Source organism: Brevundimonas sp. (genome assembly GCF_032055285.1).
Lineage (GTDB): Bacteria > Pseudomonadota > Alphaproteobacteria > Caulobacterales > Caulobacteraceae > Brevundimonas.
The window spans coordinates 828,420-938,862 of sequence record NZ_DAMBRE010000001.1 but is presented as its reverse complement, the minus strand read 5'-3'; the positions used below and the strand labels follow the sequence as shown (position 1 = coordinate 938,862).

Annotated in this window: 110 protein-coding genes and 1 pseudogene (2 of these 111 only partly in view); 66 read left to right on the top strand and 45 right to left on the bottom strand. The window is 68.1% G+C overall.

All coding sequences use genetic code 11. From position 1 onward, the window contains the following. The 6 genes from RTY13_RS04695 to RTY13_RS04670 all read left to right on the top strand — a co-directional run. Positions 1-743 carry the 3' portion of an MFS transporter gene (locus RTY13_RS04695; protein WP_312781480.1) on the top strand. Its footprint begins 625 nt before the window's first position, so only the last 743 of its 1,368 coding nucleotides appear in the window; its start codon lies off the left edge, out of view; the stop codon is at positions 741-743. A 133-nt stretch (positions 744-876) separates the two neighbouring features. Further along, complete coding sequence (gene sucC / locus RTY13_RS04690; RefSeq protein WP_312781478.1) at positions 877-2,067, top strand: ADP-forming succinate--CoA ligase subunit beta; 1,191 nt, start codon at positions 877-879, stop codon at positions 2,065-2,067. Positions 2,068-2,125: 58 nt separating this feature from the next. Beyond that, complete coding sequence (sucD, locus tag RTY13_RS04685; protein ID WP_312781477.1) at positions 2,126-3,028, top strand: succinate--CoA ligase subunit alpha; 903 nt, start codon at positions 2,126-2,128, stop codon at positions 3,026-3,028. A 327-nt stretch (positions 3,029-3,355) separates the two neighbouring features. Continuing rightward, the gene (locus tag RTY13_RS04680; RefSeq protein ID WP_312781476.1) at positions 3,356-6,376 is read left to right on the top strand and encodes a 2-oxoglutarate dehydrogenase E1 component; all 3,021 of its coding nucleotides are present in this window, start codon (positions 3,356-3,358) and stop codon (positions 6,374-6,376) included. A 54-nt stretch (positions 6,377-6,430) separates the two neighbouring features. After that, positions 6,431-7,912, top strand: a complete 1,482-nt coding sequence (gene odhB, locus RTY13_RS04675; protein ID WP_312781474.1) for a 2-oxoglutarate dehydrogenase complex dihydrolipoyllysine-residue succinyltransferase — start codon at positions 6,431-6,433, stop codon at positions 7,910-7,912. Between the two features lie 85 nt (positions 7,913-7,997). Beyond that, positions 7,998-8,441 carry a hypothetical protein gene (locus RTY13_RS04670; protein ID WP_312781472.1) on the top strand — a complete coding sequence of 148 codons (444 nt, stop codon included), beginning with the start codon at positions 7,998-8,000 and terminating at the stop codon, positions 8,439-8,441. 2 nt (positions 8,442-8,443) lie between these two features. Here the strand turns inward: RTY13_RS04670 and RTY13_RS04665 are convergent, their stop codons facing one another. Together RTY13_RS04665 and RTY13_RS04660 are read right to left on the bottom strand one after the other, a co-directional pair. Then, positions 8,444-9,637, bottom strand: coding sequence for a CaiB/BaiF CoA-transferase family protein (locus RTY13_RS04665; protein ID WP_312781470.1), 1,194 nt, complete (start codon positions 9,635-9,637; stop codon positions 8,444-8,446). A gap of 200 nt (positions 9,638-9,837) precedes the next feature. After that, positions 9,838-10,104 (bottom strand): DUF6356 family protein, encoded by a 267-nt coding sequence (locus RTY13_RS04660; protein ID WP_312781468.1) that lies wholly within the window; start codon positions 10,102-10,104, stop codon positions 9,838-9,840. A 155-nt stretch (positions 10,105-10,259) separates the two neighbouring features. Here RTY13_RS04660 and RTY13_RS04655 point away from each other — a divergent pair, with 155 nt between their 5' ends. Both RTY13_RS04655 and RTY13_RS04650 read left to right on the top strand, forming a co-directional pair. After that, positions 10,260-11,450, top strand: a complete 1,191-nt coding sequence (locus RTY13_RS04655) for an acyl-CoA dehydrogenase (RefSeq protein ID WP_312781467.1) — start codon at positions 10,260-10,262, stop codon at positions 11,448-11,450. Between the two features lie 82 nt (positions 11,451-11,532). Next, on the top strand, positions 11,533-12,888 hold the full coding sequence (locus RTY13_RS04650) for a S1C family serine protease (protein ID WP_312781466.1): 1,356 nt from the start codon (positions 11,533-11,535) through the stop codon (positions 12,886-12,888). Between the two features lie 272 nt (positions 12,889-13,160). Here RTY13_RS04650 and fabB read toward each other — a convergent pair whose 3' ends face one another. The 3 genes from fabB to RTY13_RS04635 all read right to left on the bottom strand — a co-directional run bounded on the left by fabB (position 13,161) and on the right by RTY13_RS04635 (position 15,615). Further along, positions 13,161-14,390, bottom strand: a complete 1,230-nt coding sequence (fabB, locus tag RTY13_RS04645; RefSeq protein WP_312781465.1) for a beta-ketoacyl-ACP synthase I — start codon at positions 14,388-14,390, stop codon at positions 13,161-13,163. Positions 14,391-14,450: 60 nt separating this feature from the next. Then, on the bottom strand, positions 14,451-14,990 hold the full coding sequence (fabA, locus tag RTY13_RS04640) for a 3-hydroxyacyl-[acyl-carrier-protein] dehydratase FabA (protein ID WP_207824497.1): 540 nt from the start codon (positions 14,988-14,990) through the stop codon (positions 14,451-14,453). A 70-nt stretch (positions 14,991-15,060) separates the two neighbouring features. Continuing rightward, positions 15,061-15,615 carry an SH3 domain-containing protein gene (locus RTY13_RS04635; protein ID WP_312781464.1) on the bottom strand — a complete coding sequence of 185 codons (555 nt, stop codon included), beginning with the start codon at positions 15,613-15,615 and terminating at the stop codon, positions 15,061-15,063. Between the two features lie 68 nt (positions 15,616-15,683). On the opposite strand from RTY13_RS04635, the gene RTY13_RS04630 reads away from it, so the two are divergent. Further along, entirely contained in the window at positions 15,684-16,670 is a 987-nt protein-coding gene (locus RTY13_RS04630; RefSeq protein ID WP_312781463.1) for a D-glycerate dehydrogenase, read from the top strand. On the opposite strand, the gene RTY13_RS04625 is transcribed toward RTY13_RS04630, so the two are convergent. Then, positions 16,667-17,440, bottom strand: coding sequence for a HesA/MoeB/ThiF family protein (locus RTY13_RS04625; RefSeq protein ID WP_312781461.1), 774 nt, complete (start codon positions 17,438-17,440; stop codon positions 16,667-16,669). The two genes, RTY13_RS04630 and RTY13_RS04625, sit on opposite strands and share 4 nt — an antisense overlap. A 58-nt stretch (positions 17,441-17,498) precedes the next feature. Beyond that, the gene (locus RTY13_RS04620) at positions 17,499-17,909 is read right to left on the bottom strand and encodes a BLUF domain-containing protein (protein WP_312781459.1); all 411 of its coding nucleotides are present in this window, start codon (positions 17,907-17,909) and stop codon (positions 17,499-17,501) included. A gap of 146 nt (positions 17,910-18,055) precedes the next feature. On the opposite strand from RTY13_RS04620, the gene hslV reads away from it, so the two are divergent. Beyond that, on the top strand, positions 18,056-18,610 hold the full coding sequence (hslV, locus tag RTY13_RS04615; RefSeq protein ID WP_105562781.1) for an ATP-dependent protease subunit HslV: 555 nt from the start codon (positions 18,056-18,058) through the stop codon (positions 18,608-18,610). Between the two features lie 71 nt (positions 18,611-18,681). Beyond that, positions 18,682-19,986, top strand: a complete 1,305-nt coding sequence (gene hslU, locus RTY13_RS04610; protein WP_312781458.1) for an ATP-dependent protease ATPase subunit HslU — start codon at positions 18,682-18,684, stop codon at positions 19,984-19,986. 134 nt (positions 19,987-20,120) lie between these two features. Here hslU and RTY13_RS04605 read toward each other — a convergent pair whose 3' ends face one another. Then, on the bottom strand, positions 20,121-20,861 hold the full coding sequence (locus RTY13_RS04605) for an alpha/beta hydrolase (RefSeq protein WP_312781457.1): 741 nt from the start codon (positions 20,859-20,861) through the stop codon (positions 20,121-20,123). A gap of 79 nt (positions 20,862-20,940) precedes the next feature. Between RTY13_RS04605 and RTY13_RS04600 the strand changes: the two genes are divergently transcribed. The 11 genes from RTY13_RS04600 to RTY13_RS04550 all read left to right on the top strand — a co-directional run bounded on the left by RTY13_RS04600 (position 20,941) and on the right by RTY13_RS04550 (position 29,639). Next, positions 20,941-21,903, top strand: coding sequence for a glycosyltransferase family 9 protein (locus RTY13_RS04600; protein ID WP_312781455.1), 963 nt, complete (start codon positions 20,941-20,943; stop codon positions 21,901-21,903). A gap of 124 nt (positions 21,904-22,027) precedes the next feature. Further along, positions 22,028-22,549, top strand: coding sequence for a translation initiation factor IF-3 (gene infC / locus RTY13_RS04595; protein ID WP_312781453.1), 522 nt, complete (start codon positions 22,028-22,030; stop codon positions 22,547-22,549). A gap of 234 nt (positions 22,550-22,783) precedes the next feature. Beyond that, entirely contained in the window at positions 22,784-22,981 is a 198-nt protein-coding gene (rpmI, locus tag RTY13_RS04590; RefSeq protein ID WP_003166435.1) for a 50S ribosomal protein L35, read from the top strand. A gap of 109 nt (positions 22,982-23,090) precedes the next feature. Further along, complete coding sequence (rplT, locus tag RTY13_RS04585) at positions 23,091-23,447, top strand: 50S ribosomal protein L20 (RefSeq protein WP_105562776.1); 357 nt, start codon at positions 23,091-23,093, stop codon at positions 23,445-23,447. A gap of 185 nt (positions 23,448-23,632) precedes the next feature. Then, positions 23,633-23,836 (top strand): dodecin family protein, encoded by a 204-nt coding sequence (locus RTY13_RS04580; protein WP_207824474.1) that lies wholly within the window; start codon positions 23,633-23,635, stop codon positions 23,834-23,836. 69 nt (positions 23,837-23,905) lie between these two features. Continuing rightward, positions 23,906-24,982: a phenylalanine--tRNA ligase subunit alpha gene (pheS, locus tag RTY13_RS04575; RefSeq protein ID WP_312781449.1), complete on the top strand. Its 1,077-nt coding sequence runs from the start codon at positions 23,906-23,908 to the stop codon at positions 24,980-24,982. 18 nt (positions 24,983-25,000) lie between these two features. After that, the gene (locus RTY13_RS04570) at positions 25,001-25,414 is read left to right on the top strand and encodes a hypothetical protein (RefSeq protein WP_312781448.1); all 414 of its coding nucleotides are present in this window, start codon (positions 25,001-25,003) and stop codon (positions 25,412-25,414) included. Further along, entirely contained in the window at positions 25,411-25,809 is a 399-nt protein-coding gene (locus RTY13_RS04565; RefSeq protein WP_312781446.1) for a hypothetical protein, read from the top strand. The genes RTY13_RS04570 and RTY13_RS04565 overlap by 4 nt, the downstream gene beginning before the upstream one ends. Continuing rightward, positions 25,806-28,214 carry a phenylalanine--tRNA ligase subunit beta gene (pheT, locus tag RTY13_RS04560; RefSeq protein WP_312781444.1) on the top strand — a complete coding sequence of 803 codons (2,409 nt, stop codon included), beginning with the start codon at positions 25,806-25,808 and terminating at the stop codon, positions 28,212-28,214. The genes RTY13_RS04565 and pheT overlap by 4 nt, the downstream gene beginning before the upstream one ends. A 5-nt stretch (positions 28,215-28,219) precedes the next feature. Beyond that, on the top strand, positions 28,220-28,768 hold the full coding sequence (locus RTY13_RS04555; RefSeq protein WP_312781442.1) for a TIGR00645 family protein: 549 nt from the start codon (positions 28,220-28,222) through the stop codon (positions 28,766-28,768). Positions 28,769-29,015: 247 nt separating this feature from the next. Next, the gene (locus RTY13_RS04550; RefSeq protein WP_312781440.1) at positions 29,016-29,639 is read left to right on the top strand and encodes an EipA family protein; all 624 of its coding nucleotides are present in this window, start codon (positions 29,016-29,018) and stop codon (positions 29,637-29,639) included. A 160-nt stretch (positions 29,640-29,799) separates the two neighbouring features. Here RTY13_RS04550 and RTY13_RS04545 read toward each other — a convergent pair whose 3' ends face one another. The 5 genes from RTY13_RS04545 to glmS all read right to left on the bottom strand — a co-directional run bounded on the left by RTY13_RS04545 (position 29,800) and on the right by glmS (position 35,575). Next, positions 29,800-30,690 carry an SDR family NAD(P)-dependent oxidoreductase gene (locus tag RTY13_RS04545; RefSeq protein ID WP_312781438.1) on the bottom strand — a complete coding sequence of 297 codons (891 nt, stop codon included), beginning with the start codon at positions 30,688-30,690 and terminating at the stop codon, positions 29,800-29,802. Between the two features lie 18 nt (positions 30,691-30,708). Further along, entirely contained in the window at positions 30,709-31,932 is a 1,224-nt protein-coding gene (locus RTY13_RS04540) for an NAD-dependent epimerase/dehydratase family protein (protein ID WP_312781436.1), read from the bottom strand. 295 nt (positions 31,933-32,227) lie between these two features. Continuing rightward, entirely contained in the window at positions 32,228-32,656 is a 429-nt protein-coding gene (locus tag RTY13_RS04535; protein ID WP_312781434.1) for an acetyltransferase, read from the bottom strand. Further along, positions 32,653-33,531 carry a UTP--glucose-1-phosphate uridylyltransferase GalU gene (gene galU, locus RTY13_RS04530; protein ID WP_312781432.1) on the bottom strand — a complete coding sequence of 293 codons (879 nt, stop codon included), beginning with the start codon at positions 33,529-33,531 and terminating at the stop codon, positions 32,653-32,655. The genes RTY13_RS04535 and galU overlap by 4 nt, the downstream gene beginning before the upstream one ends. Before the next feature lie 229 nt (positions 33,532-33,760). After that, entirely contained in the window at positions 33,761-35,575 is a 1,815-nt protein-coding gene (gene glmS, locus RTY13_RS04525) for a glutamine--fructose-6-phosphate transaminase (isomerizing) (RefSeq protein WP_312781431.1), read from the bottom strand. Between the two features lie 191 nt (positions 35,576-35,766). On the opposite strand from glmS, the gene glmM reads away from it, so the two are divergent. Then, entirely contained in the window at positions 35,767-37,119 is a 1,353-nt protein-coding gene (gene glmM, locus RTY13_RS04520; RefSeq protein ID WP_312781429.1) for a phosphoglucosamine mutase, read from the top strand. Positions 37,120-37,159: 40 nt separating this feature from the next. Here glmM and RTY13_RS04515 read toward each other — a convergent pair whose 3' ends face one another. The 3 genes from RTY13_RS04515 to RTY13_RS04505 all read right to left on the bottom strand — a co-directional run bounded on the left by RTY13_RS04515 (position 37,160) and on the right by RTY13_RS04505 (position 41,553). After that, complete coding sequence (locus RTY13_RS04515) at positions 37,160-38,446, bottom strand: cystathionine gamma-synthase family protein (RefSeq protein ID WP_312781427.1); 1,287 nt, start codon at positions 38,444-38,446, stop codon at positions 37,160-37,162. Positions 38,447-38,564: 118 nt separating this feature from the next. Beyond that, a complete protein-coding gene (locus RTY13_RS04510; RefSeq protein ID WP_312781425.1) occupies positions 38,565-39,911 on the bottom strand; it encodes an FAD/NAD(P)-binding protein in 1,347 nt (448 codons plus the stop codon). Between the two features lie 142 nt (positions 39,912-40,053). Then, positions 40,054-41,553 (bottom strand): phosphomannomutase/phosphoglucomutase, encoded by a 1,500-nt coding sequence (locus RTY13_RS04505; RefSeq protein ID WP_312781423.1) that lies wholly within the window; start codon positions 41,551-41,553, stop codon positions 40,054-40,056. 195 nt (positions 41,554-41,748) lie between these two features. Here RTY13_RS04505 and gpmA point away from each other — a divergent pair, with 195 nt between their 5' ends. Genes gpmA through RTY13_RS04490 form a run of 3 tightly spaced genes read left to right on the top strand, consistent with a single transcriptional unit; the run spans position 41,749 to position 44,423 of the window. Further along, positions 41,749-42,462, top strand: coding sequence for a 2,3-diphosphoglycerate-dependent phosphoglycerate mutase (gene gpmA, locus RTY13_RS04500; RefSeq protein WP_312781421.1), 714 nt, complete (start codon positions 41,749-41,751; stop codon positions 42,460-42,462). After that, a complete protein-coding gene (locus RTY13_RS04495) occupies positions 42,459-43,091 on the top strand; it encodes a bifunctional diaminohydroxyphosphoribosylaminopyrimidine deaminase/5-amino-6-(5-phosphoribosylamino)uracil reductase RibD (protein WP_312781420.1) in 633 nt (210 codons plus the stop codon). Before gpmA ends, RTY13_RS04495 begins: the two co-directional genes overlap by 4 nt. Positions 43,092-43,151: 60 nt before the next feature. After that, positions 43,152-44,423 carry a pentapeptide repeat-containing protein gene (locus RTY13_RS04490; protein WP_312781419.1) on the top strand — a complete coding sequence of 424 codons (1,272 nt, stop codon included), beginning with the start codon at positions 43,152-43,154 and terminating at the stop codon, positions 44,421-44,423. A 190-nt stretch (positions 44,424-44,613) separates the two neighbouring features. On the opposite strand, the gene RTY13_RS04485 is transcribed toward RTY13_RS04490, so the two are convergent. Then, the gene (locus RTY13_RS04485) at positions 44,614-45,102 is read right to left on the bottom strand and encodes an Hsp20 family protein (protein ID WP_312781418.1); all 489 of its coding nucleotides are present in this window, start codon (positions 45,100-45,102) and stop codon (positions 44,614-44,616) included. Between the two features lie 285 nt (positions 45,103-45,387). Between RTY13_RS04485 and RTY13_RS04480 the strand changes: the two genes are divergently transcribed. The 3 genes from RTY13_RS04480 (at position 45,388) to RTY13_RS04470 (ending at position 48,203) form a co-directional block, all read left to right on the top strand. Beyond that, on the top strand, positions 45,388-46,203 hold the full coding sequence (locus RTY13_RS04480; RefSeq protein WP_312781416.1) for a methyltransferase: 816 nt from the start codon (positions 45,388-45,390) through the stop codon (positions 46,201-46,203). Positions 46,204-46,281: 78 nt separating this feature from the next. After that, positions 46,282-47,181 carry a methyltransferase gene (locus RTY13_RS04475; RefSeq protein ID WP_312781414.1) on the top strand — a complete coding sequence of 300 codons (900 nt, stop codon included), beginning with the start codon at positions 46,282-46,284 and terminating at the stop codon, positions 47,179-47,181. Continuing rightward, positions 47,178-48,203 carry an alpha/beta hydrolase gene (locus RTY13_RS04470; protein WP_312781412.1) on the top strand — a complete coding sequence of 342 codons (1,026 nt, stop codon included), beginning with the start codon at positions 47,178-47,180 and terminating at the stop codon, positions 48,201-48,203. Before RTY13_RS04475 ends, RTY13_RS04470 begins: the two co-directional genes overlap by 4 nt. 2 nt (positions 48,204-48,205) lie before the next feature. Here RTY13_RS04470 and hisN read toward each other — a convergent pair whose 3' ends face one another. Beyond that, positions 48,206-48,985: a histidinol-phosphatase gene (hisN, locus tag RTY13_RS04465; protein ID WP_312781410.1), complete on the bottom strand. Its 780-nt coding sequence runs from the start codon at positions 48,983-48,985 to the stop codon at positions 48,206-48,208. A gap of 130 nt (positions 48,986-49,115) precedes the next feature. After that, positions 49,116-49,334 (bottom strand): annotated as a pseudogene (locus tag RTY13_RS04460) (helix-turn-helix domain-containing protein); the annotation flags it as partial. Positions 49,335-49,517: 183 nt separating this feature from the next. Here RTY13_RS04460 and RTY13_RS04455 point away from each other — a divergent pair. After that, entirely contained in the window at positions 49,518-49,775 is a 258-nt protein-coding gene (locus tag RTY13_RS04455; RefSeq protein ID WP_312781408.1) for a GlsB/YeaQ/YmgE family stress response membrane protein, read from the top strand. 85 nt (positions 49,776-49,860) lie between these two features. Here the strand turns inward: RTY13_RS04455 and RTY13_RS04450 are convergent, their stop codons facing one another. Beyond that, positions 49,861-50,313, bottom strand: coding sequence for a superoxide dismutase (locus RTY13_RS04450; RefSeq protein ID WP_312781407.1), 453 nt, complete (start codon positions 50,311-50,313; stop codon positions 49,861-49,863). A 160-nt stretch (positions 50,314-50,473) separates the two neighbouring features. Here RTY13_RS04450 and RTY13_RS04445 point away from each other — a divergent pair, with 160 nt between their 5' ends. Continuing rightward, the gene (locus tag RTY13_RS04445) at positions 50,474-52,138 is read left to right on the top strand and encodes a phosphatidylglycerol lysyltransferase domain-containing protein (protein WP_312781406.1); all 1,665 of its coding nucleotides are present in this window, start codon (positions 50,474-50,476) and stop codon (positions 52,136-52,138) included. A gap of 213 nt (positions 52,139-52,351) precedes the next feature. Here the strand turns inward: RTY13_RS04445 and typA are convergent, their stop codons facing one another. Next, complete coding sequence (typA, locus tag RTY13_RS04440; protein WP_312781405.1) at positions 52,352-54,184, bottom strand: translational GTPase TypA; 1,833 nt, start codon at positions 54,182-54,184, stop codon at positions 52,352-52,354. Between the two features lie 128 nt (positions 54,185-54,312). Further along, entirely contained in the window at positions 54,313-55,371 is a 1,059-nt protein-coding gene (locus RTY13_RS04435) for a putative sulfate exporter family transporter (RefSeq protein ID WP_312781404.1), read from the bottom strand. An 83-nt stretch (positions 55,372-55,454) separates the two neighbouring features. Here RTY13_RS04435 and RTY13_RS04430 point away from each other — a divergent pair, with 83 nt between their 5' ends. Next, a complete protein-coding gene (locus tag RTY13_RS04430; protein ID WP_312781403.1) occupies positions 55,455-56,324 on the top strand; it encodes a LysR substrate-binding domain-containing protein in 870 nt (289 codons plus the stop codon). Here the strand turns inward: RTY13_RS04430 and RTY13_RS04425 are convergent. Continuing rightward, a complete protein-coding gene (locus tag RTY13_RS04425; protein ID WP_312781402.1) occupies positions 56,321-58,369 on the bottom strand; it encodes an OPT family oligopeptide transporter in 2,049 nt (682 codons plus the stop codon). The two genes, RTY13_RS04430 and RTY13_RS04425, sit on opposite strands and share 4 nt — an antisense overlap. Before the next feature lie 283 nt (positions 58,370-58,652). Here RTY13_RS04425 and mutM point away from each other — a divergent pair, with 283 nt between their 5' ends. The 13 genes from mutM (at position 58,653) to RTY13_RS04360 (ending at position 70,751) form a co-directional block, all read left to right on the top strand. Then, positions 58,653-59,516 carry a bifunctional DNA-formamidopyrimidine glycosylase/DNA-(apurinic or apyrimidinic site) lyase gene (gene mutM / locus RTY13_RS04420; protein WP_312781401.1) on the top strand — a complete coding sequence of 288 codons (864 nt, stop codon included), beginning with the start codon at positions 58,653-58,655 and terminating at the stop codon, positions 59,514-59,516. Between the two features lie 96 nt (positions 59,517-59,612). After that, entirely contained in the window at positions 59,613-60,077 is a 465-nt protein-coding gene (locus tag RTY13_RS04415; protein WP_292085080.1) for a hypothetical protein, read from the top strand. 30 nt (positions 60,078-60,107) lie between these two features. Then, on the top strand, positions 60,108-60,596 hold the full coding sequence (locus RTY13_RS04410; protein ID WP_312781400.1) for a hypothetical protein: 489 nt from the start codon (positions 60,108-60,110) through the stop codon (positions 60,594-60,596). After that, on the top strand, positions 60,596-60,814 hold the full coding sequence (locus tag RTY13_RS04405; protein ID WP_312781399.1) for a helix-turn-helix transcriptional regulator: 219 nt from the start codon (positions 60,596-60,598) through the stop codon (positions 60,812-60,814). The genes RTY13_RS04410 and RTY13_RS04405 overlap by 1 nt, the downstream gene beginning before the upstream one ends. Positions 60,815-60,854: 40 nt before the next feature. Further along, positions 60,855-61,640, top strand: coding sequence for an enoyl-CoA hydratase (locus tag RTY13_RS04400; protein WP_312781398.1), 786 nt, complete (start codon positions 60,855-60,857; stop codon positions 61,638-61,640). A 133-nt stretch (positions 61,641-61,773) separates the two neighbouring features. Beyond that, positions 61,774-62,043 (top strand): 30S ribosomal protein S20, encoded by a 270-nt coding sequence (rpsT, locus tag RTY13_RS04395; protein WP_292085084.1) that lies wholly within the window; start codon positions 61,774-61,776, stop codon positions 62,041-62,043. 502 nt (positions 62,044-62,545) lie between these two features. Then, positions 62,546-64,009 (top strand): chromosomal replication initiator protein DnaA, encoded by a 1,464-nt coding sequence (gene dnaA / locus RTY13_RS04390; RefSeq protein ID WP_409450274.1) that lies wholly within the window; start codon positions 62,546-62,548, stop codon positions 64,007-64,009. Positions 64,010-64,182: 173 nt separating this feature from the next. Continuing rightward, positions 64,183-65,301 carry a DNA polymerase III subunit beta gene (dnaN, locus tag RTY13_RS04385; protein WP_292085086.1) on the top strand — a complete coding sequence of 373 codons (1,119 nt, stop codon included), beginning with the start codon at positions 64,183-64,185 and terminating at the stop codon, positions 65,299-65,301. A gap of 91 nt (positions 65,302-65,392) precedes the next feature. Beyond that, positions 65,393-65,890, top strand: coding sequence for a Panacea domain-containing protein (locus RTY13_RS04380; protein ID WP_312781394.1), 498 nt, complete (start codon positions 65,393-65,395; stop codon positions 65,888-65,890). Further along, complete coding sequence (locus RTY13_RS04375; RefSeq protein WP_312781392.1) at positions 65,874-66,218, top strand: hypothetical protein; 345 nt, start codon at positions 65,874-65,876, stop codon at positions 66,216-66,218. The genes RTY13_RS04380 and RTY13_RS04375 overlap by 17 nt, the downstream gene beginning before the upstream one ends. Before the next feature lie 6 nt (positions 66,219-66,224). After that, positions 66,225-67,355, top strand: coding sequence for a DNA replication/repair protein RecF (recF, locus tag RTY13_RS04370; RefSeq protein ID WP_312781390.1), 1,131 nt, complete (start codon positions 66,225-66,227; stop codon positions 67,353-67,355). A gap of 291 nt (positions 67,356-67,646) precedes the next feature. After that, positions 67,647-70,076: a DNA topoisomerase (ATP-hydrolyzing) subunit B gene (gene gyrB / locus RTY13_RS04365; protein ID WP_312781388.1), complete on the top strand. Its 2,430-nt coding sequence runs from the start codon at positions 67,647-67,649 to the stop codon at positions 70,074-70,076. A 204-nt stretch (positions 70,077-70,280) separates the two neighbouring features. Beyond that, a complete protein-coding gene (locus RTY13_RS04360) occupies positions 70,281-70,751 on the top strand; it encodes a peptidase S1 (protein WP_312781387.1) in 471 nt (156 codons plus the stop codon). A gap of 27 nt (positions 70,752-70,778) precedes the next feature. Here the strand turns inward: RTY13_RS04360 and RTY13_RS04355 are convergent, their stop codons facing one another. From RTY13_RS04355 to RTY13_RS04335, 5 genes are all read right to left on the bottom strand, one after another. After that, positions 70,779-71,060, bottom strand: coding sequence for an HPr family phosphocarrier protein (locus RTY13_RS04355; RefSeq protein ID WP_312781386.1), 282 nt, complete (start codon positions 71,058-71,060; stop codon positions 70,779-70,781). Further along, the gene (locus RTY13_RS04350) at positions 71,057-71,461 is read right to left on the bottom strand and encodes a PTS sugar transporter subunit IIA (protein ID WP_312781385.1); all 405 of its coding nucleotides are present in this window, start codon (positions 71,459-71,461) and stop codon (positions 71,057-71,059) included. The genes RTY13_RS04355 and RTY13_RS04350 overlap by 4 nt, the downstream gene beginning before the upstream one ends. Before the next feature lie 108 nt (positions 71,462-71,569). Beyond that, complete coding sequence (locus RTY13_RS04345) at positions 71,570-72,001, bottom strand: serine kinase (protein WP_312781384.1); 432 nt, start codon at positions 71,999-72,001, stop codon at positions 71,570-71,572. Continuing rightward, positions 71,998-73,608, bottom strand: coding sequence for a stimulus-sensing domain-containing protein (locus RTY13_RS04340; RefSeq protein WP_312781383.1), 1,611 nt, complete (start codon positions 73,606-73,608; stop codon positions 71,998-72,000). Before RTY13_RS04340 ends, RTY13_RS04345 begins: the two co-directional genes overlap by 4 nt. Continuing rightward, a complete protein-coding gene (locus tag RTY13_RS04335; RefSeq protein WP_312781382.1) occupies positions 73,577-74,281 on the bottom strand; it encodes a response regulator transcription factor in 705 nt (234 codons plus the stop codon). Before RTY13_RS04335 ends, RTY13_RS04340 begins: the two co-directional genes overlap by 32 nt. Positions 74,282-74,502: 221 nt before the next feature. Here RTY13_RS04335 and RTY13_RS04330 point away from each other — a divergent pair, with 221 nt between their 5' ends. Continuing rightward, the gene (locus tag RTY13_RS04330; RefSeq protein WP_312781381.1) at positions 74,503-76,215 is read left to right on the top strand and encodes a hypothetical protein; all 1,713 of its coding nucleotides are present in this window, start codon (positions 74,503-74,505) and stop codon (positions 76,213-76,215) included. A 4-nt stretch (positions 76,216-76,219) separates the two neighbouring features. On the opposite strand, the gene RTY13_RS04325 is transcribed toward RTY13_RS04330, so the two are convergent. From RTY13_RS04325 to obgE, 5 genes are all read right to left on the bottom strand, one after another. Continuing rightward, on the bottom strand, positions 76,220-76,540 hold the full coding sequence (locus RTY13_RS04325; protein WP_312781380.1) for a zf-TFIIB domain-containing protein: 321 nt from the start codon (positions 76,538-76,540) through the stop codon (positions 76,220-76,222). A gap of 139 nt (positions 76,541-76,679) precedes the next feature. Next, the gene (locus RTY13_RS04320; protein WP_312781379.1) at positions 76,680-77,894 is read right to left on the bottom strand and encodes an NAD(P)/FAD-dependent oxidoreductase; all 1,215 of its coding nucleotides are present in this window, start codon (positions 77,892-77,894) and stop codon (positions 76,680-76,682) included. A 49-nt stretch (positions 77,895-77,943) separates the two neighbouring features. Further along, a complete protein-coding gene (locus RTY13_RS04315) occupies positions 77,944-78,252 on the bottom strand; it encodes a GNAT family N-acetyltransferase (protein ID WP_312781378.1) in 309 nt (102 codons plus the stop codon). A 20-nt stretch (positions 78,253-78,272) separates the two neighbouring features. Further along, on the bottom strand, positions 78,273-81,176 hold the full coding sequence (polA, locus tag RTY13_RS04310) for a DNA polymerase I (RefSeq protein WP_312781377.1): 2,904 nt from the start codon (positions 81,174-81,176) through the stop codon (positions 78,273-78,275). 51 nt (positions 81,177-81,227) lie between these two features. Continuing rightward, positions 81,228-82,283 carry a GTPase ObgE gene (gene obgE / locus RTY13_RS04305; protein WP_312781376.1) on the bottom strand — a complete coding sequence of 352 codons (1,056 nt, stop codon included), beginning with the start codon at positions 82,281-82,283 and terminating at the stop codon, positions 81,228-81,230. 96 nt (positions 82,284-82,379) lie between these two features. Between obgE and RTY13_RS04300 the strand changes: the two genes are divergently transcribed. Further along, positions 82,380-83,138, top strand: a complete 759-nt coding sequence (locus RTY13_RS04300; RefSeq protein ID WP_312781375.1) for a hypothetical protein — start codon at positions 82,380-82,382, stop codon at positions 83,136-83,138. On the opposite strand, the gene ald is transcribed toward RTY13_RS04300, so the two are convergent. The 5 genes from ald to RTY13_RS04275 all read right to left on the bottom strand — a co-directional run bounded on the left by ald (position 83,135) and on the right by RTY13_RS04275 (position 87,218). Then, entirely contained in the window at positions 83,135-84,253 is a 1,119-nt protein-coding gene (gene ald / locus RTY13_RS04295; RefSeq protein ID WP_312781374.1) for an alanine dehydrogenase, read from the bottom strand. The two genes, RTY13_RS04300 and ald, sit on opposite strands and share 4 nt — an antisense overlap. 194 nt (positions 84,254-84,447) lie before the next feature. Further along, positions 84,448-84,585: an entericidin A/B family lipoprotein gene (locus RTY13_RS04290; RefSeq protein WP_312781373.1), complete on the bottom strand. Its 138-nt coding sequence runs from the start codon at positions 84,583-84,585 to the stop codon at positions 84,448-84,450. 80 nt (positions 84,586-84,665) lie between these two features. After that, positions 84,666-86,399 carry a sensor histidine kinase gene (locus tag RTY13_RS04285; RefSeq protein ID WP_409450281.1) on the bottom strand — a complete coding sequence of 578 codons (1,734 nt, stop codon included), beginning with the start codon at positions 86,397-86,399 and terminating at the stop codon, positions 84,666-84,668. Between the two features lie 7 nt (positions 86,400-86,406). After that, positions 86,407-87,015: a sigma-70 family RNA polymerase sigma factor gene (locus tag RTY13_RS04280; protein WP_312781371.1), complete on the bottom strand. Its 609-nt coding sequence runs from the start codon at positions 87,013-87,015 to the stop codon at positions 86,407-86,409. Next, positions 87,012-87,218 carry a NepR family anti-sigma factor gene (locus RTY13_RS04275; RefSeq protein WP_312781370.1) on the bottom strand — a complete coding sequence of 69 codons (207 nt, stop codon included), beginning with the start codon at positions 87,216-87,218 and terminating at the stop codon, positions 87,012-87,014. Before RTY13_RS04275 ends, RTY13_RS04280 begins: the two co-directional genes overlap by 4 nt. Before the next feature lie 196 nt (positions 87,219-87,414). On the opposite strand from RTY13_RS04275, the gene RTY13_RS04270 reads away from it, so the two are divergent. Continuing rightward, positions 87,415-88,209, top strand: a complete 795-nt coding sequence (locus RTY13_RS04270; RefSeq protein ID WP_312781369.1) for a response regulator — start codon at positions 87,415-87,417, stop codon at positions 88,207-88,209. A 54-nt stretch (positions 88,210-88,263) separates the two neighbouring features. On the opposite strand, the gene RTY13_RS04265 is transcribed toward RTY13_RS04270, so the two are convergent. After that, complete coding sequence (locus tag RTY13_RS04265; RefSeq protein WP_312781367.1) at positions 88,264-88,533, bottom strand: hypothetical protein; 270 nt, start codon at positions 88,531-88,533, stop codon at positions 88,264-88,266. Positions 88,534-88,873: 340 nt separating this feature from the next. Here RTY13_RS04265 and RTY13_RS04260 point away from each other — a divergent pair, with 340 nt between their 5' ends. Beyond that, complete coding sequence (locus RTY13_RS04260) at positions 88,874-89,896, top strand: NADP-dependent oxidoreductase (RefSeq protein ID WP_312781365.1); 1,023 nt, start codon at positions 88,874-88,876, stop codon at positions 89,894-89,896. A 13-nt stretch (positions 89,897-89,909) separates the two neighbouring features. Next, a complete protein-coding gene (locus RTY13_RS04255; RefSeq protein ID WP_312781363.1) occupies positions 89,910-90,317 on the top strand; it encodes an acyl dehydratase in 408 nt (135 codons plus the stop codon). Positions 90,318-90,413: 96 nt separating this feature from the next. Here the strand turns inward: RTY13_RS04255 and RTY13_RS04250 are convergent, their stop codons facing one another. Continuing rightward, positions 90,414-91,205 carry a SapC family protein gene (locus RTY13_RS04250; protein WP_312781362.1) on the bottom strand — a complete coding sequence of 264 codons (792 nt, stop codon included), beginning with the start codon at positions 91,203-91,205 and terminating at the stop codon, positions 90,414-90,416. Between the two features lie 157 nt (positions 91,206-91,362). Here RTY13_RS04250 and RTY13_RS04245 point away from each other — a divergent pair, with 157 nt between their 5' ends. From RTY13_RS04245 to RTY13_RS04235, 3 genes are all read left to right on the top strand, one after another. Continuing rightward, entirely contained in the window at positions 91,363-91,857 is a 495-nt protein-coding gene (locus tag RTY13_RS04245) for a Fur family transcriptional regulator (protein ID WP_312781361.1), read from the top strand. Between the two features lie 5 nt (positions 91,858-91,862). Beyond that, the gene (locus RTY13_RS04240) at positions 91,863-92,753 is read left to right on the top strand and encodes an alpha/beta hydrolase (RefSeq protein ID WP_312781360.1); all 891 of its coding nucleotides are present in this window, start codon (positions 91,863-91,865) and stop codon (positions 92,751-92,753) included. A gap of 80 nt (positions 92,754-92,833) precedes the next feature. Then, positions 92,834-93,313 (top strand): hypothetical protein, encoded by a 480-nt coding sequence (locus tag RTY13_RS04235; protein ID WP_312781359.1) that lies wholly within the window; start codon positions 92,834-92,836, stop codon positions 93,311-93,313. 4 nt (positions 93,314-93,317) lie between these two features. On the opposite strand, the gene RTY13_RS04230 is transcribed toward RTY13_RS04235, so the two are convergent. Further along, positions 93,318-94,481, bottom strand: coding sequence for an aminotransferase class V-fold PLP-dependent enzyme (locus tag RTY13_RS04230; protein ID WP_312781357.1), 1,164 nt, complete (start codon positions 94,479-94,481; stop codon positions 93,318-93,320). A gap of 77 nt (positions 94,482-94,558) precedes the next feature. Then, on the bottom strand, positions 94,559-97,411 hold the full coding sequence (gene secA / locus RTY13_RS04225) for a preprotein translocase subunit SecA (protein ID WP_312781356.1): 2,853 nt from the start codon (positions 97,409-97,411) through the stop codon (positions 94,559-94,561). Between the two features lie 260 nt (positions 97,412-97,671). On the opposite strand from secA, the gene RTY13_RS04220 reads away from it, so the two are divergent. Genes RTY13_RS04220 through RTY13_RS04205 form a run of 4 tightly spaced genes read left to right on the top strand, consistent with a single transcriptional unit; the run spans position 97,672 to position 100,622 of the window. Next, positions 97,672-98,628 carry a peptidylprolyl isomerase gene (locus tag RTY13_RS04220; protein ID WP_312781355.1) on the top strand — a complete coding sequence of 319 codons (957 nt, stop codon included), beginning with the start codon at positions 97,672-97,674 and terminating at the stop codon, positions 98,626-98,628. Continuing rightward, positions 98,625-100,007 carry a bifunctional glutamate N-acetyltransferase/amino-acid acetyltransferase ArgJ gene (argJ, locus tag RTY13_RS04215; RefSeq protein ID WP_312781354.1) on the top strand — a complete coding sequence of 461 codons (1,383 nt, stop codon included), beginning with the start codon at positions 98,625-98,627 and terminating at the stop codon, positions 100,005-100,007. The genes RTY13_RS04220 and argJ overlap by 4 nt, the downstream gene beginning before the upstream one ends. Continuing rightward, positions 100,004-100,420, top strand: a complete 417-nt coding sequence (locus RTY13_RS04210) for a (deoxy)nucleoside triphosphate pyrophosphohydrolase (protein ID WP_312781352.1) — start codon at positions 100,004-100,006, stop codon at positions 100,418-100,420. The genes argJ and RTY13_RS04210 overlap by 4 nt, the downstream gene beginning before the upstream one ends. 25 nt (positions 100,421-100,445) lie before the next feature. After that, positions 100,446-100,622, top strand: coding sequence for a Flp family type IVb pilin (locus RTY13_RS04205; protein ID WP_312781350.1), 177 nt, complete (start codon positions 100,446-100,448; stop codon positions 100,620-100,622). Here the strand turns inward: RTY13_RS04205 and RTY13_RS04200 are convergent. After that, positions 100,615-101,511, bottom strand: a complete 897-nt coding sequence (locus RTY13_RS04200; RefSeq protein ID WP_312781349.1) for a methyltransferase domain-containing protein — start codon at positions 101,509-101,511, stop codon at positions 100,615-100,617. The two genes, RTY13_RS04205 and RTY13_RS04200, sit on opposite strands and share 8 nt — an antisense overlap. Here RTY13_RS04200 and RTY13_RS04195 point away from each other — a divergent pair. The 6 genes from RTY13_RS04195 to RTY13_RS04170 all read left to right on the top strand — a co-directional run bounded on the left by RTY13_RS04195 (position 101,510) and on the right by RTY13_RS04170 (position 104,922). Further along, positions 101,510-102,316: a ComF family protein gene (locus RTY13_RS04195; protein ID WP_312781348.1), complete on the top strand. Its 807-nt coding sequence runs from the start codon at positions 101,510-101,512 to the stop codon at positions 102,314-102,316. The genes RTY13_RS04200 and RTY13_RS04195 overlap by 2 nt on opposite strands. Positions 102,317-102,348: 32 nt before the next feature. Then, positions 102,349-102,606: a glutaredoxin 3 gene (grxC, locus tag RTY13_RS04190; protein ID WP_207823671.1), complete on the top strand. Its 258-nt coding sequence runs from the start codon at positions 102,349-102,351 to the stop codon at positions 102,604-102,606. Then, on the top strand, positions 102,606-103,445 hold the full coding sequence (locus RTY13_RS04185) for a carbon-nitrogen hydrolase family protein (RefSeq protein WP_312781345.1): 840 nt from the start codon (positions 102,606-102,608) through the stop codon (positions 103,443-103,445). Before grxC ends, RTY13_RS04185 begins: the two co-directional genes overlap by 1 nt. Further along, positions 103,442-103,876, top strand: a complete 435-nt coding sequence (locus RTY13_RS04180) for a DUF1178 family protein (protein ID WP_312781342.1) — start codon at positions 103,442-103,444, stop codon at positions 103,874-103,876. The genes RTY13_RS04185 and RTY13_RS04180 overlap by 4 nt, the downstream gene beginning before the upstream one ends. Positions 103,877-103,972: 96 nt before the next feature. Continuing rightward, on the top strand, positions 103,973-104,434 hold the full coding sequence (locus RTY13_RS04175; RefSeq protein WP_312781340.1) for a DUF6265 family protein: 462 nt from the start codon (positions 103,973-103,975) through the stop codon (positions 104,432-104,434). Then, a complete protein-coding gene (locus RTY13_RS04170; protein ID WP_312781338.1) occupies positions 104,389-104,922 on the top strand; it encodes a GNAT family N-acetyltransferase in 534 nt (177 codons plus the stop codon). The genes RTY13_RS04175 and RTY13_RS04170 overlap by 46 nt, the downstream gene beginning before the upstream one ends. Before the next feature lie 4 nt (positions 104,923-104,926). Here RTY13_RS04170 and ubiG read toward each other — a convergent pair whose 3' ends face one another. Next, positions 104,927-105,745 carry a bifunctional 2-polyprenyl-6-hydroxyphenol methylase/3-demethylubiquinol 3-O-methyltransferase UbiG gene (gene ubiG / locus RTY13_RS04165; RefSeq protein ID WP_312781337.1) on the bottom strand — a complete coding sequence of 273 codons (819 nt, stop codon included), beginning with the start codon at positions 105,743-105,745 and terminating at the stop codon, positions 104,927-104,929. After that, on the bottom strand, positions 105,732-105,854 hold the full coding sequence (locus RTY13_RS04160) for a hypothetical protein (RefSeq protein ID WP_255413100.1): 123 nt from the start codon (positions 105,852-105,854) through the stop codon (positions 105,732-105,734). The genes ubiG and RTY13_RS04160 overlap by 14 nt, the downstream gene beginning before the upstream one ends. Between RTY13_RS04160 and RTY13_RS04155 the strand changes: the two genes are divergently transcribed. The 3 genes from RTY13_RS04155 to RTY13_RS04145 all read left to right on the top strand — a co-directional run. Beyond that, the gene (locus RTY13_RS04155) at positions 105,802-107,076 is read left to right on the top strand and encodes an aspartate kinase (protein WP_312781336.1); all 1,275 of its coding nucleotides are present in this window, start codon (positions 105,802-105,804) and stop codon (positions 107,074-107,076) included. The genes RTY13_RS04160 and RTY13_RS04155 overlap by 53 nt on opposite strands. Positions 107,077-107,192: 116 nt before the next feature. After that, positions 107,193-109,397 carry a phosphoenolpyruvate--protein phosphotransferase gene (gene ptsP / locus RTY13_RS04150; RefSeq protein WP_312781793.1) on the top strand — a complete coding sequence of 735 codons (2,205 nt, stop codon included), beginning with the start codon at positions 107,193-107,195 and terminating at the stop codon, positions 109,395-109,397. Positions 109,398-109,498: 101 nt separating this feature from the next. Continuing rightward, on the top strand, positions 109,499-110,443 hold the 5' portion of the coding sequence (locus RTY13_RS04145; protein ID WP_312781334.1) for a helix-turn-helix domain-containing protein. 111 nt of this gene lie beyond the right edge of the window; only the first 945 of its 1,056 coding nucleotides appear in the window; its start codon is at positions 109,499-109,501; its stop codon lies off the right edge, out of view.

The window sequence follows — 110,443 nt, the reverse complement described above, 5'->3', positions numbered from 1 at the left end:
ATGCGCCGGTCGTGGAAGCGCCTCAGGCCGCGCCCGTCGTGCAGAAGGCGCCGCCGTTCGGCGAGGTGGTCCGTACGCTGGCGCCCAAGCCGAGCTTCTGGCTGCTGGCCTTCGGCGCCGCATCGTCCTCGGTGTGCGGCTACGGCGTCGCCGCCTGGCTGCCCAGCTTCTTCATGCGCAGCTTCGGCCTGACCCTGTCGCAGACGGCCTGGTATTATTCGGCCATCGTCATGGTCGGCGGCGTGGCCGGCATCTGGTTGGGCGGGGTCATGGCCGACCGCCTGGGCAAGAAGTCCAAGGGCGCCTATCCGCTGACGCCCGCGATCGCCTTCCTGATCTCGGTGCCCTGCTTCCTGCTGGCGATGAACTCGGGCGCTTTGGTCGGCGCCGTCATGCCGGGGGCCAACCCCAATGGGGCGGCGGCCCTGACCCTGGCCTTCCTGATCTTCCTGATCCCGACGGGTCTGAACCTGACCTGGCTGGGACCGATCACGGCGGCGGTGCAGCATCTGGGAACCCCGGCCATGCGCACCACGGCCTCGGCCCTCTTCCTGCTGATCAACAACCTGCTGGGGATCGCCGTCGGCATCTACTACTTCGGCTGGATGTCGGATCTGCTGCGCCCGACCTTCGGCGAGGAGAGCCTGCGCTGGGCCATCTATACGGGCATGGGCTTCTACCTGCTGTCCTCGGCCCTGCTGTTCGGCGCCTCGCGCACGCTCAAGAAGGACTGGGTCGACTGATCCAGCCCAGCTTGGGCCATAGGAAAAGGCTCTGACGGCCATAAAGAGGGCGGCGGTTGCGCAGGCGAAGGCGCGACGCCTATAAGCGCGACCAAAGTTTCCACAACCCTCCTCCCAACGGCGCGGATCAGACATGAACATTCACGAGTATCAGGCCAAGCAGGTTCTCAAGGCCTTTGGCGCTCCGGTCGCCGAAGGCGTCGCCATCACCTCGGCCGACCAGGCCGAAGCCGCCGCCAAGCAACTGCCTGGCCCGCTCTATGTGGTGAAGTCGCAGATCCACGCCGGCGGCCGCGGCAAGGGCAAGTTCAAGGAACTGCCGGCTGACGCCAAGGGCGGCGTGCGCCTGGCCTTCTCGATCGAGGACGTGGTCAAGAACGCCAAGGAAATGCTGGGCAACACCCTGGTGACGGCCCAGACCACGGACGCCGGCAAGCAGGTCAACCGCCTCTACATCGAAGACGGCGCCGACATCGCCCGCGAGCTTTACCTGTCGATCCTGGTCGACCGCGCCTACGGCCGCATCTCCTTCGTCGTCTCGACCGAAGGCGGCATGGACATCGAGGCCGTCGCCCACGACACCCCGGAAAAGATCATCACCGTCGTCATCGACCCGACGACCGGCGTGACCGAAGCCGACTGCGCCACCCTGTCGGACGCGCTGCAGCTGGAAGGCGACGCCCGTGAAGACGGCAAGTCGCTGTTCCCGGCCCTGTATAAAGCCTTCGTCGAGAAGGACATGGCCATGCTGGAAGTGAACCCGCTGATCGTCATGGAAAACGGCCGCCTGCGCGTTCTGGACGCCAAGGTGTCGTTCGACGGCAACGCCCTGTTCCGTCATCCCGACATCAAGGAACTGCGCGACGAGACCGAGGAAGACGCCAAGGAAATCGAAGCCTCGGAATGGGACCTGGCCTATGTCGCCCTGGACGGCAACATCGGCTGCATGGTCAACGGCGCCGGTCTGGCCATGGCGACCATGGACATCATCAAGCTGTACGGCAAAGAGCCCGCCAACTTCTGCGACGTCGGCGGCGGCGCCGGCAAGGAGAAGGTCGCTGCGGCCTTCAAGATCATCACCGCTGACCCGAACGTCCAGGGCATCCTGGTCAACATCTTCGGTGGCATCATGAAGTGCGACGTCATCGCCGAAGGCGTGGTCGCGGCCGTGAAGGAAGTGGGTCTGAAGGTGCCGCTGGTGGTGCGTCTGGAAGGCACCAACGTCGACCTGGGTAAGAAGATCCTGAACGAGTCCGGCCTGGCCATCACGGCTGCGGACGACCTCGACGACGCCGCCCAGAAGATCGTCGCGGCGGTCGGCTAAGGCTTAGAGCCTTACTCGCCACCGCCCAGCTGACACACAGAATTCAGAGCACAGACACATGTCCATTCTCGTCGACAAGAACACCAAGATCATCGTGCAAGGCCTGACCGGCAAGACCGGCGGCTTCCACACTGAACAGGCCCTGGCCTATCACGGCACCCAGATGGTCGCCGGCGTGCACCCGACCAAGGGCGGCACCAACTGGACCGGCTCGCACGGCGAAACCCTGCCGATCTACGCCTCGGTCGCCGAAGCCAAGGAACGCACCGGCGCCGACGCCTCGGTCATCTACGTCCCGCCGGCAGGCGCCGCCGACGCTATCATCGAGGCCATCGAGGCCGAGATCCCCTTCATCACCTGCATCACCGAAGGCATCCCGGTGCTGGACATGGTGCGCGTCAAGGCCCGCCTGGAGAAGTCCAAGTCGCGCCTGCTAGGCCCGAACTGCCCCGGCATCCTGACCCCGGAACAGTGCAAGATCGGCATCATGCCGGGCAGCATCTTCTCCAAGGGCTCGGTCGGCGTCGTCTCGCGCTCGGGCACCCTGACCTATGAAGCCGTGTTCCAGACCACCAACGCTGGCCTGGGCCAGACCACGGCCGTCGGCATCGGCGGCGACCCGGTCAAGGGCACCGAGTTCATCGACGTCCTGGAAATGTTCCTGGCCGACGACGCCACCGAGTCGATCATCATGATCGGTGAAATCGGCGGCGGCGCCGAAGAAGAGGCCGCTCAATTCCTGATCGACGAAGCCAAGAAGGGCCGCAAGAAGCCGATGGCCGGCTTCATCGCCGGTCGTACGGCTCCGGCCGGCCGCACCATGGGCCATGCCGGCGCCATCGTTTCGGGCGGCAAGGGCGACGCGGAATCCAAGATCGCCGCCATGGAGGCCGCGGGCATCCGCGTCTCGCCGTCGCCGGCGCGTCTGGGCCACACGCTTCTGGAAGTGCTGAAGGGCTGATAGCCCCTCAGGAGGTCGCTAGCGCTCGCCGCGCGGCGGCTCGCTGCTTGAGCGAGTTTGCTGCGCCCCCCCCGCTCCGGTCGATGTCGGGGTTTCGGGGGCGGCGAGCGCGACCGAACCATGTTCCGGGGCGAAATTTCGCGCCCTGTGACCTTTTGAAACGCCCTCGGAATCGTCCGGGGGCGTTTTTTCTTGCTAATTCGACCAATTTCCACCCGCTCCGCCTCCCTTCGGTCATGACCAGTAAGGAAACACGGCCTATATGAGCGGCGCCGCTCACCGCGCAGGCGTGCGCGCGCGGCTGGAACGTAGGACGACGAGAGAAACATGGCGGACGATGCAGGTCAGCTGAACCAGGTCTTTGCCGAGACCAGCTTCCTCTATGGCGCGAACGCCGCCTTCATTGAGGACCTGCACGAAAAATGGGCCGCGGACCCCGGCTCGGTGCCGGGGGAGTGGCGCGCCTTCTTCGATCAGCTGAAGGACAACGCCGACCTGGTGAAGCAGTCGGCCGCCGCCGGTTCGTGGGGCCGCTCGGGTCCCGCCGAGCCGACCGAGGACACCGCCGTCTTCGACGGTCGCTGGCCCGCGCCCAAGGTCGATCCCAAGGCCGCCGGCAAGCCTGGCCCGCGTCCGGCCGCTCCTGCGCCTGACGCTTCGGGCGGCCTGACCGCCGCCGACGTGCGCGCCGCCGCTCATGACTCGATCCGCGCCCTGATGCTGATCCGCAGCTACCGCGTGCGCGGCCACCTGCAGGCGACCCTGGACCCGCTGGGCATCGAGCAGCCGATCGAAAACCCCGAGCTGACCCCCGAATTCTACGGCTTCAGCGCCGCCGACATGGATCGTCCGATCTTCCTGGACGGCGTCCTGGGCCTGCAGACGGGTTCGATCCGCCAGGTGCTGGAGATCCTCAAGCGCACCTACTGCGGCAACATCGGCGTGCAGTACATGCACATCGCCGAGCCGGAGGAGAAGGCCTGGCTGCAGCAGCGTTTCGAGGGCCCGGACAAGTTCGAACAGAACGCCTTCACCAAGGAAGGCAAGCTGGCCATCCTGAACAAGCTGATCGAGGCCGAGGGCTTCGAGCGCTTCCTGCACAAGCGCTTCCCCGGCACCAAGCGCTTCGGCCTGGACGGCGGCGAGGCCATGGTCCCGGCCCTGGAGCAGGTGATCAAGCGCGGCGGCGCCCTGGGCGTCGATGAAATCGTCTTCGGCATGGCCCACCGCGGCCGCCTGAACACGCTCGCCGCCGTCATGGGCAAGCCCTACAAGGCCATCTTCCACGAGTTCCAGGGCGGTTCGACCGTCCCCTCGGACATCGAGGGCTCGGGGGACGTCAAGTATCACATGGGCGCCTCGTCGGACCGCGAGTTCGACGGCAAGAAGGTCCACCTGTCGCTGACGGCCAACCCGTCGCACCTGGAAATCGTCAACCCGGTCGTCCTGGGCAAGGCGCGCGCCAAGCAGGCCTTCGACATCCGCGAGGCCGAGGTCAACCAGGGCAAGCCGGACACGGAATGGGTTCTGGACCGCTCCAAGGTCGTGCCCCTGTTGATCCACGGCGACGCCGCCTTCGCAGGGCAAGGCGTGGTGGCCGAGTGCTTCGCCCTGATGGGGCTGAAGGGCTACCGCACCGGCGGCACGCTTCACTTCGTCATCAACAACCAGATCGGCTTCACCACCAGCCCGCGCAACTCGCGCTCGTCGCCCTATCCGTCGGATGTGGCGCTGATGGTCCAGGCCCCGATCTTCCACGTCAACGGCGATGATCCCGAAGCGGTCGTCTTCGCCGCCAAGGTGGCCACCGAATACCGTCAGAAGTTCCACAAGGACGCGGTGGTGGACATGTTCTGCTACCGTCGCTTCGGCCACAACGAAGGCGATGATCCCACCTTCACCCAGCCGCTGATGTATTCGAAGATCCGCGCCCAGCCGTCGACGCGCGAGATCTACGCCAAGCGTCTGGTCGCCGAGGGCGTCCTGACCCAGGCCGATGTCGACGCCGAGGTCGCCCGCTTCGAGGCCTTCCTCGACGCCGAGTTCGAGGCCGGCAAGATCTTCAAGGCCGACAAGGCCGACTGGCTGGACGGCCAGTGGCAGGGCCTTGGCGCCGAGAAGACCGACGACGCGGCCCAGCGCGGCGACACCGCCGTCCCGGCTGACAAGCTCAAGGACTATGGTCATCGCCTGACCCAGATCCCGAACAGCGTCGACATCCACAAGACGCTGAAGCGCGTCGTCGAAGGCCGCCGCGAAGCCATCGACAGCGGCCAGAACATCGACTGGGCCACCGCCGAAAGCCTGGCCTTCGCCTCGCTGCTGGAGGAGGGCTATAATGTCCGCCTGTCGGGCCAGGACTCGGTGCGCGGCACCTTCTCGCAGCGTCACTCGGGCATCACCGACCAGACGACCGAGCAGCGCTACATCCCGCTGAACCACCTCAGCGAGGGTCAGGCCCACTTCGAGGTCATCGACTCGGCCCTGTCGGAAGAGGCGGTGCTGGGCTTCGAATACGGCTACTCCCTGGCCGATCCGAACACCCTGACCCTGTGGGAAGGCCAGTTCGGCGACTTCGTCAACGGCGCTCAGGTCGTGATCGACCAGTTCATCTCGTCGGGTGAACGCAAGTGGCTGCGCATGAGCGGCCTGACCATGCTGCTGCCGCACGGCTATGAAGGCCAGGGCCCCGAGCACTCCTCGGCCCGCCTCGAGCGCTTCTTGCAGCAGTGCGCCGAGAACAACATGCAGGTCGCCAACTGCACCACCCCGGCCAACTACTTCCACATCCTGCGCCGTCAGCTGCACCGCTCGTTCCGCAAGCCGCTGATCCTGATGACGCCCAAGTCGCTGCTGCGTCACAAGAAGGCGGTGTCGAGCCTGGCCGACATGGCCGAGGGCTCGTCCTTCCACCGCGTCTTGCGCGACGACGCCCAGCTGCGTCCCGAAGTGGCGGGCGTCTCGCTCAAGGCGGACAAGGACATCCGCAAGGTCATCGTCTGCTCGGGCAAGGTCTATTACGACCTGCTGGACGCGCGCGAGAAGGCCGGGATCAACGACATCTACATCCTGCGTCTGGAACAGTTCTATCCGTGGCCGATCAAGTCGATCTCGGCCGAGCTGGCCCGCTTCCCCAACGCCGACCTGGTCTGGTGTCAGGAAGAGCCCAAGAACATGGGCGGCTGGACCTTCGTCGATCCGTGGATCGAACTGACCCTCGAGAAGATGGATATCAAGGCCAAGCGCGCGCGTTACGTCGGGCGTCCGGCCTCCGCCTCCACGGCGGCCGGCCTGATGAGCCGCCACCTGAAGGAACTCGAGACCTTCCTCGCCGAGGCCATGGCCTGACCGGCCTCGCCTGACCTATAGATACGCCAAGACACAAAGACACTGGACCGAACCATGGCCGATATCCTCACCCCCGCCCTCGGTGAATCCGTCAGCGAAGCCTCCATCGCCAAGTGGACCAAGAAGGTCGGCGACGCCGTCCGCAAGGACGAAGTCCTGGTCGAGCTGGAAACCGACAAGGTTTCGCTGGAAGTCGTGGCCCCGGCCGACGGCGTCCTGGCGGCGATCAACGCCGCCGAAGGCGACACGGTCGTTCCCGGCACGGTTCTGGGGTCGGTGAGCGAAGGCGCTTCGGCCCCGGCCGCCGCTGCCGCGGCTCCCGCCGCCGCTCCGGCCGCATCGGGCGGCGCCTCGGTCGAGATCGCCGTCCCGACCATGGGCGAGAGCGTCGCCGAGGGTTCGATCGGGACCTGGCTGAAGAAGTCGGGCGACACCGTCGCCAAGGACGAACTGCTGGTCGAGATCGAGACCGACAAGGTCGCGGTGGAAGTCTCGGCTCCGGCCGCCGGCGTCCTGACCATCGCCGCCGACAACGGCTCGACCGTGACCCCCGGTCAGGTCATCGGTTCCATCTCGGCTTCGGGCGCTGTGGCTGCTGCGGCCGCCGCTCCGGCGGCCGCCGCTCCGGCCAACACCGGCTCGGCCCAGGCGCCCGCTTCGGCCCATCTGTCGCCCGCCGTCCAGCGCGTGGTTTCGGAAAACAACATCAACCCGGCCTCGCTCTCGGCCACGGGTCCGAAGGGCAACATCACCAAGGCTGACGCCATCGCCGCCATCGGCGCCGCCGCCCCGGCTCCGGTCGCTGCTGCTGCGCCCGCCGCGCCGCGCGCCGACCAGCCGCGTGAAGAGCGGGTGAAGATGACGCGCCTGCGTCAGACCATCGCCCGTCGCCTGAAGGAATCCCAGAACACGGCCGCCCAGCTGACCACCTTCAACGAGGTGGACATGACCAACGTCATGGCCTTGCGCGCCCAGTACAAGGAAGTCTTCGAGAAGCGCCACGGCGTGAAGCTGGGCTTCATGTCCTTCTTCACCAAGGCCGTGGTTCAGGCCCTGCATGAAATCCCGGCCGTCAACGCCGAGATCGACGGCACGGACATCATCTACAAGAACCACTACGACATCGGCGTGGCCGTCGGCACCGACAAGGGTCTGGTGGTTCCGGTCCTGCGCGACGCCGACACCCTGTCGCTGGCGGGCATCGAAAAGGGCATCGGCGCCCTGGGCAAGGCTGCCCGTGACGGCGCCCTGACCATGGATCAGATGCAGGGCGGCACCTTCACCATCACCAACGGCGGCACCTACGGCTCGCTGATGTCGACGCCGATCCTGAACGCGCCGCAGTCGGGCATCCTGGGCATGCACAACATCGTGCAGCGTCCGATGGCCATCAACGGCGAGGTCAAGATCCGTCCGATGATGTATCTGGCCCTCAGCTATGATCACCGCATCGTCGACGGCAAGGAAGCCGTGACCTTCCTGGTCCGCATCAAGGAACTGCTGGAAGATCCGGCGCGCGCCCTGCTGGACCTGTAAGGCCGGGGCGAATCCAGACTGACGACGGCGGGGCTCGAAAGGGTCCCGCCGTTTTCAATTGGGGGATCCGTGTTAGCTTCACTTAATGAGCCTTGTCGAAATCGCCCGCTATCAGGATGTCTATGAGGCCGATCTCGCCGCGGCCTTCCTCGCCTCGCACGGCGTGGATGTGGATGTGACCGAGCGGTTCCAGACCACGGTCGATCCCCTGATGCAGCGGGCGCTGGGCCTGCGGTTGATGGGACGGTCGGATCAGGCGGAGCAGGCCCGCGATCTGCTGGCGCGTGTGCGTGCCGGTGAGTTCGCAACGGTGGAAGGCGACGATCTGGACGCGATCACGCCGGGGACGCGTGCGGCGGGCACCGCCATGGCCCTGGCGGCCTTCGCCTGCGGCGGTTTCTGGGGCTCCAGCTTGCCGCGTCGGTTCAGGCCTGTCGCGTGGCAGGGCATGCTGGCCTCCGCAGTTTTGCTCGCGGCGTTAGGAGGCCTGCTCTGGGTGGCCGCAGAGCTCGTGCTGAATCCGCCCTGATCCTAGGGTTCGGAGCGTAATCCTCGCAGGATTTCATCCGTATCCTGCCCCAGCTTCGGAGGCGGGACGTCGTAGCGGACGGGGGTCTTCGACAGACGGATGGGCGAGGTCACGGTGCGGATCGGCGTGGCCAGGTCGGCGCGCGACTGTTCGACGGTCAGGCCGCGATGGATCGCCTGAGGCTCCTCGAACACCTGATCGATCGTGTTGACCGGGCCGCAGGGCACGCCCGCCGCCTCCAGCGACGCCATCAGCCCCTTCATGGTGAAGCCCGCCGTCAGGGCCGACAGGGCGGATGACAACTCGACGCGGTGCTGGACCCGGAGCGCATTGGTGGCGAAGCGCGGATCGGCGCCCATGGGCTCGACGCCCAGGGCCTTGGCCAGGGCGCGGAACTGGCCGTCGTTGCCGACCGCGATGACCACCATGCCGTCCGAACACGGGAAGGGCTGATAGGGGGCCAGGTTGGGGTGGGCGTTGCCCATCCGCGTCGGCGCGACGCCCGAAACGAAGTAGTTGGCCGCCTGATTGGCCAGCATCGCCGCCTGGACGTCGAACAGGGCGATGTCCACGTGCTGCCCCTCGCCGGTGGCGCGGGCGTGCCACAGGGCGGCCAGGATGGCGTTGGAGGCGTAGAGGCCGGTGAACAGATCCACGACCGCCACCCCGACCTTCATCGGCTCGGCGCCGGGCGCCCCCTCCGGCTGACCGGTGATCGACATCAGTCCGCCCATGGCCTGGATCATGTAGTCGTAGCCCGCCCGGTGCGCGTCCGGCCCGTCCTGGCCGAAGCCGGTGATAGAGCAATAGACCAGCTTCGGATTGACCGCCGACAGGCCGGCGTAGTCGAGGCCGTATTTCCTGAGCCCGCCGGTCTTGAAGTTCTCGACCACCACGTCGCAGGTGGCGGCCAGTCGGCGCACGGCCTCGGCGCCTTCAGGGCTGCCGATGTCGAGTTCGACCGACTTCTTGCCCCGGTTGGCGCATAGGAAATAGGCGGCGTCGCCTTTCGAGCCGTCGGTCGTGGTGGTGAAGGGCGGGCCCCAGTGGCGGGTGTCGTCGCCCTCGCCCGGCCGCTCGATCTTGATCACCTCGGCGCCGAGGTCGGCCAGGGTCTGAGTCGCCCAGGGACCGGCCAGAACGCGGGACAAATCGAGGACGCGAACGCCGGAGAGGGGGCCGTGGGTCTGGGTCATGCGCCGTAACTAACCCTTCTCCCCTCGGGGGAGAAGGTGGCCCGGCAGGGCCGGATGAGGGGGCGGGCGGAGGCGGCTGCCCGGCCTGGGTTGTGAGCGTGTCATTGGCGATGTCGGGGGTGTGGAAAGCGCCCCCCCTCATCCGAGCGCCTCCGGCGCCCACCTTCTCCCCCGAGGGGAGAAGGGTCAGCACAGCAGGTTTACAGCCCCACGTCCCAGACCCCGGCGTCGCGCATCCGGCACTCGCGGGCTTCCTCGGCGCGGCCGCCCATGTCGCGGGCCATCCCCCGGATGGCGTCGGAGACCGTGCTCTTGTGCACGCCCGGCACGACGGCATGGGTGAAGGCGCAGGCGGCCAGGCGGATCAGCTTGAAGCCGAACCGTGACGAGGCGGCCATGTGCTCGAGATAGGTCTCGCTGACCTCGCGCGGGTGGTCGCGGAACAGGCGTGAAAACGTCTTCGACATGGCTGTAACCTAACGCGGTTCCTCGCCTGCCTCTACCCGCCGCGCGCAAATTGACCTAAACCCGCCGCCGGAACAGGGGTCGCATCGTCACGCCCCGACGATCAGCGCGTGACGGCCTAAAGAACCCCGCACACAGACTGCTCAGGAACCACGCCATGGCCGACGGCTCGCACGCTTCGCAACAGACCTTCCGCTGGGACGATCCCTTCGACCTGCGCGGCCGTCTGACCGACGACGAGCGGATGATCCAGGACGCGGCGCGGTCCTACGCCCGCGAAGCCCTGCTGCCGCGCGTGGTCGAGGCCTTCCGCGACGAGACCTTTGATCGCGCCATCATGAGCGAGATGGGCGAGATGGGCTTCCTCGGCGCCATGCTGCCGGAAGTCTATGGCGGCTCGGAAGCCAGCCACGTCGCCTATGGCCTGATCGCGCGCGAGGTCGAGGCCGTCGACAGCGGCTATCGCTCGGCCATGTCGGTGCAATCGTCGCTGGCCATGTATCCGATCTACGCCTTCGGCTCCGAAGAGCAGAAGATGAAATTCCTGCCGAAGATGGCGGCGGGCGAACTGGTCGGCTGCTTCGGCCTGACCGAGGCCGACGGCGGCTCGGACCCGGCCTCGATGAAGACCAAGGCGGTCAAGGTCGAGGGCGGCTATCGTCTGAACGGCGCCAAATACTGGATCACCAACAGCCCGATCAGCGACCTGGCCATCGTCTGGGCCAAGCTGGATGACAAAATTCGCGGCTTCATCGTCGAGCGTGACTTCGACGGCTTCACCACGGACAAGATCGGCGACAAGCTGTCGCTTCGCGCCTCGATCACGGGCGACATCGGCCTGAACGACGTCTTCGTGCCGGAAGCCAACATCCTGCCGGGCGTCCAGGGCCTGCGCGGGCCGTTCAGCTGCCTGAACAAGGCGCGCTTCGGCATCGCCTGGGGGGCCATGGGCGCCGCCGAGTTCTGCTTCCACGCCAGCCGCGACTATGTGGCCGAGCGCATGCTGTTCGGCCGTCCCCTGTCGTCGCGCCAGCTGGTGCAGAAGAAGCTGGCCGACATGCAGACCGAGATCTTCCTCGGCTTCGAGGGCGCCTATGCCCTGGGTCGTCTGCTGGACACCGGCGCCTGGGTGCCGGAGGCCATCAGCCTGATGAAGCGCAACAACTGCGGCAAGGCCCTGGCCGTGGCGCGCGAGGCCCGCGACATGCACGGCGGCGCCGGTATCACCGGCGAACTGCACGTCATGCGCCACGCCATGAACCTGGAAACGGTCAACACCTATGAGGGCGCGCACGACGTTCACGCCCTGATCCTGGGCCGGGCCATCACGGGCGAAAGCGCCTTCTAGGGCTCACGTCTATTGTGACGGTCGAGGCTGTCGTCAGGGCGGACTTCCCGCGCTAGGCTGCGCGCCTGCGAAGGGACCCACCATGACGCGATCCACCCTGCTGGCCTCGACCGGCGCCGCCCTTGTCCTGATCCTGAGCGCCGCGCCCGTCGCGACATCAGCGGCCCCAATGGCGCCCCCTGTGGCGGTTTCGACGCAGACGCCGGCGGTCCAGGGCCTGCCCTATGATGCGCGGCGCGGGGTCTTCACCTTCGCCTCGGGCCTCGACGCCTCCTTGCCCGCCGTGGTCCAGGTCACGACCCTTGGCCAGTCGCGCGGGCCGCGTTCAGAAGGCGATCCCAAGCCCTCGCAGGGCGGCTCGGGCGTCATCATCGACGCCGCGAACGGCATCATCGTCACCAACCACCACGTCATCGAGAACGGCCAGAAATTCACCGTCGACCTGATCGACGGCCGCCTCTTCGACGCCACTCTGATCGGCGCCGACAAGGCCACCGACATCGCCGTGCTGAAGATCGAGGCGTCCCGCCTGTCCCAGGTCCAGACGGTGGATTCCGACACCCTGCGCACCGGCGACCTGGCCTTCGCGGTCGGCTATCCCCTGGGTCTGGACCAAACACTGACCATGGGGGTCATCTCGGGCCTGAACCGCTCGGGCATGGGCGACGCCATCGAGGACTATATCCAGACCGACGCGGCGGTGAACTCGGGCAATTCGGGCGGGCCGCTGCTGGACAGTCGGGGGCGGCTGATCGGCATCAATACGGCCATCCTGTCGGGCGGCATGGGCGGCGGCAACGACGGCATCGCCTTCGCCGTGCCGACCCGCATCATGATGTTCGTGGTCGACCAACTGCGCGCCACCGGCGAGGTCAAGCGCGGCCAGATCGGCGTGGCCCTGGGCTCGTTGACGGCGGAGCGGGCGCGGGAGTTGGGCCTGAACATCGTGCGCGGGGCCGTGGTCTATGACGCTGCGCCGGGATCTTCCGCAGAGCAGGCGGGCCTGCGCCCCGGCGACGTCATCACCCGTCTTCAGAACCGCCCGGTGGCCAACGCCGGCTCGGTCCAGGCCACGGTGGGCATCGCCCGGCCGGGCGCCGCCTTGCCGGTCGTCTATCTGCGCGACGGACGCGAGGTCACCGCCAGCCTGACGGTTCAGCCGGCGGACCTGCCCGCCGTGCGCCTCGGGCGCAGCGCGGCGATGGCGCGCGGCCTGACCTTCCGCAATTCAGGCGAGGGCGCCGGGGCGCAGGTCACCGTGGTCGAGGGCGGCTCAGTCGCAGCAGCGGCGGGGGTTCAGGCGGGCGATGTGGTGGTCGAGGTCGGCGGCGCGCGCGTGGCCGACATGGCCGCCCTGGCAGGGGCTCTGCAAGGCGGCGCGGTCGAGCTGACGGTGATGCGCGACGGGGAGCGGACGACGATCAGCCTGCCCGGCTGATCCGTCTCACTGAGGTCCAGACAGCAAAACGCCCGCGTCGCCAGGAGGGGGAGGAGGGCGGTCGCGGGCGTCTCTGCTTGGAGGAAGCATCGGCCCGTCGAAGCCCTTTAGCGGAAAAATCCTGGGGGGGCTGGGGGGGCTGTTCAGGATCCGGGACTCTTCCGAACTCCGACAGGCCGATGATGCCTTTTTGAACGCCCATCCGGGCGGACGAAGGGCCGAATGGCGTTATTTTCGTGTCCGAGGCGACAATTCCCGCCGCCAGGTTGATCTCAGACCTTGGACAGGATCAGGGTCCCGTTGGTGCCGCCGAAGCCGAAGCTGTTGGACATGACGTGCTTCAGTTCGCCGTCGTGACGTTCGCGCAGGATCGGCATGCCCTCGAACTCGGGGTCCAGGTTCTCGATGTGGGCGCTCTCGGCGGCGAAGCCGTGCTTCATCATCAACAGGCAGTAGATGGCTTCCTGAGCGCCCGCCGCGCCGAGCGAATGGCCCGTCAGCGACTTGGTCGAGGAGATCATCGGCAGGTCGTCGCCGAAGACGTTGCGCACCGCGCCCATCTCCTTGGCGTCGCCGACCGGGGTCGAGGTGCCGTGCGGGTTCAGGTAGTCGATCTTCGGGTCGCCGGCCATCTTGAGCGCCAGCTTCATGCAGCGCTCGGCGCCCTCGCCTGAGGGGGCCACCATGTCATAGCCGTCCGAGTTGGCGGCGTAGCCGGTGACCTCGGCGTAGATGGTCGCGCCGCGCGCCACGGCGCGTTCGTATTCTTCCAGCACAACGATGCCGGCGCCGCCGGCGATGACGAAGCCGTCGCGGTCCTTGTCATAGGCGCGCGAGGCGACCGAGGGCGTCTCGTTGAAGTTGGAGGACATGGCGCCCATGGCGTCGAACATGTTCGACATGGACCAGTCGATGTCCTCGCAACCGCCGGCGAAGACCACGTCCTGCTTGCCCCAGGCGATCTGCTCGGCGGCTGCGCCGATGCAGTGGGCCGAGGTCGCGCAGGCCGAGCTGATCGAATAGTTGATGCCCTTGAGCTGGAACCAGGTGGCCAGGACGGCCGAGGGGCCGCTGGCCATGGCCTTGGGCACGGCGAAGGGGCCGACACGCTTGGGCGAGCCCTTTTCGACGGTCGTCTGGGCCGCCTGCAGGATGACCTGGGTCGAGGGACCGCCCTCGCCGACGATCAGGCCGATACGCTCGTCCTGAATCTCTTCGGCGGTCAGACCGCTGTCCTTCAGCGCTTCTTCAAAGGCCACGTGCGCCCAGGCCGTGCCGTTGGCCAGGAAACGCGCGGCGCGACGGTCCACCAGGGGCGCCCAGTCCTCGGCGGTGACGCCCAGGGCCGGCGGCGCCCAGACCTGGGAGCGGAAGCCGTACTTGGCGTGGTCGGCGGCGTGCTGGACGCCCGACTTGGCTTCGCGCAGAGAGGCCGCGACCTCGTCCTGGCCGGTGCCGATGGAGGAGACGATGCCCAATCCGGTGACGACGACACGCCGCATGGTGTTTCCTAACATTCAGTCTTCAGGCGCCGCGTTGACCGCGGTCTGCATCAAATGGGGTCAGGCGTCCGTGGACGCTACCGTTGCCGCACCGCCGAACAGGCCGACGCGCATGTCGGCGCAGGTGTAGATGACCTCGCCGTCGGCCTCGAGCACGCCGTCGGCGATGCCCATGACCAGCTTGCGGTTGATGACGCGCTTCAGGTGGACCTTGTAGACCACCTTCTTGACGTCCGGGGTCACCTGACCGGTGAACTTGACCTCGCCGACGCCGAGCGCGCGGCCCTTGCCGGGACCGCCGATCCAGCCGAGGTAGAAGCCGACCAGCTGCCACATGGCGTCCAGACCCAGGCAGCCCGGCATGACCGGATCGCCGATGAAGTGGCACTGGAAGAACCAGAGATCCGGGTTGATGTCGAGTTCCGCCTCGACATAGCCCTTGCCGTAGTCGCCGCCGTCGGCGGTGATGGTCTTGATGCGATCGAACATCAGCATCGGCGGGGCCGGCAGCTGGGCGTTGCCCGGACCGAACAGCTCGCCGCGGCCCGAGGCCAGCAGGCCTTCATGATCGAACGACGACGGATATTGGGACTGGCTCAAGGGGATGACGCTCCGGAAGTGTTGCGGGCGGGTTACACGACCCTGCGCGCCCGCTCAACTGTTGTGAAGTCTAGCTTCGGCCGGCGCCGGCAGGCCGGGCGGCGTTGCACAGGGCGCGTTCCTGGGTTCCGAACACCGCGCGTTCCGGCAGCCAGCCCCGGATCTTGCGGGCCCGGACCCGGCACCAGCCCTCTTCGCATTCGTCCAGTGAAACGATGGAGCGCGGCGACAGGCGGGCCCGAACCGACGAAGTCGCGGACCGTCCGGAGTGAATGGCGATTTCTTCGGCCGAGCGGTTGAACACGCTGCGGCGCCCCGAGGCGACGGTGCGGTGGATCCAGGCGACCGAGCCGTCGGGGTCGCAGATCTTGCGCCATTCCTTGGTCTCGGCGATCACCTGCACGGGCAGGCCCGCGGCGCGGTATTCCCACAGGATCCGGTAATCGAGCCCCGGCCCCTGACGGGCGCGAACCTGGGAGGATTTCAGCGTGACCCAGCGGGGCACTTCCAGCCCGGTCGGGGTGGGCCGACCGTCGGGCATGGTCGCCCCGGCGCCCGCGAGGACGCCCGATCCGAGGACGACGGCGATGACGGCGATACGCCGGAAACTTTTGAACCTGACCACAGCTTTGCTAGACACCGGATCGACACGTCCCGCACGAACGCTTCCGCCCGTCGAAACCCAGGCTTCCTATGTCCGCTCGCAAGCTTAAGGTCGTATTAACCAGACGCCTGCCGGATGCGGTGGAAACACGCCTGCGCGAGCTGTTCGACGCCGAGCTGAACCTGACCGACCGTCCCATGTCGCGCGAGGATCTGACCGCCGCCCTGCAACGGGCCGAGGTCCTGGTCCCGACCATCACCGACCATCTGGACGCCGAGCTGATTGCTGGGGCGGGCGAGCAGTTGAAGATGATCGCCAACTTCGGCGCGGGCGTGGACCACATCGACATCGACGCCGCCGTCGGGCGCGGGATCATCGTCACCAATACGCCGGGCGTCCTGACCGAGGACACCGCCGACCTGACCATGAGCCTGATCATGGCCGTCAGCCGCCGCATCGTCGAAGGCGCCAATGTCGTCGCGGCGGGCCAGTTCGAGGGCTGGAGCCCGACCTGGATGTGCGGCCGCAAGCTGTGGGGCAAGCGTCTGGGCATCGTCGGCATGGGCCGCATCGGCCAGGCCCTGGCGCGCCGGGCCAAGGCCTTCGGCATGCAGGTCCACTATCACAACCGAAAACCCGTCCCGGACATGATCGCCGAGGAGCTGGGCGCGACCTGGTGGGACGATCTGGACCAGATGCTGGCGCGGATGGACGTCATCTCGCTGAACTGCCCCGCGACGAAGGACACGCATCATATCCTGTCCGCCGAACGCATCGCCCGGCTGCAGCCCCACGCCATCCTGGTCAACACGGCGCGCGGCGAACTGATCGACGAGGCGGCCTTGGTCGAGGCCCTGGACCGCCGCGCCCTGTTCGGCGTGGGGCTGGACGTGTTCGAGCACGAGCCGGCGGTGCATCCGGGCCTGATGGGCCGCGCCAACGTGGTGCTGCTGCCCCACCTCGGCTCGGCCACGATCGAGGCGCGACAAGACATGGGCGACCGGGTCATCGCCAATATCATGACCTATCAGAACGGCCACCGCCCGCCGGACCGGGTCATCCCGGCCATGCTCTAGGCGTGGGCTGATCCGCAGACCGGGCAGGCAGGGTCGGCGGAGACCTTCGCCACGCGGCTGGTTCCGGCCAGGCCGTCATAGAGCATCAGGCGACCGGCCAGGGGTTGGCCCGCCCCGGTGATCAGCTTGATCGCCTCCAGCGCGGCCATGGCGCCGATGACGCCGGCCAGGGCGCCGACCACGCCCACGCGGGCGCAGGTCTCGGCGTCGGGCGGGCTTTCCGGCACCAGGCATTGATAACAGGGCCGACCGGTGAAGACGCCGACCTGACCGTTCCATCGGCCCAGGGCGCCGGACACCAGGGGCTTGCCCGTGGCCACGCAGGCGGCGTTGACGGCGAAGCGCGTCTCGAAATCGTCGGTGCCGTCCAGCACCAGATCGAAGCGCTCGATGATGTCGCGGGCGTTGTCGGAGGTCAGGCGCTCGACGAAGGGCTCGACGGCGACGTGCGGGTTGAGCGCGGCCAGATGCGCGGCGCCCGCCTCGACCTTTGAGTGTTCGGCGTCGGCGGTGGTGAAGATGATCTGCCGCTGCAGGTTGGATAGGGCCACCGCGTCATGGTCGATCAGTCCGAGCGTCCCGACCCCGGCGGCGGCCAGATAGAGGGCGGCCGGAGCCCCAACCCCGCCCAGACCGACGATCAGCACCCTGGCGCGCTTCAGCGCCTGCTGGCCGGGGCCGCCGATTTCGGACAGCACCAGCTGGCGAGCGTAGCGATCGACTTCCTCGTCGGAAAAACGGACAGGGGCGGGGAGGGGCGTCTGGGTCACGGCGACCTGTCTAGCGCAGTCGAGCCTAGTCGTCAGGGTGTGGCGTCAGGAGCCGACGTCAGGCCGGAATCGGCAAGGCGCTCGCCGCCGTGGTCAGAAGCGCCTCTGCGCGATCCGGGCTCAGCTGATCCAGGCCTGCGCCATTCAGGACCCGCGCCGCATTGGGCGTCATCTCGACCAGGGTCATCGGCCATTCGCGGAACAGACGCTCCGCCACGTTCTGATCCGACAGCAGCCGCAGGTTCTCGTGGCGAGGATCGAGGCGCAGCCGATCCATCAGGCGATCCACATCGACGCGACGGCCTTCGATCGCCTGCAGGAAACGGTCGTCGTGGCGCATCAGAACCCCGGTCAGGCCGTCGCGGCGGTTGTTGCGGTCCGAGGCGCCGAGGATTTCGGCCAGGACCAGAAGGCTGGTCGCCGCGCCGCCGACGGCGTCGCTGACATAGATGGCGCGGTGCAGAGGCAAGGCGGGTACTCGAACTGAACGCGAAGGCGACGCGACTGGGGCGGGTTCCGTGTCACGGACGGGAGCGACAGGCAAGCGGCGCTGCACGCATCCTGCGACGCGAGGGCGTCTTGCGAGCGGCCCGGTTCCTCGCCATCTGATCGGCCATGACCCAGACCTCAAGCTTCCCCGACTGGCACGGCACCACCATCCTGGCGGTGCGCAAGAACGGCCGCACCGTCATCGCCGGCGACGGCCAGGTCTCTATGGGGCCGACCATCGTCAAGGGCGCGGCGCGCAAGGTGCGCACCCTGGCGGGCGGCAAGGTGTTGGCGGGCTTCGCCGGGGCCACGGCCGACGCCCTGACCCTGATCGAGCGGCTGGAGGCCAAGCTGGAGCAGTACCCGGACCAACTGGCCCGCGCCTGCGTCGAGCTGGCCAAGGACTGGCGCACCGACCGCTATCTGCGTCGGCTGGAGGCCATGCTGCTGGTCGCTGACAAGGACACCATTCTGACGGTCACCGGCGTCGGCGACGTGTTGGAGCCGGAATACGGCGTGGCCGCCGTCGGATCGGGCGGCAACTACGCCCTGGCGGCCGCCCGCGCCCTGATCGACGAAAACAGCGAACTGGACGCCGAACAGATCGCCCGCAAGGCCATGAAGATCGCCGCCGACATCTGCGTCTACACCAACGGCAATCTCACCATCGAGAGTTTGTAGGGCGCTATCGCGCGGCTCGTGGAGCCGCGCTGCTTGAGCGCTTACCCGAGTATTTCTGGACTGTCTGAATCATGACCGACCTGTCTCCCCGCGAAATCGTCTCCGAACTGGATCGCTATATCGTCGGCCAGGACGACGCCAAGCGCGCCGTGGCCGTGGCCCTGCGCAACCGCTGGCGCCGCAAGCGCGTGCCGGAAGACCTGCGCGACGAGGTCACGCCCAAGAACATCCTGATGATCGGCCCGACGGGCGTCGGCAAGACCGAGATCGCCCGACGTCTGGCCAGGCTGGCGGGCTCGCCCTTCCTCAAGGTCGAGGCGACCAAGTTCACCGAGGTCGGCTATGTCGGCCGCGACGTCGATCAGATCATGCGCGATCTGGTCGAAAGCGCTCTGGTCATGGTGCGCGACAAGCGCCGCGCCGGGGTCAAGGCCCGCGCTGAGGGCCAGGCCGAGGAGCGGATTCTGGACGCTCTGGTCGGGCCGGGCTCGCAGCCCGCCACGCGCGACGCCTTCCGCAAGAAGCTGCGCGCCGGCGAGCTGGACGACAAGGAGATCGAGATCGCCCTGGCGGACACGACCTCGCCGTTGCAGGGGCTGGACATGCCGGGCGGCGGCGGCAACGTCGGCCTGCTGAACCTGTCGGACCTGCTGGGCAAGATGGGCGGCGGGCGCACCAGGACGGTCAAGCTGACGGTGGCCGAGGCCATGGCCCCGCTGACCACCGAGGAGAGCGACAAGCTGCTGGATCAGGAAAGCCTGACCAAGGAAGCCCTGTTGCTGGCCGAAAACGAGGGCATCGTCTTCCTCGACGAGATCGACAAGGTGGCGGCCCGTCAGGGCGCCTCCGGGGCCGATGTTTCACGTGAAGGCGTGCAGCGCGACCTGCTGCCCCTGATCGAGGGCACCACGGTGTCGACCAAGTACGGGCCGGTGAAGACTGACCACGTCCTGTTCATCGCCTCGGGCGCCTTCCACGTGGCCAAGCCGTCGGACCTGCTGCCGGAACTGCAGGGCCGCCTGCCGATCCGGGTCGAGCTGAAGGCCCTGACGCGTGACGACTTCAAGCGCATCCTGACCGAGCCCGAGGCCAATCTGATCCGTCAAAATCAGGCCCTGCTGGAGACCGAGGGCGTGACCCTGGTCTTCACTGATGATGCGGTCGAGGCCATGGCCGACGCCGCCGTGGCGGCCAACTCCACCGTCGAGAACATCGGCGCCCGCCGGCTTCAGACCGTGCTGGAGCGGGTGCTGGAAGAGACCAGCTTCAAGGCCTCGGACCTGTCGGGCCAGACCCTGACCTTCGACGGCGACAAGGTGCGCGAAAAGGTCGGCGAACTGGCCAAGAACATCGACCTGAGCCGGTTCATATTGTGAGGATCTGAGCTTCTCCTCCCCATTTTATGGGGAGGTGGATCGGCGGCGCAGCCGACGAGACGGAGGGGTCGCTTCAGCCGGGCAGCCCCCTCCACCGCTCCGCAGTCCCCCTCCCCACAGAGTGGGGAGGAAAGTCAGCCCCGCAACGCCTCCACCGCTTCGACCAGACGCGCCAGATCGCTTGGCGTCGACAGTCGGTGGTCGCCGCCTTCGATCAGGTCCAGGCGCAGGTCGCCGCCGCTCAGGCGTTCGGACAGCTGGACCTGATGGCGCCATGGCACCACGTCGTCGGCGCGGCCCTGCAGCACGTGAACCGGGGCGCTGATGTCGATCACGCCGTCCAGCAGCAGCCAGTCGCGGGCCTCCTCGAACATGCGTCGGGTCAGGACGTAGGAGCCCAGCCCCTCCTCGGTGATGACTGTCTCGCCGTCGCGCAGGATGGCTTGACGCTCGTGGTCGGCCAGACCGGGCCACATCAGCTTTTCGGTGAAGTCCTGCGCCGGATTGACCAGGACCAGGCCCTTGATCCGTTCCGGCCGCGCCAGCGTCGCCAGCAAGGCGACCCAGCCGCCCATCGACGAGCCCACCAGGATGACCGGGCCTTCGAGACTGTCGATCAGGGCGATGGCGTCTTCGCGCCAACGGCCGATGGTGGCCTGCTTCCAGTCGCCGGACGACTGGCCATGAGCGAAATGGTCGTAGCGCACATAATTCCAGCCGCGCTCGCGGGCGGCGGCGTCCAGCGCCAGCGCCTTGGTCCCCTCCATGTCCGAGCGGAAGCCGCCGATCCAGACGACCGTGGGGCCGTCGCCCTTGACCGCCTTGAAGGCCAGGGTCTCGCCGTCGGGGCGGTTCAGGGTCGGGACGTCGGACATGGAAACTCCTCGGACTGTCTTTCCTCGCGGAATGGCTTTAGCAGAGACCGGGTTTCTTCACAGGCCGCGAGAGCCCCGCTTGTCCGCACCCAAAGCCCTTTTCGTGTCCTCGAACCGCATCGGCGACTGCGTCATCTCTTCCGGCGTGATCCGCGAGATCGCCCGCCAGCTGCCGGGGGTTCAGATCACCGTGGCCTGCGGGCGTCCGCCTGCGCCCTTCTTCCGCTCGGGCCCGAACGTCGAGCGCGTCATCATCCTCGACAAGAAGAAGGCCGCCGGACACTGGGTCGATCTGTGGAAGCAGGTGCGCGCCACGAAATGGGATCTGGTCGTCGACATTCGCGGCTCGGCCCTGGCCTATCTGATCCCGGCCAAGCGCCGTATCGTCTATAACCGCCGCTGGGAAACCGGCCTGCGCAAGGTCGAGATGGTGTCGCGCCTGATGGGCTCAGACATGCCCCTGGCGCCCGAAATCTGGCTCGATGACCAGGCCCGCGCCGAGGCCGCCGCCGTCATCGATCCGCAACTGGCCGCAGGACCGGGCGAAGGTCCGATCATCGCGCTCGCGCCCATCGCCCACCAGCCAGGCAAGTCCTGGCCCGCCGACCGCTGGGGCCAGCTGGTCGAGAAGCTGAAGGCCGAGCCGCGCTTCGACGGCTGGCGCTTCATGCCCGTGGGCGGCCCCGGCGATCGTCCGCCCGCGACCCCGGCGCTGGAGGCTGCGGGCGAGCGCGGCATCGACTGCGTCGGCAAGGGCGACATCCTGTGCTCGGCCGCCGTTATCGACCGCGCCGCCCTGTTCGTGGGCAACGACAGCGGTCTGATGCATGTCTCGGCCGCCCTGGGCCGTCCGACCCTGGGCCTGTTCGGTCCGACTGAATGGTGGCTCTATGGGCCCTGGGGGCCGAAGACGCGCACCGTCGCCTCCAACGAGACGCGCGGTCAGTTCGCCCCGATCGAGGACCTAACCGTCGATCATGTCTTCGAGGGCGTGTTGGCGCTGCACGACGCCTACAGCGGCGCAAACCCCGACCAGCCTTGAATTTCAGGGTTTCTGTCGTCATATTCCCGCCGCCGGGAACGCCGCCCTTCGTCGCGCGCTGAACCCTGCGAGATTATCGCCTGTCTTCTGACCACATAAGGAAACGACGCCCATTCGCCGTCCCATGCAAGCGCCGCCCGTCAAGGACGGGCCGCCCATCAACCAGGAAATACGCGCCACCCGCGTTCTGCTGATCGATCAGAACGGTGAGAAACAGGGCGTCATGCCGCTGTCCGCCGCCCTGGAAGCCGCCGAAGAGGCCGGCCTGGATCTGGTCCAGATCGTCGGCAACGCCGAGACGCCGGTCTGCAAGATCCTGGATTACGGCAAGCATCGTTTCCAGGAGCAGAAGAAGAAGGCCGAGGCGCGCAAGCGTCAGAAGGTCGTCGAGCTCAAGGAAATCAAGCTGCGCCCGAACATCGATACCCATGACTACGAGGTCAAGGCCAAGTCGATGCACCGCTTCTTCGAGGAGGGCGACAAGGTCAAGGTGACCCTGCGCTTCCGCGGCCGTGAAATGGCGCACCCGGAACTGGGCATGAAGCTGCTCAACAAGGTGCAGGCCGACTTCGACGAAGTCGCCAAGGTCGAATACGCGCCGCGTATGGAAGGCCGCCAGATGATCATGATCCTGGCTCCGCGCTAAGCGCCGGATCACCTATCGGAAGAAGCCCCGGTCCTTGGCAGGGGCTTTTTTCTTGTGGGGGTTTCGATAGCGCCGTGACTCCGCTTGCCTCGCGCGGGCCTTCGGCGTACAAGCCGCGCCTTCGCGTACCGAATAGCCGGGCTAACAGGCATGCCTGGGCCGTTCGTTTCAGCTCCACCCTACGGGCTCATGTAGCTCCAAGAGTGGTAGCCCACTAAAATAGAGAGAGTGAAAATGCCGAAACTGAAGACGAAGTCTGGCGCAAAGAAGCGCTTCAAATTCACGGCCACGGGCAAGGTGAAAGCTGGCGTCGCCGGCAAGCGCCACCGTCTGATCAGCCACAACTCGAAGTACATCCGCCAAAACCGCGGCACTTCGGTCATGGCCGACGCCGACGCCAAGAAGATCAAGTCCTACATGCCGTACGCCTGATCGGCGCACGCAGACACGATCTCTCAACCGCATAGAATTTGATCTAAGTCCCTCAAGCAGCGAGGCCCCGCGGGCCGAGCGGTAGGGACTTCCCGAAGGGAAAAACAAAATGGCACGCGTCAAACGGGGCGTTACGTCCCACGCCAAGCACAAGAAGGTTCTGAAGCAGGCCAAGGGCTTCTACGGCCGCCGCAAGAATACGATCCGCACGGCCAAGGCCGCCGTCGACCGCGCAGGCCAGTACGCCTACCGCGACCGTCGCAACAAGAAGCGTTCGTTCCGCGCCCTGTGGATCCAGCGCATCAACGCCGCCGCCCGTCTGGAAGGCTTCACCTACTCGCAGTTCATCCACGGCCTGGACAAGGCCGGCATCGTGCTGGACCGTAAGGTTCTGTCGACGATCGCCGCCGACGAAGCCAGCTTCAAGGCCATCGCCGAGAAGGTCCGCGCCGCTCTGGCCGCCTAAGCTTTACGGCTCAGGTCAAGCAGCAAGGCTCCGTGAGCCGAGCGCTAGCGCACTATAAAATGAAAACGCCCGTCCCGGTTTCCGGGGCGGGCGTTTTTCGTGGCCGGGCCTGACCTTTTCGGCCTGTCACGCGTTGGGCGGGTAGCCGGTCGACAGGCGACACGGCGGATCAGGAGGCTTCGCCGATGTCCATCGCTCGCGTCACCGAAATCACCGCGTCATCCACCGTCAGCTTCGACGACGCCATCGCCCAGGGCATCGCCCGCGCCGACAAGACCCTGCGCCACGTCGAGGGCGCCTGGATCCAGGAACAGAAGGTCGTGGTCCGGGACGGCAAGGTCGCCGAGTACCGCGTCAACATGAAGATCAGTTTCGTCCTGGCGGATTGAGGCCCGACTGAGCCTGATCGACGCTGAAGGCTTTGCGTGACGGCCATGTCGGGCTAGACGCTGCGGACCATGACCGATCTCGCCCAGCTAGAACTCGACCTGATCAACGCCATCGGAGCGGCCGAAAGCGTCGCTGCGATCGAAGAGGTGCGCGTCGCCGCCCTCGGCAAGACGGGGACCGTCTCGGCCCTGCTGAAGGGGATGGGCGCGCTCAGCCCCGACGAGCGCCGCGAACAGGGACCGATCATCAACGGTCTGCGCGACCGGGTCAGCGCCGCCATCGCCGCCAAGAAGGCCGAGCTGGAGGCCGCCGAACTGGACGCCCGCCTGCTGGCCGAGCGCGTCGACCTGACCCTGCCGAGCCGCCCGCGCCGCAAGGGCGGGGTGCACCCGACCATGCAGGTCATGGATGAGATGGTCGCCATCTTCGCCGAGATGGGCTTCGCCGTGGCCGAAGGTCCGGACATCGAGGACGACTTCCACAACTTCACGGCCCTGAACTTCCCGCCCAAGCATCCGGCGCGGGAGATGCACGACACCTTCTTCCTCAAGCCCGACCCGGAAACGGGCGAGCGCAAGGTGCTGCGCACCCACACCAGCCCGGTCCAGGTGCGGACCATGATGAGCCAGAAGCCGCCGATCCGCATCATCGCGCCCGGCCGCACCTTCCGTAAGGATTCGGACGCCACCCACACCCCGATGTTCCACCAGATCGAGGGTCTGGTGATCGACCGCGACATCCACATGGGTCATCTGAAGACGACGCTGGAGACCTTCATCGCCCGCTTCTTCGAACTGGACGACGTCAACGCCCGCTTCCGTCCGCACCACTTCCCCTTCACCGAGCCCTCGGCCGAGATGGACATCCGCTGCGACCGCTCGGGCGGCAAGCTGACCCTGAACGAGGGTGAGGACTGGCTGGAGATTCTGGGCTGCGGCATGGTGCATCCGAACGTGCTGCGCAACTGCGGCATCGACCCTGACGAGTATCAGGGCTTCGCCTTCGGCATGGGCGTCGATCGCCTGGCCATGCTGAAGTACGGCGTCTCGGACCTGCGCCCCATGTTCGAGGCCGACACGCGCTGGCTGGCGCACTACGGCTTCTCCGCCTTCGCAGCGCCCAACCCGGCGTCGGGCCTCAGCTGATTTTCGAGAGTTTTTGACATGACCGATCAGACCCAGATGTCCGCCGACGAGACGTTCGGCCGCGAGCTGGTGGCCCGCACAAACTTTGAGAAGGAGGCGGTCTGGCTGCCTTCTCTGGCCGTGCACCACATGAACGCCGGCCAGACCTTCATCGACGGCAAGACCTTCACCGATTGCCTGATCGAAGGGCCGGCGGTCATGGCCGTGATGAACGGCACCACCTTCGACAGCTGCAACATGGGCGTGGCGTCCGATCCGCGTACGCTGCTTTTGCAGCCGCTGGGCGACAAGATCGCCGGGGTTGTCGGCATGTCCAACTGCCGCTTCGTGCGCTGCCGCTTTGCCCAGGTAGGCTTCACGGGTTCGCCCGAGCTGCTGCAGCAGATCGAGGACGATCTTCTCAGCGCGCGCAACGGAGCCAGCCAGGCATGACTGATGTTAATGCGGGCTCGCTGGTCCTGGAACCGATTGGGCCGGGACCGACCTATAAGGCCGTCAACATCTGGCTGCCTCAACTCATCATGGAAGCTCTGCGCGCTGGCGGTCAGGCCGTCGAGAACCGGCGCTTCGAGGGCTGCCTGTTTGAGGGACCGGCCGTGATTCTGCCGCTGGAAGGTTGCGGCTTTGACGGGTGTGATCTGGGCGACGCCAAGGGCGATCCCCGCAGCCTCATGCTGGCGCCGCAGAGCGGAAGCCGCGTGGTTGGGCCGATCCCGTTCCGGAATTGCGAGTTTATCAACTGCCGTTTCCTGGGCGTCGGTTTCACCGGTTCGTCGGCCTTCCTTGATCAGATGACGGCCGCCATCAGCGGCGGAGCAGCCCAATGAAGTTCACGCTTTCCTGGCTGAAGGAGCACCTCGACACGACTGCCGAGGTCGAGCAGGTCGCCGCCGCCATGACCATGGCCGGGCTGGAGGTCGAGGAAGTCCACGACCCCATCGCGGCGCTTGCTCCCTTCACGGTCGCCAAGATCATCTCGGCCGAACGTCACCCCAACGCCGACCGACTGCAGGTCTGTCAGGTGGACACGGTGGACGGACGCAAGGAGATCGTCTGCGGCGCCCCCAATGCACGGCCCGGCCTGACCACGATCTACGCCCCGATCGGCGCCTATGTGCCGGGTCTGGGCGTGACCCTGGTGGAGAAGCCGGTGCGCGGCGTGGTGTCCCACGGCATGCTGTGCTCGGGCGCCGAGCTGGAGCTGGCGGACGACAGCGACGGGATCCTGGAGCTGTCGGACGAGCTGCAGGTCGGTCAGCCGGCCGCCGGCGTCTTCGGCGCCGAGCCGGTGATCGACTTCGAGGTGACGCCCAACCGTCCCGACTGGTTGGGCGTGGCGGGCATCGCCCGCGACCTGGCCGCTGCGGGTCTGGGCCGACTGACGACGCCCGAGATCACACCGGTCGCGGGCGGCTTCGCCTCGCCGATCACGGTGCGGATCGACACGCCGGACCTGTGCCCGGTCTTCGCCGGACGCGTGATCAGGGGCGTGCGGAACGGGCCGTCGCCGGCCTGGCTGCAGCACCGCCTGACCGCCATCGGCCTGCGCTCGATCAACAGGCTGGTCGATATCACCAACCTGATTTCCTACGACCGCGCCCGGCCCCTGCATGTCTATGACCTGGCCAAGCTGTCGGGCCAGACGATCGTTGTGCGCGGCGGCCTGGTCGCCGCCGACACCGGCGAGCACGAGCACCTGATCGCTCTGGACGGCAAGACCTATGCCGCCTCGCCCGCCGACTGCGTCATCGCCGACGCCGACGGCGAGCGTCCCATCGGCCTGGGCGGCGTCATGGGCGGCGAAAGCACCGGCTGCTCGGATGAGACGGTCGACGTCTTCGTCGAGAGCGCCTGGTTCGAGCCCCTGGCCATCGCCCAGACGGGACGGAGCCTGGGCATCAGCTCGGACGCCCAGTATCGCTTCGCGCGTGGTGTGGACACGGCCTCGGTCGTGCCGGGCCTGGAACTGGCGACGCAGATGATCCTGGACCTGTGCGGGGGCGAGCCGTCCGAGGTCACGGTGACGGGTCAGGCCCCGGCGGCGCCCGAAGGCTTCGCCTTCGATCCCGCCTATGTGAAGCGCCTGTCGGGCCTCAGCCTGAGCGACGATCGCATCTTTGAGATCCTGTCTGCCCTGGGTTTCACCGTCATGCGCGGTTCGCCCTGGACCGTGGTGCCGCCGTCGTGGCGTCGCGATGTCGAGGGCCCGGCGGATCTGGTGGAGGAGGTGGCGCGCATCGAGGGCTTCGACGCCCTGCCGAACACGCCCCTGCCCGAGGTCGCCCGCGCCCCTGGCGGCGTGCTGAACCCGCGTCAGGCCCGCGTCCGCACGGCCCGTCGCGCCCTGGCTGCCCTAGGCTATGCCGAGGCCGTGACCTGGTCCTTCACCAAGCAGTCTACCGCCGTCCTGTTCGGCGGCGGAGACGAGCGCCTGGTGCTGGAGAACCCCATCGCGGCGGATCTCGACTGCATGCGGCCGTCGGTCCTGCCCAACCTGATCCAGGCGGCGGCGCGCAACGCCGCGCGCGGCCATGCCGACGCAGCCTTGTTCGAGGTCGGCCCCATCTATCTGAACGATCAGCCCAACGGTCAGCGCACCATCATCGCCGGCCTGATCGCGCCCCACCCCGACCGCCACTGGGGCGGCGCGGGAGAGGACGCCCTGTTCGGCATCAAGGCCGACCTGTTCGCCCTGCTGGAAGAGATCGGCGCGCCGGTCGCCTCGCTGCAGCTGGCGCAGGGCTCGAACCAGGCCTGGTGGCACCCCGGCCGTTCGGCCCGCCTGCAACTGGGGCCCAAGAACGTCATCGTCGAGTTCGGCGCCCTGCACCCGCGCGTGCTCAAGGCCCTGGACGCCGACGGCCCCATGCTGGCCTTCGAGATCATTCTCGACTCGGTGCCCGAACCGCGTGGAAAAGGCGGCAAGGCGCGTGGCGCGGCGGACCTGCCGAACCTGATGCCGCTGAGCCGCGACTTCGCCTTCCTGATGGACGAGGCCAAGGCCGTCGGCGATCTGACCCGCGCCGTCGTCGGCGCTGACAAGGCCCTGATCGCCGAGGTGCGCGTCTTCGACGTCTATCGCGGCCAGGGCGTGCCCGAAGGTCAGAAGTCGGTCGCGATCGAGGTCGAGATCCAGCCGCGCGCCGCCACCCTGGCCGAGGCCGAGATCGAGGCCCTGACGGCCAAGGTCGTCGCCGCCGCGGCCAAGGCCGGCGCGGTCCTGCGGAGCTGACGGCGATGGCGAAGAAGCCCTGGGCCGAGGTGCAGTTCGAGCGCAGCCTGTTCCGCGCTCGCTGGCTGATGGCTCCCTTCTATCTGGGACTGGTCCTGGCCCTGGTCATGCTGCTCGTCGTCTTTGTGCGCGAGCTGATCTACTATCTGCCTCAGGCCTTCGTCGTCGGCGAGGGCCATATGAAGTCGGACGGGGCCATCCTGGCCATCCTCAGCCTGGTGGACCTGTCCCTGGCGGGCAATCTGCTGCTGATCGTCATCTATTCCGGCTATGAGAACTTCGTCTCCAAGCTGGATCTGGACGAGGATCATGTGGATCGGCCGCCGTGGATGGGCTCGGTCGACTTCTCGGGGCTGAAGATGAAGCTGATCGCCTCCATCGTGGCGATCTCGGCCATCTATCTGCTCAAGAGCTTCATGAATATCGGCAAGCCCGGCTATCCGCTGGACGAGGCGGGACTGATGTGGGCGGTGATCATCCACCTGACCTTCGTGGCCTCGGGCGTCCTGCTCGCGGTCATGGACTGGGTCGCGGCCAAGACCGACAAACACTAGGGCTTCGCCCTAGTGTTTTCTTTTTTTGGGGCCTACCGCGCTTAGCGCTGCTTGAGGCCCGTGATGCTGGGCCCGCTGCGGTGCTATGGGCCAAGGCGTTCTGACGAAGCCTTGATCGGGTCGGGCGGCGTTGAATAAGGCCAAGCAAGGTTCGGTTAACCTTACAGCCCCAAGGCTGCCGCAAAAGACACGGACGGTAGGCCAAGCCCGCGACGATGGGCGCCCGTCCTCTGTCAGGAGCCTGACCATGCATCGCCGCCAACTGATCCGCACCAGCCTTGGTCTCGCCGCCGCCGGCGCCCTGCCCGTGGGCCTCGGCGCCTGCGCCTCGACGCGCCAGCCGACCGATCCCAACTATCCGATCGCTTCGGATCAGACGGCCCAAGCCTATACCTTCGAGGAACTGGTCGCCGCCGGTTCGCGTGAAATGGGCATCGCCGCCGAGGCCATGGGCTCGGCCATCGAGCGCATCTTCGCCGAACAGGGCGACCGCCCGACCGCCTATATCGCTGGCGAGGAGGCCGCCGGGGCCGCCGTGGTGGGCGTGCGCTATGGTCGCGGCGCTCTGCACATGAAGGACCTGTCGGCCTCGCAGGAGGTCTTCTGGCAGGGGGCCTCGGTCGGTTGGGATGTCGGCGGCAACGCGAGCCGGGTCTTCACCCTGGTCTACGGCCTCTATCACCCCGACATGCTCTATCGTCGCTATCCGGGCGTCGAGGGCTCGGCCTATCTGGTCGCCGGTCTGGGCGTGAACTATCAGCGCGCCGACGGCATCGTCCTGGCCCCGATCCGCACCGGCGTCGGCCTGCGTCTGGGCGCCAATGTCGGCACCATGAGCTACAGCCGCCAGCGGAACATTCTGCCTTTCTGATACTAAGAAGGAAGGGGCGCTAACGCTCGGCCCGCGGGGCCTCGCTGCTTGAGCGCAGGCTCCTCCTCCGTCATCCCGGAAGCCCACTAGGGCTATCCGGGACCGCAGGAAGCTCAGTTGCTGAATGTCGCGCTCTTGGCGGTCCCGGCTCTTCGCTTCGCTACGGCCGGGATGACGAAGAAATCAGTGCTTCCAGCCCTTCGCGCCAGGTCGAATACTTCGGCCGCCAGCCCAACTCGGCCTTGGCGCGGGCGTTCGAGAGGCGCTTGGAGTCGTTGTAGAAGCGGCGCATGGCGTCCGACACCGACGGGTCGTCCAAGCTGACCTCGGGCGGCAGGGGCAGGCCGAGGCGCGCCGCCGCCCCCCTGATCACCACATCCGCCGCCGCCGGTTCGTCGTCGGCCAGGGTGTAGGCGCGGCCGGGATGCGGGCGGGCCATGGAGGCGAAGAAGCCAGCGACGGCGTCCTCGACATGGATGCGGTTGAAGACCTGGCCGGGCTTCTTCACCAGCCGGGCGGTGCCGTCTCGTAAACGGTCCAGCGGCGAGCGGCCCGGCCCGTAGATGGCGGGCAGGCGAAAGATTTGCACCGTCAGCCCCATGCCGCGCCCGGCGTCCAGCCAGTCCTGCTCGGCCCGCACCCGCCGAGCGCCTTCCAGACTGGCGGCGTTCAGCTCGTCGTCCTCGAAGGCCCAGCCGCCCGCCCGGTCGCCATAGACGGCGGTGGAGGAGACATAGCCGATCCAGTCGGGATAGGCGCCCGAGGCTGTGATGGCCGGGATCAGGGCCTTCAGGCCGGGACAGCCGGCGCCGTCGGGCGCGGCGGTGATCAGGATGGCCGAGGCCTCGGCGACGGCGACCTGCAAGGCGTGGGCGTCAGCGGGATCGAGCGCGACGACGCCCGCCGCCGTCAGCTCTGCGCGGCGCGCCTGATCACGCGAGGTGGCCAGGGCGCGCCCGCCCCGCCGGATCGCCTCGCGCGCCGCCGCAAGCCCCAGATAGCCGCCGCCGAAGACCAGAAGCGAAGGGGCGGCGGGGGCAGGCTGGGTCATGGCGGTCCGGTCAGGCGATCAGGCGGTCTTGGCGACGGCGGGGGCGGCGTCCGTCCCTTGAGATTGCAGCGCTTCGGCGCGCTTGCCGTTCCAGCTGGAGACGCAGGGAATCTTGGCCCGGTCGGCGCGGTCGGCGTAGCGGCGGGCGATGTCGGTGACGTCGGCCATCAGCCCTTCGGCCAGGGTGATGGGCTTCAGGCCCAGATCGCGGAACTGGTCATTGGCGACGACCAGTTCGTTCTCGTCGGCCTCCTGACGGGGATTGGCGACGTTGTGAACCTCGGCGCCGGTCATGTCGGCCACCATCTGCGCCAGATCGCGCACGCGGCGGCTCTCGGTCATCTGGTTCAGGATCTTGACCCGGTCGCCTGACTTCGGCGGGTTCTTCAGCGCCAGTTCGACGCAGCGCACCGTGTCCTGGATGTGGATGAAGGCCCGTGTCTGACCGCCCGAGCCGTGCACCGTCAGCGGATAACCCAGCGCGCCCTGCATCAGGAAGCGGTTCAGCACCGTGCCGTAGTCGCCGTCATAGTCGAAGCGGTTGATCAGGCGCTCATCCTGACGGGTCTCCTCGGTCTGGGCGCCCCAGACGATGCCCTGGTGCAGGTCGGTGATCCGCAGGGCGTCGTTGCGGGCGTAGAACTGGAACAGCAGGGCGTCCTGGGTCTTGGTCATGTGATAGATGCTGCCCGGATTGGGCGGGAACAGGATCTCCTGCTCGGTCGGACCGTGGTCGGTGTCGACCGTGACCTTCAGATAGCCTTCGGGGATGCGCAGACCGGCGGTGGTGTAGCCATAGACCCCCATGGTCCCCAGGTGGGCCAGGTGGACGTCCCGCCCGCTTTCGACGATGGCCGCCAGCAGGTGGTGGGTGGCGTTCAGGTTGTTGTCGACGGTGTAGAGCTTGTGCCGGGCCGACTTCATCGAATAGGGGGCGGCGCGCTGCTCGGCGAAGTGGACGACGCCGTCGGGCGCCCAGTCCTTGATCAGGGCGACCAGGCGGTCGAACTCTTGGCCCACTGTCAGGTTGACGAAGTCGATGGTGCGGCCCGAGACCTCTTTCCACGCGGTGATGCGTTCGCCCATGGTGCGGATGGGGGTCAGGGACTGGACCTCCAGCTCATTGTCGATATTGCGACGGCTGAGGTTGTCGACGATCAGTACCTCCCAGCCGCGCGCCGACAGGTGCAGGGCCGTGGGCCAGCCGCAGAAGCCGTCGCCGCCCAGGATCATCACGCGCATCAGTCGAACCCTCGTATCAACGTCCTGTAATGCCTAGCCGAACGCGCGCGGGGGTGAAAGCGCGGCGCTTGGGTGCGGACCGGCGCGGATCGAAAAAAACAGAGTCTAAAGAGTCTAATTGGTCTGAAATTCAGCGAATGGGATCAGGGGGTTGTCCCGGCCAGGAGAGCATCGCGCGGGGCGAAGGGATGGCGCGATAATGAGCGTCGGGATGGCCCAAGGCCGCTTATTTTCAGGGATTGGCGGGCCTCGATGTGACGGCGTCCGCGCTTTCTTGCACCGGCTGGCCGCTCTATCAGCCCAGGGCCATGAGGATCAGCGGATAGGGACGGCCCGCGTCGTCGGTTTCGGCGCGGCCCACGGCCTTGAAGCCCAGGCGCTCGTAGAAGGCGCGGGCGCCGGGATTGTCCTCATTGACGCTGAGGCGGCGGGCGCCCAGCGACAGGGCGTGATCGACCAGGTGGCGCCCGACGCCGGAGCGGTGCAGGCGAGGGTCCACGAAGAGGGCCGCCAGCTCGTCGCCGGAAAGGCCGAGGAAGGCGACCGGCCTTCCGTCCTGGTCCCAGGCCCAGAGGTTCGGGTCGCCGCTGTTCAGCCAGGCGGCGACATCGGTCTCGATGGCGTCTACCGCGTCGGGTGTCAGGAAATGGTGCGTCGCTTCGACCGCGCGCCGCCAGACCCTTGTCAGGGCCGGGGCGTCGGCAGGCGTCGCGGGTCGGATCACAGCAGGCTTTCGAGCGCCGAGCGGGCGGCGTCCTTCAGGTCGGGCCGCTTCAGGGCCAGGGCGAGGTTGGCGCGCAGCAGGCCGATCTTGTCGCCGCAGTCGTGGGTGACGCCTTCGTACTCGTAGGCGGTGAAGGTCTGGGTCTTCATCAGCCGGTCCATGGCGTCGGTCAGCTGGATCTCGCCGCCGGCGCCGCTTTCCTGGGTCTCCAGCAGGTCGAAGATTTCCGGCTGCAGGATGTAGCGGCCCGAGATCGACATATTGGACGGGGCCGTGCCCTGTTTCGGCTTCTCAACCATGCCCTTCATGGCGAAGCGGCGGCCGTCGCGGCTCGACGGATCGACGATGCCGTACTTGTGGGTCTCGGATTCGGGCACGGCTTCGACGCCGATGACGTTTCCGCCGACCTCGGCGTAGAGGTCCGCCAGCTGCTTCAGGGCGCCGGGCTGAGAATCGACGATGACATCGGGCAGGATGACGGCGAAGGGCTCATGGCCGATGATGTCTCGGGCGCACCAGACGGCGTGGCCCAGGCCCTTGGGCTGCATCTGGCGGGTGAAGCTCATCTCGCCGGCGGTGGCCAGCTCGGCATTCATGGCCGCCAGGATCTCGGTCTTGCCCTTGGCCGCCAGTTGGGCCTCCAGCTCGATCTGGTGGTCGAAATAGTCCTCGATGGCCTGCTTGGCGCGGCCGGTGACGAAGACGATGTGCTCGATCCCGGCTTCGCGCGCCTCCTCGACGATGTAGGACAGGATCGGCCGATCGACGACGTTCAGCAGCTCCTTGGGCGTGGTCTTGGTGCCGGGCAGGACACGGGTGCCCAGGCCGGCCACGGGAAGAACCGCCTTGCGAAGGCGCGCGGGGGAAGTCGTCATCAGTCGTCCTGAAACAGCCGTTGGGCGCCTGTCATAGGCGCAAACCGTGACCGTTCCAAACGAGGGTCGGGCTGACAGGTTTCAATTTTCCTCCCTGTCGCGAAGCTATGGGGAGGTGGCGCGGCGCCGAAGGCGGCGTGACGGAGGGGGCGGCTCGACGACTAACGGCGGCGTCGCCCTCTCCACCACTTCGTGGTCGCCCTCCCCATGTAATGGGGAGGAAAGAAGGTCACTCCACCGTGACCGACTTGGCCAGGTTGCGCGGCTGGTCGACGTCCGTGCCCTTCTGGACGGCGGTGTAATAGGCCAGCAGCTGCACCGGCACGGCATAGACCAGGGGCGCGATCAGGGGGTGGCAGTCGGGGGCGTCGACGCGGCGGATGCCGGCGCCGTGCGGGGCGGGCGCGCTCGCAGGGGCGATCATGACCACAGGACCGCCGCGCGCGGCGACTTCCTGCAGGTTGGAGGCGGTCTTCTCATAGACCTCGTCCAGCGGGGCCAGGGCGATGATCGGGGTCTTCTCGTCCACCAGGGCGATGGGGCCGTGCTTCAGCTCGCCGGCGGCATAGCCCTCGGCGTGGATGTAGCTGATCTCCTTCAGCTTCAGCGCGCCCTCCATGGCCAGGGGGAACATGGCGCCCCGGCCGAGGAAGAGGACGTCGGTCGCCTTGGCCAGATCATGGGCGACGGCGCGGATCTGGCCGTCCATCTGCAGGGCCTCGGCGATCAGGCGCGGGGCCTCGAACAGGGCCTTCACCAGTTCGGCTTCGCGCGTCGCGTCGATCTTGCCGCGCGCCACGCCGGCGGCGACGGCCAGGGCCAGCAGGGCCGAAACTTGCGCGGTGAAGGCCTTGGTCGAGGCGACGCCGATCTCCGGCCCGGCGTGGGTCGGCCACAGGACCTCGGCCTCGCGCGCCATGGAGGAGGTGTGGACGTTGACGACGGCGGCGGTCTTCAGGCCCTGGGCCTTGCACCAGGTCAGGCTGGCCAGGGTGTCGGCGGTCTCGCCCGACTGGCTGACGGCCACGGCCACCGTGCCCGGTGTCAGGGCCGGCGAGCGGTAGCGGAACTCGGACGCGATCTCGACGTCGCAGGGCAGGCCCGCATACTTCTCGAAGGCGTATTTGCCGATCTGGCCGGCGTAGAAGGCGGTGCCGCAGGCGATGATCTGGATGCGGTCAACGGCGGCGAAGTCGATCGCCTGCGGCTTGGCCGCGCCGGTCACCAGGTCGAGGTATTCCGACAAGGTGTGCTGGACGCTGTCGGGCTGTTCGTGGACTTCCTTCTCCATGAAGTGGCGATAGGCGCCCTTTTCAACCATGGCCGAAGAGGCCGAGACCTGCACGACGGCGCGGTCGGCCGGATGGCCCGAGGCGTCGAACATGCGCGCGCCGCTGCGGGTCATGGCGACGTAGTCGCCCTCCTCCAGATAGGATATCTTCTGGGTGAAGGGGCCGACGGCCAGGGCGTCCGAGCCCAGATACATCTCGCCCTCGCCCCAGCCGACGACCAGGGGGCTGCCGCGACGCGCGCCCAGGATCAGTTCATCCTCGCCCTCAATCAGGACGGCCAGGGCGTAGGCGCCGGTCAGCCGATCCAGCGTCGCCTTGAAGGCGTCCAGCGGGGCGAGGCCTGCGGTCAGCTTGTGATCCAGCAGATGGGCCACGACCTCGGTGTCGGTCTGGCTCTCGAAGACGCGGCCCTCGGCCTCCAGCTCGGCCTTCAGCTCGGCGAAGTTCTCGATGATGCCGTTGTGGACCAGGCAGACGCGGCCGGCCTTGTGCGGGTGGGCGTTGGTCGTGGTCGGGGCGCCGTGGGTGGCCCAGCGAGTGTGGCCGATGCCGATGGTCCCGGCCAGGGGATCGGCGGCCAGAACGGCCTCCAGTTCACGGATCTTGCCCTTGGCGCGACGGCGCTCGATGCGGCCGTCAACGACGGCGGCGATGCCGGCGGAATCATAGCCGCGGTATTCCAGCCGCTTCAGGCTGTCGATCAGACGGGGAACGACGGCGCCTGCGCCCGTGATGCCGATGATGCCGCACATAGGATCTGCTCCGGTGAAGGGGCCGGGCGGTCGCGCTTTGCGCGACGCCGCCGTAAGAGGTAAGCGAGAGGGTTCCGCCCGTCCCGCCCTTTGAGTTTCGTCTAGGGGAAGCGTGGGCCGGCGACATCAAAAAATGGGTTTCGGAAGGTTTCTTTGCAAACCGCCCGGGCCGCCAGCGAAGGACGACGCCCTTGGGCGAGAGAAAATACTTCGGCACCGACGGCATTCGCGGCCGGGCCAACACCCACCCGATGACGGCCGAGGTCGCCCTGCGCGTGGGTCTGGCGGCGGGCAAGCTGTTCCGCACCGACGACGACCGCCGCCATCTGGTGGTGATCGGCAAGGACACGCGTTTGTCCGGCTACATGATCGAGCCGGCGCTCGTGGCCGGTCTGGCCAGCGTCGGCATGGACGTGCGCACCTTCGGCCCCCTGCCGACGCCGGGGGTGGCCATGATGACGCGCTCGATGCGGGCCGACCTGGGCATCATGATCTCGGCCTCGCACAACGACTATGCGGACAACGGCATCAAGCTGTTCGGGCCGGACGGCTACAAGCTGTCGGACGAGATCGAGCTGAAGATCGAGGCCATGATGGACGAGGGGCTGGATCAGGATCTGGCGCCCGCCAACAAGCTGGGCCGGGTCAAGCGCATCGACGACGCCCCGCCGCGCTATATCGAGATCGCCAAGTCGGCCTTCCCCAAGCGGCTCAGCCTCAAGGGGCTGCGCATCGCCATCGACTGCGCCAACGGCGCCGGCTACCGCGTGGCGCCGACTACCCTCTATGAGCTGGGGGCCGAGGTCTTCCCCGTCGGCGTCGAGCCGAACGGCCTGAACATCAACGCCGAGTGCGGCTCGACCCATCCCGAGACCGTGTCCGAGGCGGTCAAACGCTACCGCTGCGACATCGGCATCGCTCTGGACGGCGACGCCGACCGGGTCATCATCTGCGACGAAAAGGGCCATGTGGTCGACGGCGACCAGATCATGGCCCTGATCGGTCTGGACTGGGCCAAGCGCGGCCGCCTGAACGGCAAGGGGGTGGTCGCCACCGTCATGTCCAACCTGGGGCTGGAGCGGAAGCTGAAGTCCGAGGGGTTGACGCTGGAGCGCACCAAGGTCGGCGACCGCTACGTCATGGAGCGGATGCGCGCTGGCGGCTTCAACATCGGCGGCGAGCAGTCGGGCCACATCATCCTGAAGGACCACGCCACGACCGGCGACGGCCTGATGGCGGCGCTGCAGGTGCTGGCCGTTCTGGTCGAGACCGGCGTGCCGATGAGCGATCTGGCGCGCCAGTTCGAGCCGGTGCCGCAACTGCTGCAGAATGTGCGCTACACCGCCGGCAAGCCGCTGGAGGACGCCAAGGTCAAGGCCGCCATGGCCGAGGCGGAAGCCGCCCTGAACGGCTCGGGCCGTCTGCTGGTGCGTCCGTCCGGCACGGAAAAGCTGATCCGCGTCATGGCCGAGGGCGACGACGAGGCCCTGGTCAAGCGCGTGGTCGCCGACGTCTCGGCGGCGGTGAAGGCGGCGGGTCAGTAAGGGTTCGGCGGGCGCCGCGAACGGCGCCCGCCTGTTTGCCTCAGATGGCGGACAGGGCCTGATCCAGATCGGCCCACAGGTCCTCGACGTTCTCGATGCCGACCGATAGGCGCACCAGGTTGTCGCCGATGCCGCTGCGTTGTTTCGCCTCGGCGGTGTAGTCCGAGTGGGTCATGCTGGACGGGTGCGAGGCCAGGCTCTCGGCGCCGCCCAGGCTGACCGCCAGCTTGAACAGCCGCAGGGCGTTCAGCATGCGGAAGGCCTCGGCCTCGCCGCCCGGCAGCTCCAGCGAGAAGGTCGAGCCCGAACCCTTGCACTGGGCCGCGAAGATGGCCTGTTGTTCGGGCGAGGCGTCCGGCCCGCCGGCGGTCAGGACGGCGCTGACGCGCGGATCGGCGCGCAGGCGCTCGGCCAGGATCAGGGCGTTTTCTTGCGCCCGCTCCATGCGGATGTGCAGGGTCTCCAGGCTGCGCAGCAGCAGCCAGGCCGTGTGCGGATCGGTGTTGGTGCCGCAGATGGTGCGCATCTCGCCGACGCGCGCCATCAGGTCGGCTGCGCCCATGCAGCCGCCGGCGATCAGGTCGGAGTGGCCGCCGACATACTTGGTCAGGGAGTAGAGGACGAGATCGGCGCCCAGCTCCAGCGGGCTCTGCCACAGGGGGCCGAGGAAGGTGTTGTCGACCGCCACGATCGGGCGCTCGGCCTGATCCACGGCCTTGGCTCCAGCCACGGCGCGGGCGATGTCGACCAGTTGATTGGTCGGGTTGGCCGGGGTCTCCAGATAGACGGCGGCGAGGCGTCCGCCCGTCGTCTTCGCCTGAGCCGCTGCTGCGATCATGGCGGCGTCCATGGCGTCGGCGCCTTCGGCGGCGGGCACGCTGATCGCCTTTACGCCGTAGCGGGGCAGGATGCGATCGAACAGGTATTCAGTGCCGCCGTAGGCCGGCGCCGTATAGAGGATGACGTCGCCGGGTCGCACCATGGCCAGCATGGCGGTCGAGATGGCGGCCATGCCGGTCGAGAAGACCAGGGCCTTGTCGGCCTTGTCCCAGACGGCCAGGCGATCCTCGAGGATTTCCAGATTGGGGTTGTTGATGCGTGAATAGATCAGGCCGAGGGCCTCGTCCGGGTCGCGCTGACGCAGGCCATAGGCAACCTCGAAGAAGCGCTTGCCGTCCTCGGCCGACTTGAAGACGAAGGTGGACGACTGGAACAGGGGGGCCTTGATCGCGCCTTCCGACAGGGCGGGATCATAGCCATAGCCCATCATCAGGGTTTCAGGCGCGAGGGTGCGGTCCCCGAGAACGCGGGTGCGGTGACGGTTCATTTTTTTGTTTCCTCTCCTGAGCCGGTGATAGCCGACCCGAGAAAGGCCCGCCAGACGCCAGATCATTAAGGAGATGCCGCAGTCTGTTGCAGTTTTTAACCGTCGCCCGAACGGTGGGTCAGGCCGTCAGGGTCTGGATCAGTTGCTCGATGCGCTGGCGGATGTCGGGCACGGCGATGGTTTCCCAGAAGGCGGCGCGGGCGGGCGGGCCGAGGAGGTAGAGGTCCGGGTCCAGCGTCCCGTCGGCGCGGCGGACGCGACCGTCCGGGTCCAGATCGAGGCCCAGCCTCAGCGGATCGAGGCGCGCGCGCCCTTCGGCGATCAGGGCGGCCGTCAAAGGCGTCGTCGCCGCGTCATGGCCGGGGCCGGTGCAGTCGATCAGCCAGGACGCGGACAGGGTCTGTTCAGCGTGGTTCGCGGTTAGACGCACCGTGACGCGGTCCGCCGAGGGTTCGATCCCGAGAACGCGTCCGGCGCGGACCGTCAGTCGGTCTTCATGGATGAGCTGGTCCAGTTCGGCGGCGATCTCGGGCGCGATGCGGTGGCGATGGACGTCCCACCACGGGCGCAGGCGGCGCAGGAAGCGGGCGCGTTCGGCCTCGGTCGCCGCCTGCCACAGCTCCAGGGTGATCGGCCGATAGCCTTCCATGACCCGTCGCCAGCCATGGGTTCGCGCCAGTCGCCGCGCGACGGCGAGGCGGCGGGACAGGGGGCCGGTCAGGGCCTCGGGCGGTAGGGCGACCGGGGCGTCGTGATGCTCGCCGTGGGCGCGGGGCAGGAGGCCGCGACGCGACATCGCCGTCGCCCGACCGCGCCAGCCCTGACTGGAAAGCGTCAGCAGGACATCGACCATGGTCAGGCCCGTCCCGAGGATCAGGACGTTGTCGTCGGGCCGGATCGGCGTCAGGGCGTCGGGCGTCCAGGGGTTGGCGATGATGCGGCCGTCTTCGCCGGCGGGGGTCGTGCGCGGCGCCGGGTTGCCGGTGGCCAGGACCACGGCGCGCCCTTCGATCCGCTCTCCCGTGGACAGGATGGCGGAGCGTCCCTCGACGGCGATGGCGGCGCCGGTCACGCGGCGGATCAGACCGGGATGCGTCGCCTCGACCGCCGCCAGACGGTCGCGGACATAGAGGCCGTAGAGGCGGCGGGGGGCGAAGCCGTTGGCGTCGGCCTGACCGGGGTGGCGGGCCGTCAGCCAGTCAACGAAGTCGGCGGGGCGGTCGACGACGGCGCTCATCCGTTCGGCGCGGACGTTCAGGCGATGGGCGTCATTGGGGGTGGAATAGGCCACGCCCGGACCGAAGGCGTCGCCGCGTTCGATCAGGGCCGAGGCCTGTCCCCGTTCGGCCAGGCGTGCGGCCAGCATGGCCCCGGAAAAGCCGCCGCCGACGATGACCACGGGGAGGGGGGAGGCGGCGTCATTCATCGCTTCACCTCGCCCGAGGCGGGGGGAGAGGTCAATCATGGAGCTTTCCTCCCCACGTGTGGGGAGGGGGACCACGGAGTGGTGGAGGGGGCGACGCAGGAGGCAGCCGCCGAGTCGCCCCCTCCGTCACATCGGCTGCGCCGCCGCGCCACCTCCCCATGAAATGGGGAGGAAAGAGGCATCAGATTTCCTGGTTGAAGGCGCCGATTTCGGGGTGAGCGGCCAGACGGGGCTTCACCTCCTTGCGGAAAAGGTCGCGCATGTCGTCGGCCGAGCGCATGCTCTCGACCACCACCACCAGCTCCGGCTTGTTGGAGGAGGCGCGGACCAGGACCCAGGAGCCGTCCTCCAGGTGGACGCGCACGCCGTTGACGGTGATGGCTTCGACGATCCTGCGGCCCAGGATCGAGCCGCCGGAGGCCGCCAGGTCCTCGTATTCCTTCACGATCTTCGCCAGGACGTCATACTTCAGCTCGTCGTCGCAGTGCGGCGACATGGTCAGGCTGGTCCAGGCGTCGGGCAGGGCCGATTTCAGTTCCGACAGCGACTTGCCGGGGTTGCGGTCCAGCATGGCCAGAACGGCGCCAGCGGCGACCAGGCCGTCGTCATAGCCGTGGCCCAGATCGCCTGAGAGGAAGAAGTGGCCCGACTTCTCGAACCCGGCCAGGGCGCCCAGCTCGGCGGTCTTGCGCTTGATGTAGGAGTGGCCGGTCTTCCAGTAGACGGTCTCGGCGCCGTTGGCTTTCAGCACTTCGTCGGTCTTGTAGAGGCCGGTCGACTTCACATCGACGACGAAGGTGGCGTTGGGATGCAGGGCCGAGAGGTCGCGGGCCAGCATCAGGCCGATCTTGTCGGCGAAGATCTCTTCGCCGGTATTGTCCACCACGCCGCAGCGGTCGCCGTCGCCGTCGAAGCCCAAAGCCAAGTCGGCGCCGGTTTCCTTCACCTTGTCCGCCATCGCCACCAGCATGACGTGGTCTTCGGGGTTCGGATTATACTTGGGGAAGGTCCAGTCGAGGTCGGTGTCCATCTCGATCACCTCGCAGCCCATCAGGCGCAGGGCCTCGGGGGCGAAGGCGCCGGCGGTGCCGTTGCCGCAGGCGGCCACGACCTTGAGCGGACGGGACAGTTTCAGCTTGGAGGCGACGTCCTTGATGTAGGTGTCGCGGAAGCCCTCGACGCGTTCGACGCGACCGCCGGGGCGGGCCACACCCTCGCCGTTGAGGACGATCTCCTTCAGCCGGGTCATCTCGTCGGGGCCAAACGTGAGCGGCGTCTGGGCCCCCATCTTGACGCCGGTCCAGCCGTTCTCGTTGTGGCTGGCCGTGACCATGGCCACGCAGGGGCAGTCCAGGGCGAACTGGGCGTAATAGGCCATGGGCGACAGGGCCAGGCCGATGTCGACCACCTCCATGCCCCCTTCCAGCAGGCCGAGGATCAGGGCCTGCTTCACCGACAGGGAGTAGGAACGGAAGTCATGGCCGACGGCGATGCGCGGACGCACGCCGATCTCGTAGGCATAGGTGGCCAGGCCGAGGCCGAGCGCCTGGATGCCCAGAAGGTTGATTTCCTTCTCCAGAATCCAGCGGGCGTCGTACTCGCGGAAGCCGGTCGGTTTCACCAGGGGGAGGGTTTCATACTCCGCCGTATTGGGGCGGATGTCCTGGCGTGGTTTCGACATGGGTCTTCCTGAAGCATAGGCGTCTGGGCGAACAAGGTTCATCTATCCGCTCTCAATTGTTGCGGTATAGCGGGCCTCCCCGGAGAGGCCAACAACGCACGAGCGCCAGGCTGGCTGCATTCTTTTCCCGCATCGTGAAACCTTGACCGCCCATGCGTCCACGGCCTACGCGAAGGGGACCTTACGGAGACGCCCATGCCCCGCCTGATCCTGCTGCGCCACGGCCAGAGCCAGTGGAACCTGGAAAACCGCTTCACCGGCTGGGTCGATGTCGACCTGACCGCCGAGGGCGAGGCCCAGGCGCGGCGCGGCGGCGAGCTGATCGCCGAGGCCGGGTTCAAGCCGGCCGTCATGTTCACCTCGGTGCTGACCCGGGCCAGGCGCACCGGCGCCCTGGCCCTGGATTCGGCGGGACTGAAGGACGTGCCGGTGGTCGAGGACTGGCGCCTGAACGAGCGCCACTACGGCGGCCTGACCGGGCTGGACAAGGCCGAGACGGCGGCCAAGCACGGCGAGGACCAGGTCAAGATCTGGCGCCGCAGCTATGACGTGCCGCCGCCGCCCCTGGCGGCCGGCGGCGAGTTCGATTTCCACGCCGACCCTCGCTATGAGGGCAAGCCCATCCCGGACACCGAGAGCCTGAAGACCACGCTGGACCGGGTGCAGCCCTATTGGGACGCCGAGATCGCCCCGCGCCTGAAGGCCGGCGAGGACGTGCTGATCGCGGCCCATGGCAACTCTCTGCGCGCTATCGTCAAACTGCTGTTCGCCGTGCCGGACGACAAGATCGTCGACGTCGAGATTCCGACCGGCAATCCGCTGGAGATCGACCTGGACGCCGACCTGAAGCCGGTCGCCGCCCGCTATCTGGACCAGGGCCGGGCGCAGGCCCTGCCGGTGATTGCGTGAGCACGTCCGTGAAGGACGACGCCCTCCATATGCGCCGGGCCATTGATCTGGCCCTGGCCAGCATGGGCGAGACCTGGCCCAATCCGGCGGTCGGCTGCGTCCTAGTCAAGGACGGCGTGGTGCTGGCCGAGGCGGCCACGGCGCCGGGCGGTCGCCCGCACGCCGAGGAGCAGGCCGTGCCCGCCGCCGGCGAGGCCGTGAAGGGCGCGACCGCCTATGTCACCTTGGAGCCCTGCGGCGCGCGCTCGTCGGGCCGCAAGTCCTGCGCCCACTTCCTGGCCGAGGCCGGGGTCGAACGGGTGGTGATCGCCGCCCTGGACCCCTCGCCCTTCGCCTCGGGTCGGGGCACCGAACGGCTGCGCCAGTCGGGCCTGACGGTCGAGACGGGCCTGCTGGCCGAGGACGCCGCGGTGCTCAGCGAAGGCTTCCTGCATCGGCTGGAGACGGGGCGACCGATGGTCCGCATCAGCGAGGACGGCAAGGGTTTCGACGGTCGCTTCGTCGCCGCGCCGCGCGCCGATCTGACGACCGAGCTGAACCGTCTGGGCGAGGCGGGCTACACCCGGCTCTGGACCAACGAAGGCGAACTGGCCGAGGCCCTGCGCGAACAGGGCCTGCTGACCGACTAGGCAGGCGGAAACGACTGTTTCCGCAAAGCTTCCTTAATGGCCGTAAGCCATGTTGGCGCCATGAGCGATGTCGCCGATCCTGTCCGCAAGAAACCGACCCAGGCCGAGGTCGATCTGATCTGCGCCAAGCATGATCGGCTGTGGCAGGCCAAGCCCGGCGGGGCGCGGGCCGTCTTTGCCTGGATGGACCTGTCGGGGCTGACCCTGCGCGGGCGCAACCTGGCCGACGCCGACTTCGCCGCCGCCCGCCTGCATGGCTGCGACCTGTCGGGCTCCAAGTTGGACAACGCCAACTTCTTCGGCGCGGACATGCAGGACATCAACCTGACCGAGGCCAGTCTGAGGCGCGCCGACCTGCGCGGCGCCTGCCTCCGCGGGGCCGATCTTTCCGGAGCCGATCTGTTCGAGGCCGACCTGCGCGAAGGCACCATCGCCGCCGCCGACGGCAAGCTGGGCTTTCGCGTCATCGAGGCTCAGAAACGCGGCGACACCCAGGCCCAGGGCGCCAGCCTGGTCGGGGCCAACCTGCAGCGCTCGCGCATGACCGGCATGGTGGCCATCGCCGCCGACTTCACCGACGCCATCATGAAGGACTGCAAGCTGGTTCGGGCCAATTTGAAGCAGGCCAATTTCACAGGAGCCGACCTGGCCGGGGCCGATCTGTCCGGCGCGGACCTGTCGGGGGCCGACCTGACCGACGCCATCCTGGTGGGCGTGAAGGCCGCCATGTGGCGCACCGACGGGGCCAATATGGAGGGGGCCCTGACCGACAACCGCCCGGCCGGCGAGTCCGTCAGCCGGATGCCCGCCGCCGAGATGCTGCGCGATCACGCCCAGTGGTGCGAGACGGGCGGGGCCGAGGGCCAGCCCTCGGTCTTCGACGGGGTCGATCTGCGTCCGCTGGAATCCATTCGCGGCCTGAACCTGACGGCGCTTTCGGCCAAGGGGGCGGTCTTCTACGGTCTGGACATGGAGGGCGTGCAGCTTCAGGGCGCGCAGCTGGAGGGCGCCGACCTGCGCTCGGCCAATCTGCGCCGGGCCGACCTGCGCGGGGCGCGGCTGGGCCGGGCCAAGCTGAACGGGGCGGATCTGCGCGAGGCGCAGTTGGGGCCCTTGATGCTCGGGCCGGAGCGCTTGCTGCCGGCGGATCTGGCGGGCGCCATCCTGCGCGGCGCCGACCTGTCGGGGGCCGATCTGCGTCGGGCGATGCTGAAGGGCGCGGACCTCAGCCGAGCGGTCATGCACGGCGCCCAGGTCAAGCAGGCCGACTTCACCGGCGCCCAGACCGGCGGCGCGCGCGGGCTGGACCCGGCGGATTTGAAGGCGGCCTAGGTCTTATCGTCCCGCCGTCATCCCGGCCAAAGCCGTCAGGCGAAGAGCCGGGACCGCCGTACACGCGACGCCGGCGTTTTGAGCGGTCCCGGATAACGGCTGCGCCGTTTCCGGGATGACGCGAGAGCGGACACGAAAAAGGGGCGACGCGAACGCCGCCCCTTCCCGGTTTTTCAGACGTCAGCCGTGCTTAGGCGGCCTTCTTCACCTTGTCCGACTTGCCGGCGGTTTCACCCTCGATCAGGGCCTTGCCGGTCGCGATCTCGATGCGGCGGGGCTTGAGGGCCTCGGGCAGTTCGCGTTGCAGGTCGATGGTCAGCAGGCCGTTCGACAGGTCGGCGCCCTTGACCACCACATAGTCGGCCAGCTGGAAGCGGCGCTCGAAGTCGCGCTCGGCCAGGCCGCGATGCAGATAGGTCTTCTGAGGCGCCGCATCGTCGTTGGCGGCCTTCTTGCCGATGACGGTCAGCGAGTTTTCCTTGGCCTCGATGTCCAACTCGTCGGGCGTGAAGCCGGCGACGGCGATCTCGATGCGATAGGCGTTCTCGCCGGTCGTCTCGATGTTGTAGGGGGGCCAGCCGTTTTCCTGGCTGGAGCGGGCGGCGCTTTCCAGCTGGCGGGCCAGGCGGTCGAAGCCGACGGCGGAACGGTACAGCGGCGAGAAATCATAGGTACGCATGGGTCATCCTTCTGACATTCAGCAAGGTTGAACCGCCCGGCGATTTGGCCCCGGACGGCGGAGGGTGTCAGTCCCGGCGGTCCGAAATCGGCCCCGTCAGGTCTGGAGAGCCCGGGATCGGCGCTCTCGGATGAAGAGGTAGGCGCCCATTTTCGCGCCGCAAGGGGCGCCTCGGCGCGCGACAGGCGCGCGAAATCGTCGCTTGCTCCAATCCGCGCCTTGCCGAGGCCGCGAAGCGCCGTAAGGGTTACGGATTGTTTCTTTCAGGACCGACCGGAGCCCCCCATGCGATCCCTCGTCCTCGCCGCCGTCCTGGCGACCGCCCTCGCCTCGCCCGTTCTTTCTTCGTCGGCATGGGCCCAGACCGCGCCGCCGCAAGCGCCCGCCCTGCCCCACCGTCAGGGGCTGCCGATGGAGATGCCCAAGGTCGAGGAGGACGCCGCCCTTCAGGCCGCCATCGCCTCTACGACCCGGCCCGAGGCGGACCGCGCTCGCGACAGCCAGCGTCATCCGTTCGAGACCCTGACCTTCTGGGGGCTGCAGCCCGGCCTGACGGTGGTGGAGATCGAGCCGGGCCGCGCCGGCTGGTGGCGCAACATCCTGGAGCCCTATGCGTCGGCGACCGGAGGGCGCTACGTCGCCGTCGGCCGACCGACCGAAGGCATGGGCGTCGAGGACGGGACGGCGGACATGGTGGTGGTGGCCCGCGCCTTCCACAACTGGTCGCGCGACGGCCGCGCCGAGCCCTATCTGGCGGCCTTCTTCAAGGCCCTGAAGCCCGGCGGCGTCCTGGCGGTGGAGCAGCACCGCAGCGTCGACGGCCTGAACGTCGCCGATGTGGCCTCGACCGGCTATGTGCCCGAGAGCTACGTCATCCACGCCGCACGCAGCGCCGGCTTCGAGCTGGAGGCGCGCAGCGAGTTGAACGCCAACGCCAAGGACGATCGCGACCATCCGTTCGGCGTCTGGACCCTGGTGCCCACGCGCACCTCGCAACGCGACGGCCGCGTGCTGACCGCCGAAGAACGCGCCGCCTTCGACGCCGTGGGCGAGAGCGATCGCATGACCCTGCGCTTCCGCAAGCCGCAGGCCGCGAACTGATGCCGTCTGCGGTTTTGACCCTGGCGGAGAAGCGCCTTAAGCCCATGGGCGTGACCCAGCGGACGCAAGGAGGCGCGCATGTCTGAGCGATCGACCCGTCGCGCTGTGCTGGCCGGCGCCTGCATGGCCGCCTTCGCTGGCCTGGCCGCCTGCGGCAAGAAGGAAGACAAGGCCGCGCCGCAAGCCCCCGCCGCACCAGCGGGGCCGCCGGAGGGCTCGCTGGAATGGGCCGTGGCCGGCCCCTGGCGCTCGGCGTCGGACAAGGCGCGCGACGTCTGGCGTCACCCGGTCGAGACCCTGCGGTTCTTCGGTCTGCAGCCCAAGATGACGGTCATCGACTTCTGGCCGGGCAGCGGCTGGTACATCGACATCCTGGCGCCCTATCTGAACAAGGGCGGCGGCACGCTTTATCTGGCGGGTTTCGCTGAGGGTCCGGGCGCCGACGGCGCTCAGCTAGCCCTCAACAACGCCCTCAAGGCCAGGCTGGAAGGCGACAAGAAGCTGTACGGCACGGTCCAGTTCAGCGCCTTTGGCGCCGGCACGGGGCCGGTGGCGCCCGCAGGCACGGCCGATCTGGTGCTGTTCATGCGTTACATCCACGCCTGGATGGCGGCGGGCATCGCCGAGAAGGCATTCGCCGACGCCTATGCGGCCCTGCGACCCGGCGGAATTCTGGGCGTCGAGCAGCACCGCCTGCAACCCGACGAGGATCAGGACCCGGCGGCGGCCAACGGCTATGTTCAGGAAGCTTTCGTCAAGCAACTGGCCGCCGAGGCCGGCTTCGTCTTCGTCGAGGCGTCCGAGATCAACGCCAATCCGGCGGACACCAAGGACCATCCCTTCGGGGCCGACACCCTGGCGCCGACGCGCCTGACGGCTCCGGTGGGCCAGCCGGCGGACCCGGCCTTCGACCGCACCAAATATGACGCGATCGGTGAGAGCGATCGCATGACCTTGAAGTTCAGGAAGCCCGAGTGAACCGCGCCACCGCCTTCGCCGCCCATGCCCCCCTGATGGGGGTTCCCGGCGCCGCTTCGCCCCCCGGCGGAGAGGGCGACTGGTATCGCGGCGCGGGCGGACTTCGCCTGCGCGCGGCCCTGTGGACGCCCTCGGCCATGCAGGCCAAGACGCCGCGCGGCACCGTGGTGCTCAGCCCTGGCCGCACCGAGCCGATCGAGAAGTATTTCGAGGTCATCGGCAACTTCCTGGCGCGCGGTTTCTGTGTCCTGGCCCACGACTGGCGCGGTCAGGGCCTGTCGGCGCGGCTGCTTCCCGACCGGTTGCGGGGTCATGCCCGCGCGGTCGAAGAATTCCTGGACGACTACGCCCGCCTGCTGGACGCCTATGAGGCCAAGGCGCCCAAGCCCTGGATCATGGTGGGCCATTCGATGGGGGGCTGTCTGAACCTGCTGTCGCTGGAGGCGGGCGAGAGCCGGTTCGCGGGCGCCGTCCTGTCCAGCCCCATGCTGCGCATCAAGACCGGCAAGCGGTCGATGTGGTCGGTCAAGCTGGCGGTGCGGTGGAACCTGCGCCACGGCAAGGCGGGCGACTATGTGCTGGACGATCCCGACGATCCCTTCGATCACACCTTCGAGGGCGACGGCCTGACCTCGGATCGGAACCGGTACGACCTGTGGCGTCAGCAACTCTACGCCTGCCCGCACCTGGCTATCGGCGGCCCGACCTGGGGTTGGCTGGCCTTCGCCCTGGACGCCGGCGAGCGGGCGCTGAAGCCGCGGGCGCTGAAGTCGGTCAAGATCCCGGTCTGCGTGGTCCAGGCGTCGGAGGACGACAAGGTGTGGAAACAGACCAACCGCTGGGCGGCGCGCCGTCTGGGCCGGGGGCGCTATGTCGAGGCGCCGGGCGCCCTGCATGAGGTGATCATGGAGGTTGATCCCCTGCGCGGCGTCTTCCTGGACGAATTCGACGCCCTGGCCGGCTATGTCGCCCCGGCCGAGGGTCAGGCGGCGAGCCCGGCGCCGGAAAAGGGCGCGGCCTAGCCTCAGGGGGCGTTCAGCACCGCGAGCGCCTGATCGGTCAGGGCGGCGTCGCCGACCGCCAGGATGCGGCCGTCGCCGTCGGGGGCCTGACCGGTCCAGCTGGTGACGCGACCGCCCGCCGCCTCGATGACGGGTTTGAGCGCCGACCAGTCCCAGACCTTCAGCTCGGTCTCGGCCACCAGGTCGATACGTCCGGCTGCGACCATGGCGTAGGCGTAGGCGTCGCAGCCCAGCCGCGCCAGGCGGGCCGAGGCGCGCAGGCGCGTCCAGGCCTCGCGATCGGCGCCGACGAAGATGTCGGGGTCGGTGGTGGCGATCAGGGCGTCGGACAGGGCCGGACAGGCACGGGTCTTCAGCCGCGTGTCGCTACCGTGACGCAGAAGGCGGGCGCCGGACGGGCCGCCGAGGAAGATCTCGTCCAGATAGGGCTGGCCGATGGCCCCGATCTGGGGCTGACCCTCGTGGCGCAGGGCGATCAGGGTGGTCCACAAGGGCAGGCCGGCGATGAAGGCGCGGGTGCCGTCGATGGGATCCAGCACCCAGACGTGCTCGGCGTCCGGGCGGTCCTCGCCATACTCCTCGCCGATGACGCCGTGGTGCGGATATCGGGCGGCGATCAGGCGGCGGATGGCGGCCTCGGCGGCGCGGTCGGCCTCGGTGACGGGGTCGAAGGCGCCGGGGCCGGCCTTGTTCTCCTGGGCGAATTCGCCGCGGAAAAAGGGCAGGGCCGTGCGGGCGGCCTCATGCGACAGTTCGACGGCGAAGGCTTCCAGTTCGGTCATGCCGAGCAGATACACCGCCCGCCGCCGCGGGGCGAGGGGCGGGGCGAGGATGCGGTCAGGCGGCCTTGCTGTCGGGGTGGAGGCCGGAGAAGGACTCGACCCCGGTCGGGACGGCAGGTCCCTCGCTTCGCTCGGTCAGACCGTCGTAGAAGTAGCTGATCGGGGTCTCGAGGGCCTCGGCCAGTTCCCACAGCCGGGCGGCGGAGATGCGGTTGGCGCCGCACTCGTATTTCTGGACCTGCTGGAAGCGCACGCCGACCTGAACGGCCAACTGCTGCTGGGTCAGACCCAGAAGGCGACGACGACGACGCAGGCGACGGCCAAGATGAAGATCGATATCGGCGGCCATGACGGCCCCTCCTCTGACGAACTGCGCTGTACCGGATCGGCACGGCTGGGACGTCGCGCCGCAAGGGTCGTGCCGATTTCGCCTGTTGCGCGAACGGCGAAGCTTATTGCCCAGGGGAGGCAACCTGAGCCGTCGCGGCGCATTAGGGTCGAGGCATCACGCCATCTCATGGGAGGGACTGAAATGAGCGGATTTGGATTCATCGCCTGGATCATCATCGGCATCGTCGCCGGTTGGCTGGCGGAAAAGATCATGAAGCGCAGCCATGGCCTGCTGACCAATCTGATCGTCGGCGTCATCGGCGCCCTGATCGGCGGCTTCCTGGCCAACAACCTGCTGGGGATCGACGCCTCGGGCAATTGGATCGTCGGCATCCTCGTGGCCACGGTCGGCGCCGTGGTGCTGCTCTTCCTGCTGGGTCTGGTGAAGAAGAAGGCCTGAGCCTTTTTCAGGACCGGAACGACAAAGGGGCGGCCCATGACGGGCCGCCCCTTCCTTATTCCGACCTGGGTTCCGGCTCAGGGGATCAGGCGGTCGGTTCGTCAGCGGCGGGCGGCTCGACTGGTTCGGCCGGGGGCGTATCCGTGGCGTCGGTCGGCGGAGTCGCTTCGGTCGGAGCCTCGCCGCCGATCGGGGCGGCGGCCTGGAAGTCGGCCAGGCTGGCGTTGACGACGATGGCGTCGCCGTCCTGGCGGATGCCCGCCACCGGCACCGGGCGGACCGAACCATCGGCGCCGCGCACGGTCAGTTCCTGGCCCGCCGCGCCGTTCTGGGCGCCGACCAGCTTGCCGAGTTCAGAGCCATCGGCGCTCTTGACCGTGGCGCCCGGCGTCAGGGTCAGGCTCTGAGGTTGAGCCGGGGCCGCCTCAGCCGGGGCCGGTTCGGGCGTCTGCGGCGTCGTAGCGTCCTGGGCGAAGGCCGGGGCGGCGATGAGGAAGGCGCCGGCGATGCCGGTCAGCAGGGCGGTCTTGCGGATCATCAAATCTCTCCGGGGTGAGCGAGTCTGGCGCTCGCGAAAAGGTGAACTCGCCGCGTTTCGGATTGTTTCAGCTGCCTAGAAATGACCTTTTCCGCGCCCCAAACGGCCGATTCCTGCTCTATGAGGGACGGCTGGCCCGAAAGGACCTTGGCGAGGACGAATGACGACGACGAAACGACCGGGCGGACTGGGACGCATCCTCCAGCGACTGGGGGGCTTGGCCTATGAACTGACGCCCCAGATCTTCGCCGTGGCCTCGTTCGCCTTGGGCGCCGTGATGTTGCTGTCGGCGGCGACTCCGGCCTTCAGCGGTCGGCTGCAGGTCCTGGATCGGCTTTCGGCGCCCATACTGATCGACCTGTCGCATTTCGCCGCCAGCGTGACCGGTTTTCTGCTGTTGCTGGTGTCTGCGGGTCTGTGGAGGCGACGCCGCGGCGCCTATTACGCGGCCCTTTTCGGCCTGATGCTGGGGGCGGTCTTTTCCCTGATGAAGGGGCTGGACTGGGAAGAGGCGGCGGAACTGGCCCTGGCGGCGGCCCTGTTGCTGCCCTGTCGAGCCGCCTTCAATCGCCGCTCGCGCCTGGGCGAGCCGCTTCGCCCGGGCTGGCTGTTGATGCTGGCGGCCGCCGTGGCCGCCATGCTGTGGCTGGGCTTCTTCGCCTATCGCGACACGGCCTATACCGACGAGCTGTGGTGGACCTTCCTGACGGACAAGCAGGCCTCTGGCTTCCTGCGGGCGGGCGCCGTCCTGGCCATCCTGACCCTGGCGGTGGCGGTGCGGTCGTTGATGACCGCGCCGGGTGCGCGCAGTCACGGCCCGGCAGGAGCGGTCGAGATCGAACGCGCCCGCCTCGCCCTGCTTGAGGCCGATACGGCGACGCCCGAGGCGGGGCTGGCCCTGCTGGGCGACAAGGCCCTCCTGTTCAGCCCGTCTGGGCGCAGTTTCATCGCCTATCGCGTACAGGGGCGACGCTGGATCGCCATGGGCGAGGCCGCGGGCCTGAAGGAAGAGCGTCTTGAACTGCTGTGGGCCTTCGCCGAGATGGCCGACAGCTATGGCGGGGCGCCCGTCTTCTATTCGGTCGGCGAGGGCATGCTGGCGGATCTGGCCACCCTGGGCCTGGCGGTGCGCAAGGTGGGCGAGGCCGCTGTGATCGACGCCGAGCATTTCTCGACCGAGGGCAAGGGCAAGCAGAATCTGCGGACCGCCGTGAACCGCGCCGAGCGCGAGGGCGCGACCTTCGAGGTGTTGGCGCCCGGCGCCGTCCGGCCGCTGGAGGCCGAGCTGCGGTCGGTGTCGGACGCCTGGCTGAACCACCACAACGGCTCCGAGAAGGCGTTCTCGCTGGGGCGGTTCGACATCGGCTACCTGGATCGCTCGCCGGTCGCCGTGGTCTGGGAGGAGGGCCGGATCGTGGCCTTCGCCAACCTGCTGGTCGGGGCAAAGGGCGAGGAGGCGATGATCGACCTGATGCGCCATGACCCGGACGGGCCGCATGGGATCATGGACTATCTGTTCACCCGCACGGCCCAGTGGGCGCGGGCCGAGGGCTTCAAGCGCCTCGATCTGGGGATGGCGCCGCTTTCCGGCCTGGAGGACCGTCGTCTGGCCCCCGTCTTCGCCCGCGTCGGCGCCCTGGTGTTCGAGGAGGGGGGCGCTGTCTACGGCTTTCAGGGTCTACGGGCCTACAAGGGCAAGTTCGGCCCGGTCTGGCGGCCCAAGTTCATCGCCGCCTCGACCACGACCCCTCTGGCCCTGGCTCTGCTGGACGTGGCCCTGCTGACCAGCGGCGGCTGGCTGGGGCTGCTGGGGTTGAGGAAGTAATCCCCCCGTTTCAGTCATCCCGGACGGCCTGAAAAGGTCGTTCCGGGACCGCAGGAGGCGCTGACCTCCGCTGCGCTACGGTCGGGATGACCGCGAAGGTAAGACGGCCTCAAGCAGCCCGAAGGGCGGTAGGCCTTAAGGAAAGCGCGGTAGGCCCCAACAAAAAAGGCGGCCCTTGCGGACCGCCTTCTTCGTTTGGTCTGGTCGTCAGCCCTATTCGGGGCGGACGCGCTTCTTGCGGAACGAGGGGTTCAGCACCTGCTTGCGCAGGCGGATCGACTTGGGCGTGACCTCGACCAGTTCGTCTTCCTCGATGTAGGCGATGGCCTGTTCCAGCGACATCTGGCGCGGCGGCGTCAGGCGAACCGACTCGTCCTTGCCGGCGGCGCGGACGTTGGTCAGCTGCTTGCCCTTGATCGGGTTGACGTCCAGGTCGTCCCAGCGGCTGTTCTCGCCGATGATCATGCCCTGATAGGTCTTCTCGCCGGCGCCGACGAACATGACGCCGCGGTCTTCCAGGTTCCACAGGGCGAAGGCGGCGGTTTCACCGTCCGAGTTCGAGATCAGCACGCCCTTCAGACGGCCCTCGATGGCGCCCTTGTGCGGTTCGTAGTGCGAGAAGACGCGGTTCAGCACGCCCGAACCGCGCGTGTCGGTCAGGAACTCGCCCTGATAGCCGATCAGCGAACGCGACGGGCACTTCAGCTGGATGCGCGTCTTGCCGGCGCCCGACGGACCCATGTCGGTCATCTCGGCCTTACGGGCCGACAGCTTCTCGATGACGATGCCCGAGAACTCGTCGTCGACGTCGACCATGACGTCCTCGATCGGCTCCATCTTCTCGCCGTTCTCGCCGGTCTGGAAGACCACGCGCGGACGCGAGATCGAGACCTCGAAGCCTTCGCGGCGCATGTTCTCGATCAGGACGCCCAGCTGCAGTTCGCCGCGGCCGGCCACTTCATAGGCGTCGCCGCCCTCAGTCGTGGTGACGCGGATGGCGACGTTGGCTTCGGCTTCCTTGAGCAGGCGGTCGCGGATGACGCGCGACTGGACCTTGTCGCCTTCGCGACCGGCCAGCGGGCTGTCGTTGACCGAGACGGTCATCGAGATGGTCGGCGGATCGATCGGCTGGGCCGGCAGGGCGTCGACAACTTCCATGGCGCACAGGGTGTCGGCCACGGTGGCCTTGGACATGCCGGCGATGGCGACGATGTCGCCCGCTTCCGAACCCTCGTCCAGGGGCTGACGCTTCAGGCCGCGGAAGGCCAGGACCTTGGTGATGCGGCCGCGCTCGATTTCCTTGCCGTCGCGGTCCAGGGCGTGGATGGCCATGCCGGGAACGGCCTTGCCGCTCTGGATGCGGCCGGTCAGCAGGCGGCCCAGGAAGGGGTCGCTTTCGATCAGGACGTTCAGCATCTGGAACGGCTTGTCGCGGTTTTCCTGAACCTTGGGCGCCGGGACGTGGTCGACGATCAGGTCGAACAGCGGGGCCAGGTTATCGTTGGGCTGGTTCAGGTCCAGCGTCGCCCAGCCCGAGCGGCCCGAGGCGTAGATGTGCGGGAAGTCCAGTTGCTCGTCCGTCGCGCCGATTGCGGCGAACAGGTCGAAGGTCTCGTTGTGGACGCGGTCCGGGTCGGCGTGGGCGCGGTCGACCTTGTTGATGCACAGGATCGGGCGCAGGCCCATCTTCAGCGCCTTGGTCAGGACGAACTTGGTCTGGGGCATGACGCCCTCTTCGGCGTCGACCAGGATGACGCAGCCGTCCACCATGCCCAGGATGCGCTCGACCTCGCCGCCGAAGTCGGCGTGGCCGGGGGTGTCGATGATGTTGATGCGGGTTTCGCCGGCCTTGCCGTTCCACAGGACCGAGGTGCACTTGGCCAGGATGGTGATGCCGCGTTCTTTTTCCTGGTCGCCGGAGTCCATGGCGCGCTCAGTCGTCGCCTCGTTGGCTCGGAAGACGCCGGACTGAGCCAGCAGCTGGTCAACCATGGTGGTCTTGCCGTGGTCAACGTGGGCGATGATAGCGACGTTACGAAGGTTCATTTCGGGCTCGGGCGGACTGTGTTCGGCCACGGAAGTCCGGGCCGCTGCAAGATGCGGAAAGCGGGAAGGAAGCGGCGCCTCTTACAGCCCTATCGACCGAAAGGCCAGCGGGGCGGTGCGATTGTGCGTCAGCCGGGCAAAATGAGCACGATCGTCGCCAGCGCAAGCGCGCCGATCAGCAGGGCCGACAGGGCGGCCACGGCGGCCACGCGCGGGCCGGCGCGGACGACGGCGCGCGGATCGACCATCAGGCCCAGGGCCGCCATGGCGATCAGGGTCATCGACGTCACCCCGGCCTGAAGCGGCGGCAGGACGACCTCGGGGATCAGACCCGCCGAGCGCAGGCCCATCAGGATCAGGAAGACGAGGATGAACCAGGGGGCCATGTGCTGCAGCTTGGGCCGCTTGGCGCCCTCGACTTTTCCAGAGCGCATCAGGCCTAGGACCAGGCAGACCGGACCCAGCATCAGGACGCGGACCAGTTTGACCACGGCGCCGGTCTGGACGGCCAGCAGTCCGGCGGGGGCGGCGGCGGCCAGAACCTGGGGCACGGCATAGACGGTGAGGCCGGCCAGGACGCCGACCTTGGTGGCGTCAAAGCCCGCCAACGCGCCGACGACCGGGACCAGCAGGACCACGGCGATGCCCAGGACGGCGGTGAAGCCGATGGCGGCGGCCACGTCCTCGCCCTCGGCCTCGATGACCGGGGCGACGGCGGCGATGGCCGAGTTGCCGCAGATGGCGTTGCCGCAGGCCACCAGCAGCGCCATGGCGGGCGGCAGGCCGAAGGCTCGACCCAGGGCGTAGCCGCCAAGGATGGCCAGGACGACCACGCCGACGATGGCCAGAAGCATGACGGGGCCGAGCGCCATGACGGCGGCGCCGGACACCGTCGCGCCCAGCAGGGCCACGGCGACCTCCAGCAGGGTCTTGGCGCTGAACTGCACGCCCGGCGTCCAGACGCTGGACGGGGTCCAGAACAGACGCATGCCCGCGCCCATCAGGATGGCGATGACCAGGCCCTCGACCCAGGGATGGCCGAACAGCGAGGTCTCGATCAGTTGCAGGCCGAAGGCGACCGCGCCGACCCCGGCGCTCAGCAGGACGCCGGGCAGCAGACGGGACAGGCCGCGCAGGGGGGCGGACTGACCAGCGTGGGCATGGACGGGATGATGGGCGGTCGTCATGGCCCTGCATCATCTGCTCCGACCTCTGATCGTTCCAACGGATAGTTCTGGATTTAACAATCGATAAAAACGATTAATTGGCCATGACCCTGGAACAGCTCCGCATTTTCGTCGCCGTGGCCGAGCGTCTGCATATGACGCGGGCGGCGGAAGCGCTGAACCTGACCCAGTCGGCGGTCAGCGCGGCGGTGGCGGCGCTGGAGGCGCGGCACGGGACGCAGCTGTTCGACCGGGTCGGGCGGGGGCTGGCGCTGAACGCGGCGGGGGCGGCCTTCCTGCCTGAGGCGCGGGCCGTCCTGGCCCAGGCCGAGGCGGCGGAGCAGGCGCTGGACGATCTGGCCGGGCTGAAGCGCGGCGCGGTGCGGCTGTTCGCCAGCCAGACCATCGCCGCCTACTGGCTGCCGCCGCGCATGGCCGCCTTTGCGCGGGCCCACCCGGAAATCCAGCTGCACCTGTCGATCGGCAATACGCACCGGGTGGTCGAGGCGGTGCTGGCGGGGGAGGCGGAGCTGGGCCTGATCGAGGGGGCGTTCGAGGCGTCGCGGGTCGAGAAGGTGCGGATCGACGCCGATCGGCTGGCGGTGGTGGCGGCGCCGGGGCATCCGCTGGCGGGGCGGGCTGAACCCCTGTCGACGGTTGAGCTGAAGGCGCTGGACTGGGTGTTGCGCGAAGAGGGGTCGGGGACCCGCAGCGAGTTCGAGGCGGCGCTGCCGCGCGGCGTTGCGGCGGGCTTGCGGGCCGTCCTGACCCTGCCGTCCAACGAGGCCATCCTGTCGGCGGTGGCGGCGGGGGGGCTGGTCACGGCGATTTCGGAACTGGCCGCCCAGCCCCTGATCGAGGCGGGGCGGCTGGTTCGTCTGCCGCTCGATCTGCCCGAGCGGCCGTTTCATCTGCTGCGCCACCGCGAACGGCGGCCGAGCCGGGCTGCGGAAGCTTTCGCTTCCGCCCTTTAGACCTTGGCCGAGCGGCTGCGGATCCAGGAATAGAGAGCGCCGGTGAGGACCGCGAAGGCGATCAGACCGGCCCACATGGCGGGCCATGCCGCATCCTTGGGCAGAAGCGCGAAGGGCGCTTCGTTGCGGCTGCTGACGATGACGGCGGCGGTGAAGACGCCGAACAGGCTTTCGCCGACGATCAGACCCGAAGCCAGCAGGACGCCCATGCGGCGGCCCACGTCGGCGAAACGGGTCGTGGCGATCCACTTGTCATAGGCCCAGCCGCAGACGGCGCCGACGACCAGCATGGTGGTGACGGCGGCGGGCAGATAGACCCCGATGCCGGCGGCCAGGGGCGGCAGCTTGACCTTGTCCTTGGTCGCGCCGCGCAGAATGACGTCGAGAATGATGACAAGAACGCCGACCACGGCGCCGATGCCGATCAGGTCCCAGCGCAGCTCGCCGCTGATGACGCCCTTGGCCAGGGCCGAGATCAGGGTGGCCTGGGGCGCGGCCAGGGTTTGCGAGCCTTCGACGATGGCGGGCGGACCGCCTTCGAAGCCGAAGGCCTGGTTCATCATGTCCAGCACGAAGGGGATGACCAGGGCGCCGGCGACCACGCCGACCAGCAGGGCCGTCTGTTGACGCCAGGGCGTGGCCTCGACCAGCTGGCCGGTCTTGAGGTCCTGCAGGTTGTCGTTGGAGATGACGGCCACGGCGAAGACCACGGCGGTGACGATCAGGGCGAAAGCGATGATCGAGGGATCGGCGGGCACGCCGGCCACGGCCATGACGCCCAGCATCAGCAGGGAGGCGATGATGATGGCCAGGATGCCGACGCCCGAAACGGGGCTGTTGGACGAGCCGATCAGGCCGGCCATGTAGCCGCAGATGGCGGCCACGGCGAAGCCGATGACCACGACATAGATCAGGCCGCCGACGACCAGCAGGGGGGCCGAACCGGCCAGGGCCGTGCCCTGGGCGAAGATCGCCAGCAGGACGGCGATGCCGACCAGGGCGGCGACCGACAGCAGGCCGACGATCTTGATCGGGATGTCCTGTTCGGTGCGGTCCAGAACCTCGCCGTGAGCGCGCCTGGTCTGGGCGGCGATGGCCGAGGTCAGGCCGGCGACCAGGGGAGCGGCCAGCTTGGCCAGGGTCCACAGGGCGGCCACGCCGATGACGCCGGCGCCGATGAAGCGGACTTCCTTGGCCCAGACGGTCATGGCCAGTTCCTCGGCGGGCGCGCCGGCGGGCAGGCTGGCGGCGATCGAGGGCACGCCGTGAGCGGCGGCCCAGGCGACGAACTCGGGCGAGGTCAGGATGGGGACGAAGATCAGCCAGGCCAGGATCAGGCCGAACAGCTGGGTCAGGCCGACGGCCAGACCGATCAGGTGACCGGCGCCCAGAAGGGCGAACTGCATGGAGAAGCCGACGCCGGTGGCGCCGCCGCCGAGCGCGGCGGGCAGGCGCGCGAAGGCGGTGGTCTCGGCGGCGAAGACGCGGGCCGAGGCGAGGAAGGCGAAGAAGGCCGAGGCGATGGCGCTGCCGATCACCACGAACAGGCCCGAGCGGTTCTCGCGCACGGCTTCGGCGGATTCATCGGCGCCCGGCGAACCGACCTTCAGAACCTCGGCGGCGGCGACGCCCTCGGGATAGGGCAGACCGCCCTGGACCACGAGCGTGCGGCGCAGCGGAATGGAGAAGGTCACGCCCAGCACCCCGCCGAGCACGCAGATGGCCACCGACTCCCAGAAGGGGAAGTTCATCCACCAGCCGATCATGACCAGACCGGGCAGGACGAAGATGATGGAGCTCATGGCGCCGCCGACCGAGGCGACGGTCTGGACCGTCATGTTCTCCCAGATGGTCGAACCCTTGAAGGCGCGCAGCAGGGCCATGGAGATGACCGCCGCCGGGATGGCTGAGGCGAAGGTCAGGCCGACCTTCAGCCCCAGATAGGTGTTGGCCGCCGTAAACACCGCCGCCAGCAAGCAGCCCAGGATCAGGGCGCGGATGGTCAATTCTATGCGTTTGCCGGTTCCGGCGGGTCTGTCTGTCATGCGGGGTTCTTTCCGTTGTCGCGGCGGAGGTAAGCCCGAAAGCGCGGCCGTGACAACGGGGCGCGGGGGAATGAAGGCACGGTATCTCCCTCCCCTGCATGGGGAGGGTGGTCGCGTCAGCGACCGGGTGGGGAGGGCGTGGAGATATGGAGCGCAGCGCCTGATTTACTGAAGCGCCCCCACCCGGCTTCGCCTTTCAGGCTCAGCCACCCTCCCCATGAAGGGAGGGAGAGGGGGCGGCGTCCTCTTCTCTCGGGGGGCGCGACCGACTACCTCTTCTCCCATGCCTGAATTGCCCGAAGTCGAAACCGTGCGGCGTGGTCTGGAGCCGGTGCTGGAGGGGGCGCGGCTGACGGCGGCGCGGCAGAACCGGCCGGACCTGCGCTTTCCCTTTCCCGACCGCTTCGTGGAACGGCTGGACGGTGCGACGGTGCTGCGGCTGAATCGGCGGGCCAAGTATCTGCTGTTCCCGCTGTCGACCGGCGAGACCTGGGTGACGCATCTGGGCATGACGGGGCGGTTCACCCTGGAGGGCGCTGCGCCGGGAGTGTTCGAGAGGGATGCGCCCGTCGTCGGCAAGCATGAGCACATGAGCCTGACGGCCGATCGCGGCGGGGTGCTGACGCGGCTGGGCTATGCCGACGCGCGGCGCTTCGGCTTCATGGGGCTGATCCCGAGCGAGGGCGTCGAGGGACACGCCTGGTTCGCCGGGCTGGGACCGGAGCCGCTGGGCAACGGCTTTTCCGCCGCCCATCTGGCCGAGGCCTTCGCGGGCAAGGCGCAGAACATCAAGGTCAGCCTTCTGGATCAGAGGAATGTGGCGGGGCTGGGCAATATCTATGTGTGCGAGGCGCTTTATCGGGCGCGCATCTCGCCGCTGACGGCGGCGGGCAAGGTCAGCCGGCCCAGGCTGGAGCGGCTGGCGACCGAGGTCAGGAACGTGCTGGCGGACGCCATCGCGGCGGGGGGCTCGACCCTGAAGGACTTCGCCAACGTCGAGGGCGGGCAGGGCTACTTCCAGCATCGCTTCGACGTCTATGGCCGCGAGGGCGCGCCGTGCCGGACGGAAGGGTGCGGCGGCACGATCAGGCGCATCGTTCAGGGCGGGCGCTCGACCTTCTTCTGTCCGGTCTGCCAGAAGAAGTGATGTGTCTGAAAAATCCGACGTGATGTAAAAAATAATAGACATTATGTCTGCGTCATGCGACATCACCTCATCGCTTGGGATCAAGGAGAGGGCGCAATGTCGTTCAGGGAAAAACTGTCGTGGGGCGTGCTGCTGACCACTTCGGCGGTGTGGAGCTTCTATTTTGTGAGGCTGGGGCTGCGGGCGGCCGACGGCCTGCTGACGCAGGATCTGGTGCTGTGGACCATGGGGGTCTGCATCGGCTTCAGTGTCGCGGCCCATGTGGGTTTTTCCATCCTGGCGGCGGTCAGCACCTCGAAGGCCGAGCGGTCCGTGGTCGATGAGCGCGAGCAGGGCGTGGCCCTGAAGGCCAGTCAGGCGGCCTTTCTGACCATGAGCGCCGTGCTCGGCGGGCTGGCGGCCTTCGCCTATGTCTATGCCCGCAAGCATCCCGATCTGCTGGGTGCGGAGCCCCTGGCGGCGGCCATGCTGCTGGCGGCCAACGGGGTGATCTTCGCCCTGGCCCTGTCGGAGGTGGTGCGCCACGCGACCCTGATCACCCTGCTGCGCCGGGTCGGCTGAGGTCGTGACACGCAAGATGAGGAGGGCGACATGAGTTTTCGCGAGAAGCATCTATGGGTGGCCATCATCGCCGGGCTGGCGGTCTGGGGCGCCTATGGCTGGAAGTTTGCCGAGCGGGTGCTGGCCGGGGGGCTGAAGCAGGCCGACTTCGCCGCCGACATGGGCGGGCTGTTTATTCTGGGCCTGATCGCGGTGGTGGTGCTGGAGGCTGGGCTGACGGCCCTGGCCATGCTGACCACCTCGAAGGCCGAGCGCCGGGCGCGCGACGAGCGCGAGGGGCTGGCGACGCTGCAGGCCAGCCATGTCTCGCTGATGCTGCTGATCGGTCTGCTGGTCACGGTTTCGGCGGTCGCCTATGGCATCGGTTTCTGGGGCAGCGTGAAGCCCGAGGGGCTGGCGCGGTGGATGATCCCCGGCAACGGCCTGGTGCTGGTCGCCAATGCGGTGCTGGGCTGCATCATGCTGTCGGAGCTGGCGCGCTGGGTCCTGTCCCTGGCCCTGCTGAAGCGGGGCCGGTGATGGGCAAGACGCCGCCGCCTATAAAGAACCGCATCCGCGAACTGCGTTTCCACGCCAATGAGATGACCCAGGCCGACCTCGCCGCGCGCATCGGCATGACGCGTCAGACCATCGTGGCCATGGAACAGGGCAAGTACTCGCCCAGCCTGGAGGCCGCCTTCCGCATCGCCCAGGTCTTCGGCGTCGAGATCGGCGAGGTGTTCCAGTGGGAGGGCTGAGGCGCTAGACCTCGGGGCAACGAGTATAGAGGAGCGCCTGATGGCCGACGCCTATTCCACCCTGCTGATCGAACGCCACGCCGACGGCTATGCAGTCGTCACCCTGAACCGGCCCGAGGCGCTGAACGCGCTGAACACCACCCTGACCGGCGAGCTGGGCGACTTCCTCGAGAGCGTGGCTGACGACGACAGCGTGCGCTGCGTGGTCCTGACCGGCTCGGTGAAGGCCTTCGCGGCCGGGGCCGACATCAAGGAGATGGCGGACCAGGCCTATGCCGACATGTATCGCGGCAACTTCTTCGCTCGCGCCCATGATCGGGTGGCGAGCTTCCGCAAGCCGATCATCGCGGCCGTGTCGGGCTATGCGCTCGGCGGCGGCTGCGAGCTGGCCATGCTGTGCGACTTCATCATCGCCTCCGAGACGGCGAAGTTCGGCCAGCCCGAGATCAACCTGGGGGTGGCGCCCGGCATCGGCGGCTCGCAGCGCCTGACCCGCGCCGTGGGCAAGGCCAAGGCGATGGACATGTGCCTGACAGGCCGGATGATGGATGCGGCCGAGGCCGAGCGTTCGGGCCTGGTGTCGCGCGTGGTGGCGGCCGATGTCCTGCTGGACGAGGCGCGGGCGGCGGCGGCCAAGATCGCCGGCCAGTCGATCCTGGCCGTCATGGCCAACAAGGAGCTGGTCAACGCCGCCTTCGAGACGACCCTGACACAAGGGGTGGTGTTCGAGCGCCGCCTGTTCCACTCCCTGTTCGCTTTCGAGGACCAGAAGGAGGGGATGGCGGCCTTCGTCGAGAAGCGCAAACCGGCCTTCACGGGGCGCTGAAACCCAGGCTCTGATTCAATTCCGGCCGGGTCGCGTTGACCGGCCGGAGCCTTTCCGCTATAGTCGCCCGCTCTTGAGATTTCCTCGCCGTGGACGTGGGTTCGCGGCGTTTTCGTTCGAAGGTTTTTACCCGATGGCCAACAATGCAGGCGCCCGCAAGGCGATCCGCAAGATCGAAGCGCGGACCGAAGTGAACAAGGCCCGCCGTACGCGCGTTCGCACCTACCTCCGCAAGTTCCAGGAAGCCCTGGCCGGCGGCGACGTTGAAGCCGCCAAGGGCGCCTTCATCACGGCCCAGTCGGAACTGATGCGCGCCGTGTCGAAGGGCGTGGTTCACAAGAACACCGGCTCGCGCAAGGTTTCGCGCCTGGCCGCCCAGCTGAAGAAGCTGTCGGCCGCCTGATTTAGGCGACGTCGGACGGGCTTTCACGTCTTTGTCAAACGACGTCATCTAACGCGTTCGGACGACCCGTAACGGGGTTGTCGCAAGAAAATCTAACGATTTCAACGGCGAGGAAGTGCAAGCTCCCTCGCCGTCTTGCTGTTCGCTTCTAAGTCCACTGCGGATTTTTATGGAATCCAGCGTTAGGGAATGGGGCGAAATCGCCATTTTCCCAAGCGCTGCCGAGGTTTGCCGGAGTCAAACAATTTAAGTGCGAATCTCGACTCGAATCAGCGTTGATCTCCGCTCCGCTGTGCGTAAGTTCGAGGGGTAACGCACTTCCATCCAATCTGGATGAAGGCGAGGGAAATCAAAGGTTTCCCTCGGCGGGAGATGTCTGTCTGTGAGTACGACCCCACTCGCGAAGCCTGGCTTCGCGGGACAGGAGAAGTCGTCCCGGACTGGACCGCTTCGAAGGGCGTTCGTTCGGTGGACTAAACTTAACTCTGGCGGGTGTCTGAGAATGATCGGGGGCGCACTAATGACGGGCATGACGGATCCTGACCGTATCTGGACCGAGGCGGCTGGCCGCCTGAAGGCCGAGATCGGCGACGGGCCCTTCAGCAGCTATATCGCGCCCTCGGCTGTGCGACTGGATGCGAACGGCAATCTGATCCTGGTCACGCCGACCGCCTATGCGCGCGACTGGGTGCGCAAGAACGCCCTGCGTCGCATGAACGAGCTGTGGCTGGGCCTGGACGGCCTGTCGCGCCGTCTGGACGTGCGTTGCCGCGCCGAGGTGGGCTCGCCCGCCCCGGCCACCGCCTTCCCCGCCGGCGAGGCCCCGCGCCTGGCCTCGGTCGGCGGCGTGGTCGCGCCGGCTCCGGTGTCCGCCCTCAACGCCTCGACCTTCGCCCCCTCGACCGACGGCGCCCGCGCCGTGCGCGCGGCCGGCCTGCAGGAACGTCTGACCTTCGACAGCTTCGTGGAAGGTCAAGGCAACGCCTTCGCCCTGGCCATCGCCAAGCAGGTCGCCAGCTGGGCTGACGGCCATTTCAACCCGGTCTTCTTCTGCGGCCCCTACGGCTACGGCAAGACCCACCTGCTGAACGCCATCGCCTGGGAGGCGCAACGCCTGCGTCCCGACGCCAAGGTGGTCTATCTGACCGCCGAACGCTTCCTCTCGACCTTCGTGCGCGCCATGCAGGACCGCTCGACCGCGGCCTTCAAGGAAAGCCTGCGCTCGGCCGACATGCTGCTGCTGGACGATGTCCAGTTCGTCGGCGGCAAGACCTCGACCCAGGAAGAACTGCTCAACACCCTGACCTCGCTGATCGAGGACGGCAAACGCATCGTCCTGTCGGCCGACCGCGCCCCGACCGCCCTGAGCGACGTCGAGCCGCGCCTGCGCAGCCATCTGGCCGCCGGCCTGACCTGCCCGGTCGAAGCCGCCGACCGCAGCCTGAAGGTCGCCGTGGCCCAGTCGCGCCTGAGCGCCCTGGCCAAGCTGGGCGTCGTCTCGGGCGAGGCCCGCGCCGAGGTGCTGGAGCATCTGGTGGACCGCACCCCCGGCTCGATGCGCGAGCTGGAAGGCGCGGTGAACACCCTGGCCGCCGTCGCCGGCGCGCGTCTGTCGGCCCTGACCGTGGACGAGGCCCAGAGCCTGCTGGGCGTCGCCCTGCGCGGCGGGCCCGAGCGCCGCATCACGGTGGACGAGATCCAGAAGACGGTCGCCGACCACTTCAACCTGAAGCAGGCCGATCTGCTGAGCGAGCGTCGCACCCGCGCCATCGCCCGCCCGCGCCAGATCGCCATGTATCTGTGCAAGCAGCACACGACCCGCTCTTATCCCGACATCGGCCGTCGCTTCGGCGGGCGCGATCACACGACCGTCCTGCACGGCGTGCGCAAGATCGAGGAGCTGATGCCCAAGGAAGAGCAGATCGCCCGCGACGTGGAAGCCCTGACGCGCAAGCTGCGCGGCTAAAAGGGAAGCAGCGCGCAAGCGGCGCGTCTAAAGCACCACCGCGTGCCTGTGGATAGCGGGGGCAGACGTCGCAGGATGTCGGCCCCCCGTTGCCCCCGCCGCTCAATGCGCTAGTGTTCCAGCCCATCCTTACGGCGACGCTGATGAAGGCGTCGCGGCCCGGGCGAGACCACATGCAGCTGACCATCGAACGTTCCGCGCTCCTGAAAGCCCTCGGGCACGTTCAGAGCGTGGTCGAGCGCCGCAACACCATTCCGATCCTGTCGAACGTGCTGCTGAGCGCCGGGCGCGACCGCCTGTCCTTCGCCGCCACCGACCTGGACATGGAGATGGTCGATGAGGCCGAGGCCCAGGTGAACGTCGAGGGCCAGATTACGGCCCCGGCCCACACCCTGTATGAAATCGTCAAGAAGCTGCCGGACGGCGCCGAGGTCTCGCTGACCTATTCGGGCGATGATCCGCGTCTGGTGATCTCGGCCGGGCGCTCGCGCTTCAACCTGCCGGTCCTGCCGGCGGGCGACTTCCCGGTCATGTCCACGGAAACATCGGGCGCACGCTACAGCCTGCCCAAGGAAGACCTGGCGCGTCTGATCGACAAGACCCGCTTCGCCGTCTCGACCGAAGAGACGCGCTATTATCTGAACGGCCTCTATCTGCACACGGTGTCGGACGGCGGCATTCCCCTGCTGCGCGCCGTGGCCACCGACGGTCACCGTCTGGCCCTGGCCGAGACCCCGGCGCCGGAAGGCGCGGCGGGCGGCCCCGGCGTCATCGTGCCGCGCAAGACCGTGGATCAGGTCCGCCGCCTGCTGGACGACGGCGCCGGTTCGGTCGAGATCCAGGTCTCGGCCCAGAAGATCCGCTTCGAGTTCGGCCACGCCAGCCTGACCTCCAAGGTCATCGACGGCGCCTTCCCCGACTATCTGCGCGTCATTCCCAAGGGCAACGACAAGCAGGCCGACATCGACAACGCCCTGTTCGCCAAGGCCGTCGACCGCGTGGCCACCATCTCGGCGGAAAAGAGCCGCTCGGTGAAACTGGCCTTCGACAACGACCGGGTGAAGCTGACCGTCCGCAACATGGAAGCCGGCCAGGCCGAGGAAGAGGTCGAGATCGGCTATTCCGAGGAGCCGTTCGAAATCGGCTTCAATGCCCGCTATCTGCTGGACGTCGCCGGTCAGATCACCGGCGAGACCGCCCACTTCAAATTCGCCGACCCGGCCAGCCCGACCCTGGTGCTCGATCCGGCCGACGTGGGCGTGCAGTACGTGCTGATGCCGCTACGGGTGTAGTTAGCGGCCATTGATTCCCAAAGCTGTCAAACCATGTTAAGGGGAACGGATGCGGAACATGGGTTCTGCATCCCAACCCATGGAGGGCAGAGTGGCTGTTACATCCGCCCTAGCAGTGGCGAACTTCCTATTAGACCAAGCTAAGGCTGAGGGGCGGCCCATTCGCCAGCTTAAGCTTCAGAAGCTTATCTATTTTTGCTACGCTTGGTATGCTGGGAACAAGGGTGAAGAGCTCTTTTCTGAAGACATCGAGGCTTGGCAATTCGGTCCGGTCGTTCGAGAAGTCTATCTTGAATTTAAGGATGCTGGGGCGTCTCCGATTACACATCGCGCGACCGCGATGGATTGGGAGGCCTTCGATCTAGTTGAGCCAGAGCTTCCTTCGGAACTTGCCGAAGAGCTGAGGCCGGTTTGGGATATCTACAAAGCCAAGTCTGATGCTTGGCTGGTTGAGGCTACCCACGCCGCGTCTGAGCCTTGGGGAATTCTTGTGAAGAAGGTCGGTCATGCCGACAAGCGCCAAATTCCCTTTGAGTTGATCAAGTCCGTCTACACCAAGAAGGTCGAGCAAATTGGCGCTTCAGGTTGATGTCGGGACAGTAGAGGTCACTGATGAGAGTGTGCGGTTGGCGGAAGCTCATGCTCGCCAGCTAGAGGGTGAAGAACACCGCCAAATTCTTGATCATAGGCATCGGTTTTCAGAGATTTCCTACGGCATTATGCAGGCGTGGGTTGGTTTCCTTATCGTGCTCACAATGGCCCAGTTCACATTGAAGGGGTTGGGCTTGGGTATGGGGCTTGATAAAGCTGAGTTTATAGCTGTCATAACCACAACCACTGCATCGGTCTTTGGCTTCGGGTTGCTTGTTGGAAATTTCTTGTTCCCTAAAGGCGGGTCTGCTCGCAGGCGTTCCTAGCCTGTAGTGATCCGCTCCCTCGCCCTCACCGACTTCCGTTCCTATGCGAGCGCCAGCCTGCCGGTTTCCGGCGGGGCCGTGGTGCTGCATGGGCCGAACGGGGCGGGCAAGACCAATCTGCTGGAGGCGATCAGCCTGCTGACCCCCGGCAAGGGGCTGCGCGGGGCGACGGCGCAGGAGATGGGGCGGCGCGAGCCGGGCGAGGCCGTGGGGCGGGCCTGGGCCGTCATGGTCACGCTGGACGAGGACGGCGAAGAAGTCCGTCTGGGCACCGGGGTGCAGACGCCGGGCGCCACGCGGCGCATCGTCCGCATCGACGGCGAGACGGCTCCGCCCGGGCGGCTGCTGGATCACCTGCGCCCGGTCTGGGCCGCGCCCGAGCAGGACCGGCTGTTTTCCGACGCGCGGGCGGCGCGCTTACGCTTCTTCGACCGGCTGGTGTTTGCGGCCGATCCCGATCATGCGGCCACGGTCTCGACCTATGAAAAGGCCCTGAGGGAGCGGCTGCGGCTGCTGACCGACGGTGCGGAGGGCAGGCCCGCCGACCCCCTGTGGCTGGACGCGCTGGAGGCGCGGCTGTCGGAAGCCGGGGCGCGGGCGGCGGTGGCGCGGACGCGGGCGCTGGCGGCCCTGCAGGCCGGCATCGACGCGCGCGACGACCGGCCCTTCCCCCAGGCCGACCTGGGTCTGACCGGCCCGGCCGAGGAGATGGCGGCGACGGGAGCGGACGAGGCGGACATTCTGGGCATGCTGGGCGAGGGCTTCATGCGGGCGCGGGGTCGCGACGCGGCGGCCGGGCGCAGCCTGTTCGGGCCGCACCGCTCGGACCTGACGGCCCTGCACCGTGAGAAGAACCGACCCGCCGCCGAGGGCTCGTCGGGCGAGCAGAAGGCCCTGGTGCTGAACCTGATCCTGGCCCAGGTCGGGCGGCTCGCCGGGCAGAAGGCGCAGCCGGTCCTGCTGCTGGACGAGGCCCCGGCCCATCTGGACGAAGCGCGTCGCGCCGCCCTGTTCGACGAGATCGAGGCCCTGCAGTTGCAGGCCTTCATGACCGGCACCGAGCGCAGCCTGTTCGCCGCCCTGGAGGGGCGGGCGCAGTTCGTTTCGGTGGAGGGCGGGGCGCTTCTGGCGGGCTGAGGCGCGGCCTCTCCCTCCCCTTCATGGGGAGGGTGGCCGAGGCGCAGCCGAGGTCGGGTGGGGGCGCTTTGGTCGTTCAGGCGCTGCGGATCATCAGCCTGGCCCTCCCCACCCGGTCGCTGCGCGACCACCCTCCCCATGAAGGGGAGGGAGAGGGGGCTAAAGGCTCGCTTTTCCCGTCGAATTTCCTATATGTTATCGGTGTCGGGGCGCGGTGAATTGCGACCTGACGCGGATGGTCCGAGGGCCGTCTTTTCCCTGTCCGTTTGCGGACCCTGAGCCGACGTTTTCATGACCGACCAGACCGAGACTTCGCCGGAATACGGCGCCGATTCCATTAAGGTTCTCAAAGGCTTGGACGCGGTGCGCAAGCGCCCGGGCATGTATATCGGCGACACCGACGACGGCTCGGGCCTGCACCACATGGTCTATGAGGTGGTGGACAACGCCATCGACGAGGCCCTGGCCGGTCACGCCGACCTGGTGACGGTCACCCTGAACGAGGACGGTTCGGTCACCGTGACCGACAACGGGCGGGGCATCCCCACCGCCATCCACGCCGAGGAAGGCGTTTCCGCCGCCGAGGTCATCATGACCCAGTTGCACGCCGGCGGTAAGTTCGACCAGAACTCCTACAAGGTGTCCGGCGGTCTGCACGGCGTGGGCGTGTCCGTGGTCAACGCCCTGTCCGACTGGCTGGAGCTGGTCATCTATCGCGAGGGCAAGAAACACAGCGTCCGCTTCGAGCGCGGCGAGACCGTGCGCGCGCTGGCGGTCATCGGCGACGCGCCGATGCGCGAGGACAAGGGCCGTCTGCTGACCGGCACCGAGGTCACCTTCTATCCGTCGGTCACGACCTTCAGCCACATCGACTTCGACCTGAAGACGCTGGAGCACCGCCTGCGCGAGCTGGCCTTCCTGAACTCGGGCGTGGTCATCAAGCTGTCGGATCATCGCGGGCCTGAGCCGATCGAGATCATGCTGCACTACGAGGGCGGCGTCGAAGCCTTCGTGCGCCACCTCGACAAGTCCAAGACCCCGATCCTGAAGGACGTCATCGTCATTCGCGGCCAGAAGGACGGCATCGAGCTGGACCTGGCCCTGTGGTGGAACGACAGCTACCACGAGACCATGCTGTGCTTCACCAACAACATCCCGCAGCGGGATGGGGGCACCCACCTGTCGGCCTTCCGCGCCAGCCTGACCCGCGTCATGGGCAGCTATATCGAGAGCTCGGGCCTGGCCAAGAAGGAGAAGGTCGCGCCGACCGGCGAGGACGCCCGCGAGGGCCTGACCTGCGTCCTGTCGGTCAAGGTGCCGGACCCCAAGTTCAGCTCGCAGACCAAGGACAAGCTGGTGTCCTCCGAGGTGCGTCCGGCCGTCGAGAGTCTGTGCTCGGAAGGCCTGGGCACCTGGTTCGAGGAGCACCCGGTCGAAGCCAAGATGATCGTGTCCAAGATCATCGAGGCCGCCTCGGCGCGTGAAGCCGCCCGCAAGGCGCGCGACCTGACGCGTCGCAAGTCGGCGCTGGAAATCAGCAGCCTGCCCGGCAAGCTGGCCGACTGTCAGGAACGCGATCCGGCCAAGTCCGAACTCTTCATCGTCGAGGGCGATTCCGCAGGCGGTTCGGCCAAGCAGGCGCGCAACCGCGAGAACCAGGCCGTCCTGCCCCTGCGCGGCAAGATCCTGAACGTCGAGCGCGCGCGTTTCGACCGGATGCTGTCGTCGGACCTGATCGGCACGCTCATTCTGGCGCTCGGCACCGGCATCGGCCGCGACGACTTCAACGCCGACAAGCTGCGCTATCACAAGATCATCCTGATGGCCGACGCCGACGTCGACGGCGCCCACATCCGCACCCTGCTGCTGACCTTCTTCTATCGTCAGATGCCGGAGCTGATCGAACGGGGCCATGTCTATATCGCCCAGCCGCCGCTCTATAAGGTGTCGAAGGGCAAGCAGCACCGCTACGTCAAGGACCAGGCGGAGATGGACGCCTACCTGATCGAGGAAGGCTGTGCCGACGCCGAGCTGGACCTGTCGACCGGCGAGCGCCGCATGGGTCTGGACCTGCAGGCCCTGGTGCGCGAGGCCAAGGCCTTCAAGGCCCTGGTCGACCGTCTGGCCGCCCGCGCCCCCGCCTTCGCCATCGAGCAGGGCGCCCTGGCCGGCCTGTTCACCGAGAGCGCCGGCGAGCTGGAGACGCGCGCCGCCAACGCCGCGACGCGCCTGAACCTCTATGCCGAGGAAGGCGACGGTCCCTGGTCGGGCGACCGCGCCGAGCAGGGCGGGGTGGTGTTCAGCCGCGTCCGCCGCGCCGTCAGCGAGACCATCGTCCTGGACGAACAACTGGGCCGCTCGCTGGACGCCCGCCGTCTGGCCGAACGCGCCGCCACCTTCGAGGGCCTGTTCGACCAGCCCGCCGTCTATCGTCGCAAGGACAAGACCACGACGATCCGCGGGCCGCTGGACCTGCTGAACGCCGTGCTGGACGCCGGCAAGAAGGGCATGGCCATCCAGCGCTACAAGGGTCTGGGTGAGATGAACCCCGAGCAGCTGTGGGAGACGACCCTGGACGTCAACGCCCGCACCCTGCTGCAGGTCAAGGTCGAGCACGGCGACGACGCCGACGACCTGTTCGCCAAGCTGATGGGCGATGTGGTGGAACCCCGCCGCGAGTTCATCCAGGACAACGCCCTGGACGCCGCCGTCGACGTCTGACGGCGGATCGCATCCGACATGACGACGGGTCGCCCTTTTCGGGCGGCCCGTTTTCGTATGGGGAGGCGTGACCTTGCCGCGCGGCGACTCTGGTCGAATTGTGACTTTTTCGTGTTCTGCTTGCGGCGCCTTGACGCATGACGGGGTGCGGCGCACCACTAACAAGGTTCGCTGAATGCCCCGGGGCTGGGGCGGGAGAAATTCATGAGGAATGTGGTGTTCGCGGGCGCGGCGGCGCTGGCGCTTGTGTCGGCTTCGCCGGGGGCTCTGGCCCAGGATTCCAGCAAGACCGCCACCTATGGCGAGATCGTCTTGAGGGCGGGCTTCACGCCTGACCCCTATCGGGTGTCGGTGACGGCGGGCGGCTCGATCGACGCCTACAAGGACACGCCGCTTCCGGCGGCCTGCGTCGGCAATGTCGCCGACGCGCCGGATTTCGAGGTGACCTATGAGGCGGGGCGGCTGCCCTTGGTGTTCCGCACCCGCTCGTCGGTGGATACGACCCTGATCATCAATGGCCCGGACGGAAGCTGGTCCTGCGACGACGACAGCTATGGCGACGGTGACGCCCAGGTGCGTTTCGACAAGCCGCGGACGGGCACCTATGACGTCTGGATCGGCACCTTTGGCGGCGGAACGGCCAACGCCACCCTGCTGATCACCGAGACACCCTGAAGCGGCCAAGGCAAGGCGGCGAGGACCCTACTGGTCCTCGTCGAACTTACGGGCGACCAGATCGGTGAGAGCCTCGACGGCTTCGGTCGCATCGACGCCCTCGGCCTCGATCTCGACGCCGCAGCCGATGCCGGCGCCCAGCATCAGCAGACCCATGATGGAGCGGGCGTCCACCGTCACCCCGTCGCGGGTGACCCGGATTTCGGATTCAAAGCTGGACGCCAGCTTGACGAACTTGGCCGAGGCGCGGGCGTGCAGGCCGCGCTGGTTGCAGATGTTGACGGTGGTTTGGACAGGCGCGCCGCTCATTTTTCCCCCGACAGAACCCAGGAGGCGACCGAGATGTACTTGCGCCCGGCGTCCTGCGCATGGGCGACGCAGGTCTCAAGGTCTTCGCGAACGCGCACGCTGGCCAGCTTGATCAGCATGGGCAGATTCAGGCCGGCGATGACCTCGGCGTGGGTCTGCTCCATCACGGAAATGGCCAGGTTGGAGGGCGTGCCGCCGAACATGTCGGTCAGCAGGATGACGCCGTCGCCGTCGTTGACGGCCGCGGCGGCGTCGACGATGTCGCGGCGGCGCCGCTCCATGTCGTCTTCGGGGCCGATGCAGATGGCGGCCACGCCCCGTTGAGGGCCGACCACGTGCTCCATCGCCGCCAGGAATTCCGAGGCCAGTCCCCCGTGGGTGACGATCACCAGCCCGATCATGAAGGCTTCACCAAGACAATACGCCCCGCGCTTCTGCTCTCAGCGGGCGCTTGTGGAGCGCCCGGACTGATCTGCAAGCCGGCCTTCATAGGCCAATCGCGCGCCGGTTCAAAGAGCCGCCAGCGCAGTTGCGACCACCTGACCCGCCGAGGCGGGACGCGGATCCAGGCGAAGCTGGGGAATCGCCACCCCGTTCCAGCTCCAGGCGGCGGCTTCGGGCAGTCGCTCGATCGTCTCGTGGGTGCATTGGATCGCCAGGACGATGCGAGCGAGGGGCTGGACGGGCAAGCCGACGATGCCCAGGCCCCGCACCTCGATCCGGCCCGCTATCGTGGCCGGCGCCATGCCGTAGAGGGCGCCGCCCGAGGCCCACAGATGGGTCCAGTCGTCGGCGACCAGCCGCCAGCCCTGACCGATCAGGCGCAGGGCCAGATCGCTCTTGCCGACGCCGGACGGCCCCTGGATCAGGGCACCGCACCAGCCATCGGGCGTGTGGCGGGCCACGGCCGTGGCGTGGATGGGTTGCATCGGTTCGGTCATGGGCGGCGTCCGGCCAGAGGCAGAAGGACTTCGAAGCGGGCGCCGACGACGGCGCCGGCCTCGTTGAACCGGTTTTCGGCGTGAACGCGGCCGCCATGGGCGTCGATGATCTGACGCACGATGGACAGGCCCAGGCCCGAGTTGGCGCCGAAGGCCGTGCCCTTGGGCCGGGAGGTGTAGAAGCGCTCGAACACCGTCTCGAGGTTTTCCGGCGGAATGCCGGGGCCGTCGTCCTCGACGCGGATGCGCAGGGGCAGGTCGGGCCGGCTGTCGTCGCGTTCGAGCCGGACGCGGACCTCGCCGTCGGCGGGGCTGAAGGAGCGGGCGTTGTCGATCAGGTTGCGGAACACCTGGCCCAGGGGGATGTCGCGGCCCAGGACCTTGGCGGCCTCGGCGGTCGAGGCGAAGCGGACCCCGGCCTCGCCCGGCTTCTGGCCGCCGTCATAGACGGCGATGATGTCGCCCAGCAGTTCGTTGAGGTCGATGATGCGCGGCCGGTCGCGCGACAGCTCGGCGTCCAGGCGCGAGGCGTTGGAGATGTCGGTGATCAGCCGGTCCAGTCGCCGCACGTCCTGTTGCAGCAGGTTGGTCAGCCGTCCTCTCTGTTCGTCGGTCTTGACCAGGGGCAGGGTCTCCAGCGCCGAGCGGATCGAGGTCAGGGGGTTCTTGATCTCGTGACTGACGTCGGCGGCGAAGCGTTCGATGGCGTCCATGCGCGTCGACAGGGTGTCGGTCATGGATTCCAGGGCGCGGGCCAGGTCGCCGATCTCGTCCTTGCGATCCTCAAGGTCCGGCAGGGAGATGGCGCGGGCGCGCTGCAGCCGCACCTGATCCGCCGCCGCCGACAGACGCATGACCGGTCGAGCCACGAACATGTGCAGCACGAGGGCCGACAGCAGGTTCACGGCCAGGGCCACCAGGGCGAAGGGGGTCAGGGCCCGGCGCTGGGCCGCCAGGGTTTCGTCCACGTCGCCGGCTTCCAGCGTCAGGACCCCAAGAACCTGCTGGACGTGACGTACCGGCAGGGAGACGGAGACGACCCGGTCGCCGTCCTCGTTGCGACGCACCCCGGCCTGGGGCGCGCCCTGCAGGGCGCGCTCGACCTCGGCCGACAGTTCGGTGTTGGCGCGTGTCTGGCGGGCTTCCTCGCGAGGCGAGGCCTGGGTCGGAGCCAGGGCGGTGCCGGCGGGATTGGCGGGCGGCAAGGGGGCGCCGGGAATGGCGTCGGTGACCGCATAGCTGTCGGACACCAGCAGGCCGTCCTGGTCGTAGAGGCGGGCGCGCTGGCCTTCGGGAATGAAGTTGTCTCTCAGCCACAGCCCCGCCGATCCGGGGTCCAGCACCGGATAGGGCTCGCCGCGGGTGATGCCCAGTTCGCCCAGGACATTGGCCAGAAGCTCGGCCTGGGACGACAGGGATTCCTGGCGCGCCTCGATCAGGCCGCGCTGCCATTCGTTCAGGGCCAGGGCCCCGCCGAAGAGGATCAGCAGGCTGAGCAGGTTGAGCGCGAGAATGAAGCCGCCGAGGCGCGATCCGCCGAAGCGGAAGCGGCGCCGCGGACGGGCGTCCTCGGTCTCAGCTCTCGCGGTAGCGGTAGCCGACGCCATACAGGGTCTCGATCGCGTCGAACTCGGGATCGACCACCCGGAACTTCTTGCGCATGCGCTTGACGTGGCTGTCGATGGTGCGGTCGTCGACATAGACCTGATCGTCGTAGGCGGCGTCCATCAGGCTGTCGCGGCTCTTCACGAAGCCGGGGCGCTGGGCCAGGGCCTGAAGCAGCAGGAACTCAGTGACCGTCAGCTTGACCGGACGACCGTCCCAGGTGCTCTCGTGGCGCGCCGGGTCCATCGACAGCTTGCCGCGCTTGATGGCCTTGCCGGCGGCCTCGGCGGCCGTCTCGACTTCGCCGCCGTCGGCGCCGGTGCGGCGCAGCAGGGCCTTGACCCGCTCGATCAGCAGGCGCTGGCTGAAGGGCTTGTGGATGTAGTCGTCGGCGCCGAGGTTGAAGCCGAGGATCTCGTCGATCTCCTCGTCCTTGGACGTCAGCATGATGACCGGAATCTGCGAGGTCTGACGCAGGCGGCGCAGCACCTCCATCCCGTCCATGCGCGGCATCTTCACGTCCAGGATGGCCAGATCCGGGGGCGTGGTCTCCAGCGCTTCCAGGCCCGAGGCGCCGTCGTGATAGGCCGTGATCTTATGGCCGTGGCTTTCGAGGGCCAGGGACACGGAGGCGACGATGTTCTCGTCGTCGTCGACCAGAGTGATGTTGGCCAAGGGCTTCTCCTGAGTGCGGGCGGCGGCGGTCGTTCGATCATCCGTCGCGGGTCGATTGCTCAACGCGCGACAAGCGTAACCGTTCTATTCCATCATGGTGACATTACGGCCACAGCAAATGGTTCGCCAGAGCCTGTCTTTCAACCTTGGCGGTGAAAAGGCGAAACCTGGCCTTAAAGCCTAGGAGATCAGGATGGCGGCCATAATACGCGAAAGACGCCATGGCCGGTCCGGTTCACTACGAGATCTATATTCGCAAGACGCCGCCGGCGTCCTGGTCGCTGTCGATGGCGACCGAGGACCGCAAGACGGCGATCGAGACGGCCGAGGACCTGCTGCGCGACGGTCAGGCCTGCGCCGTGCGCGTGACCAAGGAGACGCTGGACCCGGACACCATGGAATTCGCCAGCGTCGTCGTCCTGACGCGCGGCGCGCCCGAGGTGAAGCGCAAGGCGCCGGTGCGCGAGGACAGCCGCGGCCCCAGTTGTCGCGGGGTGCAGGACCTCTATGCGCCCCACGCCCGCGACCTGATCGGGCGGGTGCTGGAGGACTGGTTGAACCGGCAGGGGGCCACGGCCTTTGAGCTGCTGCACCGGCCGGACCTGGCCGAGCGGCTTGAAGCGACCGGGGTCGAACTGCAGCACGCCATCCAGAAGGTGGCCGTGCCCGAGGCCCAGCATACGGGCCAGCCTGTGCATGATCTGGTGCGTCATCATCAACGGCTGGGCGAGCAGGCGATCGAGCGTCTGCTGCAGGCGGGACGGCGCAAGCAGTTTCCGAGTCTGGCGGAGCGTTCGGTCGCGGATGTGGCCCATCGGCTGAACGGCTCGCCCGATCGCGCCTTCATCATGGGCGGGGTCATCGCCGGAGCCTTGAAGGGCCTGAACAGCGCGCGCGCACGGCTGGACCGCCTGATGGACCTGTGCGATCGCGCACCGGCTGACGGCCCGCCGCGCGCCCTGGTTCTGGTGCCGGTCGAGCAGATCCTGTGCGAACTGCTGGCCTCGCGGCACAGCCTGGCCCAGATCGTCGGCCCGGCCCTGGATCAGGGCTCCAGCCTGGCGGCGGTGGTGCGCATGGTGGCGCCGCGCGAGATCGCCGCCCTGGTCGCGCACGATCCCAGGCTGGCGATCCTGATCCCCCCGGTCGAAGGCGGGCCGGCCCGCCTGGGCGAGCGTCTGGCGGCGGGCGAGTTTCCGCTTCTGGCCGCGGCCCTGGCGCGGATGGTGGTGCGTGAACTGATGAGCCAGCGTCGCCTGCGGCCCGGTGATCCCGAGGGCGAGATCGACATCCTGCGCGCCCTGGCCATGACCCTGACGGCCACGGCCGGGCGGTTGCTGACGCTGGAGGAGGTTCAGATCGCCTTCGTCGAACGCTCCAAGAGCCTGGTCACCGCCGACTTCGTGGCCGCCTATGTGCGCGGCTGTCCCAATGTCCTGTGCGAGGTCGAGCGGCTGGCGCGGCTGTGCGAGAACGTCACCGGCGGCGCAAACAAGCGGGCCGCCGCGCGCTGGCTGGACGCCTGCGTCACCTCCCTGCGATTCGAGACCGAAATGCGAGCCTCGGGCCAGACGCCGGGGCAGAAGCTTCTGTCGCTGAGCGGCCTGCAGCGCGCGGTGAGCAAGGCGGCGCTTTCGGATCGGGATCGCGACGCCATCGTTGCGGCTCTGGGGGCAGTGGGGGGCTCGGTCGAAGCCGACGCCCGGCTGACGGCCCAGATCGTCCGCGCGCCCGTGGCGCCGCCGCAGAAGCTCGCGGCCCTGCTGCGACTGGCGGCCGCAGAGACCGGTCCGACCGGCCCTGTCGCCGATCGGGCCAAGGCCGAGGCGATCAAGCTGTTCCGCGCGCCCGAGGTGCGCACCGCCCTGGGTGCGGCGCCCGAGACGGTGCAGGCCTTGCGCCCCCTGATGAAGGCGGTCGGCCTGGCGGCCTGAAGCCTCAGTCGAAGATGTCGAAGATGTCCATCCGCTTCTTTTTCTTGCGGTAGTGGTAATCGTCGTCGCGGTGGCGGTCGTCCTTGTAGCGCGGCGGCTCGCGATAGCCTTGCGGCTGGCCGCTCCAGGGCTGGGGGGCGGGCTGCTGATAGGTCGGCTGAGGGGCCGTGGCGCGGCCTTCCTCGGCGGCGCTGGCCATCAGCTTTTCCAGCTCGCCGCGATCCAGCCAGACGCCGCGGCAGGTCGGGCACATGTCGAACTGGACGCCGTTGCGATCCAGGGTCTGCATGGCGGCGCTGTCGTTGGGGCACATCAATAGGGGCATGGGGTTCTCGTCCTCGAATGATGCGGTCCGACATCGCGTCGCCGAAGCGCCGCCAGAGGGGCCCGTCCCGCTGAGGAGAAAGCTAGGGATGGTCCGGCCGCCCCACAACGTGCGCAGACGCCGCAGGCTCAGCCGCCCATCAGCAGTTCTGGCCCGCGGCCCAACCCGACGACCAGGCCCATTGGAAGTTGTAGCCGCCCAGCCAGCCGGTGACGTCCACCACCTCGCCGATGAAGAAGAGGCCGGGCACGGTCTTGGCCTCCATGGTCTGCTGGTCCAGGGCGGCGGTGTCGACCCCGCCCAGGGTCACCTCGGCGGTGCGATAGCCCTCGGAGCCGACCGGCTTGACGGTCCAGGCATTGACCGTTTCGGCCATGGCTCGCAGCTTCTTGTCGCCGACCTCGGCCAGCTTGCCGGCCAGACCCTCGCGGGCGCAGACGACCTCGGCCAGGCGGCGCGGGATCACGTGGCCGAGCGCTGTATGCACTGCCTGCTTGCCGTTCTCGGTCTTGGCGGCCAGCAGCCGGGCGGCGACGTCCTCGCCGGGGGCCATGTTGACCGTGATGGCCTCGCCCTCGCGCCAGTAGGAGCTGATCTGCAGGATCGACGGCCCCGACAGGCCGCGATGGGTGAACAGCATGGCTTCTTTGAATTGGGGCCTATCGCCCTTCGGGCTGCTTGAGGCCGGAAGCGCCTTGACCACGGCGTCCACGGCCACGCCCGCCAGGGGTTTCAACTGTTCCAGCAGGCCCGGCTCGAAGGTCAGGGGAACGAGCGCGGGCCGGGTTTCCGTCACCCGCAGGTCGAACTGGCGCGCGATCTCATAGCCCCAGCCGGTCGCGCCCATCTTGGGGATCGACTTGCCGCCGGTGGCCACCACCAGCGAGGCCGCCGAAACGCGCGTCCCGTCGTCCAGATCGACGGTGAAGCGCTGGCCGTCGCGGGCGATGGTCTTCACGCCGAGGTCCAGAGACAGGGTGACGCCCGCCGCCTTCATCTCATCCGTCAGCATGCGGATGATCTGTTTGGCGCTGTCGTCGCAGAACAGCTGGCCCAGGGTCTTTTCGTGCCAGGCGATGTCGTGGCGCTCGACCATCTTGAGGAAGTCGTGCTGGGTGAACCGCTTCAGGGCCGACAGGGCGAAGCGCGGGTTCTCGCTCAGGAAGTTGGCGCCGCTGGTCCCCAGGTTGGTGAAGTTGCAGCGGCCGCCGCCGGAGATGCGGATCTTCTCGCCGGGCGCGCGGGCGTGGTCGATCACCCGCACCCGGCGGCCGCGCTTGCCCGCCTCGATGGCGCACATCATGCCGGCCGCGCCGGCGCCGACGATCAGGACGTCGAGATCTGAAGACTTCATCGCCCCGCCCTAGCAGGCGCGAGGCGATGAAGCGACCTTGCAGGCCTTCTTACAGGCCCAGCGCCGCCCGATAGCCCGGATGCACCAGGTCGGCGTATTCCGGATGCTTCTTCAGGTAGCCGGCGAAGAAGGGGCAGGTCGGCAGGATGACCAGGCCGCGTTCCCTCAGGTCGGTCAGCACGTGCTTGGCCATGCGGCTGGCGATGCCGCGCCCTTCCAGCGGGATCGGCACGATGGTCTCGGTGATCAGCAGCCCGCCCGCGACGGGGTTGTAGATGACCACGGCCGTCTGGCCGTCGACGGTCAGCTCGTAACGCTTGGCTTCGGCGTTGTCGCGGATCTCGGGGTCCAGGCTCATGTCGGCGTCCTTCATGGGGGTTAGTGGGCGTCGTCCCAGTTTGCGGCGGCCTTGGCCTCGACCACCAGGGGGACGCTGAGGGCGACGGCGGGATCGGCGGCGCCTTCCATGACCTTGCGGACCAGGATCAGGGCGCGTTCGGCCTCGGCATCGGGGGCCTCGAAGATCAGTTCGTCGTGGACCTGCAGCAGCATGCGCGTCTTCAGGCCCGCCTCCAGCAGGGCATCCGGCATGCGGATCATGGCGCGGCGGATGATGTCGGCGGCGGCGCCCTGGATCGGGGCGTTGATGGCGGCGCGCTCGCCGAACTGACGCTCGGCCCCCGACTTGGAATGGATGGCCGGGATGTGGATGCGACGCCCGAAGACGGTGGTGACGAAGCCGTGCTCCTTCACGAAGGTCTTGGTGCGATCCATGTAGGCGCGGATGCCGGGGAAGCGCTCGAAATAGGTCTTGATATAGGCGGCGGCCTCGCCCTGATCGATGCCCAGCTGGTTGGCCAGACCGAAGGCCGAGATGCCGTAGACGATGCCGAAGTTGATGGCCTTGGCCCGGCGACGGGTCTCGGACGGCATGCCCTCGACCGGCACGCCGAACATCTCCGAGGCCGTGGCCGCGTGAATGTCCAGCCCGGCCTTGAAGGCGCGCTTCAGCTCGGGGATGTCGCCGATGTGGGCCAGCAGGCGCAGCTCGATCTGGCTGTAGTCGGCGCTGATCAGCACATGGCCCGGCGAGGCGATGAAGGCCTGACGGATCAGGCGGCCCGTCTCGGTGCGGATCGGGATGTTCTGCAGGTTGGGGTCGGACGAGGCCAGACGGCCCGTCGTCGCCGCCGCCAGCTGATAGGAGGTGTGCACCCGGTGCGTCGCCGGATCGGCCGCCGCCACCAGGGCGTCGGTATAGGTGCCCTTCAGCTTGGACAACTGGCGCCAGTCCAGAATGGCGCGCGGCAGGTCGTGGGTCAGGGCCAGCTCTTCCAGCACGCTGGCCTCGGTGCCCCATTGGCCGGATGCGGTCTTCTTGCCGCCGGGCAGGTTCATCTCGCCGAACAGGATCTCGCCGATCTGGCGCGGGCTGCCGACGTTGAAGGGACGGCCCGCCAGCTTGTGCGCCTGTTCCTCCAGCTCGGCCATGCGCTGGCCGAAGGTCGAGGACAGGGAGCGCAGGCGGTCGGGATCGACCCGCACCCCGTTCAGCTCCATGTCGGCCAGAACGGCGGGCATGCCGCGTTCCAGGGTTTCATAGACGGTGGTCAGGCGTTCGGTCGCCAGGCGCGGCTTCAGCAGTTTGTAGAGGCGCAGGGTCACGTCCGCGTCCTCGGCGGCGTAGCAGGTCGCCGGTTTCAGCTCGACGTGCCTGAAGCTCTTCTGGCTCTTGCCCGTGCCCGCCACGCTCTTGAAGGGGATGGGTTCGTGGCCGAGGTGCAGGCGAGACAGCTCGTCCATGCCGTGACCGTGCAGCCCGCCTTCCAGCACATAGCTGATCAGCATGGTGTCCTCGATCGGGGCCACGCGGATGCCGCGCCGCGCCATGACGGCGAGGTCGTATTTGATGTTCTGACCCACCTTCAGGACGGCGGGGTCTTCCAGCAGGGTCTTGAGGCGTTCCAGCGCGGTCGGCTTGTGGATCTGGGTCAGCGGCTCGCGCGGGGCGTCGCCGCCGAGGTCGAGACCGAAATCGAGACCGCCGTCGCCGGTCGGCTCATGGTCGTGGGTCAGGGGAATGTAGCAGGCCTCGTTCGGCCCGACGGCCAGAGAGACGCCGCACAGCCCGGCGTGGGTGGCCGACAGGGCGTCGGTCTCGGTGTCGAAGCCGATGACCCCGGCGGCGCGGGCGCGAGCGATCCAGCGGTCCAGATCGTCCAGCGTCTGCACGCACTCGTACTTGTCGCGGTCGAAGTCGTGGACGGCGTCGGGCGTCGCGACCTCGGTCTGGCCGTAGCGCGGGGTCGCGACCGGGGCCGAGGGCTGGCGGGCGAAGGCCGAGCCTTCCTTTTGCGGGGCCTTGCCGTCGCCAACGCGGCGCAGCAGGGAGCGGAACTCCATCCGCTCCAGGAACTCGGACAGCACCGCCGGATCGGGATCGCGGATCAGGAAGTCGTCGACCGGCTCGGGCGCCGGGGCGTCGCAGGTGAGTTTGACCAGCTCGCGCGACAGGCGGATCTGGTCGGCGAAGTTGATCAGGGTCTCGCGCCGCTTGGGCTGCTTGATCTCGCCCGCGCGGGCCAGAAGCGTGTCGAGGTCGCCGTATTCGTGGATCAGCTGGGCCGCCGTCTTCGGCCCGATGCCAGGGGCGCCGGGGACATTGTCGACGCTGTCGCCGATCAGGGCCTGGACCTCGACCACCTTGTCCGGGGTGACGCCGAACTTCTCGAACACGGCCTCTTCTTCCAGACGGCGGTCCTTCATCGGGTCGTACATGACGACGCCGTTCCCGATCAGCTGCATCAGGTCCTTGTCGGACGAGACGATGACCGCCTCGCCGCCCATGTCGCGGACCTTGCAGGCATAGGTGGCGATCAGGTCGTCGGCCTCATAGCCTGGCAGTTCGACGCCGTGGACGCCAAAGGCGGCGGTCGCCTCGCGCACCAGGGGGAACTGCGGCACCAGATCCTCGGGCGCCGGCGGGCGGTGGGCCTTGTACTGATCGTAGAGATCGTTGCGGAAGGTCTTTTCCGAGTGGTCGAAGACGGCGACCAGATGGGTCGGGCCGTCCTCGCCCTTCATGTCGCGGATCAGCTTCCACAACATGTTGCAGTAGCCCTGCACCGCGCCGACGGGCAGGCCGTCCGACTTGCGCGTCAACGGCGGCAGGGCGTGATAGGCGCGGAAGATGTAGGCCGAGGCGTCGATCAGCCACAGCCGGGGCGGCGGTCCGTCCTGGGTGAGGGGGCGGGCGGTGGTGTCGGCGGTCGCGTCGGTCATGGCGCGAACATAGGGGGACCGAAGCCCCCCGTCATCCGGCCATATGAGCGATTACGGCTGCCAGCCGCCCGGCGTCTCGGGAACGGCGTCTTCGCTCTCGTCGGCGATCTCGCCGCGGGTCTGACGGACCTCGGCCCAGGCGGCGCGCAGCAGCTCGGTCACGCCTTCGCCGGACACGCCCGACACCAGGAAGGGCGTCTTGCCCGAGACGGCCTTCAGCGCGGCGACCTTCTCCTCGCGCTCTTCGGGCGAGAGGGCGTCGATCTTGTTCAGCGCCAGCAGCTCGACCTTGTCGGCCAGGCCTTCGCCATAGGCGTCCAGCTCGCCGCGAATGATGCGATAGGCCTCGGCCACATCTTCCTGCGTGCCGTCGATCAGGTGGATCAGGCTGGCTGAACGCTCGACGTGCCCCAGGAAGCGCGTGCCCAGACCCGCGCCCTCGTGCGCGCCTTCGATCAGACCGGGGATGTCGGCGATGACGAAGCGTTCCGAGGGGCTGAGGTCGACCACGCCCAGATTGGGCGTGAGGGTGGTGAAGGGATAGTCGGCCACCTTGGGCTTGGCCGCCGAGACCGCCGCCAGGAAGGTCGACTTGCCGGCGTTGGGCAGGCCCGCCAGACCGATGTCGGCGATCAGCTTCAACCGCAGCCAGATCCAGCGTTCCTGGAATTCCTGGCCGGGATTGGCGTAGGTGGGGGCCTGATTGGTCGGGCCCTTGAAACGGGTGTTGCCCCAGCCGCCGTTGCCGCCCGACAGCAGCTTCACCTTCTCGCCCGGCTTGTCCATGTCGACCAGGACGGTTTCCTTGTCCTCGTCCAGCACCTGGGTGCCGACCGGGACGCGCAGGACCACGTCGTCGCCCTTGCCGCCGTGCATTTGGCGGCCTTGGCCGTGGTGGCCGGTCTGGGCCTTGAAATGCTGCTGGTAGCGATAGTCGATCAGGGTGTTTAGCCCCTCGACCGCCTCGACCCAGACGTCGCCGCCCTTGCCGCCGTCGCCGCCGTCGGGGCCGCCGTTGGGAATGAATTTCTCGCGTCGGAACGAGACGGCGCCGGCGCCGCCCGCGCCCGAGCGAATGTAGATCTTGGCCTGGTCGAGGAACTTCATCGCGGGCTTATGCCAAAACTCGAGCCAAAGGGCGAGGGTCACGCGGTTCGGCGGCGTTTACCCGGCGTTAGGCGACACGGCCGACCCTGCCCGGCCATGAACATCGGCTCCCTGTTTCCTGCGCTCCAGACGGCCAAGCCAGAGGCGCGATCCGAGGCGACCTCGGCGCGCGATGAGCGTCGGCAGGCCCTGGCCGACGCCAGGCTGAGCGACGCCCGCGCGGCGGTCGAAAGCCTGAAGCAGCGCACCAGCAGCGCTTCGGAAGAGAAGAAGGCGGCGGCCAAGAAGAAGATCGAGGAGATCAAGGCCCGGCTGCAGATGCTGCAGATGGCCATGATCGGCGATCCCAAGGGCGCGGCCCGCATGGCCGCGGCCCTGGCGCGGGAACTGGGCGCGGCGGTCAAGGCCTATGCTGCTGCAGGGGGCTCGAGCGCCGGTCTGGGCGCAGCGAGCGGCGCGCCGGCGACGGGCGCATCCGGGACGGGCGGAGCGGAAGCCGCGCCGGAAGCGGTGTCGGGCGAGGTTGCGGCGGAGACGCCGCCTGCCGAGGCGCCGGTCGAGGGCGAGGACGGGGCGACAGCGGAGGCCGCCAAGGCCTCCAACCCCTATCAGCAGGCCATCGACGCGGCTCAGGCCCGCATCAACGAACAGGCCCGCCGTAGCGGCGAGCGTCAGGCCGACCGCGACACCATGGACGAGGTCAAGCGCCTGGCCGCCCGGATCAAGGCCATGGCGCAGAGGGCCAAGGACACGCCGGAAGGCGACGAGGCCGAGCGGGCCGTGGCCGGAATGGACCGCGAGGTTCAGGCGGCCATGCGGGCCATGCCGGACGGCGGGGTCGCCCTGACGATCTAGGCGCGCGCCCAGACGCCGAAGGGGTCGCTCCACGGCAGGTTCAGAGCTTCGGCCACGGCGGGATAGGTGATTTCGCCGTTCAGCACATTCAGGCCGCGCGCCAGATGCGCGTCCTTCTTCAGCGCCTCCAGCCCCTTGTCCGCCAGGGCCAGGCCGAAGGGCAGGGTGGCGTTGTTCAGCGCCTCCGAACTGGTGCGCGGCGCGGCCCCCGGCATGTTGGCGACGCAGTAGTGGACCACGCCGTCGACGACATAGGTGGGGTCCTCGTGGGTCGTCGGCTTCGAGGTCTCGAAACAGCCGCCCTGGTCGATGGCCACGTCGATCAGGACGCTGCCGGGCTTCATGGACTTCAGCTGGTCGCGACGGACCAGGGTCGGGGCCTCGGCGCCGGGGACCAGGACGGCCCCGATGACCACGTCGGCCTTGACCAGTTCCTCCTCGATGGCCCCGATGGAGGAATAGCGGGTGATGACCCGGCCGCCGGTCAGCTCGTCGATCTCGCGCATGCGCGGGATGGACCGCTCCAGCACCACCACCTCGGCGCCCAGACCCATGGCCATGCGCGCCGCGTTCAGCCCCACGACGCCGCCGCCCAGGACCAGAACCCGCGCGGGCGCCACGCCGGGCACGCCGCAGAACAGCAGGCCCATGCCGCCGTTGTGCTTCAACAAGGTCTCGGCGGCGGAAAAGACGGCGATGCGCCCCGCCACCTCGGACATGGGCGCCAGCAGCGGCAGGCCGCCGCTCTTGTCGGTCACCGTCTCATAGGCGATGGCGGCGCATCCGGAGGCCAGCAGGCCCCTGGTCTGTTCGGGATCGGGGGCCAGGTGCAGATAGGTGAAGAGGATGTGGTCGGGCCGCAGCCGCGCCCATTCGACGGCTTGCGGCTCCTTGACCTTCACGATCATGTCGCTGTCTGAAAAGACCGTCCCGGCGTCGGCGACGATGGTCGCCCCAGCCTTCTTGTAGTCGGCGTCGCTGAAGCCCGCGCCCAGGCCTGCGCCGGTCTCGATGCGGACCTCATGGCCGTGGGCGACGTATTCGCGCGCGGCGGTCGGGGTCAGGCCGACCCGGTGCTCATTGGTCTTGATCTCGCGGGGCACGCCGACACGCATGGTTTCCGTCCCTGAGTTCGCGCCCTGTCGTGCGGGGCGAGCCGAACGCTAAACCTGACCTAGGGGAACGGCTAGGCCGTAAGGTTGAAATTTGATCGGGCGCCCGGATCGCGCGCGGCCCCGTCTGAGGGCAGGCGGACATGAAAATCCCCGCCGCCTGAGGAGGCGACGGGGACGAAGGGTCTAGAACGGGCCTAGTTCTTGGCGTCGCGGGCCGCGCCCTCGACGGCCTGACCCGCAGCCTGGGTGTCCTTTCCGACGCCGGCGATGGTGTTGCAGGCTGCGGTGGCCAGAAGGGCGGCGGCGGCGGCGAATACGAACAGTTTGCGCATGGTCGGCTCCTGTGGAAACGGGCGGGGTCTGTGGATCGCCCCTCGCTGCAATCAACGCGAGCGAAGAGGGCGGGTTCCTGTCAAGCTGGCGGACGTCCCGGTTTCGACGCCTCGGGGGTGACGAAGGTGAGGCGGGCGATGGAGCCTCCGCCTGGCGCGCCGAGCATTTCCACCTGACCGCGCAGTTGTTTGGCGAAGGCGCTCATCAGGGTGCGGCCCACCCCGGCTGTGTCGTTGTCCGTCAGGCCGGGGCCGTCGTCTTGCACTTCCAGGACGCTGGTCTCGCCCAGGACCCGGAAGCGGACTTGAAGATCGCCGCCGCGCCCGGCGAAGGCGTGCTTCTGGGCGTTGGATACGGCCTCGACCAGCCACAGGGCCACGGGCGCCAGACGGTCGGGATCAATGATCAGATAGTCGGCTTCGACCGAACTGGTCACGAGCGGACCACGCATGGCTTCACCGGCGATCAGTTGCCCGACCAATTCGGTCAGGAAGGTCCGTGAATCCGCCACCCGGATGTCGTCGCTCTGGTAGAGGGTGCGGTAGATCAGGGCCAGGGCGGTGATCCTCTGGCGGGTGTCGCCCAGGGCCGAGCGCGCCGCCGGGTCGCTGACCGCCCTTTGCTGCATCGACAGCAGGGAGGAGATGATCTGCAGGTTGTTCTTCACCCGGTGGTGGATCTCGCGCATCAGCGCGTCCTTCTCGTCCAGAGAGTCGAGCAGGGCCTGGTCACGGGTGGTGATGCTTTCACCCAGCGAGCCCAGGGTGCGCGCCAGGGTGCGGATCTCGGCAGGGGCGTGTTCCGCCTGGATCGGTCGCACGGAGAACCGGCCGCGGGCGTAGATGGCGGCCACGCGTTCCAGATAGCCCAGCCAGCGGATGATGATCCGTTCCGACAGGAGCATGACGGCCAGAAAGGCGGTCAGCCAGGCGGCCAGAGGCAGGAGGAAGGTCCCGATGGGGTTCAATCGCGCCCAGGACAACAATCCCGAGGTCGGCGCCGACAGCAGGACGAAGAGATCGCGGCCCGCCAGCGGCGTGGCGGCGTAGACATGTCGGCGTCCGTCGGAGTCACGGCCCTCAAACAGGGCGGCGCGGCCCTGCTGGGCGGACCCGACCCAGGCGGCGACCGTATTCTGGCCTTCGATGGAGAAGTCCGAGGCTTCGGTCGAGACGAGGATGCGGCCGTCGGCGTCGGCCAGGGCGGATTGAGAGCCGGACGGCAGGGCGGGATCGCGGATGTCGGGTTGCAGCGCGCTCAGCGGGATGGCGGCGGCCATGGCCCCCTGGAAGGCGCCCAGCGGTCGCTCGGAACGGACCGCAATGATCAGGACGCCAGGCTCGCCGGCGGCGCGGGCCATGACGACGTTTTCGCCGTTGCGCAGCCTTTGGTACCATTCCTGGTCGCGAACCTGGGGCGGCGTGGCCGCGGCGGCGTTGCCTTCGGCGCGCGAAGCGCAGGTGGTTTCGCCTGTGGCGCTGATGCGCTGCAGCGCCGAGATGGCGTCCAGCCGCGCCACCAGGGCGGTCAGCCTCGGTTCGCAGTAGAAGCCGGGACCTTCCGGCGCCAAGGCTTGCAACAGGACCACGGTGCTGTCGATCCGGGCCTTGGCGTCGGCGGCGCTGCGCTCGGCGGCCAGTTGCAGGTCGACGCGGCGGTCCTCGGCCTGTCGGCGGAACTCCGCTTGGGTCTGGGCGGCGCTGAGGATCAGGATCGGCAGCAAGGCGACGGCCATGGCCATGCCCATGCGAAAACGGATGCCCTGAACGCTGGGGCGACCGAATTTCCGACCCCAGGCGCGGCCGAACCGCATCATGGGGTCAATCCTGCCCGGCGCCGCTCAGCCTGTCGGCGTCGGCCAGGATCGAGCGCATGGCGTCGCCGGCTGCGGCGCCGTCGCGGTCGTAGCCGCCTTTCTCGAGCGTCGCCTGCAGGGCCTTGCGGGCGCGCGACACCCGGCTTTTGACCGTGCCGACGGCGCACTGGCAGATTTCAGCGGCTTCCTCGTAGGCGAAGCCGCCGGCGCCGACCAGGATCAGGGCTTCGCGCTGTTCCTCGGGCAGGGTCTTCAGGGCTTGTCGCAGTTCGTCCAGGGCGACCGGCGCCTCGGGATCGTCGACGGCCACCAGGGTCCGCTCGGCGGCTTCCTGATCCAACTGGGTCTGACGCCAGGAGCGACGCTTTTCGGAATAGAACTGGTTGCGCAGGATCATGAAGGTCCAGGCCTTCATATTGGTGCCCATCTGATAGCTGGCCCGGGCGTCCCAGGCCTTCATCATGGCTTCCTGGGCCAAGTCGTCGGCGGCCGTGGGATCGCCGGTCAGGGTGCGGGCGAAGGCGCGCAGATGCGGGATCAGCGTCACCAGCTCCTTCTTAAAGCCGGCGTCGTCGGCCGAGGGCGGCTTGGGCGGAGCGCTGGAAATGCTCACTGGCCCTCCTTGGTCGACGACCGTTCGTCGGCCTGCCGCAGGATGTCCAGGAATTCATCGGGCACCGGCTCGTTCACGACCTGGTCGAACATGTGGCGCAGTTTGACGCCGATGGCCTGCTGGCGCAGGCGTACCTCTTCCAACCCGTTGTCCTTCGACGCTGGCGCGTCGGGACGCGGGGAGGATGCCTTGGAGTTGATCATGGAGTTCCGGCCGCCGCCCAAGCCTTGAGTAAGGGGTTCATGGAAGCCGAAAACGCTCCTTCCCTGCAAGAGTTCCTAGAGGCGTGCGAATTTATGCTCAAGCTTGCCGCGAGCAGGTGGAACCGTTTGGCGTCCGCCACGTTTAAGTAAGTTCGCGCGTCCTTAAACCGAGGACGCAGAGTGTCGGGGAATTTGTATGAGTCTATTGGCTAGGCTTGCGCCGCATCTGCCCTATGTGCGCCGTTACGCGCGTGCGCTGACGGGGGACCAGGGCACAGGCGACAACTATGTCCGCGTGGCGCTGGAAGCCCTGGCGGCGGGCGAGCGGCAACTGCCGACGGACATGACGCCGCGCGTCGCCCTCTATCACGTCTTCCACACCATCTGGTCGTCGACCGGCGCCCATCTGGAGGACGGCAGCGGTCTGGAGGTCGGCGACGACGCCTCGCGCCGTCTCATGCGCATCGCGCCGCGCTCGCGCCAGGCCTTCCTGCTGACGGCGCTGGAAGGCTTCACCCCCTCGGAGGCCGCGCAGATTCTGTCGGTCGATCCCCGCACGGTGGAGCGCCTGATCGCCGAGGCCCAGGCCGACATTGACGCCGAACTGGCGACCGATGTCCTTATCATCGAGGACGAGGCCATCATCTCGGCCGACATTGAAAGCCTGGTCAAGGAACTGGGCCACCGGGTCACAGGCACGGCCACCACGCACGACGAGGCCGTCGACGCCGTAACGCGTCATCGCCCCGGCCTAGTCCTGGCCGACATCCAACTGGCCGATGGCTCGTCGGGCATTGATGCGGTCAAGGACATCCTGAAACGCTTCGACGTGCCGGTCATCTTCATCACCGCCTTCCCTGAGCGGCTGCTGACCGGCGAACGGCCGGAGCCCACCTTCCTGATCACCAAGCCCTTCCAGCCGGAGACGGTGAAGGCGGCGATCAGCCAGGCCCTGTTCTTCCACCCCTCGCGCCAGAAACAGGCGGCCTGACGGGTTTGGGAGGAAGAGTTCAAGGCCCCGGCGATCCGCCGGGGCCTTTTTCGTTCAGGGACGCGTCTGCGGCGGCGCCGGCGTCGCTTGGTCGAAGGCGGCGACGTCCTCACGGGCGTCGCCTGCGTCGGGATTTACCGTCTGGAAGCCGCCGTTGCTGAGCAGCCACATGCCCAGCAGAAGGACGGCCGCCGCCCCGCCCGAGACAATGAGCAGCCACAGGATGCGCCGACCGCCGCGGCCCTGGCGGACATACTGAGCCTCGATCGGCACATGGTGCTCGACGGCGTCGGCGGAATGGGAATGGGGATCCTGATGGGTCATCGCGGTCTCCGGTCTGGCCTGTGGCGACGGGCCTCCTCTAGTGGCTTAGCAACGCCGCGAGCGGCGCCGTCGTTCCGGATGTGCGGCGCGGGGCGGAGGCCGGGGCACATTTTTCGGCCGTTGTGGAACTGGCCTCGAAGGCCGTCGTTATCGGATTGCGGAGGCGACAAAAGCCCCCCGACTTTGACCGGCTCTCCGGTCCGCCGTCTCCGCTCCTCATTCTCGATGATGCCACCTTCAAGCGGATCCGGCGCGGTCCGCTTTTTCTTTGGAAGCCTCTCGACAGGATCGGCCCAGGCGCCACTATGGGTCCTCAAAGAAAACGCATTGGAGACGCGCCATGAGCCTTCGCAACCGTCAGTGGGTTCTTCGCCAGCGACCCAAGGGCCTGATCCAGGACGGCGATCTGGAGTTGATCGAAACCCCGGTGCCGGACCTGAAGGACGCAGAGGTGCTGGTTCGCACCCTCTACCTGTCGCTGGACCCGACCAACCGGACCTGGATGAACGACTCCGAAGGCTATCTGCCCCCCGTGGGCCTGGGCGAGGTCATGCGCGGCCTGACCCTGGGCGTGGTCGAGCAGTCGAAGTCGGAGCGCTTCAAGGAAGGCGACATCGTCACGCCCCTGGCGGGCGGCTGGGCCGACTATGCCGTGGTGCACGAACAGGGTCTGCGGCCTGTGCATCGCGCGCCCGGTCTGCCGCTGACGGCCAATCTTTCGGTGCTCGGGATGACCGGCCTGACCGCCTATTTCGGCGTCACCGACGTGTTGAAGGCCAAGGCGGGCGAGACCCTGGTGATCTCGGCGGCGGCGGGGGCGGTGGGCTCCATCGCCGGTCAGGTGGCCAAGCAGCGCGGCGCGCACGTCATCGGCATCGCTGGCGGGCCGGACAAGTGCCGCTGGCTGACTGAAGAACTCGGCTTCGACGCCGCCGTCGACTACAAGAACGAGGACGTGGGCGAGGCCCTGGATCGACTGGCCCCGAACGGGATCGACTTGAATTTCGAGAACGTCGGCGGCGACATTATGATCGCCGTGTGGAACCGCCTGAATGTCCATGCCCGCATGGCGGTCTGCGGCCTGATCTCGTCCTACAACGCCACGCGCATGCCGCCGTCGCCGAACTTCAGCCGGATCATCACCCATCGCTTGAACGTCCAGGGCTTCCTGGTGCTGGACTACGCCCATAGGGCCCGTGAGATGGTCGAGGAGATGGGGCCGTGGCTGGCTGACGGTCGGGTCAAGTGGAAGGTCCACGTCGACGACGGCCTGGAAGGCGCGGTGACCTCGCTGAACCGCTTGTTCACCGGCGACCATGACGGCAAGCTGCTGGTCCGGGTCTCCGAAGAGCCCGCCGCCTGAGGAGCCTGACGGGATGACCGAACCGCTGCACGTCCACTTCGAGGATCTCGAGGTCGGTCAGGTCATCCCGCTGGGCGCCTGTGCGGTGGATGCGAGCGCGCTGGACGTCTTCGCCGAGCGGTTCGCGCCCGGCTGGGACGTGGCCTATGGCGCGCCCGACGCCCTGGTCTACGCCCTGTGGAGCCGGCTGTCGGCCGACAAGGCGGGGCATTGGGCCGGAACCAAGACCCTGGCCATCGACGGCCTGCGCTTCTTGCGCAATCCGCCGCCGGGCGAATTGCTGCGCGGAAGGTTGACCATCATGGGCAAGGATCCGGTCGGCGATGAAAAGGGCATCGTCATCGCCCAGCAGGACCTGCTGGACGAGGCAGGGCGCCTGGTCTTCTCCTGCCTGACCCGCGCCCTGGTGGCGCGACGGTAAAACACGGCCCTTCTCCCGCGAGGGGAGAAGGGCGGAACGGAAAACGCCCCGCCAGTTTCCTGGCGGGGCGCTTCTTTGTGAGTTCGCTGACGCCGATTAGGCGTTGGCGGCGACCGGGGTTTCGGCGGCGCGCGTGAAGGCCATGGCGATCAGACGATCCCAGCCCATCAGCGACACCAGGTGGGCGTAGATCTGGCCCAGGGCGCCGTTGTCGCGAAGCTCGACCAGCTTCTCGGCCGGCAGGGCCTTCAGCTTGTCTTCCGAGACGGCGAAGTATTCAGCCAGCTTCTGCACCTGACCGGCCGAGCCGTCGGGGTTGCGCGGGGTGAAGGAGGCTTCGCGGGTTTCAAACAGGTCCAGGTCGATCAGCAGTTTGACGAAGGATTCGGTGCGCAGGCGCTCCTGTTCGAAATTGTTGCAGAACTCCATCGCATTGTTGACGTAGGCGCTGGGCTGGCCGTTCTCGAACAGCGGCACTTCGCCGTTCTCGCCGAGGAAGGCGGCGGCGCGGTCGATGCACAGGATCATGCGGTTCTGGGTGTCGTCGTTGGCGAAGACGAAGGGGTAGCGACGGACGTAGGCCGGGATGTAGGCGTCGGCGCGGAAGTCGCCGTTATCGACAAACAGGTTGTCGTTCTGACGCAGGCCCATGGCCACGACCGGCTGCTTCAGGTCGCCCACGAAGATGATGGGGTAGGACAGGGCGGCCGGCGCGAACTCGGTCACGGTCAGCGGCACGATATTGGTCTGGGCGACGAAGGCGTAGGGCTTGTCGGCCGGGGTCACGCCCAGCTTGCCATGCGCCTCGAACGAGATCGGCTCCGGCTGCGTGTAGAACAGGACGTTGCCGGACAGGGCGCCGGACGCTTGGGACATGGTGTCGGTCATGGAAAAAGCCGGATCGGATCTGAACAGATAGGGTCGGGCCTTCTAGCCCATGGCCGGGCGCGCCGCAAACGTGTTGGTTCGGCGAACCATGGGCGTCGAGCGGGGTGAGGCGCCGGCGCCGGTTGCGGCGCGCCCTGCGACCCCTTAGCTGTGGGGCATGGGCGCTGCATGTGATCACGAACATCCTGACTGCCGACCGGGCTTGGCCGAGGTCGAAAGGACGCTGGCCGCCGTGGAGGGTCAGTGCGCCGCCGAGGGCGAGCGGATGACCGCGCCCCGCCGACGGGTGCTGGAACTGCTGTTGGCGGCAGGCGAACCGGTCAAGGCCTATGACCTGATCGCCCGCTTCGGCGCCGACGGCCAGGCCGCCAAGCCGCCGACCGTCTATCGGGCGCTTGAGTTTCTGGAACGTCGCGGCGTGGTGCATCGCATCGCCTCGATCAGCGCCTATGTGGCCTGCACCTCGGCGGCGGATGATGCGCGCGCTCACGCCGCCGCCTTCCTGATCTGCGACTGTTGCGGAGCGACCGAAGAGGTGGCCGTGGCAGGGGGGGAGGCCTTCTTGGAGGCGGCCGCCTCGGCCGGCTATTCCATCGAGCGCACCACCATCGAGGGTCACGGCCGCTGCCCGGCCTGTCGCGTGGCGGTCTGATCGACATGGACGCCTTGGCCCTTTCGGCGCCGCGGCGTCTGACGGTTCCCATCGACAACCGTTGGGGCGCGGGCGAGATGGCCGTCCTCGACTTCGGCGATCCGGCGCGACCGGTCGATTTGATCTTCGTCCACGCCAATGGTTTCAACGCCTACGCCTATCGGTCCCTGCTGCAGCCCCTGTCGGGCGCCCTGCGCATCTGGGCGCCGGATCTGCGAGGGCATGGCCGCACGCGCCTGCCCGCTCGACCGCAGGGACGGCGCAGTTGGAAGGATCATCGCGACGACCTGATCGCCCTGTTGGAGGCGGTGGACGGGCCGCCCGTCGCCCTGGCCGGCCATTCCATCGGCGGAACCAGCGGCCTGCTGGCGGCGGCGGAGCGGCCCGAGCGGGTGTCGCGGCTGCTGCTGCTCGATCCCGTGATCTGGCGCCGAGAGATGGTGCTGGCCATGAACCTGCCCCTGGTCGGGCGGCTGGCCCAGCGTTTTCCCATTGTCCAGGGCACGTTGAAGCGCCGGGCCCTGTTCGACGGCCGGGAGCAGGCGCTGAAGGCCTATCGCGGGCGCGGGGCCTTCAAGGGCTGGTCCGACATGATGCTGGCCGACTACCTTGTCGACGGGTTGATCGAGACCGATCAAGGGTTCGCCCTGACCTGTGATCCGGCCTGGGAGGCGTCCAACTATGCGGCCCAGGCGCACAACCCCTGGCGCGCCCTGCGGCGCTATCCGGGCGGGGTCCAGATTTTGAAGGCGGAAAGCGGCAGCCTGTGCGCCACGCCGGTCACGAGTCCGGACGCTGCGCCGCTGCGGGTGAACGCCGTCGCCGGCGGCGGTCACCTGTTCCCCATGACCCACCCCGAGGTCGTGCGCGACGCCCTGTTTGATCTGGCGGTCTGACGGCGCGCGACGCCATGTAGACGGTCTTCTGATCCGAACCGGGGTTGCCGTCGCGCCTTTCGGTGCTAGGCCTGAGGGCCATGACGTCGTCCGCCGCCCCGTCCAGTCTGCCGCGCATCCTGATCGGGTCGCTGATCGGCGCCGTGATCGGCCTGGTCCTGTTGGCCTTGGGTGTGGCCATCCTGTGGAATGCGGCCGACCAGCGGATGGCGGGGCCTCCATCGTCGCCACAGCCCACGACCTCGTCGGCGCCGCCGAAGCCGCCGAGCGAAGCCGCGGCCTCGCCTGTGCCCTATCCGCAGGTGACGCCCGGGCCTGCGGCGGTTCCGGTCGCGCCCGAACCCGAAGCGCCGCCGCGGGCGGCGACCTCGATCTGGCGCTCCATCTTCGACGACGATGAGGAGAGACCGGTCGCTGCGCCTCCTGCGCCCGCGCCACCGCCCGCCGCAGAGCCGCGCCCTGCGGGCCAGGCCGCGCCGGCCCCGTCCGCCCCAGTTCGGCCCGCAACGCCCCGCCGCCCGCCCGAGGCCCAGCGTCAGGACGACAGCCTCTTCTTCTGACGCCTCAGGTCAGGCGGGCGCAGGCGTGGATCAGCCGCTCCACGTCCTCTTCGGACTGATAGAGGCTGAAGCCGAAGCGGATCACGTCGTCGCGCACGTCGGTGACCACGTTCATGTGCTGAAGATCGGCCTTCCAGCGCGAGGCCTCGTCGGAGCGCAGGGCCAGGAAGCGGGCGCGCGGGGCGTCGCCCTCGACCGGGTTGAGGATCTCGGCCTGCGACAGGGCCCCGGCTTCGCCGTTTTGGATCGCCGCCTGGAAGCGCGCCTGCAGGTCGCGCGCATGGGCGGCCATGTCGGCGGTGGTCAGGCCCTGCTCGTCCAGCATCCGGCGCACGGCGTTGAGGCGGTACAGCGCGCTGACGTCGAAGGTGGCGCCCCAGAAGCGGCCGCCGTCGGTGCGGTACTGGACCCCGCCGGGCGGACCTTCCAGATGGCCGAACTCGGCGAACCAGCCGGTGATGACCGGGCGCGGGCAGAACCCCGGCGGGGAATGCAGGAAGCAGGCGCCTTCGCCCGCCATGGCGTATTTGTAGCCGCCCGCCAGATAGAAGACCTTGTCCGCCACCGCCGACAGGTCGGTCGGGGTCGCCATGAAGCCGTGATAGCCGTCGATCACCACCCACGGCCCGGCCGGGTCGGCCAGTTCCGCCAGCTCGGGGATGGCGTCGAACAGCTGGCCGGTCCGGAAGAAGACCTGGCTGACCAGGATCAGGTCATGCCCGCCCGCACGGGCCGCCGCCACGAAGCGCTCGGCGAAGGTGTTGAAGGGTTGCAGCGGCACGCGCGTGACCACGGCCTCGCCGGCCTCCTCCCAGCGCTCGGACTGGCGGCGGAAGGAGTGGAACTCGCCGTCGGTGGACAGGATGCGTACCGGCTTCTTCTCGACGCCCGACACCAGGCGGATCAGCAGGTCGTGGGTATTGGAGGTGAAGATCAAGCTGTCGGGCGAGGGCAGGTTCAGCTCCTTCGCCACGTGCTTCTGGGCCTCGGGAATGACCTCGCCGAAGACCAGGTCCCACTTGCGGTCGGCGAAGCGGTTGGCCTCGGCCCAGGCCTGGACCTGGGCGTCGAAGCTGGCGTCGGGCCACAGGTGATGGCTGTGGGCGGCGAAATGCAGCCGCTCGGGATCCAGACCCAGGGCGCGCGAGAAGAGGGGCTTGTAGCTCATGGGGCGACCTTACCCGGATCGGCGTGAGGCCCAACAGAAAAGAGGCGGGCCGCTTTCGCGAACCCGCCTCTTCATTCTCAGATCAGACTGCCGTGGCAGTGTTTGAACTTGCGGCCCGAGCCGCAGGGGCAGTCGGCGTTGCGGCTGGTGCGCTCCCAGCCGACGGGCAGGGCCTCGACCGGCAGCTTGGAACGATCGTCGCCGGTCAGCATGCCTTCCGGGTTCTGGGCCATGGGATTGGCCATCTCGTTCTCGCCGGTGCCGGGGTTCAGGTGGATTTCCTGGAACTCGGGCATCTCCATCGCAGGCGGCGCCTCGAAGCGGAACTCGACCGTCATCAGCCAGCGGGTGACGTTGTGGCGCAGGTCGTGCAGCAGGGTCTCGAACAGGTTGAAGGCTTCGGTCTTGTACTCGTTCAGCGGGTCGCGCTGGCCGTAACCGCGCAGGCCGATGACGCCGCGCAGGTGGTCCAGGTGGACCAGGTGCTCGCGCCACTGCATGTCGATCATCTGCAGCATGAACTGCTTTTCCAGACCGCGGGTCTGGTCGGCGCCGATCTGCTCCAGACGCTCGGCGGCGCGGGCGTCTGCGGCGGCGTTGATGCGCTCCTCGATCTCTTCGTTGGAGACGCCTTCCTCGGCGGCCCAGTCCTTGAGCGGCAGCTCCAGGCCCAGGGTCGAGCGGATCTTCTCGTCCAGGCCGTCCATGTCCCACTGCTCGGCATAGGCCTTGGGCGGCATGTAGCGCTCGACCAGGTCTGAGACGACGTCGAGGCGGAAGTCGGTGACCAGTTCCGAAAGGTCCGTGGAGTCCATGAACTCCTGACGCTGTTCGAACACGGCCTTGCGCTGGTCGTTCACGACGTCGTCGTACTTCAGCACGTTCTTGCGCATGTCGTAGTTGCGGGCTTCGACGCGCTTCTGGGCGGTCTCGACGGCGCGGTTCAGCCAGGGGTGGCTGATGGCCTCGCCCTCGGCCACGCCAAAGGACTTCATGATGCCGTCCAGACGGTCGCCGGCGAAGATGCGCAGCAGGTCGTCTTCACACGACAGATAGAATTTCGAGGTGCCGGGGTCGCCCTGGCGGCCGGTACGGCCGCGCAGCTGGTTGTCGATGCGGCGGCTTTCGTGGCGCTCGGTGCCGAGCACGAACAGGCCGCCGGCGGCCAGGGCCGCCTCGCGGCTCACGGCGATCTCGGACCTGTACTCGGCCTCGATCACCGCCAGCATTTCCGGCGTCACCTCGACGGCCATGTTGCGCTGTTCCTGGGTCCAGCGCTGCAGGCGCATTTCCAGGTTGCCGCCCAGCTGGATGTCGGTGCCGCGACCGGCCATGTTGGTGGCGATGGTCACTGCGCCGGGCAGGCCGGCGTCAGCGACGATATAGGCCTCCTGCTCGTGCTGGCGCGCGTTCAGGACGTTGTGCGGAATGCCGCGGCCGGTGGCGTAGGTGATGTCATAGGCGTCGTCGCCGACCTTCTGCGCATCCTTCTCGCGGCCGGCGTACTCGGCCTTGAGGGTGCGGCCGGTCTCGACCTTGTAGTCGTAGTTCTTGAGGACTTCGGACAGTTCCTCGGAATTCTCGATCGAGACGGTGCCGACCAGGATCGGCTGACCCTTGACGTGGCACTCGGCGATCTGGGCGGCGATGGCCGCGTTCTTTTCCTTGAAGGTGCGATAGACCTCGTCGTCGTAATCCTTGCGCTGGATCGGACGGTTGGTCGGCACTTCCAAGACGTCCATCTTGTAGATGTCGAGGAATTCCTGGGCCTCGGTGGCGGCCGTGCCGGTCATGCCGGACAGCTTTTCGTAGAGGCGGAAATAGTTCTGGATGGTCACCGAGGCCAGGGTCTGGTTCTCGGGCATGATCTTGACGTCTTCCTTGGCCTCGATGGCCTGGTGAAGACCTTCGGACAGGCGGCGGCCCGTCATCATGCGGCCGGTGTATTCGTCGATCAGGACGATCTCGCCAGCCTTGATGATGTAGTCCTTGTCGCGCGTGTACAGGGTGTTGGCGCGCAGGGCCTGATTGACGTGGTGGACCAGGCTGACGTTGGCCGGGTCGTACAGGTCGGTGGTGTCCTCGGCGAAGTGACCGCCGGTCTCCAGCATCTCCTCGATGCGTTCCGAACCCAGCTCGGTCAGCAGGGCCTGGCGCTGCTTCTCGTCGAGATCGAAGGTGGCCTTGTCGACGATCAGCTCTTTCACGATCGCATCGACGATCTTGTAGAGGTCCGAACGGTCCTCGGTCGGGCCCGAGATGATCAGCGGCGTGCGCGCCTCGTCGATCAGGATGGAGTCGACTTCATCGACGATGGCGAAGTGGTGGCCGCGTTGCACCATCTCGCGGCGGTCATAGACCAGGTTGTCGCGCAGATAGTCGAAGCCGAATTCGTTGTTGGTGCCGTAGGTGATGTCGGCGTTATAGGCCGCCTGGCGCTGGCCCTGCGACAGGCCGTTGACGATGACGCCGACCTCGAGGCCGAGGAAGCGATAGACCTTGCCCATGGTCTCGGCGTCGCGGCGCGCCAGGTAGTCGTTGACGGTGATGACGTGGACGCCCTTGCCCGCCAGGGCGTTCAGATAGACCGGCGCCACGGCCACCAGGGTCTTGCCTTCGCCGGTCCGCATCTCGGCGATGCCGCCTTCATGCAGGATCATGCCGCCGGCCAACTGCACGTCGTATTGACGCTGACCCATGACCCGCTTCGACGCCTCGCGCACCACGGCGAAGGCTTCGTTCTGGAGCTTGTCCAGGCTCTCGCCGGCCTCGATCCGGTCCTTGAAGGTCTGCGTCATCATGCGCAGCTCGTCGTCCGAGAAGGCCTCGAACTTGGATTCCAGGGCGTTGATCTTCTGCGCCTGGGCCTGGAAGGCCTTGACCTTGCGGTCGTTGGAGGAGCCGAAGAGTTTCTTGGCGAAGCCGAGCATGGGCGATCCGGTAAGGCGGTCGAGCGGCTGAGGCTCTGAAAACAGGAAGCGCCGTGATCGAAGGCCCGGATCGACGTCGGTCCCGACGACCCCCGGAACAGGAGGCGTGCGCAGGGGCCGCGCAGACGATCGAAAACCCCTCGACTTGGGCGCAGCCGGGACTTAAGCACCGCCCTAACCCCTGTCAACGCGAGGGGCTTTCAACGGCCTGTCGCGACGGGCCGTTCGATCCCTGTTTTTCGCCCCGCACGGAGCGCCAGATGCGTCTTTCGCGCCCCCTGTCCAGACCCTTGCGGCCCGTTCTGGCGTCGGCCCTGCTGGCCCTGACCCTGACGGCGGCCTGCGGGCGTGGCGACGTGGAGACCCCGCCGGAAAAAGACGACCTGGTGGTGGCGCGGGTGCAGGAGCGCTCGGTCTGGGCCTCGGACGTGCGCCGCGAGGCGGTGGCCCAGGGCCTGATCGGCGAAGGCGAGCCGCTGGACGTCAGGTCCGAGCTGTTCCGTCGCGTGCTGGACGAGGTGGTCGATCAGAAACTGCTGGCCGCCGAGGCCCGCCGTCGCGGCCTGGACAAGAATCCGGCCGCCCAGCGTCGTCTGGAGGCGGTGCACGAACGCATCCTCGGCGACATGCTGGTGGAATCCGTGGTCAGCGGGGCAGTGTCCGATCAGGCGGTCGAGCGTCTCTATCAGGAGCAGCAGCGCCGGGCCCAGACGACCGAGGAGGTTCGGGTCCGCCTGATCCTGTCGCACACCAAGGAACAGGCCGACGCCGTGGTCGGCGTCCTGGGGCAGGGCGCCGCCTTCGAGGCCGTGGCCGCCCAGCGCTCGGTCGACGACGCCACCCGCTATTCCGGCGGCGACCTGGGCTATTCGACATTGGACGTCCTGCCCGACGCCTACGCCGCCGCCCTGCGCGGTCAGGCCCCCGGCGCCGTGGTCGGACCGGTCAAGGGCGAGGGCGGCTGGGCGGTCCTGCGCATCGAGGACCGTCGCCTGGAGACCCCGCCGACCCTGGACCAGGCCCGGCCTCTCATCGTCCGCTATCTGACCTATGAGGGCGTGCGTCAGTTGCTGGAGCAATTGCGCGGCAAGGCCGCCGTCGAAGTCTTCCTCAATCCCGCCAAACCGGCGGCGCAAGTCCCTGCCCAGCCCAGGGGCGTCAAGCCCGCGCCCGCCGCCCCCGTCGCCGCCCCTCCCGCCGGAACCGTCGCTTCATGAACCGTCCGCCCGCCTCCAAATCCGGTTCGACCGGCCAGATGATCGAAACCGCCATCGAAAAGGCTCTGGACCCCTTGGCCTCAGCCCTGAAGCGCGCGACCCAGCCGGCCGCGGCTAAGGCTGCGCCGGGCAAGCCCGGCCTGATGATTTCGCCGCTGGCCGTGCCCTTCCCGACCATTCCGGCCATCGGCGGGGTCGAGATCGCCACCGCCCGCGCCGGCTTCTACAAGCATGAGCGCGACGATCTCGTGGTCTTCCGCTTCCCCGAGGGCGCGTCCTGCGCCGGTGTCTTCACCCGTCACAAGGTCGGCTCTGCCCCTGTGGACTGGTGCAAGCGTCAGCTGGACGCCGACAAGGGCGGCGGCGAGGGGGTCAAGGCCCTGGTCGTCAATGCCGGCTGCGCCAACGCCTTCACGGGCAAGGCCGGCGCCGACGCGGCCCGTCGCACCGCTTCCGAGGTCGCCAAGCGCTTCGACTGCCGCCAGCGCGACATCATGCTGGCCTCGACCGGCGTGATCGGCGTGGTGCTGGACGAGACCAAGATCACCGCCCGCCTGCCCGAGATCGAGGCGGGCCTGAAGGCTGACGCCTGGGCCCAGGCGGGTCTCGGCATCATGACCACGGACACCTTCCCCAAGGGCTCCTATGCGGAATGCGAGATCGAGGGCGTCAAGGTGAAGATCGCCGGCATCGCCAAGGGGTCGGGCATGATCGCCCCCGACATGGCGACCATGCTGGCCTTCATCGTCACCGACGCGAACATCGCCCCGCCGGTGCTGAAGGCCCTGCTGAACCTGCACGTCCGCACCACCTTCAACAGCGTGACGGTGGACGGCGACACCTCGACCAACGACACCGCCCTGCTGTTCGCCACCGGGGCCTCGGGCGCGCCGCGCATCGGCCGGGTCGGCGATCGCCGCCTGAAGGACTTCTCGGCGGCCCTGGACAAGGTCATGCTCGACCTGGCCCACCAACTGGTGCGCGACGGCGAAGGCGCCACCAAGTTCGTCCGCGTCACCGTGGACGGCGCCGCCAGCCCCGCCTCGGCCCGCAAGCTGGCAAAGTCGATCGCCGACAGCCCGCTGGTGAAGACCGCCATCGCCGGCGAGGACGCCAACTGGGGCCGCATCGTCATGGCCGTCGGCAAGACCGAAGAAGCCGTGGACCGCGACCGTCTGGCCATTCACTTCGGCCCCCATGTCGCGGCCGTCGACGGCGCCCCGTCGCCGACCTACGACGAGGCGAAGATGAGCGCCTATATGAAGAACGCCGAGATCGACATCACCGTGCATGTGGGCTCGGGCCGGGCCTCGGCCACGGTCTGGACCTGCGACCTGACCAAACGCTACATCGAGATCAACGGGGACTATCGCTCGTGAGCGAAGCCGCCGCCGTCCCCACCGTCCTGGTCGTCGCCGTCGCCCTGATCGACCCTGACGGTCGCGTCCTGATCGCCAAGCGGCCTGAGGGCAAACAGCTGGCCGGTCTGTGGGAATTCCCCGGCGGCAAGGTCGAGCCGGGCGAGCGGCCGGAAGCGGCCCTGATCCGTGAGCTGAAGGAAGAACTGGGCATCGACGTGAACGAGGCCTGCCTGGCGCCGTTCGTGTTTACCAGTCACGCTTACGATTCCTTTCACCTCTTGATGCCATTGTATTTGTGCCGACGCTGGTCCGGCGTGGTCACGGCGCGTGAACATGCGGGTCTGGCCTGGGTGAAGCCGAACAAGCTGTCGGACTATCCCATGCCGCCGGCCGACGAACCCCTGGTCGCCTGGTTGCGCGACCTGCTCTGATCAGCCGCCGCGGGAGGGGGCCTGGATGCGACGTTTCATCGGCCGGTTCCTTCGCGACGACAGCGGCGCCACCGCCATCGAGTACGGCCTGATCTGCGCCCTGGTCTTCCTGGTCATCATCGGATCGATGCGTTTGGCGGGCGAAAAGGGTGCGGCCGTGTTCAACACGGCCCTGACCGCCCTGACCGAAGCCGTCAGCTAGGCGTCTCGCCCGTCTGTTCCCTGACGCCGAGCGCATCCGCCAGCCGGGTCCTGGCGGAGCCGCGCCGGGCCGGTTTCTGCTGGCTGTCATGCGGCGCCCAGCCGGCCAGGTGCACCATTTCAAAAGTCGCGGGAATCCGTCTGTCCGCTTCGGCGTGGCGTTCGGCGTAGAGCTTGGCGGCGCGGGCCACAACAGCTCTGCTCAGCGGCTTGATCGGCCCGGCCAGGACATTGGTCTCGCCCATGGCCCGCAGGTCGCGCATCAGGGCGAACGGGTCGCCATAGCGCACCGTCACCCGGTCCACGTCTGACACGGGCAGGGCGAAGCCGGCCCTTTGCAGCAGGCCCGCCCCGTCGAAGCCGTCGGCGAAGGGCGAGACGCGGGCCTGGGCCCCGCCGTTGACCTCCAGCTCGGCCTCGGTCAGGACGCCGCGCAACTCCTTCAGCGTCGCCGCGCCGAACAGGCTGGCCACGAAAAGGCCGTCGGGCCTGAGGGCGCGCCGGATCTGGCTGAGCGCGCCCGGCAGGTCATTGGCCCAGTGCAGACCCAGCAGGTTGACGATCAGGTCGGCGGACTGATCTTCCAGCCCCAGAGGCCCGGCTCCCGGCGCCGCGCGCTCGGACATCGACCCCACGGCGCGCACAGCGGCCACGCGGTCGCGCGCCGAACTGTCGGCGACGGCGCGGGCGAAGACGCCCGGATGGGGCGACAGGTCGACGGGGGCCTGAAACTCGCGCAGGATCACCTCCAGGCTGTTCACCGCATTCTCGGCGGCGCGGACATGCAGGAAGTCGGCGTCGGGGAAACGGCGCGCGGCGCGGCTCAGGCGCGCGGCGCGGCGGGCGGCGTCGAAGATGATCGGGGGACCGGAGGAGGGGGGCGCGCTCATGTCGGTTCAGGATGGGGGCTGGAGAGGTCGATTAAAAGGCGTGACGGCGCCTATAGCATCCGGCGCGCGCGATGCGGGGCGCGGCCTGCTGGATATTCTGCTGCCGCCCATGGCCCACGACAGCCGCGAAGCCACGGCCTCGGCGGGCCTGACGCCGGACGCCTGGAGCCGGGTGGTGTTTCTGGAGGCTCCGGTCTGCGACGGCTGCGGCGCGGCCTTTGAATACGACGGCGGCGACTTCGCCTCCGATCGCTGCCTGGCCTGTCAGGTCCAGCCCTACGCCTTCGCCCGCGCCCGGGCCGCCTGCGTCTATGACGAGGCGTCGCGCGGCCTGATCCTCAAGTTCAAGCACGGCGACCAGCAGCAGTTCGCGTCCCTGTTCGCCCGCTGGATCGCCCGCTCCGCCGCCGACGTGGTGGCCGAGGCCGACGCTGTGGTCCCGGTGCCCCTGCACCGGTCCCGCCTGCTGGCGCGACGCTTCAATCAGGCCGCCGAGATCGCCCGCCCCCTGGCCCGCAACGCCGGGCTCGACTACCTGCCCGACGCCTTGATCCGGACGACGCCGACCGCCAGCCAGGGCGGCAAGTCGGCGCGGGGGCGGCGGCTGAACGTGAAGAAGGCCTTCGCCGTCACCGAGGCCGGGCGTCGCCGCATCAAGGGACGGCGCATCCTGTTGATCGACGACGTGCTGACGACCGGGGCCACGGCCGAGGCCTGCGCGCGGGTTCTGCTGCAGGCCGGGGCCCGCGCCGTGGACCTGGCGGTGATCGCGAGGGTGCGAACCGCGCGCGAACCGCCTAAGTAGGGGGCTAGCCTGCAGTTTAAGGAGTTCCTGAGTTGGCCGAAGTCGTCATCTACACCAAGCCCGGTTGCCCCTATTGCGTCGCCGCCATGGGCCTGCTGACCCGCAAGGGCGCCGAGTTCACCGAGATCGTCGCTTCGAACGACCCGGAAAAGAAGGCCGAGATGGTCGCGCGTTCGGGCGGCAAGGCCACCTTCCCGCAGATCTTCATCAACGGCCAGCACGTCGGCGGCTCGGACGACATCCACGCCCTGGACCGCAAGGGCGGTCTGGACCCCCTGCTGGCGGCCTGATGAGCGAGCGGCTCGAGGTCGCGCTGATCCAGACCCGGACGCCGGCGACGGCGGCCGCGGGGCTGGCCCATGTCGAGCCGCTGATCCGCCAGGCGGCGGCGGGCGGGGCGCAACTGATCCTGACGCCCGAGGGGACCAACTTCCTCGAGCAGCGCCGGGCCTTGCGTGACGCCGCCCTGTCGAGCGAAGACGCCGACGCCGCCGTCCTCGGCCTGCGGGCTCTGGCGGCGGAACTGGGCGTCTGGTTGTTGATCGGCTCGGCCATCGTGCGATCAAGCGCGCCCGGCGACGCCCGCGCGGCCAACCGCTCCCTGCTGATCGATCCGACCGGGGCGGTCACGGCCCGCTATGACAAGCTGCATGTCTTCGATGTCGATCTGGCCAATGGCGAGACCTATCGCGAAAGCGCCTCGGTGCGCCCCGGCGAGGCGGCGCGTCTGGCCGACACCCCCTGGGGCGGCCTGGGTCTGACCATCTGCTATGACGTCCGCTTTCCGCACCTGCATCGCCAGCTGGCCCAGGCCGGGGCGGCCATGATCGCCGTGCCCGCCGCCTTCACCCGCCCGACCGGCGAGGCCCACTGGGAGACCCTGCTGCGCGCCCGCGCCATCGAGACGGGCGCCTTCGTCCTGGCCCCGGCCCAGGGCGGGACCCACGAGGACGGCCGTCAGACCTGGGGCCGCTCCTTGATCGTCGGCCCCTGGGGCGAGGTCATCGCCCGCGCTGACCACGATGAGCCCGGCGTCCTTCACGCCGCCCTGGACCTGAGCGCAGTAGACCGCGCCCGCGCCTCGATCCCGGCCCTGCGCCACGACCGTGAATTTGATCCGCCGCAATGATCCGCTACGCCCTGTCCTGCGACCATGACCACGGCTTCGAGGCCTGGTTCGCCTCATCCGGCGACTATGACGATCAGGCCGCGCGCGGTCTGGTCGAATGCCCCTTCTGCGCCTCGACGGTCATCCGCAAGCAGATCATGGCCCCGGCGGTGGCCGGCACGAAGAAGGCCGCGTCGTCGCCCGATGCGATGAAGCAGATGCAGGCCATGATGATGCAGGCGGCGCGCGAGGTGCGCGATCACGTCGAGGAGAATTTCGACTATGTCGGCGACGCCTTCGCCCGCGAGGCCCGCGACATCCACGAAGGCCGCTCCGAGAAGCGCGAAATCTACGGCGAGGCCACCCCCGCCGAGGTGAAGAAACTGAAGGACGACGGCGTGCCCTGCGCGCCACTGCCCAGCCTGCCGCCGGACCCCAAGAAGGCGAACTGAAGCCACGGCCGAGTGAGGGCGGCCGGGCCGGATTCCTGCAAGCGCGATGGACGGGATTGATCTAGGCTCCTTCTCGAACCGAGGAGGGAGACTTCGATGGCCTTGCTGACCGTGCTTTCGGCCGCCGCCCTGATACAAGCGACGCCGCCCGCGCCCGACCTGTCGTGGTTGGCCGGCTACTGGCTGGACTGTTCGCGAGGGCGCGAGGCGTCGGAGACCTGGAGCGACCCGCGCGCGGGTCTGATGGTCGGTCATACCGTGACTGTGCGCAATGGCCGCAGCGGCTTCGAGTTCGCGCGCATCACCCGCCTGCAGGACGGGGCCCTGGCCTATGTGGCGCAGCCGGCCGGGGCCGCGCCGACCCCCTTCCGCCTGATCGAAAGCGGGCCGCAGCGGGCGGTTTTCGCCAACCCCGCCAACGACTTTCCGCACCGCATCCTCTATCAGCGCGCGGGGGATGTGCTGACCGCCCGCATCGAAGGGGCAGATGATGATGAGACCCGGAGTGCGGAATGGACCTTCAACAAGGCGGAACTGAACGCGCGGTGCCCCAGCTGATCTGGCGGTCCATGACGCCCGACGACGTCGACGGCGTCGTCGCGGTCGCCCGCCTGTCCTTCCCCGACCATTTCGAGGCGCGCGAATGCTTCGCCGAGCGTCAGGAACTGGCGCCCGAGGGTTGCTTCGTCCTGTCCGACGACGCCGGAACCGTCATGGGCTACCTGATGGCCTATCCGTGGAAGCGCAACGCGGCGCCGCCGCTGGACAGCCTGATCGGCGCCGTGCCCGAGGACGCCGAGGTCATCTATCTGCACGATCTGGCCGTCCATCCCGACACGCGCGGCGGCGGCCATACCCGCCTGATCGTCGAACGGCTGGCCGAACAGGCCAGGGCGGCGGGCTGGCCCGAGATCGCCCTGGTGGCCGTCAACGAGGCGACCGCCTTCTGGGAGCGCAACGGCTTCGTCGTGCAAAATCCGCCCGGCATGGCCGAAAAGCTGGCCAGCTACGGCGACGACGCTCGCTACATGATCCGACCGCTCTGAGCGGTCAGGCGTCGCGCGTCGCCATCATCATGTAGTTGATGCCCACGTCGTCGCCCTCGCTCCAGCGGTCGTTCAGCGGGTCATAGGCCAGCCCGTAAGGGCCGGTGACGGTCAGGGGCTCGCCGTCCAGCATGGCGCGCAGTTCCTCGGGCTTGAGGAACTGGCGCCAGTCGTGGGTGCCCGCAGGCACCCAGCGCAGCACGTATTCGGCCGCGACCTTGCCCAGCAGCAGGCCCTTCAGGGTGCGGTTCAGGGTGGCGACGATCATCAGGCCGCCCGGCTTGATCAGCTTGGAGCAGGCGCGGACGAAGGCCTCGGGATCGGCGACGTGCTCGATCACCTCCATGGTCAGGACCACGTCGAAGGGACCGGCGCCCGCTTCCACCATCTGTTCGACGGTGGCGGCCCGATAGGTGATGTCTAGGCCCACCTGTTCGGCGTGGGCGCGGGCCGTGCCGATATTCTCGGACGAGGCGTCCATGGCTGTGACCTCGAAGCCCATGCGCCGCATCGGCTCGGCGATCAGGCCGCCGCCGCAACCGATGTCGATCAGGCTGAGACCGTTGAAGGGCGCGCGTGTCCGAACGTCGCGTCCGAAATGTTCGGCGGCGCGGTCGCGGACGAATTTCAGCCGCGCCGGATTGAAGCGATGCAGGGGCGCGAACGGCCCTTTCGGGTCCCACCATTCCGCCGCCTGGGCCGAGAAACGGGCCACATCGGCGGGATCAATGCTCGGCCCCTCGGCACGATCGGTTGCAAAGGGTGAAAAACCCTCTTCGCTTTGGGGTTTGCGCGGCTCAAGGCTGTCGTTAGAAGCGGACATGGCCGCAGGCATGAACCGCCTTGGCCGCCCATGCAAGCAGGGGACGAAACGCCACGATGACGCGGCCCGAAACGACACGACTGGTGATGAAGTTCGGGGGGACCTCCATGGGGGACCTCGAGCGTATTCGTCGTGCGGCGCGAATTATCGCCGCCGAGGCCGCCAAGGGCAAACAGATCGCCGTGGTGGTCTCCGCCATGGCCGGCAAGACCAATGAGCTGGTGGCCTGGACCGACGGCGCGGGTCCCGCCGCCGCGGGCCTGCCCCTGTCGGACGACGAATACGACGTGGTGGTCGCCTCGGGCGAGCAGGTGACGTCGGGGCTTCTGGCCCTGACCCTGCGCAACATGGGGCTGGACGCGCGCAGCTGGATGGGCTGGCAGATCCCCATCATCACCGACGACGCTCACGGCCGCGCCCGCATCGAGGACGTGCCCGGCGACGTCCTGGGCGCGGCTGTCGACAGCGGCCAGATCGCCGTCGTGCCCGGCTTCCAGGGCGTGACCCGCGACGGCCGCATCACCACCCTGGGCCGCGGCGGCTCCGACACCTCGGCGGTGGCGGTGGCGGCGGCTCTGGGCGCCCCTTGCGACATCTACACCGACGTGGACGGCGTCTATACGACCGACCCCCGCATCGAGAGCCGCGCGCGGCGCCTGGAAAAGGTCTCCTACGAGGAGATGCTGGAAATGGCCTCCCTGGGGGCCAAGGTGCTGCAGACCCGCTCGGTCGAACTGGCCATGGCCAAGCAGGTCCCGGTTCGGGTCCTGTCCAGCTTCATCGAGCCGGATGAGAATGGAAATCTGCCGGAGAACGCCGGCACCCTGATTTGTGACGAGGATGAGATCGTGGAAAAGCGCATCGTTTCCGGCGTGACCATGAGCCGGGACGAAGCCCGGATCACGCTGCTGGGTCTGGCGGACCGCACCGACGCCCCCGCCGACGTCTTCACGCGTCTGGCCGAGGCCAACGTCAATGTGGACATGATCGTGCAGAGCCAGGCCCGCACCGAGGGCGCGGTGAACCTGACCTTCACGACCGGTCGTCGCGACGCCCAGCGCGCCGCCGAGATGATGACCGCCGCCAAGGCCGAGATCGGCTTTGAGGAACTGCGCATCGACGCCGACGTGGCCAAGATCTCGGTCATCGGCGTCGGCATGCGCAGCCATGCGGGCGTGGCCCAGACCATGTTCCGGGCCCTGGCCGACAAGGGCGTCAAGTTCCAGGCCATCTCCACTTCGGAGATCAAGATCAGCGTCCTGATCGAGGACGCCTATTCCGAACTGGCGGTTCGGGCGCTGCACGCGGCCTACGGGCTGGACGCCCTATAGGAAAACAGCAACGCCGCCCTATCTGAGCGAAGGGCGGCCAGGCGGGAGGCGACATGGTGAAGGGCGGATTGACGACGAGGGGGCCTCGCAACCTCCTGCGCCAGATCCGCGAAGCCATGGCCGGCGGCGGCCCGGCGCAGGACCGGCTGGACATGGTGGTGCGTGTCATCGCCCAGTCCATGGTGGCCGAGGTCTGCTCCATCTATCTGCGACGCGCCTCGGGCGAGCTGGAGCTGTTCGCCACCCAGGGTCTGAATCCCGAGGCCGTGCACAACACCCGACTTCGGCCCGGCGAGGGTCTGGTCGGCGAGGTGGCCCGGCTGGCCCAGCCGATCAGCCTGTCGGACGCCCCGTCCCACCCCAGCTTCTCCTATCGCCCCGAAACGGGCGAAGACCCCTTCCACGCCTTCCTCGGCGCGCCCCTGCTGCGCGGCGGTCGGGCCATCGGGGTTCTGGTCGTCCAGAACCGCGCCGCCCGCCGCTATGACGAGGAAGAGGTCGAGGACATCCAGACCATCGCCATGGTCCTGGCCGAGACGGTCGCCTCGGGCGAGTTGCTGGCCCAGGACGAACTGCGCGACGTCGAGGTGGCCCCCCATCGCCCCGAACGGCTGAAGGGCCAGAAGTTCGCTGAAGGCCTGGCCTATGGCGTCGTCGTCCAGCACGAGGCCCCGCTGGCGCCCGAGCAACTGCTGTCCGACGATCCGGCCGCCGAGGAAAGGCGTCTGGCCGAGGCCCTGTCGGCGCTGAAAGCCGGCATCGACGACATGCTGGAAGGCGGCCAGAGCAAGCTGGGCGGGACCTCCTTCGAGGTTCTGGAGACCTATCGCATGTTCGCCGACGACCGGGGCTGGAACCGGTCGCTGGAGGAGGCGGTGCGCTCGGGCCTGACCGCTGAGGCCGCCGTGGACCGCGTCCGCAACGAGCACCGCGCCCGCTTCGCCAAGGCCCGCGACCCCTATATCCGCGAGCGGCTGCACGACTTCGAGGACCTGGCCAACCGCCTGCTGCGCGTGCTGGCGGGCGACAACCCCGGCCAGCGCGACCTGCCCGACGACGCCATCCTGGTGGCCAGAAACCTCGGTCCGGCCGACCTGCTGGAATATCCGCGCCACAAGCTGCGGGGCCTGCTGCTGGAAGAAGGCTCTGCCGCCAGCCACGCCGCCATCGTCGCCCGCGCCCTGCAAATCCCCTGCGTCGGCCGTCTGCAGGGGCTGCGCGACCGCCTGTCCGAGGGCGATCAGGTCATCGTCGACGGCGAGACGGGCGAGGCCTATCTGCGGCCGCGCCCCGACATGCTGGCGGCGGTGCAGACCCGGATGGCGGTGCGCGAACAGCGCCGGGCCGAGTTCGACCTGTTGCGCGACACGCCAGCGGTGACCAAGGACGGCACGCGGATCACCATCCTGACCAACGCCGGTCTGGCGGTGGACCTTGAGAATCTGGACGCGACGGGGGCCGAGGGCATCGGCCTGTTCCGCACCGAGTTCCAGTTCATGGTCTCGGACGAACTGCCGCGTCTGGACGCCCAGACGGCGCTGTACAAGCTGGTGCTGGACGCGGCGGGCGACCGGCCCGTCACCTTCCGCACCCTCGACATCGGCGGGGACAAGGTCCTGCCCTATCTCGACAATGAGCGCGAAGAGAACCCGGCGCTCGGCCGCCGCGCCATCCGCCTGGGTCTGGACCGTCCGGCCCTGTTGCGGATGCAGGTGCGAGCGCTTCTGGCCGCCGCCGCCGGGCGCGAGCTGCGCGTCATGTTCCCCATGATCGCCACGGTGGACGAGTTCCGCGCTGCGCGTGAACTGGTCGATGTCGAATGCGACTGGGCGCGGCGTCGCGGGCGGCCCCTGCCGTCTTTGCTGCGTGTCGGGGCCATGGTCGAGTGCCCCAGCCTGCTGTGGCACCTCGACGCCCTGCTGCCCCTGACCGACTTCGTCTCGATCGGCACCAACGACCTGCTGCAGTACATGTTCGCCGCCGACCGGACCAATCCCATGGTGTCGGACCGCTACGACCCCCTGTCGCCGCCGGCCTTGCGGGCCCTGGCCGAGATCCAGCAGAAGTGCGCCGACAGCGCCACGCCGGTTTCGGTCTGCGGCGAGCTGGCCGGGCGTCCGCTGGAAGCCTTCGCCCTGATCACGCTCGGCTACACCCGCCTTTCGGCGCCCGCCGGCGGGGTGGGGCCCGTCAAGCGGATGATCCTGTCGGCCGACCTGTCCGCCGCCCGGCGCGGCATGAACGTCCTGCTCGGCTCCTCGGCCGGATCGGTGCGCGGCGAGATCGAGTCCCTGGCGCGCAAGCTGAACATCGCCGTTTGAGAACTGTCTGAAGCGGGGCCGCTTTCCCGCGTTGCCCGCAAGGGACAGCTCGTCTAAGCCAGGGGCAGGGCGTGTTTGCGCCCGAACCAACGGAACCCCGCATGGATCAGGATCGGCAGGACGCGCCGTCCCTCGAGGACGCCGAGACGCTGGGCGAAGCCCTGCGTGCCGCTCGTCTCGCCTCGGGCTGGTCCATGGCCCAGCTGTCGACCATGACGCGGGTGCATCCGCGCTACCTGACGGCGCTGGAGCAGAACGAGTTCTCGGTCCTGCCGTCACGCATCTTCTCCATGGGCTATGTCCGCGCCTATGCCGGGGCGCTGGGTCTGGACGAACTGACGGCGGTCGAGCGCTTCAAGCGTGAATTCCCCGAAGCCGCGGTGCCGCTTCAGGCCCCGACCGGCGCCGCCCTGCAACAGATGCGGCGCACCTCGCCCAAGGTCCTGGGCGCGCTGGGCGTCTTGATCCTGGCCGTGGTCGGCTGGAACGTCTTCCAGCGCGTCGTCCGCATCGAGCCGCCGCACCCGTCCGACCTGGTCGCCGTACCCAAGAACTGGGCCAAGGAGGCGGATTCCGAGGTCGAACGCGCCCTCTATCTGGGCGCGCCGCGCGCTGCGCCGCCGGATCAGACCACCCCGGCCCTCTACATCACGCCCGGCCTAGAGGCTCAGCTGACCGGCATCGACCCCGATGATCCCAACGCCGTGGCCATGCCCGCGCCGCCGGTCCAGGCCGCCTTCAATCCGCGCGGGGCCGTCTATGGCGCCTCGGCCACGGCCTCCCAGGTCATTCTGCAGGCCAAGAAGCCCGCCACCCTGGTGGTGCGTCAGGGCGATGGACGCATCCTGTTCGCGCGCCAACTGGCGGCGGGCGAGGCCTGGCGCGCCCCGCCCGGCCTCTCGGCCACCATCGACGTCTCGGACCCGACGGCCTTCGACGTCTATCTGAACGGCGAGCACAGCGGCGCCCTGCCTGCGCCCCAGTCGCCGCTCGGGTCGCTCAACAACCGCGCCCAGGCCGAGGCCCGTCAGTCCGAGTCCCGCGCC

What these genes read in the sequence shown, in the direction of transcription:
- RTY13_RS04200 (WP_312781349.1), bottom strand. Translation starts at nt 101,511, where the DNA reads ATGAGCGCGCCCCCCTCCTCCGGTCCCCCGATCATCTTCGACGCCGCC.
- RTY13_RS04660 (WP_312781468.1), bottom strand. Translation starts at nt 10,104, where the DNA reads ATGTCGAAGACGTTTTCACGCCTGTTCCGCGACCACCCGCGCGAGGTC.
- RTY13_RS04630 (WP_312781463.1), top strand. Translation starts at nt 15,684, where the DNA reads ATGTCCGCTCGCAAGCTTAAGGTCGTATTAACCAGACGCCTGCCGGAT.
- RTY13_RS04275 (WP_312781370.1), bottom strand. Translation starts at nt 87,218, where the DNA reads ATGATCAACTCCAAGGCATCCTCCCCGCGTCCCGACGCGCCAGCGTCG.
- argJ (WP_312781354.1), top strand. Translation starts at nt 98,625, where the DNA reads ATGAACCGTCCGCCCGCCTCCAAATCCGGTTCGACCGGCCAGATGATC.
- RTY13_RS04405 (WP_312781399.1), top strand. Translation starts at nt 60,596, where the DNA reads ATGGGCAAGACGCCGCCGCCTATAAAGAACCGCATCCGCGAACTGCGT.
- hisN (WP_312781410.1), bottom strand. Translation starts at nt 48,985, where the DNA reads ATGACCGAACTGGAAGCCTTCGCCGTCGAACTGTCGCATGAGGCCGCC.
- RTY13_RS04245 (WP_312781361.1), top strand. Translation starts at nt 91,363, where the DNA reads ATGGGCGCTGCATGTGATCACGAACATCCTGACTGCCGACCGGGCTTG.
- RTY13_RS04555 (WP_312781442.1), top strand. Translation starts at nt 28,220, where the DNA reads ATGGCGAAGAAGCCCTGGGCCGAGGTGCAGTTCGAGCGCAGCCTGTTC.
- RTY13_RS04545 (WP_312781438.1), bottom strand. Translation starts at nt 30,690, where the DNA reads ATGACCCAGCCTGCCCCCGCCGCCCCTTCGCTTCTGGTCTTCGGCGGC.
- typA (WP_312781405.1), bottom strand. Translation starts at nt 54,184, where the DNA reads ATGAACCTTCGTAACGTCGCTATCATCGCCCACGTTGACCACGGCAAG.
- RTY13_RS04265 (WP_312781367.1), bottom strand. Translation starts at nt 88,533, where the DNA reads ATGACCCATCAGGATCCCCATTCCCATTCCGCCGACGCCGTCGAGCAC.
- RTY13_RS04435 (WP_312781404.1), bottom strand. Translation starts at nt 55,371, where the DNA reads ATGACGACCGCCCATCATCCCGTCCATGCCCACGCTGGTCAGTCCGCC.
- RTY13_RS04485 (WP_312781418.1), bottom strand. Translation starts at nt 45,102, where the DNA reads ATGCGTACCTATGATTTCTCGCCGCTGTACCGTTCCGCCGTCGGCTTC.
- infC (WP_312781453.1), top strand. Translation starts at nt 22,028, where the DNA reads ATGCAAGCGCCGCCCGTCAAGGACGGGCCGCCCATCAACCAGGAAATA.
- RTY13_RS04455 (WP_312781408.1), top strand. Translation starts at nt 49,518, where the DNA reads ATGAGCGGATTTGGATTCATCGCCTGGATCATCATCGGCATCGTCGCC.
- obgE (WP_312781376.1), bottom strand. Translation starts at nt 82,283, where the DNA reads ATGAAGTTCCTCGACCAGGCCAAGATCTACATTCGCTCGGGCGCGGGC.
- RTY13_RS04270 (WP_312781369.1), top strand. Translation starts at nt 87,415, where the DNA reads ATGAGTCTATTGGCTAGGCTTGCGCCGCATCTGCCCTATGTGCGCCGT.
- RTY13_RS04185 (WP_312781345.1), top strand. Translation starts at nt 102,606, where the DNA reads ATGAGCGAGCGGCTCGAGGTCGCGCTGATCCAGACCCGGACGCCGGCG.
- RTY13_RS04300 (WP_312781375.1), top strand. Translation starts at nt 82,380, where the DNA reads ATGAACATCGGCTCCCTGTTTCCTGCGCTCCAGACGGCCAAGCCAGAG.
- RTY13_RS04650 (WP_312781466.1), top strand. Translation starts at nt 11,533, where the DNA reads ATGACGCGATCCACCCTGCTGGCCTCGACCGGCGCCGCCCTTGTCCTG.
- RTY13_RS04445 (WP_312781406.1), top strand. Translation starts at nt 50,474, where the DNA reads ATGACGACGACGAAACGACCGGGCGGACTGGGACGCATCCTCCAGCGA.
- RTY13_RS04655 (WP_312781467.1), top strand. Translation starts at nt 10,260, where the DNA reads ATGGCCGACGGCTCGCACGCTTCGCAACAGACCTTCCGCTGGGACGAT.
- RTY13_RS04360 (WP_312781387.1), top strand. Translation starts at nt 70,281, where the DNA reads ATGAGGAATGTGGTGTTCGCGGGCGCGGCGGCGCTGGCGCTTGTGTCG.
- RTY13_RS04450 (WP_312781407.1), bottom strand. Translation starts at nt 50,313, where the DNA reads ATGATCCGCAAGACCGCCCTGCTGACCGGCATCGCCGGCGCCTTCCTC.
- hslV (WP_105562781.1), top strand. Translation starts at nt 18,056, where the DNA reads ATGACCCAGACCTCAAGCTTCCCCGACTGGCACGGCACCACCATCCTG.
- RTY13_RS04180 (WP_312781342.1), top strand. Translation starts at nt 103,442, where the DNA reads ATGATCCGCTACGCCCTGTCCTGCGACCATGACCACGGCTTCGAGGCC.
- RTY13_RS04480 (WP_312781416.1), top strand. Translation starts at nt 45,388, where the DNA reads ATGCGATCCCTCGTCCTCGCCGCCGTCCTGGCGACCGCCCTCGCCTCG.
- RTY13_RS04505 (WP_312781423.1), bottom strand. Translation starts at nt 41,553, where the DNA reads ATGTCGAAACCACGCCAGGACATCCGCCCCAATACGGCGGAGTATGAA.
- RTY13_RS04550 (WP_312781440.1), top strand. Translation starts at nt 29,016, where the DNA reads ATGCATCGCCGCCAACTGATCCGCACCAGCCTTGGTCTCGCCGCCGCC.
- ptsP (WP_312781793.1), top strand. Translation starts at nt 107,193, where the DNA reads ATGGCCGGCGGCGGCCCGGCGCAGGACCGGCTGGACATGGTGGTGCGT.
- RTY13_RS04230 (WP_312781357.1), bottom strand. Translation starts at nt 94,481, where the DNA reads ATGAGCTACAAGCCCCTCTTCTCGCGCGCCCTGGGTCTGGATCCCGAG.
- RTY13_RS04155 (WP_312781336.1), top strand. Translation starts at nt 105,802, where the DNA reads ATGACGCGGCCCGAAACGACACGACTGGTGATGAAGTTCGGGGGGACC.
- hslU (WP_312781458.1), top strand. Translation starts at nt 18,682, where the DNA reads ATGACCGACCTGTCTCCCCGCGAAATCGTCTCCGAACTGGATCGCTAT.
- RTY13_RS04260 (WP_312781365.1), top strand. Translation starts at nt 88,874, where the DNA reads ATGAGCCTTCGCAACCGTCAGTGGGTTCTTCGCCAGCGACCCAAGGGC.
- RTY13_RS04175 (WP_312781340.1), top strand. Translation starts at nt 103,973, where the DNA reads ATGGCCTTGCTGACCGTGCTTTCGGCCGCCGCCCTGATACAAGCGACG.
- RTY13_RS04320 (WP_312781379.1), bottom strand. Translation starts at nt 77,894, where the DNA reads ATGAAGTCTTCAGATCTCGACGTCCTGATCGTCGGCGCCGGCGCGGCC.
- RTY13_RS04340 (WP_312781383.1), bottom strand. Translation starts at nt 73,608, where the DNA reads ATGGCGTCGGCTACCGCTACCGCGAGAGCTGAGACCGAGGACGCCCGT.
- ubiG (WP_312781337.1), bottom strand. Translation starts at nt 105,745, where the DNA reads ATGTCCGCTTCTAACGACAGCCTTGAGCCGCGCAAACCCCAAAGCGAA.
- RTY13_RS04665 (WP_312781470.1), bottom strand. Translation starts at nt 9,637, where the DNA reads ATGACCCAGACCCACGGCCCCCTCTCCGGCGTTCGCGTCCTCGATTTG.
- fabB (WP_312781465.1), bottom strand. Translation starts at nt 14,390, where the DNA reads ATGCGGCGTGTCGTCGTCACCGGATTGGGCATCGTCTCCTCCATCGGC.
- pheS (WP_312781449.1), top strand. Translation starts at nt 23,906, where the DNA reads ATGACCGATCTCGCCCAGCTAGAACTCGACCTGATCAACGCCATCGGA.
- RTY13_RS04425 (WP_312781402.1), bottom strand. Translation starts at nt 58,369, where the DNA reads ATGACAGACAGACCCGCCGGAACCGGCAAACGCATAGAATTGACCATC.
- rpmI (WP_003166435.1), top strand. Translation starts at nt 22,784, where the DNA reads ATGCCGAAACTGAAGACGAAGTCTGGCGCAAAGAAGCGCTTCAAATTC.
- RTY13_RS04345 (WP_312781384.1), bottom strand. Translation starts at nt 72,001, where the DNA reads ATGACCGAACCGATGCAACCCATCCACGCCACGGCCGTGGCCCGCCAC.
- glmS (WP_312781431.1), bottom strand. Translation starts at nt 35,575, where the DNA reads ATGTGCGGCATCATCGGCATCACGGGCGCAGGCGCCGTCGTTCCCCGT.
- RTY13_RS04540 (WP_312781436.1), bottom strand. Translation starts at nt 31,932, where the DNA reads ATGCGCGTGATGATCCTGGGCGGCGACGGCTTCTGCGGCTGGCCCACG.
- RTY13_RS04415 (WP_292085080.1), top strand. Translation starts at nt 59,613, where the DNA reads ATGTCGTTCAGGGAAAAACTGTCGTGGGGCGTGCTGCTGACCACTTCG.
- RTY13_RS04315 (WP_312781378.1), bottom strand. Translation starts at nt 78,252, where the DNA reads ATGAGCCTGGACCCCGAGATCCGCGACAACGCCGAAGCCAAGCGTTAC.
- polA (WP_312781377.1), bottom strand. Translation starts at nt 81,176, where the DNA reads ATGACCGACGCGACCGCCGACACCACCGCCCGCCCCCTCACCCAGGAC.
- RTY13_RS04570 (WP_312781448.1), top strand. Translation starts at nt 25,001, where the DNA reads ATGACCGATCAGACCCAGATGTCCGCCGACGAGACGTTCGGCCGCGAG.
- RTY13_RS04250 (WP_312781362.1), bottom strand. Translation starts at nt 91,205, where the DNA reads ATGACCGACACCATGTCCCAAGCGTCCGGCGCCCTGTCCGGCAACGTC.
- RTY13_RS04240 (WP_312781360.1), top strand. Translation starts at nt 91,863, where the DNA reads ATGGACGCCTTGGCCCTTTCGGCGCCGCGGCGTCTGACGGTTCCCATC.
- RTY13_RS04475 (WP_312781414.1), top strand. Translation starts at nt 46,282, where the DNA reads ATGTCTGAGCGATCGACCCGTCGCGCTGTGCTGGCCGGCGCCTGCATG.
- odhB (WP_312781474.1), top strand. Translation starts at nt 6,431, where the DNA reads ATGGCCGATATCCTCACCCCCGCCCTCGGTGAATCCGTCAGCGAAGCC.
- RTY13_RS04290 (WP_312781373.1), bottom strand. Translation starts at nt 84,585, where the DNA reads ATGCGCAAACTGTTCGTATTCGCCGCCGCCGCCGCCCTTCTGGCCACC.
- rplT (WP_105562776.1), top strand. Translation starts at nt 23,091, where the DNA reads ATGGCACGCGTCAAACGGGGCGTTACGTCCCACGCCAAGCACAAGAAG.
- RTY13_RS04325 (WP_312781380.1), bottom strand. Translation starts at nt 76,540, where the DNA reads ATGCCCCTATTGATGTGCCCCAACGACAGCGCCGCCATGCAGACCCTG.
- RTY13_RS04220 (WP_312781355.1), top strand. Translation starts at nt 97,672, where the DNA reads ATGCGTCTTTCGCGCCCCCTGTCCAGACCCTTGCGGCCCGTTCTGGCG.
- RTY13_RS04160 (WP_255413100.1), bottom strand. Translation starts at nt 105,854, where the DNA reads ATGGAGGTCCCCCCGAACTTCATCACCAGTCGTGTCGTTTCGGGCCGC.
- RTY13_RS04355 (WP_312781386.1), bottom strand. Translation starts at nt 71,060, where the DNA reads ATGAGCGGCGCGCCTGTCCAAACCACCGTCAACATCTGCAACCAGCGC.
- sucC (WP_312781478.1), top strand. Translation starts at nt 877, where the DNA reads ATGAACATTCACGAGTATCAGGCCAAGCAGGTTCTCAAGGCCTTTGGC.
- RTY13_RS04255 (WP_312781363.1), top strand. Translation starts at nt 89,910, where the DNA reads ATGACCGAACCGCTGCACGTCCACTTCGAGGATCTCGAGGTCGGTCAG.
- RTY13_RS04205 (WP_312781350.1), top strand. Translation starts at nt 100,446, where the DNA reads ATGCGACGTTTCATCGGCCGGTTCCTTCGCGACGACAGCGGCGCCACC.
- RTY13_RS04410 (WP_312781400.1), top strand. Translation starts at nt 60,108, where the DNA reads ATGAGTTTTCGCGAGAAGCATCTATGGGTGGCCATCATCGCCGGGCTG.
- gpmA (WP_312781421.1), top strand. Translation starts at nt 41,749, where the DNA reads ATGCCCCGCCTGATCCTGCTGCGCCACGGCCAGAGCCAGTGGAACCTG.
- sucD (WP_312781477.1), top strand. Translation starts at nt 2,126, where the DNA reads ATGTCCATTCTCGTCGACAAGAACACCAAGATCATCGTGCAAGGCCTG.
- RTY13_RS04510 (WP_312781425.1), bottom strand. Translation starts at nt 39,911, where the DNA reads ATGATTGACCTCTCCCCCCGCCTCGGGCGAGGTGAAGCGATGAATGAC.
- RTY13_RS04195 (WP_312781348.1), top strand. Translation starts at nt 101,510, where the DNA reads ATGTCGGTTCAGGATGGGGGCTGGAGAGGTCGATTAAAAGGCGTGACG.
- RTY13_RS04285 (WP_409450281.1), bottom strand. Translation starts at nt 86,399, where the DNA reads ATGCGGTTCGGCCGCGCCTGGGGTCGGAAATTCGGTCGCCCCAGCGTT.
- dnaN (WP_292085086.1), top strand. Translation starts at nt 64,183, where the DNA reads ATGCAGCTGACCATCGAACGTTCCGCGCTCCTGAAAGCCCTCGGGCAC.
- RTY13_RS04670 (WP_312781472.1), top strand. Translation starts at nt 7,998, where the DNA reads ATGAGCCTTGTCGAAATCGCCCGCTATCAGGATGTCTATGAGGCCGAT.
- RTY13_RS04680 (WP_312781476.1), top strand. Translation starts at nt 3,356, where the DNA reads ATGGCGGACGATGCAGGTCAGCTGAACCAGGTCTTTGCCGAGACCAGC.
- pheT (WP_312781444.1), top strand. Translation starts at nt 25,806, where the DNA reads ATGAAGTTCACGCTTTCCTGGCTGAAGGAGCACCTCGACACGACTGCC.
- RTY13_RS04170 (WP_312781338.1), top strand. Translation starts at nt 104,389, where the DNA reads ATGGACCTTCAACAAGGCGGAACTGAACGCGCGGTGCCCCAGCTGATC.
- dnaA (WP_409450274.1), top strand. Translation starts at nt 62,546, where the DNA reads ATGATCGGGGGCGCACTAATGACGGGCATGACGGATCCTGACCGTATC.
- RTY13_RS04235 (WP_312781359.1), top strand. Translation starts at nt 92,834, where the DNA reads ATGACGTCGTCCGCCGCCCCGTCCAGTCTGCCGCGCATCCTGATCGGG.
- secA (WP_312781356.1), bottom strand. Translation starts at nt 97,411, where the DNA reads ATGCTCGGCTTCGCCAAGAAACTCTTCGGCTCCTCCAACGACCGCAAG.
- RTY13_RS04330 (WP_312781381.1), top strand. Translation starts at nt 74,503, where the DNA reads ATGGCCGGTCCGGTTCACTACGAGATCTATATTCGCAAGACGCCGCCG.
- RTY13_RS04580 (WP_207824474.1), top strand. Translation starts at nt 23,633, where the DNA reads ATGTCCATCGCTCGCGTCACCGAAATCACCGCGTCATCCACCGTCAGC.
- RTY13_RS04430 (WP_312781403.1), top strand. Translation starts at nt 55,455, where the DNA reads ATGACCCTGGAACAGCTCCGCATTTTCGTCGCCGTGGCCGAGCGTCTG.
- RTY13_RS04400 (WP_312781398.1), top strand. Translation starts at nt 60,855, where the DNA reads ATGGCCGACGCCTATTCCACCCTGCTGATCGAACGCCACGCCGACGGC.
- RTY13_RS04350 (WP_312781385.1), bottom strand. Translation starts at nt 71,461, where the DNA reads ATGATCGGGCTGGTGATCGTCACCCACGGGGGACTGGCCTCGGAATTC.
- galU (WP_312781432.1), bottom strand. Translation starts at nt 33,531, where the DNA reads ATGACGACTTCCCCCGCGCGCCTTCGCAAGGCGGTTCTTCCCGTGGCC.
- ald (WP_312781374.1), bottom strand. Translation starts at nt 84,253, where the DNA reads ATGCGTGTCGGCGTGCCCCGCGAGATCAAGACCAATGAGCACCGGGTC.
- rpsT (WP_292085084.1), top strand. Translation starts at nt 61,774, where the DNA reads ATGGCCAACAATGCAGGCGCCCGCAAGGCGATCCGCAAGATCGAAGCG.
- RTY13_RS04515 (WP_312781427.1), bottom strand. Translation starts at nt 38,446, where the DNA reads ATGAACCGTCACCGCACCCGCGTTCTCGGGGACCGCACCCTCGCGCCT.
- gyrB (WP_312781388.1), top strand. Translation starts at nt 67,647, where the DNA reads ATGACCGACCAGACCGAGACTTCGCCGGAATACGGCGCCGATTCCATT.
- RTY13_RS04605 (WP_312781457.1), bottom strand. Translation starts at nt 20,861, where the DNA reads ATGTCCGACGTCCCGACCCTGAACCGCCCCGACGGCGAGACCCTGGCC.
- mutM (WP_312781401.1), top strand. Translation starts at nt 58,653, where the DNA reads ATGCCTGAATTGCCCGAAGTCGAAACCGTGCGGCGTGGTCTGGAGCCG.
- RTY13_RS04565 (WP_312781446.1), top strand. Translation starts at nt 25,411, where the DNA reads ATGACTGATGTTAATGCGGGCTCGCTGGTCCTGGAACCGATTGGGCCG.
- RTY13_RS04490 (WP_312781419.1), top strand. Translation starts at nt 43,152, where the DNA reads ATGAGCGATGTCGCCGATCCTGTCCGCAAGAAACCGACCCAGGCCGAG.